We start from the raw sequence: 112584 nt of genomic DNA, 5'->3' as shown, positions 1-112584 counted from the left end.
CTGCAGTTTCCGGCCGCCCTTTTTATGACGCATGGTAACTTCCTTCGTTTGTCAGAGGGGCCGTGTGAGGTACCCCAAGCCAGGTCGATTGCGGGCCGACCCATTCCCGTTGTGACAGCGCCCCGGCGGACCGGGGCGCTTATCTCGATTAACCCAGCAGTTCCTGCTCGAGCTTCTTGGCCATCTCTTCGATGTTTTCCGGCGGCCAGCCGGGAATGTCCATGCCCAGGCGAAGACCCATCGACGACAGCACTTCCTTGATCTCGTTCAAGGATTTGCGGCCGAAGTTCGGGGTGCGCAGCATTTCGGCTTCGGTCTTTTGCACGAGATCACCGATGTAGATGATGTTGTCGTTCTTGAGACAGTTGGCCGAGCGGACCGACAGTTCGAGCTCGTCGACCTTCTTGAGCAGGAAGCGGTTGAGCTGGTTGACGTCCGACTCGTCGGCGGTGGTCGGCGATGCCGCCATGCCGATCATGCCGCTGTCGTTCATCGCTTCTTCGAAGTGGACGAAGACCTGGAGCTGGTCCTGGAGGATGCGCGCGGCGTAGGCCACGGCGTCTTCCGGGGTGATCGTGCCGTCGGTTTCGACGGTCAGGTTCAGCTTGTCATAGTCCAGTTCCTGACCGATGCGGGCATTGTCGACCTTGTAGGCGACCTGGCGCACCGGCGAGTAGAGCGAGTCGACCGGGATCAGGCCGATCGGCGCGTCGATCGGCCGGTTGGCGGTCGCGGGGACATAACCCTTGCCGGTGTCGGCAACGAGTTCCATGTTCAGTGTCGCGCCGTCGTCGAGGTGACAGATGACATGGTTCGGGTTCATCACCTTGATGTCGCCCGACACCATGATATCGCCAGCTTTGACGGTCGCGGGACCGGTCGCCGAAAGCTGGAGCCGCTTCGGGCCTTCGCCTTCCATCTTGAGAGCGATCTGCTTCACGTTCAGGACGATGTCGGTGACATCTTCGCGCACGCCGGTCAGGCTCGAGAATTCGTGGAGGACGTTCTCGATCTTGATCGACGTGATCGCCGCACCCTGGAGCGACGAGAGCAATACGCGGCGCAGCGCGTTGCCGAGCGTCAGGCCAAAGCCGCGCTCGAGCGGTTCGGCGACGAAAGTCGCCTTGCGCTTGCCGTCGCTGCCAGCCTTGATTTCCAGGTTGCTGGGCTTCTTCAATTCCTGCCAGTTCCGGATATTGACAGTCATGGTCTTCCCTTTGCTTTTGGCGGGACGAATTGGGGGTCGACCAATCTGTCCGGCGTTAGGAGTATAGCGGATGCAGCCCCGGAAATGGGGCGCATCCGAAGCAGGCGTCAGACGCGGCGGCGCTTGGCCGGGCGGACACCATTGTGCGGGATCGGGGTCACATCGCGGATCGAGGTGATGTGGAAACCAACCGCTTGCAGCGCGCGCAGCGCCGATTCACGGCCGGCGCCGGGGCCCTTCACTTCGACTTCCAGCGTGCGGACGCCATGTTCGGCGGCCTTCTTGCCGGCGTCTTCGGCGCAGACCTGCGCCGCATAGGGAGTCGACTTGCGGCTCCCCTTGAAACCCATCATTCCGGCGCTCGACCAGGCGATCGCGTTGCCCTGCGCGTCGGTGATGGTGATCATCGTATTGTTGAAGGTCGCGTTGACGTGCGCGACGCCCGACGAGATGTTTTTGCGTTCGCGCCGACGAAGGCGCTGCGGTTCACGAGCCATGATGTAATCCTAACCTAATCCTGAATGGCCGGTGGCGGGCGATGCGCCGCTGCCCCGGCAGGGGAAACAAGGAAGCGCGCCCGGACGGACGCGCTCAGACCTTATTTCTTCTTACCGGCGATCGCCTTGGCCTTGCCCTTGCGCGTGCGCGCATTGGTGTGCGTGCGCTGGCCGCGGACCGGCAGGCCCTTGCGATGACGCAGGCCGCGATAGCAGGCGAGATCCATCAGGCGCTTGATGTTCATCGCCGTGGTCCGGCGAAGATCACCTTCGACCGTCAGGTCGGCGTCAATCGTTTCACGGATCTGCAGCACTTCGGCGTCGGACAGGTCCTGGACGCGGCGCGACTGATCGATGCCCAGCTTGGTGGCGATGTCGACGGCGGTCTTGCGGCCGATACCATGGATGTAGGTGAGCGCGATGATCACGCGCTTGTTGGTGGGCAAGTTGACGCCCGCAATACGTGCCATAAGTTACTTTCTCCTGCTCCACAGGGCCGTAGGCAATCGGCCCCATCTCAAAGCGTCTGATTTCCAACGCAAAAAACGGACCACGAATGCACGCTATGCGCTTCGCCGTCCGGTCATGATGTCGGAATGGAGGCGCAACTAAGGTGAGTCGGGCCGATTGTCAAGCCGAGTGCGGTGGTTTGCACGGCGTTTCGACCGTTAGGATGCCGATCCTAGAATCACCGCGCGATCGCGCAAGCGGTCGACCACGGCTGTGTGGATTCCCGGTGCGCAAGTGATCACGCCAAAGGCCTGCGCGCGCGGTGTGTTAAACATCAGCGCATCGCCAAAAGCATCGGTGACGGTCGCCCCTGCCTCGGCCGCGATCAGCGCCGCGGCAGCGACATCCCATTCGAAGCCCCAGCGCAGCGTCGCGACCAGGTCGGCGCGGTCGTCAGCGACGAGCGCCATGCGCAGCGCGATGCTGTTCGGCTTGGTGACGATGACGAGGTCGCTGTCGACTTTCGGCAGCGCATCGGCGGGGACGCGCGACCCCGAAAATGTCGTGCGCTGGCTGGCGTATAATGTTTCGCCGTTGAGCTGGGCGCCTTGGCCCTTTTGCGCCACCCACAATTCGTCGAGCGCGGGGGCATAGAGGATGCCGAATTCGGGCGTGCCATCGATCACCAGCGCGACCGACACGCACCAGCCGGGACGGCCGCGGATGAAGTCGCGGGTGCCGTCGATCGGATCGACGCACCACAGCGCCCGGCACGACAAGCGGTCGGCGTTGTCGGCAGTTTCTTCGGAAAGCCACCCCGCCTCGGGCACCATCGCGCCGAGTACCGCCTTCAGCCGCGCATCGACCGCGAGGTCGACGTCGCTGACCGGATTGTCGTGCGACTTGTGCCAGACATCGACCGCCTTTCCTTCTCCGCGCCATCGCGCCATCGCCATGTCGCCGACTTCGCGCGTCGCGGCGATCGCGGCTTCGAGGTTGCGGCCGGGCATCCGCCGCCGTTCAGCTTGACGCGACGGTCATGCCGTCGATGCGCAGCGTCGGCGCGTTGATGCCATGGCGAAACTCCAGGTCGTTGGCGGGGACCAGCGCGGCGAACATGTCGATCAGATTGCCAGCAATGGTGAACTCGGCAATCGGCCCGGCAATCACGCCGTCCTTGATCCGGAAACCCGACGCGCCGCGACTGTAATCGCCGGTGACCGGGTTAACGCCGTGGCCGATCAGCTCGGTGACATAGACGCCGTCGGCGATGCCTTCCACCAGTGCCGCAGGCGTCACACGCCCGGCCGCCAGGTGCAGATTGCTCGCGCCGACCCCCGATGCGCCGCCGCCGCGGCTGGCATGACCGGTCGGGGTCAGGCCGAGCTGCTTCGCCGAAGCGGTGTCGAGCAGCCAGCCGGTGATCTTGCCGTCGGCAACCAGGTCGCGCGCGGCGGTCGGCAGGCCTTCGCCGTCGAAGGCCCGGCTGCGCAACCCGCGCGGCCGGTGCGGCTCATCACGAATGACGATGCTGCGATCGAACAATAGTTGGTCTTCCTTGCCGAGCAGAAAGCTGGTGCCGCGCGCGATCGCGGGTCCGGCGATCGCGCCGAGCAGGTGGCCGACGATGCCGCCGCCGACGCGCGGATCGAGGATGACGGGGACCTTGCCGTTCGGTGCCTTGCCGGGATTGAGCCGCGCGACGGCGCGGGTTCCGGCGCGGGTGCCGATCGCCTCGACGCTTTCGAGATCGCCCAGATGATGCGCGCTGTGCCAGCCATAGTCGCGCTGCATGCTCGCGCCTTCGCCCGCGATGACGCTCGCCGACAGGCTGTGGCCGCTCGACCCGTAACCCCCGGCAAAGCCGTGGCTGGTGGCGAGCGCAAAGCGGGTGCGGCTGTGGCTGGCGCTGCCGCCTTCGCTGTTGGTGACCCCGGCGACCGCGCGCGCCGCTTCCTCGACTGCCAGCGCGGCTTCGCGCAGCGCGGCCGGATCGGCTTCGCTGCCGTCATCGAGGTCGAGGTCGGGAACCTGGCCTTTGAACAGCAGCGCTTCGGGTGCCAGAGAGGCATAGGGATCTTCGGGGGCCTCGCGCGCCATCGCGACGCAGCGGGAGACCAGCTTCGTCAGCTCGCGCGCATCCATGTCGGCGGTTGACACGCTGGCGCTGCGCTGGCCGACGAAGACGCGCAGCGAAATATCCTGCCCCTCCGACCGCTCGACATCCTCGAGTGCGCCCAGCCGCATCGAGACCGACGTGGCGGCATTGCAATAATAGAGCGCGTCAGCGGCATCGGCGCCGGCCTTGGCGGCGGCGGCACACAGCAACTGCGCGCGATCGAGGGCTTCGGAAACGGTGAGCATTGCCGCGCCCTATACGGCGGGCAGCAGGGCGTCAAAATCAAAGTCTGCAATTTTCGTCGGCCCGGACCTGATCCGGGGTTCATGACTGCGCCGCTGGAATGGATCCCGGATCAGGTCCGGGAAGACGAGGAACGCAGAAAGATTAGTTGGCGATCGCCGCGATCGCGTCAGTCGCAGCCATTGCGCCGCTGACCCACAAAAAGGGCAGTGTTAGAGCAGCGACCCACAGGCGGCGGACGTCGCGGCGAAAGCGCGCGTGCAGACCCCAGCTGGCAAGCGCCTGACGGCTGAGGTGATACCAGCGGCGTTCGGTCGAACGCGCTACGGGGACGGCGAGGGCGAGAAGGACGATCAGTGCGACAAAAATCAGTGTGGATGATGCCCCTGCGGCGATCGCGCTCGATACCAGCCAGATTTGCAATATGGCGAAAGCAACCAGCGCAGTCGCGGCGTGCCAGGTCATGCGGCGGCCGAGACTCCGCGCTGCCGGCACACTATGTGTCGAGCGCCGCCATAGGCGCGGTCCGAATGCTGATGCCATTTTTCAGCCCCCTTAGGCTGGCGATTCCCAGAAACGCCACGATTTCAGCCCAATATTCCCAAGTCAAGACAGGTTGGCACCGATTCGTTAACAATTCCGCTCAATTCACCCCGGATTCGCAACCAAATCGCGCCAGATCACCAAAAATATTGCATGAAGGGCCGAATCGGCCGCAGTGAGGGCGCTGAACCGACCGGTAAATGCGGCTGACGGTGGTCGAAGCAGCGGCGCCGTTGGTCGAAGCTATGCATCCGCCTGCGACGTTGATGGCGTCTATTCGCAGTGGACTTGCTTGACTGCAACACGGGGAACATCACGATGCGCTATCTCGCCCTTCTCGCTGCCCTGACGCTCCCGCTCGCCGCGGCGGCGGCTGAAGGCGACAATCCTGCCGTCGAACCCAAACCCGCGGCGCTGATTGCCGACGGCGTTCCTGAGGTGACCGCCGAACTGTCGGCAGAGACGCGGCCTTATATGGAGAACCGCGGCGCCAGTTTTGTCGGCTGGAACCCGATCGACAAATCGATGCTGATTTCCACCCGCTTTGGCAACACGGCACAACTTCACCGAGTGGCGATGCCAATGGGCGCGCGCAAGCAGCTGACCTTTGAAGCCGAGCCGGTCGGGTCGGGCAGCTGGGCGCCCGGGAAGGCCGATGTGATGCTGGTGCAAAAGGACATTGGCGGCAGCGAATTCTATCAGATCTATGCGATGAAGAACGGGCGGCTCGATTTGCTGACCGACGGCAAGAGCCGCAATGGGCTCAACGCCTGGAGCCAGGACGGCCAGCTCGTCGCCTTCACCTCGACACTGCGTAACGGTCGCGACAGCGACATTTATGTGATGGACCCGCGCGATCCCCAGTCGCGGCGGATGGTGGCCGAGGTCCAGGGCGGCGGCTGGGGCCTGCTCGACTTCGCTGCGGACAAGAGCTGGGCGCTCATCGGCAAATATAGCTCGGTGCAGAAAGCCGACTTGTTCCGCCTCGATCTGGCGAACGGCGCGATGACGCCGATCGGCGACCACAGCAAGACCGTCGCGCTCGGCGGCGCGAGCTTTGCCCCCGACGGCACGATCTGGATGACCAGCGACGAGGGCAGCGATTTCCAGCGGCTCGGCACGCTCGATCCGGCGACGGGCAAATTTACGCCCCGGGGTCCGACCGAAAAATGGGACATCGACACCTTTGACATCGCTGAGGACGGCAGCTTCATCGCCTATGTCGTCAACGAGGCCGGGATGGCAAAACTGCGGCTGTTCGATCCAAATACCGGCGCGGTGCGGACGGTCGATAAACTCCCCGCAGGGATCATCGGCGGGCTGGAGATTGCGCCGTGGGGCGAGGTTGGCATCACCTTCACCTCGGCGCGAAGCGCTGCCGATGCATTCAGCGTCGATCCAAAAACGCTGGCCGTGACGCGCTGGACCGAAAGCGAAACCGGTGGGCTCGACGTGACGAAGAATGTCGAACCCGAACTGGTCAAGGTCAAAAGTTTTGACGGGCTTGAGGTGTCGGGCTTCCTCTATCGGCCCGACCCGGAAAAATTCCCCGGCAAGCGTCCGCTGATCATGAGCGTGCATGGCGGTCCCGAGGCACAGTCGCGCCCCGGCTTCATGGGGCGCAGCAATTATATGCTGAACGAAATGGGAATCGCGCTCTTCTATCCCAACGTCCGCGGTTCGACGGGCTATGGCAAGACCTTCGTCAGTCTCGACAACGGCCCGTTCAAGCGCGAGGATAGCGTCAAGGACATGGGCGCGTTTCTCAATGCGCTGGCCAAGGACAAGTCGCTTGACGCGGCGCGCTTCGGCCTGACCGGCGGCAGCTATGGTGGCTATATGTGCTACGCCGCCGCGACCCATTATGCCGACAAGTTGCGCGCGAACCTGTGCGTCGTGGCGATTTCCAACTTCGTTACCTTCCTGGAAAACACGCAGGATTATCGCCGGGACCTGCGCCGTGTCGAATATGGCGACGAACGCGATCCGGTGCAGCGCCAGAAACTGATGGAAATCTCGCCGCTGACCCGCGTTGCCGACATCAAAAAGCCGCTGTTCGTCGTCACCGGTGCCAACGATCCGCGCGTTCCCGCGTCAGAGGCCGATCAGATCGTTGCGGCGGTGCGCAAAAATGGCGGCACCGCATGGCACCTTGTCGGTACCAATGAAGGACATGGCTTCGCCAAGAAGGAAAATGCCGACTATAGTTTCTGGACGTCGCTGCTGTTCTGGAAGCAATATTTGCTGAACTGAGTGCACTGCCGAAGCCGAATCGGCGTTGCGAGGCGCCGCAGGCAACGCGGCAATCCACCGTCGGCATAAACCGCTCTGTATGGCTTCACTGCGCTCGCAATGACGATGTAAGGCGTCAGCGCCGCGGCGGGACGGGCAATGCTTCGGCGTCGGCTTCGTCCGGAGCGGTCGGCATCGGTGCCTGGCCGCTGGCCTGCCGTTCGAGTTCCTCAGCGGCTTTCTGACGTTCGGCAAGCGCGCGTTCCTCGGCCCGAACCGCGGCCTCGACTTCGTCCGATGCCGTATCAATACCGGCCAGGCGCTTGGCGCGTTCGTCGGCGATCATCGCTTGCCAGTCGGTTTTGTCCGCCGCCTGGCGTTCGGCCTTCGCACCCGCGACCAGCGCCTGCGTGCACCCGGTGAAACCACCGAGCCCGGTCGGCGAGCAGCTGTCGGTGCCGAAGCGGCCGATCCGCTCGACCGCGACGACCTTGTTTGCCCACGCCTCATTGCGCACGTCGAGCGGGTTGCCGCGCAGCATCTCGGGTACGCGATACCGCTCGCCTTCGGGGAGCTTGGCGCACACCAGGATTTCGTCGTCAGCACTCTTGGGACATTGATCGTCGCCATAGACAACGACCTGATTGACCTTTTCCCCGTCGACCGTCGCTTGCTGCGCCGCGGCAGGTACCGAGAGGGCGCTACCGGCGAGGATCAGCGCGAACAGGGGCAGGCGGGTCATCGGATATTCCTTTGTCTTGGTTGGTGCGACTTGGCACCGCAACCCTGCATCGGTCATGAACGAATGCGTGGGCCTGAACTCTATCAGATACGCTTCGACAGCGCGATAGCTGCACGGCAACCGGCGCGTATTGCGAGGCTTAACACCGGATAGCCCGGCGCGCTTTCGGCGCCCGCAGCGATCGCGGTGTCCTTATGCTGCAGTTCTTCGGCGCGGAAATCGGCGACCGCGGCGCTGAGTTCGGGGTCGCTGTCGCCGAGTTCATCGAGCTGGTCGCGATAATGGCGATCGATCTCGGTTTCGACCGCGGCGGTGCACGCCATCGCGGCGCGCGGCCCCATTGCGGCGGTCACCGCGCCCAGCGCAAAGCCCGCGACGTTCCAGAACGGCTGAAGCGCGGTCGGACGCACGCCGCGTTTGGCGATCATATCGTCAAAAAATTTGCGGTGCCGCTCTTCCTGCTCTGCCATATGCGCGATCTCGCGCGCCATCGGGTGACGATCGCCCATCACCGCAAGCTGGCCGGCATAGATGCGCGTCGCGCCATATTCGCCAGCCTGATCGACGCGGATCATCGACGCGTTTTTGTCGTCGCGGGCATTTTTTGGGCTCATGCCGCCGATGTGGGCCGACGGCGCAGCAAGGTCAAGACGAGCGCCGCCGCGCCGAGGGAAAAGATCGCGTTGAAGCCAGCGAGCGAAATTCCGAACAAGGTCCATTGCGCTGTGTCACAGCGGATCAGCGGGGCGTTCATGATCGCGTCGAGCGACACCGGCCCGCCGCCGCCGGTCGCGCAGGTGGTTAGACCTTCCCAAAAGCCATATTCGACCCCGGCATGGTAGATGCCGATTGCGCCCGAGACCGCGATAGCAATGGCCGCGAACAGCGTCAGCGCGCGCATCACCTTGTCGTTGCTGCGCAGCAACAGCGCGAGCAGCGCGAGCACGATCGCTGCCTGATGCGGCCAGCGCTGCCAGTAACACATCTCACATGGTGACAGGCCAAAGCCGTATTGCGACACCAGCGCCCCGCCATAAAGCAGCAGCGGCGCGGCGAGCGCGCCCACCGGCGCAGCAAAGCGCGATTTCAGCATGTCTGTGAACCCTTAGTTGCGCCGCGCGGGTTTGGCGCCGGGTTTCGTCGCCTGCGCTGCCATGCGCGGTGCCGTCGGGCTGATGCGCCCGATCGTCTGTAACGCATAGTGGAGCTGGAAATCCTCGATCCCCTTGGCCTTCAGGTCGGCGGCGCTCGCGGTGAAGCGCGGATCGGCCTTTTCGTCCTTTTCGAGCAATCCGTCGTCGACCTTTTTCTCGTTGATCAGGTGACGGCGCAGGTCGCTTTCGCGGAATTTCGGCCGCGATGCGTAATCGGGATCGGACAGCTGCGGCACCCGAATGTCGGGATCGATCCCGCCCTCCTGCACGCTGCGCCCCGACGGGGTGTAATAGCGCGCGGTGGTCAGGCGGAGCGCGGTGGTGTCGGATAGCGGCAGCACGGTCTGCACCGATCCCTTGCCGAAACTGCGTTCGCCCATGACGACCGCGCGATGCTGGTCCTGCAGGGCACCGGCAACGATTTCGGACGCCGACGCCGACCCCGAGTCGATCAGGACGACCACCGGAGCACCGCTCGCCAGGTCGCCGGGCTCGGCGAAAAAGCGTTCGATGTCGCCCTTGCGTCGGCCGCGCTGCGACACGATTTCGCCGCGATCGAGGAACAGGTCACTGATCCCGACCGCTTCGTCGAGCAGTCCGCCGGGGTTCGAGCGCAGGTCGAGAATCCAGCCGCGTGGTTTCTTGCCCAGCGATTTTTCGACCGCCATCATCGCCGCGCGCAAATCGGTGGTCGCATCGGCGGAGAAGCTGGTGACGGTCAGAACGCCGACATCGCCGCTGACTTCCCATTTGACGGGTTTCAGGTCGATGACTTCACGGGTCAGCGACATTTCGATCGGCTTGTCCTGACCTTCGCGAACGAGGGTGATGTCGATCTTGGTGCCCGGGCGCCCGCGCATCTGTTCGACCGCCTCGTCGAGCGTCAGGCCAAAGATCAGTTCCTTGTTGATATGGGTGATATAGTCGCCTGACTTGATTCCGGCCTTGTCGGCGGGGGTGTCGGCGGTCGGCGCGATGACTTTCACGACGCCGTCTTCCATCGTCACCGACAGACCGAGGCCACCATATTCGCCGTCGGTCTGGGTGCGCAGGTTTGAAAAGCCGCGCGCGTCAAGATAACCCGAATGCGGGTCGAGGCTGGCGAGCATCCCGTTGATCGCGCCCTCGATCAGCTTCGAATCGTCGACCGGTTCGACATAATTCGACTTCACTTCAAGATAGACATCCATGAAGCGCGAAATTTCTTCCTGCGTCTTGCTGTCGACCGTCGCCATCGCGCCGGTTGCGAGCGGGACGAGCGCCAGCGTCGAGAGCGCGGCGGCGCCCTGCCACAACGCAAAGCGGCGTTTTGAAGCCACGGGCAAATTGGTCGAGTCGGTCATGTGCGTCTTTCACTCAGGCAGGATTTCCCGCCTTATATACCGCGGCCCACCATCCTCCTACGCAATTGCGCAGGCGTCAAGCGGTGCATCCCGATAGGGGACGGCGCCCGAATGGGTGATTAACGCGCGCAATTACCCGATCATCGCGACAATATCGACCGGGCGGCCGCCGCGGCGCAGTTCGACGGTGATGCGGCTGTCGTCGGACCCGGCGCGGCCGATCGGCGCGCCGGCGTCGAGCGTGTCGCCGACCGCGACCGACAGACCGATCATGCCGGTCAGCAGCGACACCCAGCCGCCGCCATGGTCGATGATCACGATCTTGCCATAGCCGCGATAATCCTCGGCAAAGCTGACGCGGCCAGGGGCGGGGGCGACGACCTGGCCGCCCGGACGCGCCGCAATCGTAACACCGCGCGAGCGGACGCCGCTGTCGTTGACCTCTCCCAACCCGGCGACAATGCGCCCGACAACGGGCAGGCGATAGGCGCCTTGTGTGAGTTCTGCCTCCGCGGAGGCGGGCGGGGCGGCGTTGACGACGGTGCTGGAAGGATTGCGCGGGCGCGGCAGCGGGCCGGCGAGCTGCGCCAGTTCGCCGCGCACCATGCCATCGGTCTCGAGCGCGTCCATCAGTTCGACAATATCGCGGGCTTTCTCGCCCAGCCCCAGCGCGCGGTCGGCCTCCAGCTGCGCGCTGCTCATCAGTTCGCGCGAGCGCATTCGGCCTTCATTTTCCAGCCGCGTCAGCGCGTTGCGGCGCTCTGCGAGCTGTATCTTGCTCGCGGAAAGGGCCCGCAGCGCTACCGCCTGCTGCCGCTGGGTCGTTTGCAGTAACGTCAATTCCTCGCGCACCCCGGCGGTGCGGCGTTCGATCACGGGCATGGCGGCGTCGATCACCGCACGCGCGTGGACCATGTCGGTGAGCGATCCCGGCTGCGCGAGCACGCTGACCGGCGGCTGGCGACTGAGCTGCTGGAGCGAGGCGGCGAGTTCGAGCAGCGGCTGCTGCTGCTGCGCCAGCCGCGCGCGCTGGGCGGTGAGACGGCGGTTGACCAATGCAACGCGCGCTTCGCCAGCACTGATGTCGGCCTCGGCCGACTGGATGCGTGCAGCCAGCGCGGCGCTGCGTTTTTTGAGTCGGTCGGCTTCGCCGCTCGCCGCCGCCGCCTGTTTCTCGAGCAGGGCGCTGCGCGCCATCGCTGCCGCCGATTGCTGTTTGGCATCGACCAACTGCGTGCGCTCGCGCGCCGCGATCGCCTGCGGATCGAAGACGTCGCTCTGTGCCAACGCGAGGGCCGCACCGCCGAAAACCCATCGCGCGCGCCATCAGATGCGGCCAGGTCGCGCGGCCAAAGGCGATCACCTCGTCCGCACCTTCGCGTTCCTGCGCGGTGAAGCCATCGGCGGCGCCTAGGCAAAAGCGCGCCTCGCGCACCCCGCTGTCGCGCCAGTTTTCGAGCAATTTGGCAAATTCGAGCGACGACATCTGGTCGCCCCCCTCGTCCAGCAATATGGTGCGGCTATTGACGGCGGCGGCAGGCATACGGCCGCCCGTGTCCGGAAGCTCGGAAATCTTCTGCGCCCAGGTTACGCGCTTCATGTAGCGCTCGACCAGTTCGGCCTCGGGCCCGCGCCCGATGCGCCCGCGCGCGATGATGTGCAGCAACATGACGCTCCGCCTACCCTTGGCAGGGCAGGGACGTCAATTTGCCAGCGTGACCGGCGGCGCGTCGCCGAACGACCACATCCGCTCGAGGTTGTAGAAACTACGCACCTCGGGACGGAACAGATGGACGATGACATCGCCTGCATCGAGCAGAACCCAATCGGCATTGGGCAATCCTTCGACGCGAACGTGGCGGCCCGCTTCCTGCTTGATCCGCTGCGCCAGTTTTTCGGCGATCGCCGAGACGTGGCGCGTCGACCGGCCGCTTGCGATCACCATATGATCGGCGATGCTGCTTTTGCCGGCAAGCGGGATGGAAATGGTTTCCTGGGCCTGATCCTCATCCAGCTGGTGGAGGATCAATGCGTGGAGCGATTCCACGCTGTCATTTGCGGATGCGGCGCCTGCGGCGGCATCCTGGGTTGCGGAGATCAAATGCGTCCTTTCCTGTTCGTGTCCACAAGCCGCGAGCGCGTCAGCGGATCGCGCATTGCGCGACCTTCATAGCGTTCGAACCAGCGGGGGTTGGCCTGCCGTATCGCAGTTGCGGATCGCACATCGGGCGAAAAACGCAGGAACACGAGGGCGGGCGGTCTCCAGTCCGTCCAATGTAATTTATGGTCCGCGGGCCGGACGAAGCGCCGAAGCCAACCCATCGCACGTCTTGCGTGGGCGCGGTCATTATAGCCCGGACGCGCGATAACCGCAATCGGCATGAGTCGGGCGATCCCCCGCCAGTCGCGCCATTGGGGCAGTTGGGCCAGATTGTCGGCTCCCATGATCCAGATGAACTGCCGGTCGGGGTAGCGGCGGACGAGCTTTTTGAGCGTATCGATCGTGTAGCGCGTACCGAGTTCGGCCTCGATTCCCGTTGCGCGAATCGGGGAACGCCGCGCCGCGCGCTGCGCCGAAGCGAGCCGCGCGGGGAGCGAAGCCATGCCCGCCCTGGGCTTCAGCGGGTTGCCCGGCGACACCAGCCACCAAAGCTCATCGAGACCCAACGCATCGATTGCATTCAGGCTGATCGCGCGATGCCCGCCATGCGCGGGATTGAAGCTGCCGCCGAGGAGGCCGGTGGGGATCATTCGGGGAATGATTTCACCACTCTGATATGGCCGATGATCGCTTGGTTGAAGGCGGGCAATTCTTCCGCCGGAATCCAATATTCTTGATGTGCGCGTCCGCCCGCTTGCTCGACCTTATAGCCGGCGAGATAGTCGGTCGAGACGTCGAACTCGGTCACAAAGCCGGATCCCGACGCAGGGACGTTCCAGTCACGCGCGATCTTCACCGCATAATCGAACGTGGTGACCGGATAGAAGATCGGTTGGTCGGGCAGCCTTGGCGGGAATTCACGCATACCGCTAGCGGCGATCAGCGCGAGTTCCTTGGGGCCGACGGGACGCCACAGGCGTTTAGTTTCCGTCAAGGCCGGACCTGACCCGTGCCGCGCACAAGCCATTTATATGTCGTGAGCCCTTCGAGCGCGACCGGGCCGCGGGCGTGGAGGCGACCCGTGGCGATGCCGATTTCGGCGCCGAGGCCGAATTCGCCGCCGTCGGCGAACTGCGTCGAGGCATTGTGCATGACGATCGCGCTGTCGACTTCGGCGAGGAAGCGTTCGGCGGTCGCGGCATCCTCGGTAACGATCGCGTCGGTGTGGCGGCTCGAATGCGCGTCGATATGTGCGAGCGCGCCGTCGAGGCCATCGACCATGGCGATCGAGACGATCGCGTCGAGATATTCGCAGTCCCAGTCGGCGGTCGACGCGGTTTCGACATGCGGGCTCAATACCATGATGGCTTTGTCGCCGCGCACTTCGCAGCCCGCTGCGACCAGCGCATCGATGATCGCCAGCGGTGCGGGATAGGCGCGGTCGACCAGGATCGTCTCGGTCGCGCCGCAGACGCCGGTGCGGCGCATCTTGGCGTTCACGGCCAGGTCGATCGCCTTTGCCGGATCGGCCGCGCCGTCGATATAGAGGTGGTTGATCCCGTCGAGATGCGCGAGCACGGGCACGCGCGCCTCGTCCTGGACGCGCGCGACAAGGCCTTTGCCGCCGCGCGGGATGATGATGTCGATCAGCCCTTGCGCGCGCAGCATCGCACCGACCGCGGCGCGGTCCTGCATGGGTACGAGTTGCACCGCATCGGCGGGCAGGTCGGCATCGACCAGCCCCGCCGCGAATGCCGCGTGGATCGCACGGTTCGAATGGACCGCCTCGCTGCCGCCGCGCAGGATCACGGCGTTGCCCGACATCAGCCCGAGCGCCGCGGCGTCGGCGGTCACATTGGGGCGGCTTTCATAGATGATGCCGACGACGCCGAGCGGCACGCGCACGCGGCTGAGCACCAACCCGTTGGGCCGCGTCACGCGGTCGATTTCGGCGCCTGAAGGGTCGGGGAGCGCGGCAACCGCATCGATGGCATCGGCGATCCCGGCGAGGCGGCCCGCATCGAGCCGCAACCGGTCGAGCATCGCGCCCGACAGGCCGTTTGTCCTTCCTGCAGTCATATCCTCTGCATTGGCGGCCAGAATTACGGTCACCCGGGCGCGAATCTGTGCCGCCGCCGCAACCAGCCCGGCGGCCTTGTCCACCGTCGCCTTCAGCGCGAGCTGTTTCGCGGCGGCGCGCGCGCGCGCGCCCATGTCGGCGATCAGGGCGGGGGCGTCGCCGGGCATCGGCGGGGCGGTCAGGGCTTGGGCGTTCATGACGCTGCCACTATCACGTTTTGCGTGAGCCCCGAAAGTCCCGTTGCGCCCTTCCTCGCGCGCCTTTAGGCAGGGCGCCATGAGCGGGGATATCGAAGGCATCGGGGCGGCGGTCACCGCCGGTCTGGCGGGACATGCGGTCGAATCGCGCCATGGCGGCGCGAACCCCGGTCACGCGCCGCTGCGCTGCCTTAATTGCGGCACCAGTCTTGCCGGGTCGCATTGTCATTATTGCGGCCAGCGCGCCGACGTGCATCGCAGTTTTGGCGCGATCGGACACGATCTGGTTCACGCGATCTTTCATTTCGAAGGCAAGATCTGGAACACGCTGCCGCTGCTCGCGTGGCGGCCCGGTGATCTGACGCGCCGCTACATCCATGGCGAACGCGCGCGTTTCATCTCGCCGCTTGCGCTGTTCCTGTTCGCGGTTTTCCTCACCTATGCCGTGCTGGCCGTCGTCGGTAGTGGCGGCGGGGTCGGCGAGGGGATCGCCAAGGCGGCAGCCGAGCAGACGCGCTCGAACGCGCTCAAGGAAAGTTTCGAGGAAGAGGTCAAGCGCGTCGACGCGCGCCTCGCAGCAAAGGATCTGAAGCCAGCCGAGCGGATACTGCTCGTCGAGGAGCGCGCAACGCTTCTCAAAAGCGCTGACTATCTCGGTGTCGCGCGCAGCCTCAGCAAGGAGGAGCGCGACAAGGGGCCACCGGTGCTCGACGATCCCTCTGAGCAGATGATGACCGGCATCGAGTTTCTCTCGCGCACCAAGGTCAATACCGGCGTCCCCTTCATCGACCATGGGCTGGAGAAGGCGATCGCGAACCCGGCGCTCGTGCTCTACAAATTGCAGGCGAATGCCTATAAATTCGCATGGGCGCTGATCCCGTTGTCGCTGCCCTTCATGTGGCTGCTCTTTCCGTTCAGCCGCCGCTTTCACACGTACGACCATTTCGTCTTCGTCACTTATTCGATCAGCTTCATGCTGCTCTTGTTCGTCGCCGTGCGATTGTTCAACCTGACGATATTCGGCGATGTCGCGACGGCGTTCGCGATGCTTTATGTGCCTTTCCATATGTACCAGCAACTGCGCGGCGCCTATCGTTCGTCGCGGTTCGGCGCGCTTGCTCGCGCGACATTGCTGCTCTTTTTCAGCCTGTATGCGGTCATCATGTTCATGCTGCTGCTGCTCGCGCTGGGCGTGCTGGGATAGCCGCGCCGAATCGTAACAAAGGCAGACCAAAAAAACCGGGTTGGACGAGAGGGAGAGTTGCGATGCACCAGCTTTGGGGCGAATTGGACCGGCGCCTGCTGATCAAGCTCGGCACCGCGGGGCTCGCGGCCTTGTCGCTGCCCGGCGCGGCGCTTGCGAACATGGCACAGGGCTTCACCCATGGCGTCGCGAGCGGCGAGCCGGGGGCCAATTCGGTGCTGCTGTGGACACGCTACGCCGCGGCGAACGACAGCGCCTTGACCGTCGAACTGTCCGAAAGCGCCGATTTTGGACGCGTCGCTGGTGGCGGCAGCGTCATCGCCGAGGGCGAACGCGATCATTGCGCGAAAATCGTCGTCGACGGCCTTCAACCCGGCCGCTGGTATTTCTATCGCTTCATCGCCCCCGACGGCACCAGATCGGTGACCGGCCGGACGCGGACGTTGCCCACCGGCCCGACGAGCGCCTTCACCATCGCGCTCTTCTCCTGCTCGAACCTGCCGTTCGGCTGGTTCAATGCCTATGCCCATGCCGCCGCGCGGAACGATATCGACCTCGTCGCGCACGTCGGCGACTATCTCTATGAATATAAGGTCGGCGACTATCCCGCGCTGAAGGACGCCTTGCCTGGCCGCGATATCCAGCCGACGCAGGAGATTGTCGCGCTCGCGGACTATCGACTCCGCTACGCCGCCTATCGCAGCGATCCCGATTTGCAGCGGTTGCACCAGCTGTTCCCGGTGATCGCGCAATGGGACGACCATGAATTCGCGAACGACGTGTGGAAAGGCGGCGCCGAGAATCACAATGAAGGCGAGGGCGAATGGCGCGCGTGAAGCCGCCGCCGAGCGCGCGCATGGCGAATGGATGCCCGCCGCCGACGCGCGCTGGCGCCAGTATCAGGCGGGGGACCTGGCGACGATCTTCCTGCCCGAAACGCGGATCACCGCGCGCGACCGGCCGTTCGAGCTGGGCGAGATTCTGAAGGGCAAGCGCGACGTTGCCGCAACCCTGAAGCAATTCGCCGAGAGTGATTACCGCGATCCCGCGCGGCAGTTGATGGGCGCCGAACAGGAGAATTGGCTGTTCGACGGCCTGGACCGTTCGGTGAAAAGCGGAACGCGCTGGCAGGTCTGCGCGCAGCAGATCGTCATGGGCAGCCTGTTCACGCCATCCGAATCGCGCAATTGGTTCGGCGCCGACCAGCCCGACTATGTGAAGCGCCGCGTCGAGGTGTCGCAGCTGGCGGCAAAGGCGGGGCTGCCGCTCAACATGGACAGCTGGGACGGCTATCCGGCGGCGCGCTCGCGCCTGCTCGCGGCAGCGCAGAAAGCCGACGCCGATCTCGTCACGCTGTCGGGCGACAGCCATAACGCCTGGGCGTTCGACCTGTCGCACGACGGGCGCCCGGCGGGGATCGAGGTCGGCGGGCACAGCGTCACCTCGCCGGGGTATGAAGCCTATACGAAAGGCATTTCCGACGCGGCGCGTGTATCGGCGCTGCGTGCGTCCTCGCCCCAGCTTGCATGGGCCAACACGCAGAATCGGGGTTATGTCTCAGTGCAGCTAACGCGCGAGCGGGTCACCGCGAACTGGCACAATCTTGAAACGATCCGCAGCCATACGCCGGCGCTCAAGGAAACGCACAGCATGACGGCGGCGCGTGGGCGGCGGAGATATGACGCGGCTTAGCTGTACGGCGGCGCATCCTCGAATTCGGCGAACCAGGGATAGTCGTTCGCGACGCTGACGGTGAAGTTGGCGGGGCGCTTTTCGAGAAAGCTCGACACCCCCTCGGCGGCGTCGGCGCTGCGTCCGCGGGCGAAGATCGCGCGGCTGTCCCAGCGGTGCGCGCTCATGGGGTGCGGCGCACCGAGCATGCGCCACAGCATGTGGCGAGTGAGCGCGACCGATACCGGGGCGCTGTGATCGGTCAACTCGCGCGCCTTGGCGATCGCGGCGTCGACCAGCTCGCCCGGCTTGTGGACCGATTGGACGAGCCCCTTTTCATGTGCTTCGGCGGCGTCGATCAGGCGGCCCGAATAGCACCAGTCGACTGCGTTCTGGATGCCGACGAGGCGGGGCAGGAACCAGCTCGACGCCGCTTCGGGCACGATCCCGCGGCGCGCGAAGACGAAGCCGTAGCGCGCGGTCGCGCTGGCGAGGCGAGCGTCCATCGACAGCGTCATCGTCGCGCCGATACCCACCGCGGCGCCGTTGATCGCTCCCAATACCGGCTTTTTGCAGTCGAAGATCCGCATCGACACGCGCCCACCCGAATCGCGGATCAGCGGGTGCGACCAGTCGATCGTGCCGTCTTCGCTGACCGGGCTTGCCGACATGCCATCGGGCAGGATCGCCAGCTTGTCGGTGCGCTTGTCATAGTCGAAGGTGGCGGCGCCCTGACCCAGATCGGCGCCGGCGCAATAGGCGCGGTCGCCCGATCCGGTAAAGATCACCGCGCGGACGCCGTCGTCGGCGTCGCACTCGTCGAGCGCCGCGACGATTTCTAGCATCATTTCCGTCGTGAAGGCGTTCATCCGGTCGGGGCGGTGCAACGTCAGCAGCGCGATGCCCTCATGCTTGTCGAGGCGAATCTGGTCGAAGCTCATCTGTCTCTCCCTTGGCTTCGTTCATCGTTGCAAGCGACACGGGAGAGTGCAAGCTCTAGTTGACGTAAACGTAAGGAGGTGGCCGCGATGCCGGGGATGACGCGCCCGACCTTTGCCGCTATAGGCCCCCCATCGCCCCGGCGCCGCGCCTCCATCTGAGTCGCTTTGCCGGGGTCATTCATTTGGTTCCGACAGAAAGTTTGCACGCCATGTCCCGTCGCCGCCAGATCTACGAAGGCAAAGCGAAGATCCTGTACGAGGGCCCCGAACCGGGCACGCTGATCCAGTATTTCAAGGATGATGCGACCGCGTTCAACGCGCAGAAAAAGGGCACGATCAGCGGCAAGGGCGTGCTGAACAACCGGATTTCGGAGCATGTCTTCACGCTGCTCGGCAATATCGGCGTGCCGCATCACTTCATCCGCCGCCTGAACATGCGCGAACAGCTGATCCGCCAGGTCGAGATCGTGCCGATCGAAGTCATCGTGCGCAATGTCGCGGCAGGCACGCTGTCGAAGCGCCTCGGTATCGAGGAAGGCACCCAGCTTCCCCGCACGCTGATCGAATATTGCTACAAGGACGACGCGCTGGGCGATCCGCTCGTTGCCGAAGAGCATATCGCCTGTTTCAGCTGGTGCAGCCAGGACGAGCTTCACGACATTCAGGACATGGCGATCCGCATCAACGACTTCATGTCGGGCATGTTCGCTGCGGTCGGCATTCGTCTGGTCGATTTCAAGCTTGAATTTGGCCGCCTGTACGAAGGCGATTTCAGCCGCATCATCCTCGCCGACGAGATCAGCCCCGACGGGTGCCGCCTTTGGGACATGACGACAAACGAGAAGCTCGACAAGGATCGCTTCCGCCGCGACCTCGGCGGCGAAGTCGAAGCCTATCAGGAAGTCGCGCGCCGACTGGGCCTGCTGCCCGAGGGCGGCGATAATGCCGTGCTCGATCTCGAAAGCCATCGGAAGAAAAAGGGCAGCTGATCGGGCGGTGCCGGGCCGGGGCCGCTTGGCTTTAAGGGTTGATTTACCATGAGTTGTTAGGCCGTCGTCATGACGGGGGTCTTTAACAGGTTGATCATGCGGATTTTTCCGCCGGTGCCGGAGGAAATCCGGGACGATGTCGCGATACTGCGCGCCAATCGCATCGAGACGCTGACCCCGATGCTCTTCCTGATGCTCGCGGCGACGACCCCATCTGCGATTTATGCGGGGGTCGCGGCGGTTCATCCGGCGGTTCGCATCGGTTTTCCGGTGATCCTCGCCCTTGTTGGCATCCTCGGTTTCCTGTTCCTCATGCACAATCGCGGCCGCAAAATGAGCCCGCGCCGCGCGCGCCGCATGATCCGGGAGGCCAGCTGGCTGTCGGGCATCACGGGGCTGATGTGCAGCGTCTGGACGGTGACCAACTGGCTTGCTGCCCCTGCGGCGACGCACAGCTATTATGCGATGATCATGGCGATGGGGTCGCTCGCGACTGCCTATTGCCTGTCGTCGATCCGGTTTGCGACGTTCGTGAACCTTGGGGTCGGACTGGGTCCCGTTGCGCTGTTGATGCTGACGTCGGGGCGCTCGCCCGAAATTGCGGCTGGCACCAGTCTGGTCATCGCGACCCTGTTCCTGCTCCGTATGGTGATCCAGCAGCATGGCCAGGTGATCGACCTGCTCGAATTGCAGCGCCAGATGCGCGAGCTCGCGCACACCGACCCGCTCACTGGGCTGGCCAATCGGCGTGAATTCGACCTTTGTCTCGACCATGAAATCGCGGCCGCGGGCGCCGACAGCCATTTCGCCATCGCGTTGCTCGATCTCAATGGGTTCAAACCGGTCAATGATGCGCATGGGCATGCCGTCGGTGACCTGCTGCTGTGCGAAATTGCCGAGCGGCTGCGCGGGGCGTGCGGCCGGCATGCCGTCGTCGCGAGGCAGGGTGGCGACGAATTTGCAATCCTGGCGCCGGCCGGATCGCAGCTGCTCGAAACCTCTCTCGCCGACCACATTCTTTCAGCGCTCGCCGCGCCCTATCGCATCGACGGTCGTCTGATCCGCGTGGGCGCCAGCATCGGCACCGCGTCGTGGCCCGAGCATGGGCATATGGCACGCAATCTCTTCGAGGTCGCCGACGCAGCACTTTATGCCGCAAAGGCAGCCGATCGCCGCCAGACGTCGTCGGTCGAAAGCATCGGGTGGGTCGCATAACCAGCGCTTGACCGGCCGCGGGGGGGTAGCCACACCGTTGGGCATGACCAAATCCTTTGTCCGGCGTGTTTCGACCGCGCTGTCGCCCCTCGTCCTGCTGATCGCGACCGCCGCACCGGTCTTTGCCCGCGATACGGCGGCGCCCACCACCGCGACCACAGCCACCAATCCGCAAACCGAGGCCGGGAAAGCATGGAACTTCGCCGCCAGCGATGTGCCGGTCGATCCGAACATCGTCTTTGGCGTGCTGCCCAACGGGATGAAATATGCGCTGCTAGCGAACAGCACGCCCAAGGACAGCGTCGTCCTGCGGATGCGGTTCGACGTCGGCAGCTTTGCCGAGGCCGAGGACCAGCGTGGGCTGGCCCATTTCCTCGAACATATGGCGTTCAACGGATCGACCAACGTGCCCGAAGGCGAGATGATCAAGCTGCTCGAACGCAAAGGGCTGGCGTTCGGCGCCGATACCAATGCGTCGACAGGCTTTGACGAGACGATCTACCAGCTCGACCTGCCCAATGCTTCGGACGATCTGATCAACACCGGGCTGATGCTGATGCGCGAGACCGGTGGAGAGCTCGCGATCGATCCGACTGCGGTCGATCGCGAACGCGGCATCATCCTGTCCGAACGTCGCGCCCGCGACACCTATCAGCTGCGCAATCTGATCGACCAGCTCGATTTCCAGATGCAGGGGATGAAGGTTGCGAGCCGCCTGCCGGTGGGCACCGAAGAGGTGATAAAGACTGCGCCAGCGGCGCGGCTGCGCGACCTGTATGATCGCTACTACCGGCCGGAGCGGGCGACACTGGTGATGGTCGGCGATTTCGATCCTGCGGCGGTCGAGGCCAAGATCAAGGCGCGTTTCGGCGACTGGAAGGGGCGCGGTGCCGCCGGCGCCAATCCTGACATCGGCACGATCGATTATCATCGCGCCGCGGCGGCCGACGATTTCATCGATCCCGCGATCCAGGATTCGGTCACCCTCGCGGCCTTCAAACCGTGGGTCGACGAAGCCGATACCAAGGCGAAGCGCGCGCGCACGCTCGCCGAGGATGTCGGCGAAGCGATCGTCAACCGCCGTCTGGCGAAGCTTGCGCTCAACGAGGATTCGCCGATCTTGGGCGGTTATTTCAGTGAAGCGGCGGGCTGGAAGGTCTTCGATCAGGTCACCGTCGGAGCGGTCGCCAAGGAGGGCGCGTGGCAAGAAGCGCTGGCGCTGATCGAACAGGAGCAGCGCCGCGCTATCGAGCACGGCTTCACTCAAGCCGAAGTTGCCGAGCAACTGGCGACGCGGCGTACCGCGCTGCGCAATGCGGTTGCCGGGGTGACGACGCGGCGCAGCGATGCGCTCGCCGACACGCTGATTGCCGCGGCGAAGGGCGATTTCGTTTTTGCCCGCCCTGAAACGTCGCAGGCGTTGTTTGAGGCGACCGCACCATCGCTCAGCGCCGCGGCGGTTACCGCGGCGTTCCGCAAGCGAATGGAGGGCTTCAGTGCGCCGCTCGCGCGGGTTTCGGCGAAAAAGCCGATCGACGGCGGCACCGACGCGATCCTCGCCGCGTTGCGCAGCTCGGCCCAGGTTGCGGTAGCGGCGCCGACCGAAGCTGCCAATGCGGCCTTCGCCTATGACAATTTCGGCACCCCGGGACGAATCGTCAGCGACGATCGGATCGAGGATCTCGGTATCCGCCGGGTCCGCTTCGCAAACAATGTTATGCTCAACATCAAGAAAACTGATTTTCAGAAAGACCGCGTGATGCTGTCGCTGCGTGTCGATGGCGGCAATCTGCTCGCGACGCGCGACGATCCGACGAAGGTGTCGCTGGCGGGATCACTGATGCTGGGCGGGCTCGAGGCGCATAGCCTCGACGAACTGCGTTCGATCCTCGCGGGCAAGACGGTCAGCCCCAGTTTCGGCAATGCCACCGATGCGTTTGGCGGCAGCGCGTTGACCTCGCCCGAAGATTTTGGGCTACAGGCGAAGTTGATGGCGGCGTTTCTGACCCACCCCGGCTATCGCCCCGACGGGCTTGCGCTGATCCGCCGCGTGCTGCCGCAGCAATATGCCGCGAATGATGCGACCCCTGCGGCGGTGATCGGCCGCGACGCGGGGGGCATTCTGGCCAACGACGACCCGCGCTCGCAGACCCCGCCGCTCGCCAAGCTGATGACGCTCGACTGGGCGCAGCTGAAACCGGTCGTTGCCGACAGCTTTGCAAAGGGCGCGATCGAGATCGGCGTCGTCGGGGACATCGACGAGCAGGCGGCGATCGATGCGATCGCGGCGTCCTTTGGCGCATTGCCCGAACGCCGTGCCGCCTTTAATTTGCGCCGCGAGGCGCGGGTGCGTGAATTTGCGGCTGACCGCAGCGAGCGGACGCTGATCCACAAGGGGCCGGCCGAGCAGGCCGAGCTGCGCGTCTACTGGCCCGCGCGCGACGACAGCAACCTGAGCGAAGCGATGCGGCTCAACCTGCTTGCGCGCGTCATGCAATTGAAGCTGACCGAGGAATTGCGCGAGAAGCTCGGGGAAAGCTACAGTCCCGGCGCGGCCGCCAGCCTGTCGGACGAATTTCCAGGCTACGGCCATCTCTTCGCCGCAAGCAATGTCGATCACAAGGATCTGGCGACAACGCGCGCCGCTATCTTTGCGATCGCCAAGGAGCTGCGCGACGCCCCCGTCGATGCCGACCTGCTCGACCGCGCGCGCAAGCCACTGGTCGAAGCGATGACCAAATCGCGGCGTGAAAACGCCTATTGGTTGAACTATGTCGCCGAGGCGACGAGCCAGACCGATCGCCTAGACCGCAGCCGCAAGGGGATTGGCGAAGTCGAAGCCGCGACGCCGGCAGAGTTGCAGCTGCTAGCCAAGCGCTATTTGGTCGACGACAAGGCGCTCGTGATCAAGGCGGTGAGCGACAAGGCTGGCAAGTAGGGGGCGAGCCTCAGCTAACGACCGATGCTGCCGTTTATCATTCCCATCGCTGCGCGACAGGGAGGATATTCGCCTTATCGTCATCCCGGACTTGATCGGGGATCCATAGCTGCGCTGTCGCCGTGGATCCCGGATCAAGTCCGGGATGACGAAGCTGTAAGACGTCGGTTTCCTACTCATAACGGCAATGGGTAATCCCCCATTTTTGCTATGCTAGATCCGCTCCGGCTTTTGCGCACGGATGAAATTCTCCAGCGCGGCGAAGATCATCTCGCGCGCGTCGCCGCCCAGCATCTCGGCGGTCAGCAAGTCGAACTGTGGCCGGTCGCGCTGCGCCGCAGCGCTCACCATCGCGGCAAGCAGCGCCTCGTCGAAACTGATGCGCGGGCAGCAGGGCGGGGCGACGACAAAGGGGTCCGGCCAGACATGGCCGATCGCCTCGACCACGAGGCGATAGCGCCGCGCGGCCAGGATGTTGCCCCAGCGCCGTTCGAGTTCGGGGATCGGGTCGCGCTCGCTGCGGCGGCACAGGATGCAGTAACGGAGCGCGAGAACCGCCTGTGCGGCTTCGACCGAGAGATCGCGCACCCGGGGTTGCTCGCTCAACTGGCGGATCAGCGCGCTGCTTTGCATGATGGTGTCGTCCTCCCGGTCCAAGTGGTCCGCCTCTTCCGGTTCGAAAAGATGCCGGCCGCTTTAAAGCGCATCTTTAAGATGCAGCGGCCGGCAGGAGGGGACTGCCTCATCTTGCTATTGAGAAACAGTTGCAAATACAAGCAAAAAAGAGGCGCTCGGAAGCGCCCCTCAGATCCGTCGATGTTGCCCGATCCCGTCATCCCGGCGAAAGCCGGGATGACGGGATCCGATTAGTATTCGCCCGACGGCTTCGACTGCAGCTGAATATAATTCTCGATCCCCATCCGCTCGATCATCTCGAACTGCTTTTCCAGCTCGTCGACATGATGTTCTTCGCTGGCCAGGATCGACCCGAAGAGGTCGCGGCTGACATAATCGCGCACGCTTTCGCTGTGCGCCATCGCGTCCTTGAGCAGCGGGATCGCCTCTTCCTCGAGCGCGAGATCGGCCTTCAGGATTTCCTCGACGGTCTCGCCGACACGAAGCCGACCGAGCATCTGGAAATTGGGCAGGCCGCCGAGAAAGAGGATGCGATCAGCAAGCTGGTCGGCATGCTTCATCTCGTCGATCGACTCTTCGCGTTCGAACTTGGCGAGGCGCGCGACGCCCCAATTGTCGAGCATGCGATAGTGCAACCAATATTGGTTGATGGCGGTCAGCTCGTTCTTGAGCGCCTCGTTAAGAAAATCGATGACCTTTTCGTCGCCCTTCATGGTGTCGTTCCTGCCATTTTGTCTCGGGAATGGGATAGGCGCGTTATAAGCGCCCGGGCCCCATCAAGCAAAGGTCAAAATGGCAGAAAACCAAGAAAAATCAGGCGGTGGCGGCGACTTCGCTGATGATAATGCGAGCGAAAGGCAGGCACTGGCCGCACTTGGGTTTGCGGCCCAATTGTGCATAAGCTGCCTTGGCACAGCGCAACTGGCCATCGCGCGCGACATCGCGCAGCTGGCTTTCTCTTATTGCGTTGCAGACACAGACGACCATGTGCGAATCCTTCTCAACAACCATGATGTAGGGATAGTGCGAGGGATTCGCAACAGGAAAGATGCGACTGGTTCGCAATTCGAACAGTGACATTTTTAGGCGGCGCAACCCTTGCCCGGAAGTTGATTCGCGGGCATAGGCGCGCCCATCCTCCCGCACCCCGCTTACAAAGGTCGACGCCCATGAAAGTGAATGTCTATGTGACACTCAAGCCGGGAGTTCTGGACCCGCAGGGCAAGGCGATCCACCATGCCCTCGAAGGGCTGGGCTTCGGCGGCGTCGCCGACGTCCGCGCCGGACGTTTCATCGAACTCGACGTCGCCGACGGGACAAGCGATGCCGATCTCGATGCGATGTGCGCCAAGCTGCTCGCCAATATGGTGATCGAAAACTACCGCATCGAGCGCCCCTAAAAGGAGCCATAGCCATGAAGACCGCCGTTATCGTCTTTCCGGGCTCCAACTGCGACCGCGACATGGCCGTCGCGCTCGAACAGGTCACTGGTGGCGCGCCCGCGATGGTGTGGCACCGCGACACCGACCTGCCCGATGGCACCGAGTTCATCGCGCTGCCCGGCGGTTTTTCCTATGGCGACTATTTGCGTTCGGGCGCAATGGCGGCGCGCTCGCCGATCCTGCGCGCGGTCGCCGATGCCGCGGGCCGCGGCGTCCCGGTGCTCGGCGTGTGCAACGGTTTCCAGGTGCTGACCGAAGCGCAGTTGCTTCCCGGCGCGCTGATGCGCAACGCCGGGTTGAACTTTGTCTGCCGCACCGTGCCGCTGAGGGTCGAAAACAGCCAGTCGCTGTTCACCGCGAGCTATAACGCTGGTGAAGAAATCAACATTCCGGTCGCGCATCACGACGGCAATTATTTCGCCGACGCCGCAACGCTCGACCGCATCGAAGGCGACGGGCGCGTCGCCTTTCGCTACGCTGACAGCGTCAACGGCTCGGCGCGCGATATCGCAGGGGTACTGAACGACGCCGGCAATGTGCTGGGCATGATGCCGCACCCCGAGCGCGCGATCGACCGCGCGCATGGCGGCACCGACGGGCTACGCCTGTTCGAGGCGGCCCTCGGCGTCCTCGCCTGACAAATCGGTCGGCGCGTCGACCGCGGACTTCGCTTTCGGCTGAAGCCAGCGCCCGATGACAAGCAGCACTGTGGGCCAGAACATCGTATTCCAGATGTCGTGCCAATGCGCCGCATCGGGCTGGATCGTCGAGCGACTATGTTCGGCGGTCATGTCGAGCCATTCGCCACCGCAGGCCATCGCCAGCACCGCAAACCATGCGACAAGCCAACCGCCGCGCCACCGCCATGCGAGCCGGACGGCAAGAAACAGCGCTAGCCCGAAATAGATGTGCAACGCATCCTTGCCTAAGCCGCTCGCTTCGATGATCGAAAGTTTCCGTTCCTCGAACAGCGAGGCGATCTCAATCAATGTCATGGATCAAACCTTGGCAGCGAATGGCGTAAAGTCGGTGCCTTCGTCGAACACATCGACACCTTCGCGGCGTTTCAACGCGCCCACGACCAGATAAGTTGCGGGGGTTAACGCTGCTTCCCAAGCGACCTTCATCGCCCAGTTCGTCGCCATAACCAGCAGCACCTGCTCGGTTTCCCAGATACCGAGGAAGGCGATGGGGTAAAAGATCAGACTGTCGATCCCCTGGCCGACGATCGTTGATCCGATCGTGCGCATCCACAGGAAGCGCCCGCCCGTCGCGACCTTCATCCGCGCCAGGACGTAGCTGTTGACGAACTCACCGGCCCAGAACGCGACGATCGACGCGAGGACGATACGCCACGCGCTGCCGAATACGCTGTCATAGGTCGCCTGACACACCGCGCCGCTGCCACTGGCCTCGCCGGCTTTCAGCGTCAGCGCCTCGGTCCCGCTGCACCACCAGTCTGGCGCGGGGGGCATAGCGAGCACGACCCAACTCATGACCGCCATGAATATCAGCGCCCCGAAACCGGCCCAGATCACCCTGCGCGCCCGGGCATAGCCATAGACTTCGGTCAGCACGTCGCCGATGACATAGCTGATCGGGAAAAACAGGATGCCTGCGCCAAAGGTCATACCGCCAACCATCGACAGTTTCGACGCGCCGATGATATTGCTGAGCAGCAGCACCGCGACGAAAGCGGCCATCACGAGGTCGTAATAGCGAAAGTGCTTAATACTCGACGCGCTGACAAGCGCGGGCACGGAGGAAGGAGCGTCGGATTCGGACATCGGCACGCTGCTTAACCCGCTTTGCAGCCCGCGCAAACCACGCTATTCGCGCAGCCGGGCGCCCGTAGCTCAGCTGGATAGAGCACCCGCCTTCTAAGCGGGTGGTCGCAGGTTCGAATCCTGCCGGGCGCACCATTCCCGTTCGATGCAAGTTCACTCTAGGCCGAGCGATTCTCGATCGCGTTGCCCGGACAGAAAACCTCCTGCCATCAGGTGGAAGGCGTCGGCCGCCTTGGGCAGGACAGACTGCGGATCGTCGCTTGCCGCCACCCACAGCGCCGCATTCAAAGCAGCGCCGCAAAGAAGCCGGGCGGCCGCCTCGACATCGACCGGCTTCATTGCGCCGTCCGCGATCAATCTCGCGACCGTCTCCTTTGTTGCTTCGAGGCACGCGTTCTGGCTTGGCCAATGAGAGGGGTCGCCCAGAAAGGCGGGGCCATCGAGCAGAACGATCCGTCGTACCTCCGGATCCAGCGCCATCGCGATATAGGCTGCGCCTTCCGCCAGCAGCTGTTCCCAGGCACTGCCCGCGTTCGCGCTCGCCAGCCGGGCCCGGGACGCCATCTCGCCGTCGACCTCGGCCACAACCGCCGCGAGCAACCCCTTCTTATCGCCGAAATTATGGTATAGCGCGCCGCGCGTTAGTCCGACCGACGCGGTCAGCTCGTCCATCGACGACGCGGCGAAGCCATCGCATGCGAAGGCCCTTCGTCCCGCCGCAATCAGCTTGCCCCGGTTTTCCGCCATCGTATCCGCACGCCGCCGTCGCACCGCAATCCATCCTCTCTCAAATACGCCGCGTATGCCACTTGAATGCGCCACCAGCGATTTTATATACGTTGCGTATATGAGAATATGCAATCGGCATTCAACCCTCGGCGCCGCCTATCGGTGGCCGACAACAGGAGAGCTCCCGTGGCCAAGCGTGACGCCATTTTTCCCGCCGGTCGGCAAGATCTTTACGTTACCAATAGTTATTCCGCTGCGATCCGATCGGGTGACCTCCTCTTCGTGTCGGGACAGGTCGGCAGCCGCAGCGACGGCTCGCCCGAGCCCGACTTCGACGCACAGGTCCGCTTGGCGTTCGCCAACCTCGAGGCTACGCTGCAAGCGGGTGGATGTGGACTTGACGACATCGTCGATGTGACGACCTTTCATACCGACCCCGAAAATCAGTTCGCCACGGTGCTGACCGTCAAGGGCGAAGTCTTTCCCGAAGCCCCTTATCCAAACTGGACCGCGCTCGGCGTCAACTGGCTCGCGGGGTTCGACTTCGAAATTAAGGTCATCGCCCGCATTCCCGGCTGAATATCGTAGATTGGGGTTGTTGAAGGTGCGCGGCTTGGGATTCCCATCCAGGGAGCATCGTGGCGATTGCCTGCCTAAAGGTGAGAGACGCAGATGTATCAAATCTCGTTCCCGCGAGCGCGGGAGTGGCTTGGAAAAGGAGGGCGCGCCTTAGGCCGGTTGATCCACCGCGTCAGACCAGCGATGCAAACACGCCTAAGAACGCACGTTCTCCAAAAGTCCAGTTTCCGTATTTCGAAAGCGGCTCCGTTACGGATATCTGAGGGCGAAATCGAGCGCGGCGCGGACCGCTGTCACCTGTGCCAGGACGCATTCTTCCGGTGTGGTACGCGCGCTGTCGGGATAGACTTCGGTGGTCGTCGTGTACCGCGCGCCCGTAATCGTCGGGCACAGGGCGAGCGTCCGCAGCGGATATTCGATCACGCCATGTGCAATGACAGTCGAACCGATAATCTCGCCCTTTGCATCCGCAGGGGCAATATGGGTCACCTGTTCGACCGCGGCGATGATCGATTTCTGGAACTCGGGCTGCGAATTCTCGCAGTCGTCGACCAGATAGAAGCCATTGGGAATGACCTCGGTCTCATAGTCTTTGCCATCGCGCGCTGCTCGCGCGGGACCAAATTCATTCGCATCGCTGTCGGTTGTCTCATGGAGATCGACGTGAACAAGGAAAGGGGTTTGCACGGACCCGACGAGTTCGATCAGCGCAGTGGCTTCGCGCGCGGGTCCATCGATGCGAAAGTTCCGGTTCGGGTCGATGGCATCGTAGTTCCAGCGATTGATGCGCTCATACGCCCACGGGCTGACGCAAGGTGCAGTTAGCAAATTGAGCTTGCCGGCGTATTCTGTGGCGCATGTCTCCAGAAAGGAGAGGGCGCCGAGGACACCGCTGGTTTCATATCCATGCACGCCGCCGGTCACCAGCGCGGTCGGCAGCGCGGCATCGAAATCTCGATCGCGCAGCGCGAACAAGGTGTAGTGCTCCCCGGCATAGTCGAGCTCGCCATATGCGACCTTCTCAAAGCGATCGGCCAGCGCCTCGATGCGCGGCACGACATCGCGGTCGTATCGGCGCAAGCGCGATTGTCGGCTTCGCCATTGCTCGATCTCGGTTTCGCCCCAAGGTTCACCGGACGTGCCAACAGGATAGAAGTGGGGATGGTTCATCGCATTCTCGATCATGTCAGTTACGGGTGATGTTCGTGACCCGGCAGTGTGGTCGCAGGCACCTAGTCGCTCAAACTATCGGTCGGCCACAAATTTTTCGCTCGTGCATAGGCGAATCCGCTTTTCGATCATTCTAGGCGCTTGCACGAACTAACCTCAAGCTTCTGCACAATTTTTCTTCCGGCCAGATAGGTGGCCTCAGCCTCAGCCCCAGCAATTGTCGCGTTGCGTTCGATGTCCAACTGACCGAATTCGTCCCCGAAAACATGAATAAGGGGCGCATATGGACAATGCTGATACCGGCCGGATCGATCGCCGCGAAATGCTACGTGGGGCAGCCATGGCGGGGGCGGGTGTCGCCCTGGTGCAGCCTCTGCCCTTGCTGGCGAAGGCCGGAAGCCTCGGCGACATACGCAAGGCGGCGGAGGCTGGTAAGGACGCATCGATCAAGCGCCTGCGCGAATGGATCGCGCTGCCCTCGATCGCCGCGGAAAACCGCAACATGCCCGAGGGTGCCGCTTATTTTGCCGAGCTGGCCCGCGACGCGGGATTTGCCGACGCCGAGGTCGTGCCGACCGGCGGCCACCCTGGCGTGTTCGGGACGATCGACGTCGGGGCGCCGCGCACCTTCGGCCTCTATTTCATGTACGACGTCAAGCAATTCGACCCCGCCGAATGGTCGTCGCCTCCGCTCGAGGGCAGGTTGGTCGAGCGCAAGGAGCTCGGGACGACGATCGTCGGGCGCGGCGCTGGCAACCATAAGGGGCCCGAGGCGGCCTTCCTCGCCGCGCTCCACGCGATCCGCGCCGCGGGGCGCACGCTACCGGTTAATCTCGTCCTCGTCTGCGAGGGAGAAGAGGAGATCGGCTCGCCGCACTTCCGCGAACTGGTCACCAGCCCCAAAGTCCTCGCTGCGTTGAAGACGTGCGAAGGCGTTTTCATGCCGACGCCGATGCAGGGTCACGACGGCGCGGTGACGATTGAACTCGGCGCCAAGGGCATCGTCGAACTCGAACTGGTTGCAAGCGGCGAAAAATGGGGCCGCGGTCCCAAAAAGGACGTGCATTCTAGCCTGAAGGCCATGGTCGATTCGCCCGCCTGGCGACTCGTTCAGGCGCTCCAGACGCTGGTGACGCCTGATGGCAACACGCCCGCGATCGACGGCTGGTTCGAAAATGTGCGCAAGCTGACCGAGCGCGAGAAGGCCATGATCCGGAGCGCGATCACGCCCACGAGCGAAGCGGATATGAAGGACGCTTTCGGCGTCACGCATTGGATCGACGATCTCCGTTTCGACGACGCGGCCATACGCCTTGCGGAGCAGCCCACGATCAACATTGAGGGCCTCGTCGCGGGATATACCGGTCCCGGCGGCAAGACGGTCTTGCCGGGCCGGGCGGTTGCGAAGCTCGATCTTCGCCTCGTTCCAAACCAGACGCGCGCGGAGGCCGAGAAGAAGCTGCGCGCGCATCTCGACCGGCATGGCTTCGCCGATGTCGAGATGAATGTTTCGGGTGGCTATGATCCGACCGAGACCGCCGAGGACAGCCGCCTGGTCCGTGCCCAAATCGCAACTTACGCCAAATTGGGCGTGCGGGCCAACCTCAACGTCCGCCTTGCGGGTAGCTGGCCGGGGGGCGCCTTCACGCAGCCGCCGGTCTCTGTTCCCGTTAGTCGTTTTGGGCTCGGCACCGGTGCCAATGCGCATGCGCCCGACGAATATTATCTGATCGACTCGATCAAACCCAAGGTCGCTGGCCTGGTCGATGCGACGATGGGCTATGCGGAGTTTCTCTACACGCTCGCGGCGATCACATAGCGCGCATTGGCAAAACAACCGATCAACGGAGGGAATGATGTCCGAAGTTTCACGCCGGCAGCTGCTTGCCGCCACTTTGGCGACCGCAACGGCGGCGCCGTTCATCAGCCGTCCGGTGCGCGCGCAAAGTGCCGCCTATCCGCCGCGCACCTATCCCAAACGCGTCGTCGACCTGGTGAACGAGGCGCTGGTGATCGACATGCTTCATCCGCTCAAGACCGATATCGCGCCGGCGCCGATGACCGCCAAGCTGGCCGAGGAATATCGCACCAGCGGAGTCAGTGCGATCCTCCAGGGCGTCGGTATCAGGGATCCCGAAGCGCGCGACCAGGTGCTCTCCTTCTACGCACAATGGGGCCATTATGTGCAGGTCAACAGCCACGTCTTCACGGGTGTGGACAAGATGTCCGACATCCTCCGCGCCAAACGCGACGGTAAGGTCGCGGTCATCTGGGGGATGCAGAATTCGGACCATTTTCAAAAAGTCGAAGATGTCGAATTCTTCTTCAAGCTGGGGCAACGCGTATCGCAGCTGACCTATAATTGGCAGAGCCGCATCGGATCGGGCTCCACCGAGCGGGTCGATGGCGGCATCAGCGATTATGGCGCGTCGATCATCGAGGCGATGAACAAGGTCGGCATGCTGATCGACGTCTCGCATAGCGGGGACAAGACGACGCTGGATGCCATCGCGCTGTCGCCGAAACCGATCGCGATTACCCACAGCAACTGCCGCGCGCTCAATAACCACCCCCGTCTCAAGACCGACGAGGCGATCAAGGCGCTTGCGGCGAAGGGCGGGGTGATGGGCATCTCCGGGGTCCGCAATTTCGTGACCGCGGCCGAGCCGACCACGCTGGTTAACATCATCGACCATATCGACCATGTGGTGAAGCTGGTCGGGATCGAGCATGTCGGAATCGGCAGCGACCTCGACAACCATGGCTATGACGACATGCCGCCCGAGTTGATGAAGGGGATGAAGGGGATGTTGAGCGCTAGCTATGCTTGGCGCGATAAGCTCGACACTGACGGTTTTGACCACCCGCGCCGCATTTATGACCTCACCGAGGCTCTGCTGCGCCGCGGCTATTCGGCAGGCAATATCAAGGCGATCCTTGGCGGCAATTTCGAGCGATTGCTGACCGCGACATGGGGCGGCTGAAGCGGGCAGTCACGGCGTATGACTAACCGCCCGCCCGTTCGCCATTATTCGAGCAGATCGAGCGCGGCTCGGGCCATGGCCTACGCGCCACGCGTCACCGATGCTTCGGCATCAACGCGGAACAGCGGCGAATGAGGCGGCCGAACCGGCGCGCCGCCTTTTTTCGCGGCATCGAATTCGGCCTGCGGAATTCGGCTTCGACCGCCTGAGCGATATCCGGCTGCGCCGCGACCGGCGCGGCGATAAGGCAGGTGGCCAGCATGGTGATTGGGGTGCGTACGGGTCGATCTTTCCGTGCGCCATGCCGCGACGATATCGGCGACGAAGTAATTCTGATTGTGAGGGTCAGACATCCTACTGCCATTCTTCCTCTTGATCGGAATTTTCACGCTTTGACGGGCGTATCTCTCATGATTCGCATCCCGGGTCGGCGGTGAGTATTGGGACTTAAGCAGCGACATTGAGAAGAGGGAGAAACGCTAACGCTCTGACAGAAGATTATTGGTTTGCGAACAAAGGCCACTCCATCGAAATTGGATAGGAAGCACCGGCGCGGACTTGCAGCGCTGAGTGGACACGACATCGCAATATCGATTGGTGGAGTTGAACGAATGAAGCTGTCAGAGGAGCGTCTTGAGGAATTTCACGAAAACGGGTTCCTCGTCATCCCCGACCTATTTTCCGCAGAAGAAGTAGCGGAACTGCGGAGCGCGATGCAGCGAACGTTCGAACGGGACGATCCGGCGAACGTCCGCGAAAAGAAAAGCGGCTTGGTCCGCACCGCAATGGGGCTTCACCTGCGCGACGAGGTCTTCGCGCGGCTGATCCGCCATCCGCGCCTTGTCGAACCGGCGCAGCAGCTTCGCGGCGAAGCGCTTTACGCTCAGCAGGTGAAGATCAACGTCAAGGCCGCGTTCGAGGGCGAGCAATGGCAGTGGCACCAAGATTTCGCGACGCACCATCAGGATGACGGCGTGCCCGAACCGCTGGCCCTGAACCTCCACATCTTTCTCGACGATGTGACCGAGTTCAACGGCCCGCTGTATTTCTTCCGCGGGTCGCATAAATTCGGCAGCGTCGCGACATGGCACGATACGGTATCGACCAGCTTCGCGCTCTGGGTGGTCGAACAGGAAAAGGTCACGGAGATCGCTGAGGTCTGCCCGCTCGTCGCGGCGACCGGCCGCGCCGGGACCGCGCTGATTTTCGGCGACTGCCTCGTACATGGCTCGCCGCCGAACATGTCGCCCTGGAACCGCAGCATCTTCTCGCTGATCCTGAACCCGGTTGAAAACGCTTACACCAAGCTCGACCGAAAGGATCATTTTCATCACCGCGACCTGACGCCGGTTCAGCCGCTTGCCGACGATTGCCTTCTCCAGCCCGCGGGCTGAGCGGTCGCTGTCGATCCAAATTGATGTGAGTTGCCGAGTGCCGCGCGCCTTTGCGCGCGGCACAGGCTTATGGGGATATTCTATATGACGATGTTGGCGCGGCGATCATGGGTTGGCGACGAGAGCGAGGACCTGGTGCAGCGCATTGCCTCTGCGGTGGCAGCCAGCTCCACCGATGAAGTCGACCGACGGCTGTTCGAGTTGGTTGAGGAAAACCGGCAGATCCATGACGTCGGTGCAATCAATTTGAACCCCGCCACAAATGTCATGAACCCGCGCGCCGAGGCGCTGCTTTCGAGTGGTCTCGGCGGCCGGCCCTCGCTCGGCTATCCCGGCGCCAAATATGAAATGGGCCTCGAAGCGATCGAGCAGATCGAAACGCTCGCGGCTGAAGTCGCGGCCGAGGTCTTTGGCGCCCGCTTCGTCGAGTTCCGCTTGGCGTCGGGGGCGATGGCCAATCTTTACGCCTTCATGGCGACCTGCAAGCCTGGCGATGCCATTATAGCTCCGCCCGATACGATCGGCGGGCATGTCACGCATCATAGCGCGGGCGCGGCGGGCCTCTACGGGCTCGAAGTGCATAATGCGCCCGTCGATGCCGATAATTTCACGGTCGATGTCGCGGCGCTCGCGGAGCTTGCCCAGCGCGTGCGGCCTAAACTGATCACGATCGGCGGCAGTCTTAACCTGTGGCACCATCCGGTCCGCGAAATCCGAGCGATCGCCGATGACGTCGGCGCCTATGTTCTGTTCGACGCCGCGCATCTCTGCGGAATGATCGCGGGGAAAGCCTGGCAGCAGCCGCTGGAAGAAGGCGCCCATCTGATGGGCTGCAGCACCTACAAGAGCCTTGGCGGCCCGCCCTCGGGTCTGCTGATGACGAACGATGCGGAACTCGCAGAGCGGATTGACGCGATCGCCTACCCCGGCCTCACCGCGAACTTCGACGTCGCCAAGACCGCTTCGCTGGCGCTCGCGCTCCTCGACTGGAAAAAATATGGCGCCGACTATGCCGAGGAAATGGCCGCTACGGCATCGGCGCTGGCGCACCAGCTGGAGGATCGAGGCGTCCCCGTCTTCCGGACCGCGCGCGGAATTACCGGATCGCATCAGTTTGCGGTTCGCGCCGACACCTATGGCGGCGGGCAAAGTGCGGCGAAGCGCCTGCGGCGGGCGAACATCCTGACGTCCGGGATCGGATTGCCGATCGATCCGGTTCCCGGCGACTTCAACGGCCTGCGCATGGGAACACCCGAAATCGTTCGATGGGGAATGACGGTCGATGACATGCCCGACCTTGCAGAGCTTCTTGTCGATGCCCTGACGCTCGATGACGTGAGCGCCGTCGCTGGACGCGTTGCAGTGTTCCGGAAACGATTCCAGATGCTGCATTTCATACGCAATTAGCCGGTCGTCTCACCGCCAAGGGCCGCCCTCGCGTCCAGATTCTCCCCAAGGTGCGGGGGCGATTTCAGGCGGCGGGCGGCCTGGCCTGTTCCAGAAGCCATGCGACAAAGGTTTCTGCCGCGGTCGATAAAGGAATGGCCGACTTCGTGAGCAGATAGAATTGGTTCTTCGACGGCACCCGCCGGTCGGAAAGCGTTTGGAGCTCCCCGGTCCGCAGCAATTCGCCGATGAGCGCGGTGTGGCCGATCGTGAATCCCCGTCCTTGCAGCGTGGCATCGACCGTCATCGCATAGAGCGAGAAAGTCTGCGTTTTGAGCGCCCTGGGCGGCGTCAGACCCGTGCGGTCTAGCCAGTCGGCAAAATCATGTTCCCAATAGGGATCGAGCATCAGCGACGCGCCGATCAAGAGGCCCTGGTCGTCGCGTTCCAGCGTCTCGATTAACTTGGGGCTCGCGACGGGTACCAGCTCGTCGAAGAAAAGTTCGCGGTAGTCGCAACCGGGAAATGGGGGTTTGCCGTAGCGGATGGCGATGTCAAAGTTCGAGGTGCGCAGATCGATGATCGTTGGATCGGCCCAGATTTCGACGGTCGTATTGGTTTCGAGCGCGTGAAATTGCTCCATTCGCGGACCCAACCAGAGCTGGGCTAACGACGGGAGAATAGTGACGCGCACCGACTTGGCGCTGCCCGCCGACGTGATTTCGCGTGTTGCCGTAACCAGTTGATCGAGCGCGGGAGAGACGCGCTGGGCGTAGCGCTTTCCGGCTTCGGTCAATTTCACGCCCTGTGCATAACGCTGGAATAGATCAATCTGGAGGAAGGCTTCAAGCGCCTTGATGCGCTGGCTCACGGCGCCCGGCGTCACATTCAGACGCGTTGCCGCCAACGCGAAGCTTTCGGTCGCGGCTGTCTCGGCAAATACGCGAAGCCAGTCGAGGTTGGGCGTTTCGCGCAGCATCAATATGTCTGCCGCTTAGATGCAGAATTAGTCATTTGCGTGCCTTCCCCGATTGCCCACAAATTTGGGCATCCGATATTATTGTCTACAGGCGCAATGCGCGCTGTCGACATGGCCAATTCTGGGGGAAAGCCTTAGGTTTGTTAGCGTCCGCGCTCGTGGTGTAATTTCCGGTGTAGGCGATGGTGTATTCCGGGGTGGGGCTGCCCCCCCGGGCGTGGTGCCCGGTCTGTTATGGTGGGTGCACTAGTGAAACGACGGAGTGATAGGTGCAGGCAGGTTGACCTGGGCGAGTTGGCCTGGCGCGTCGCCACGAGCGGGCGGACCTGGCGCAAGGCTATCGCGACCGCGCTGGACCGGTGGCCGTGAACCTGAAAATCCCCAAGCTGCGTGCTGGGTCCTACTTTCCGGGCTTCCTGGCCCCGCAAGATGGTCGAGAAAGCGCTGGTGCGGTGATCCAGGAAGCGTGGATCGGCGGGTAGCCCGCGTATGAACTCGTCGCCTGGGCATGACCGGCATCTCAAGTCCACCGTCTCAAGCTTTGCAAGGACATTGACGAGCGCGTCGCCTTTGAACGCCCCTCACGGCGGCCTTTGGCTCCCCTATCTCGGTCGCAAGGCGGGCGGACTCAGCGTTGCCGCTGGCCTAACAAGGGCCGGCGCGGTCGGCCGCATATCGGCCCCTCGGACAGTCTTCTGGTCCGACTTCTGAGGACTGTTCGGCGTTACCGGGTAAGTGGTCATCTCCGATGCTCAGGGCCTAAGGGCGCGATCACCCCTCGGGCGCCCCTGGCGTGCGGGTGCCTTCGCGATGCCCTGTCCTATGTGCCCAGGCGAACACTGTCGTCGCCGCCGCGATCCGCCAGGTCTTCCTGCAGCCCGATCAGAAAAGCGCAACGCAGGTCTGGCGACAGGTCGCCGCAGTTGCGCCCCGTTCCCGCTCGGCGCCTGCGGCGAGCCAAACCCGTGCTCGCCTACACCGGCTTTCCCCAGCACCGCAGGTCACTAACCAATCCGCTCGAGGGCTCAACAAGAGGTCAAGCGCCGCGCCATGTGGAATTCCCGAACGAGAAGCATATCCGCCTGTCGGGGCTGTGCTGATGGAGCAGAAGAAGTGGCAGCTCCAGCCCGTACAGCAGATCAGGCTGGCCGAACTCAACCAACCCTAGGACAGCCCTACACATCCGCCAGCGCCGTGGCCGGCCGCAATACACCATGACGGACGCGACCTTAGGTTTTCTAGGCGTTCTCGTCGCGCCTGGCCGACAGCTTCCAATTTTTCAACTGAGAGCATCTGTTCGGTGGTTATGTTCTGAGTCATCGGCCAGCAGGAGCAGGGCTGACCCTGTGAGCCAGCATTACTGGTTTGCTCCGCGCGCCGGAAACCACCCTAAGTGGCGCTCCGATGGTGAACGGCGCCGGTATAAGGGAATGGATTGTGGATCGAAGGCAGCTTCTTTTTTCCGCTGCGGGAGCGGCCGCGACGCTTTCGACACCCGGGGCGGCGGCAGCCCGCACGATCGAAAAGGGTGCAGCGCGGCGGCTGCAGGATTCGACCTTGCTTGTAGACGGTCTGGATCCATCGGGGCTGACCGAAAAATATCTTGGCATGCTCGAAGCCGCCGGGGTCGACGTCTGGCATCAAAGCATGGGCGGGTTCGACAGCTTTGTGAAACTGCAGCACTTCTGCGACAAATATCCGGACCGGATTATCCAGGTCAAAAGCGTGCGCGAGATGCGGCAGGCGCACAAGGACGGGAAGATCGCGCATCTTTCCGGCTGGCAATCGGCAGAGACATTGATCCGGGACGCCGACCCAATCATGCCCGCGATCGGCAATTTGCGGGGATATAAGGAACTCGGACTTCGGATTGTCGGTCTCGTCTATAACGTTGCCGGCCCGTTCGGCGGCGGCGCGCTCGATCCTGGCGTTGGCCTGACGCGAGCGGGCAAGCGCCTGGTCGAGGAAATCCACAAGCAACGATTGGTGCTCGATGTTGGCGGACATACCGGCGAGCAGACATCGTTCGACGCGCTGGACATTTCACAAGGCGTGCCAGTGATCTGTTCGCACACAAATTTGCGCGCACTGGTTGACAACGAGCGCAACATGACGGACCGGCTGATTGAGAAGATCGCGACCACCGGCGGCGTCATCGGCCTGACGTCGGTCAACGATTTCCACGCGCGGACGCGCAAGGACACGCGCCCGGTAACGCCGCAAGTGGCTTTCGAGAAGCATCTCGATCAATATGACTATCTGAAGAAATTGGTCGGCGTGGATCATATCGGCCTCGGCCCCGACTTCATGTACGATAGGCCCGAACTGACGGCGATCGTCCCTGAACTGTGGCCGCCCGACGTCTACAGCAACAACCCGCCTTGGTTCATGGTGAAGGGCTATGAGACGATCAGCGATCTTCCCAATGTGACGCGGGGATTGATGCATCGCGGCTGGAGTGATGCCGAGATCCGCAAGGTGCTCGGCGAGAATTGGTTGCGCGTTTACGAAAAAATTTGGGGTGAGTGAGCGCGTAACGCGCTGTGGCTGGAGAATTTGTGTGACTGATATCAATCTGGAGCGTGCTGCGGGCTGCGCGATGTGTAGCGGGTTCGGCGTACCTCGGAAAAAGCTGCTCTATCTTGCCGCCGCGACCCTGCTCCTCGCAGGAGTCCAGGCCGTGCCCGCCAGGTCTGCGCCGGCGCAAATCGCTGTGGCCCCCGCCGCCGATACCGAAACCGCGCGCCTCAACAGCTGGTTCAATGCAAAATATGAGGAAGAACTAGCGTTTAGCCCGATCGCGCGCGGCTATCAGGGCGATAAGGCCGACTTCGACAAGATCGACGACTTCTCCGACGCGGCCGAAGACCGGAAGATCGAATGGCAGCGTCGGTCCGTCGAAGAAATGAAGGCGAAATTCGATCGCGCCAAGCTTCCCGAAGACGCACAGCTTTCTTACGACCTGTGGATCTATCGCTATGACGATGCGGCGGCCTGGGCAAAATTTCGGCGCAACAACTACTACTTCAATCAGATGTTCGGCCCGCACACGCGAATCCCGCAATTTCTGATGCAGGTTCACAAGGTCGACGACCCCGCGGACATGGATGCCTATATCACCCGGATCGGCGGCGTTGCCGTAGCCGAGCTGCAACAACTCGGTTCGGCAAAGACGAATGCCGAGGCGGGGTCGCGGGTGCCGCGGTTCGCTTATGAAGCGATGATCGGCCAGGCGCGCGCGCTGATCACCGGCGCACCCTTTGGCGGGGAGGGCGACAGCCCGGTGTGGATCGACGCGCAGGCGAAGATCGATGGACTGGTTAAGGCAGGCAAGATCGATCGGGCCAAGGCGGACGCGTATCGCGCGGCGGCGCGCGAGGCGTTGCTCGAAAAATGGCTTCCCGCCTATCAGGCGCTGATCGCTTGGTTCGAATCCGAAGTTCCGAAGTCCGATGCGGTGGCAACGGGCGTCGGCAAGAATCCAGGCGGCAAGGCCTATTACGACATGCTGCTCGTCAGCTCGACGACGACAAACCTGACCGCCGACCAGATCCACCAGATTGGCCTCGACGAGGTCGCGCGGATCAAGGGCGAGATGGAAGCGATCAAGGAAAAGGTCGGTTTCAAGGGATCGCTACCGGACTTTTTCAAATATGTGCGCGACGATGATCGCTTTTATTATCCGAACACCGACGCGGGCCGGCAGCAATATATCGACACCGCGACCGCTCATATCGCCTATATGAAGCAGCAACTGCCGAAATATTTCGGCATCCTGCCCAAAGCCGATGTCATCGTGAAACGCGTCGAATCCTATCGCGAGGTCGCGGGCGGCGCGCAGCATTACTATATGTCTACCCCCGACGGATCACGTCCGGGGGTGTTCTACGCGCATCTGCTCGACATGAAATCGATGCCGATCCCGCAGCTCGAGGTGATCGCTTATCATGAGGCTTTGCCCGGGCATCACATGAATTTCGCAATCGCGCAGGAATTGACTGACATCCCGAACTTCCGCAAGTTTCTGTACGTGAATGCGTATCAGGAGGGGTGGGGGCTCTATACAGAGAAGCTGGGCAAGGGAATGGGCGCCTATCGCGATCCCTATTCGGATTTTGGCCGGCTGACGACCGAGATATGGCGCGCGATCCGGCTGGTCGTCGACACCGGGCTTCATTCGAAGGGCTGGACCGAAGAACAGGCGGTCAAATATTTCACCGAGAATTCAGCCGCTGCCGAAGGGCAGATCCGTTCCGAAGTGCGGCGTTACATCGTCATGCCGGGACAGGCGACGGGCTACAAGATCGGCATGATCAAGATGCTCGAACTGCGCAAAAGGGCCGAAGACCAGCTCGGCAGCAAATTCGACATCAAGGGCTTTCACGACACGATTCTCGGGCGGGGGCAGATGCCGCTCGACCTGCTCGAGCGCCGCGTCGACCAGTGGATTGCGAAGCAAAAGGCGGCCTGATCCCGACTGGCCCCGGAATCCTTTGCCCGACCCGTCATCGCGGAATTCGCGGGGTGACGGGCCGGGTCGGGGCTCCTCGTCACCGGTTCGCTACCCGCGATTTACGCCCAGATATTCTGACCCTCGGACCCAGCTTTATTGCGTTGCCTCCAGCTTTGTCGGTCACCCATTAGGGATACATCAGCCCACAATAATTCGGGCAGGAGAACAGAAGTTCGCGGCGCGGGATTAGAGTCCGGAAGGACGGCGGGTCGTTCGAGCCATAAAGGGGACAACATGAAAATCGCTACACTGGTTTCGGGGCTGCTGATTGCAGCCGCCTTCGCATCGCCCGCTGCTGCGGCTCAAGATGGCGGCCCGGAAGCACGCCCGATCTACAACCGCGACCAGTGGTTGCCGCCATCGGTTCCGACCTCAGACGACGTTCTGCGTATTCCCGTGCCGGCGGATTTCAACGCCCCCAAGGGATCTTTCGTGCTGGTCGGCGGCCGTCTGTTCGATGGCACCGGCAAGCCCGCGCGTCCCGCGACGATCGTAGTCGAGGGCAAGTCGATCACCGCGGTGCTGGGGCCGGACGACAAGAATTGGCCCGCGGACGCGGTCGTCTATGATGTCGCCGGCAAAACCGTGATGCCGGGCCTGATCGATCTTCACACTCACCTGACCTTTCTCGACCCCGCCGAATCGCACCTCTATTCGACCGCGCACCTCAGCGGAGCGGAATCGGCAATGCGCGGCGTCAGGCGCATGGGAATCCATCTCCAGTCCGGCGTCACCAGCGTGCGCGACCTCGCCTCGCATGGCGACGCACCCTTCGTTCTCAAGCGGGCGCAGGCCGTCGGTCAGATCCCGGGGCCGCGTATCTTCACGGCGGGCCAGCTTATCACGCAGACCGGCGGCCATGCTGCGCTCCATGCGATGGTTCCCGGCTATCCCGAAAAGCCCAACGACAATCCCAATTCGATGGTCCGTGTCGCCTCGGGACCCGACGAGTGGCGCGAGGCGGTGCGCATCCAGTTCGCCAAGGGTGCCGATCTGATCAAGCTTGCCAGCGAATATTCGCAGGAAGAAATCACCGCGGCGGTCGATGAGGCGCATTCGCTCGGCTTGCCGGTAACGGTCGACAGCGAAACGCAATATATCGACATGGCGATCAAAGCCGGCGTCGACTCGATCGAGCATCCGCTGCCGCGCAGCGATGCCGCTGTCGCCTTGATGGCGAAACGCGGTATCGCGTCGATCCCGACCTTGGTGCCCTATCGCATCGTCAGCCGGTCGTCGGGCGGTTATTTCGGATCGACCTCGCGCCGCTTCGAGCTCAATGAGCGCACGATCCTGGAGATGGGCAAGAAGCTGCGCCGCGCCGGCGTGAAAATGGGAATTGGCCTCGACCTCGTTATCAACTGGCCCGAATATATGCCAGGCGCCTATATCAACGAACTCGAGAGCTTCACCCAGATCGGCTACACCAAGAGCGAGGCGCTGGTCGCGGCGACGAAGACAAGTGCCGAGATCCTGCGCATGGGCGACCGGCTCGGCACGATCGAGCCGGGCAAGCTCGCCGACATCATCGTCGTCGATGGCAATCCCGACGAGGATTTTGGCGCGCTGCGCAAGGTGAAGACCGCCTTCGTTAATGGCCGGCTGATGTTGCAGGACGGACGCCTGTACGAACCCGCGCACATAGAAGTTCCGATGCCGCAGGCGAAATAAGGCGCCATCGCGTTCCGCATATTCGACCGTTCGTGGAGAGGGCAAGCTAATGCATATGATGCAAAATCCGGCCTTTTTTTCCGCTGTCGCCGCCCTGTCGCTGGCGGCGTGTGGCAACGGGTCGAATACCGACAGGCATTCGGAACCAACGCGCCAGACGGCTTATTCTCAATCGGCGTTGGACGCGGGGGACGCCAGCGTCGCTCGTTTAAGCGCGACGTGGTTCGACGGCTTCGTCGTGCGCGGGCGCTCCGACCCAAGGGTCAAGGCGACGCCCGAGGAGGTTGACGCCTATCTATCCGGTCGGGGCCGAGGAGCGTCCTCCATGGCCGTGTCGCATATAACTATTACAGCAGCCGGTCGTTGAAGCTGGACAAGGGCAGCCTCACCCATCAATTCCCGCTCGCGGCGATGCTTCGGCCCCCACAGTCCTGCTTATGGCTGCCGAACTTTAAGGCCGGTCACTTGCGGTTCGCGAACCGGTCTGTCGCCTCGATAAGTTCGTGCAGAATTTCAGGCTCGTTGAAGGCGTGGCCGGCCTCCGTGATGATATGGGGTCCGAACCGCGTGGACGGACGCCCACCTCCGCCGCGCTGAGCATTTGATTGATACATTCCTATATCTCTTGCTGACCCAGGGAGCGGTTTGCCGCCGCGTGCATGGCGCTATGTTTCTTTCCGGTTCCCGGCCATAAAGGGCGCTGGCGGCAAAATGTGCAGTGAAAAATCCTGCCGCTGAGGATCATGGTTTCTAATGCCAAGGGAATTACCCAATCTCGATTGGCTTCGCGTTTTCGCCGCAACAGCCGCCACCGAAAGTTTTGCCCTTGCTGCAGGCGAACTCAACGTAACCCCAGGCGCAGTCAGCCAGCGCATCAAGGCGCTCGAGGCCTATCTCGGTGTCGAGCTTTTCCAGAGATATCCTCAAGGGGTCCGCCTCACCGATGTAGGGCGACGCTACGCCCAGCGCGTCCTTCCCCCACTCGAACAACTCACGCTGGCGACGCGTGAGATTTTGTCGCCTAAAAGCGCAAAATCGATACGCCTGACGGCTTTGCCCGCCCTCGCGCAGCTTTGGCTAGGTCACAGAATAGAGGAATTTCACAAGGCGCATGCCAATACGACGATTGAAATCTGGGCCGATCCCGCGATCGTCGATTTGCGGACCTCCAACTTCGATATGGCCATTCGTTATGGCCGGCCGCCATTCCCCGGTTGCGACCATCGCGAATTGTTGTTCGACGAACTGGTGCCCATTGCGGCGCCGTCTCTCCTCCGGTCATCGCCTTTGGATGAGCAGGGATTGCCCGTTGGCATGCCGCTTTTTCTCGACACCTACTGGGCGAATGATTTCGACGACTGGCTCCGGCACACTGGCCATATCCGTCCGGCTAACCTCGTCACGCATACTTTTTCTCTCTATTCGATGGTTATCGAGGCGACATTGAACGGGCGCGGGTTCATGGTTGGTCACACGTCGGTGGTTTCAGACCTCATCGCCGAGGGGCGGCTGCAACCGCTTTCCGAACGGCGCGTAACCGCGGGCAACCAATTCTATCTGCTCACTAAGGCTGGGTCGCCGCTGTCCGATATCGCTGCGGCTTTCATTGACTGGATCTTGGATCAGGCGAAGCCGACCCCACCAGCCGGATAAATTTCAGGCGCAGTAATTCTACCGCCGAGGCGCAGGAATATTGGCATTGCGTCATTCTGACGTCTCGCCCACCCTTGGGCCACTCGAAAACCTATATCGAAACGAAATATCAAGAAGTGATACTCGATCGACGCCAAATGTCTGGGCGTCGTGCTCAGTATTTATGTGACGTCCAAAATTAAGTCCAAAGTCATATTTATTTCGGGACGTACAAGCTAGCGTGAATATCAAGATATAACAATATACTGACATTGGTTGGTGTATATGAATAGCATATCTGTGTAATTTATATTTTTCAATTATGAAAAGATCTATTGTTAGACAAAACCAATAATATTTATCCCAATGATTAGAATAAATAACAATAGAAATTTCCGTATCGCGTCAGCATTATGAAGGGGGATTAAATGTCTTTGCACAAGTATCTTTCGTTGAGCGTATCCGCATTGGCGCTTTCTGTCCCGGTAGCGGCGATGGCGCAGAATTCGGAGGAGGAGGCCTCGAGCCAGCAGGCTTCGCAGTCACGTGCTTCGACTGATCCCAACGATATCGTCGTGACCGCAACACGGCGCGACTCGTCGATCCTTCAGGCGCCGCTCAGCATCAGCGCCTATTCGCAGGAGAGCCTGGACATCAAAGGCGTGCGCAACATCGAAGATCTTGCCCGCATGACGCCGGGGGTGTCGCTCAACCAGGGAACGTTCGGCATCAAATATCTCGTGATCCGTGGCCTCACCTCGTCGATCGGCGCCACCATGAACGGCGTTTATGTCGATGACACGCCAGTTCAGGTCCGCTCGGTCAGCACGACGGGCAACTTCTATCCGGCGATGTTCGATCTCGAGCGCGTCGAGGTGCTGCGCGGGCCGCAGGGCACGCTGTTTGGTGCCGGCGCAATGGGCGGCGCGATCCGCTTCATCTCCGCAAAGCCCAGCGTGACCGACTATTCTGGCTATGCACGCGCCGAGCTGGGGTTCACCGAAGGCGGGGCGCCGAGCTATGAAGGCGGGGCGGCCTTCGGCGGTCCGATCGTCGAGGACAAGATCGGATTCCGCGCGAGCGCCTATTACCGCCGTGACGGCGGATATATCGACCGTGTTCCCTATGTCGCAAGCCGCGGCACGGCCCGGAAAAACCACAACGAGCGCGATACCTACGTCGGGCAGTTCGCGTTAATGTTTCAGCCGGCCGACGGCATGACGATCACCCCGTCGATCTTTCACCAGCAGGGCAATCGCGACAATAGCGACCAGTTCTGGGAATGGCGGCCCGGTGTAAACCTGCCGGCCTTGCCCGAATTCTATAGCGGCGAAGGCATCGACTCCTACGGCCGCGACCGCGCCACCATCTATTCGGTCAAGGGTGAGTTCGATCTCGGCCCCGCAACGATGATCAGCAACACCGCCTATCTCGACCGCAGAGTGGTCAACAAGGACGATGCCACCGCCTATTATCTCGACATATTCGGTCTCCCGGCCGGTCTGGACCTTCCGGGCATCCTCGATCCGCGCATCGTCATCAATCTGGAAATGAAACAGCGTGCCTTCACCCAGGAGCTGCGTATCCAGTCGAACCCCGGTTCGGGACCGATCAGCTATGTCGCGGGCGTCTTTTTTCAGAACTCGCGCCAGAGTGCCGAGGAATTCGACGTCGCGCCAAATCCCGACCTGTTTCTTGCGCCTTCGACGAATGGGAATATCGGCTATCTTCTCGACAACGCGCGCGACCAGCAGTTCGCCGTGTTCGGCCAGGTCGATTACAAGCTGGCCGACAAGCTGACGGTCAGCGCAGGCCTTCGCTATTCATATGTGACGTTCGACTTCAAGCAAACCAGCGGAAACAATCTGCCGACGGACACCGTCGTAACCGGCAGCACCGACGAGAGCCCGATCACGCCCAAGTTCAACATCGAATATAATCCCACCGACAATCTGATGTTCTATGCCAGCGCGGGCAAAGGTTTTCGTCCCGGCGGCTCCAATGCCGTTCTGGCGTCGCAGATCGACAATGCGTGTCTGGTTCAATTGCAGAATCTTGGATATTCTAAGGTCCCGTCGCAATATCGCTCCGACAGTACGTGGAGCTACGAAGTGGGCGCCAAGGGACGCGTTGGCAGCTGGCTGACGTTTGCCGGTGACGTGTTCCAGATCGACTGGACCGATGTTCAGCGTTCCCGCTCGGTGCTCAACTGCGGCGTCCCCTTTATCGATAATCTGGGTAAGTCGCGTGCGCGCGGCGTCGAGGCGAAGATCACACTCACGCCGGTCACTGGCCTGACGCTCGACGCCAATTTCAGTTACACCGATGCGAAAGTCAATCAGACGCTCATCCGCCCCGCGTTTACCAACAACAACGGGTCGGTCATTCCGGCGGGCAACATCGTCACCAAGGGCGACAGGTTCGCGCCGCCATGGATCGTGTCGCTGTCCGCGGACTATGAGACCGAGCTGGGCCTGGGCGATGTGATCGGCTTTGGCCGCGTCCAATGGGATCACCGCAGCGGGCAGACAACGCCGTCGGGCAATCTCGGTTACAATCCATTGTATGCCCGGGTCCCGGCCCGTGAATTCGTCGCTGCACGGCTGGGCGCTCGCACCGGCCAGACGGACATCTCGCTGTTCGTCAACAATTTACTCAACTCGCGCGACGAACTCGGAAAGCTCGTGATCGGCCCGGGACAGCGCCAGCTTCGGCAGACGTATCGGCCGAGAACCTGGGGCGTCACCGTCAGCCAGCGTTTCTGACGGCGCTCGCCGGGGGCAGCCCGGACGACGAAGCATGACGAGTGCCTGATCCGCTCACCTGGAGCGGATCAGGCCGATATTTGAAGGGATGGAAGGCATATGAAAGCCTCGTGGGTATATCGTCTGTTGCTCGTCACGGCGCTGATCGCCGTGCCGACGCTCGCGCAGGCGAAGGACAAGGACAAGGGCCCCGAGGCGCGCCCGATCTACAACCGCGACCAGTGGTTGCCGCCATCGGTCCCGACATCGGACGACGTTCTGCGTATTCCCGTTCCGGCAGATTTCAACGCCCCCAAGGGATCGTTCGTGCTGGTCGGCGGCCGGCTGTTCGATGGCACCGGCAAGCCCGCGCGCCCCGCGACGATCGTCGTCGAGGGCAAGTCGATCACCGCGGTGCTGGGACCGGACGACAAGAATTGGCCCCCGGACGCGGTCGTCTATGACGTCGCCGGCAAAACCGTGATGCCGGGCCTGATCGACCTTCACACCCATCTGACCTTTCTGGAAGGGGCGGCCGATGCGAGCATTTATTCGTCCGCGAATACCAGCGGCGCCGAATCGGTCATGCGCGGCGTCAAGCGCTTGGGGGTTTATCTGGAATCGGGCGTCACCACCGTGCGCGATGTCGCATCGCACGGCGACACACCGTTTGTGCTCAAGCGGCTACAGGCAACGGGCGAACTTCCCGGGCCTCGCATCTTCGCCGCCGGTCAGCTGATCACACAGACCGGGGGGCACGCGGCGCTGCACGCCTTCCAGCCCGGCTATCCCGAGATCGCCGACAAAAACCCCAACTCGATGGTCCGGATTGCGTCGGGTCCCGACGAATGGCGCGAGGCGGTTCGCCTCCAGTTCGCCAAGGGTGCCGACCTGATCAAGCTTGCCAGCGAATATTCACAAGAAGAAATCACCGCCGCAGTCGACGAGGCGCACTCACTCGGTCTTCCGGTAACGGTCGACAGCGAAACGCAATATATCGACATGGCGATCAAGGCCGGCGTCGACTCGATCGAACATCCGCTGCCGCGTAGCGACGCCGCAATCGCCTTGATGGCGAAGCGCGGCATCGCTTCGGTGCCGACGCTCGTCGCCTATCGTATCATCATGCGTGGCAGCGGCGGCTATTTCGGGTCGACCTCGCGCCGCTTCGAGCTCAACGAAACCGTCAACGAGAATATGGTCGCAAAGATGCGCCGCGCCGGCGTGAAGATGGGTATCGGCCTCGACGTGGTCGCGCTCGCGGGGACGGGCTTCCTGCCCGGATCCTATATCGACGAGCTGGAATCCTTCCACCGCATCGGCTTTACCAAGGTCGAGGCGCTGGTCGCGGCGACGAAGACGGGTGCCGAGATCCTGCGCATGGGGGACCGGCTCGGCACGATCGAGCCGGGCAAACTTGCCGACATCATCGTCGTCGATGGCAATCCCGACGAGGATTTCGGCGCGCTGCGCAAGGTGAAGACCGCCTTCGTCAATGGCCGGCTGATGTTGCAGGACGGACGCATCTACAAAGCGGCGCACGAAGAAGTGCCGATGCCGACGGCGAAATGAAGGAAGCCCGTGAAGCTGCGCCAGCCCGGAACCGATCGGGATGCTAATGGCCGAGCGCAGCCATCGCGGCCTTGACGATCGGTTCACGCCACTCGCGTTCGACGTGCATGGTGACGGCGATCCGCGCCGAGAAAGTGGCCCCCGACAGGGCCGTGAACGTGCGCGCCATCCGTTGCCTGTCGGGCGCCGCCAGGTCGATCCCCAGCGCGCCGATGATGTCGAATCCCAGCTGGGCGAAGCGCGGATCGCCCGTGCCCCCGGCTTGTGCCAATCGCTCGCCATCGCGCGCCAATTGCTGGGCGAAGTCCGACATGCCAGGCCAGGTGAAGGCGAAGTCGATAACGCCCTCGACGAGTTTTCGATCGCGCTCGATCCCGGGGGCAAAGCCGTCGAGCCTACCGATCCGTTCGCGCGTCTGGGTTTCGTAACGGTCGAGGACCGCATCATGGAGCGCCTTCTTGCTCGGATAGTGGTGGAGCAGCCCGGCCTTGGAATAGCCGAGCGCGTCGGCGATCTGCTGGATCGACGTGCGCGAAAACCCGTGGCGCGCGAATATCCCCGCAGCACAGTCGAGAATTTCGGCGTCGATCTCGGCTTTCGTCTGTCTCGGCATGGTCGCCCTCTATCATCGCCTCGGTCGAACCGGTCAATCTTGAAGCGATTGCTCCGAGGTCCCGAGCCAAAAGTTTCTTGCAGCCGATCATTATGGTAGGTAACCGACTAATATGGTCGGTTACTCGATAAACTCAGCCGGGCGGGCGCGTCAACCCGCCTCAACGCATTTCAGGAGAGAGTCATTGCTGCAATTGGATGGTGTCGAGCATGTGTATCCGAACGGCACGCGCGCGCTCGACGGAGTGACGATTTCGATCGGCAAAGGGATGTTCGGATTGCTTGGGCCCAACGGCGCTGGAAAATCCTCGCTGATGCGCACGATCGCGACGCTGCAGACGCCGACCGCCGGCGAGATACGTTTCGGCGATATCGATGTGCTGCGCGAGCCCACGCGGCTGCGCGCGACGCTGGGATATCTCCCGCAGGATTTCGGCGTTTATCCGCGCGTATCGGCGTACGACCTGCTCGATCATATGGCGTCGCTGAAGGGCGTCATCTCCTCGGCAGATCGCAAAAACACTGTCGAAACTTTGCTCAATCAGACCAATTTATGGAATGTGCGCAGCAAAGCGGTCGCGGGCTTTTCGGGCGGCATGCGCCAGCGCTTTGGCATCGCGCAAGCGCTGATCGGCAACCCCGAGCTGATCATCGTCGACGAGCCGACCGCCGGCCTTGATCCCGAGGAACGCAATCGTTTTTATAACCTGCTCGTCGAGATCGGCGAGAATGTCGTCGTGATCCTGTCGACGCATATCGTCGATGACGTCGCCGACCTGTGCCCGCGCATGGCGGTGCTGGCGGCGGGTCGCATCCAGGTCGAAGGCGCGCCGCTCGACCTGATCGAGCGGAGCCGCGGCACGGTCTGGGCCAAGACCATCGAGCGTGAGCGGCTGGCTGAGGTTCAGGCGTCGCATGAGGTGATCTCGACGCGCCTGCTGTCGGGCAGCACCATCGTCCATGTCCTGTCGGACAAGGACCCGGGAGGCGGCTTCGCGCTGGTCGAAGGCGGGCTCGAGGATGTTTACCTTTCCACCCTGGTGCGCTCGCGCCGGGCCGCTGCCGCTCGGCAAGCTGCATAAGGGATCCGCAGATGTTCGCAACGATTGCGCGCTTCGAGCTGCGCTACCAGTTTCGCAACCCGGTTTTCTGGGCCGCCGCTATCATGTTCTTCCTGCTGACCTTTGCAGGAACGACCGTGGAATCGATCCGCCTGGGCAGCGGTGGCAGCATCCATACCAATGCACCGACCGCGGTTGCGCAGGTGCAGCTGATGATGTCGCTGTTCTTCATGTTCGTGACGACGGCGTTTGTCGGCAATGTGGTGGTACGCGATGACGAGACCGGGTTCGGCAGCATCATCCGATCGACCAAGGTCGGCAAGATACCCTATATGTGTGGCCGATTCAGCGGCGCGTTCCTCGGTGCCGCGATCGCGTTTCTGGCCGTCCCGTTGGCACTCTGGGTCGGCACCTTCATGCCGTGGGTCAGCGCTGAGCATCTCGGGCCGAACCGGCTGCAAGACTATGCCTTCGGCTATTTCGTTATCGCGCTGCCCAACATCCTCATGACGTCGGCGATCTTCTTCGCGGTGGCGAGTTGGACGCGGTCGGTCACCTACAGCTATCTGGCGGTGATCGTGTTCATGTTCGCCTATTTCACGCTTACTGCAATGCTGCGCAAATTGCCCGACCTGACGCTCGCCGCCTATTTTGAGCCTTTCGGATCGGTCGCCTATGGCTTGAGCGTACGGTATCTGACCCCGATCCAGGCCAACACGCAATCGCTGGAGCTCACCGGACTGCTCGCCGGCCACCGTCTTTTGTGGTTGGCGATCTCCGTTGCGATCGTCGCATTCGCGGTGTGGCGTTTCCGTTTCGCAGATCGCGGTTCGTCGAAAGGAAGCGCAAAACGCGATGCTGCGCGTCAGCAGAAGCTTGCTGCCGTCAAGCCCGCCCTAGTTGATCGCTTGCCTGCCGGCACCCCGGAACGAGGGGCCGGGCATCAGCTTGCCACGCGCACGCTGCTTGAGATGAAGCTGGTATTCAAAAGCCCTGCCTTTTGGGTGCTGGCGGTTGTCGGGTCGATCAATCTGTACCTGACGCTCAATCTCGCCGGCCTCTACTACGGCGTCCCCATCTGGCCCCGAACCTTTGCGATCGCCGATACTGTGAGCGCGGCATCGACGCTGATCACGCTGTTGATGGCAATTTATTTTTCGGGCGAAGTAGTTTGGCGCGAACGCGAACGTCGCTTCAACGAAATCATCGATGCGACGCCGCTCCCCAACTGGATATTCCTCGTCTCCAAGCTCGCGGGCGTTGCGGGTGTGCTGCTCGTGCTCAGCGTGGCAGTGGTGCTATTCGAATCGATCCTGTACCAGTTGATGGGCGGCGTTACCGATATCGAATTTGGCCATTGGCTGGCGTGGTTCGCCGCACCCACCGCATTCTACGTCATTCAGATCGCCGCGCTTTCGATCGTTGTCCAGGCGGTCAGCCCGAACAAGTTCGTCGGCTGGGGCATCATGCTGATCTATCTCGTGTCGACGATCGTCTTTGCCGGGTTGGGTTGGGAGCACCCGCTACTGAACTATGCGGCCGTGGCGCAGCCGCTCTCCGACATGAACGGTTCGAACTATGGTGAGACGGTCGCGTGGTGGCTGCGCTTCTTCTGGTTGGCTGTTGCCGTGGTTCTGGTCGTGGTTGGCCATCTGATGTGGCGGCGGGGCACCGCGGTCACGCTGAAAGGTCAATGGCGGACGCTGCCGTCGCGGCTCAGGGGCGCGCCCCTGGCGTTCCTCTCGATCGCCCTGGCGGTTGCGATCGGCATGGGCGGTTTCCTGTTCTACAACATGAATATACTCAACGAATATCCCGATAGCGAGACGTTCGAACGCCGCCTGGCCCAGTATGAACGCGACTATTCGCGCTACGTAGACCTGCCGCAGCCAACTTTGACCGACATCAAGCTCAAGGTCGATCTGCACCCGTCAGAAGGTGCCATATATGTCAACGGCACCTATCGTTTCGTCAATGAAACCGCGGTGCCGATCGAGACCCTCCACCTTCGTACGACGCCCGGCCTGAACCTGCCATTCCGCGTTCTTTCGCTGCCGGGGGCGACGTTGGTGCGTGACGACAAGGTCAACCACCACCGTATATACCGGTTCGAACAGCCGTTGCAGCCGGGCGCAAGTCGGACGATGTCGTTTCTGACCGCGGTCGAAAAGCGCGGCTTGGCAGCGTTGCCCAATTCCCAGAATTACGAGATCGACGCGCAGCCGGTGAAGAACGGAACCTATGTCATCAACCACCAGATCTTGCCCCTAGTGGGCATGACGCGGATGGGCTTCCTCGAGGACAAGACCACGCGTGTCAAATACGGACTCTCTCCCGCGCCGGTGACGCCGAAGCTGGAAGACCGGTCGGCTCAGGCGCGAAATTATTCGGGACTGGATCGGGTCAACACCGACATCACCGTGACAACCGATGCGGACCAGACACTGGTCGCTACCGGCGCGCGCGTCTCCGATCGCGTGGCCCAAGGGCGCCGAACCGCGCGCTTCGTGTCACCGATCCCGTCGATCAATTTCGTCATGATCCAGTCGGCGCGCTATGCGGTCAAGACGGCCGATTCCGACGGCGTCAAGCTGGAGGTCTATTATGACCCCCAGCACCCGAAGAACATCGACCGGATGCTCCGTGCGATGGACGACTCGCTCGATTACTTCCGCAAGAATTTCGGGCCCTATCAATATCCCTATGCGCGGATCATCGAACGACCAAGCTATGGCGGCGGCGCGAACTCGGCGGCGGGCACCATCGGCTTTTCGGAAAAGATCGGCTTCAATATGGATCTCAGCGATCCAAAGCGGCTTGATTTCCTGTCCTATGTCGCTTCGCACGAGCTGGCGCACCAATATTGGTTCCATCAGCTGATGCCGGCCGACATGCAGGGAGCCGAGGTGCTCACCGAAGGGCTGGCACAATATTCGGCGCTGATGGTGATGAAACATCGCTACGGGCCTGATCATCTCCGGCAATTCCTGAAATATGAGGTCGATCAGTATCTGCAAGGCCGCCGGATGGAGAAGGGTGAGGAGAACCCGCTCTTCCGAACGCGCAAACAGGGCTATATCCATTACAACAAAGCCTCGATCGTCATGTTCCTGATCCAGGAGCGCTTGGGAGAGGAGCGGGTGAACGCCGTGCTACGCGGTCTGCTCGCGCAATATCGCTTCAAGGGCGCCCCTTACGCGCGGTCGAGCGATCTGGTCGATGGCTTGTTGGCGACGGCCCGCACCCCGCAGGAGCGCGAACTGATCCGCGATCAGTTCGAGCGGATCACCCTCTACGACTTGCGCGCGAAACAGGCGACGGTCAGACGCCTGCCGGGCGGACAATATGAAACGACGATTACTGTCCATGCTGGCCAGGCCTATGCCGACGGTCAGGGCAACGAGCGCAAGGCGGCGTTCGACCAGCAAGTCGATATCGGCGTCTTCACCGCAAACCCGGCCGACCTTGGTTTTGGCCGCGCAAACATCCTGTCGATACGGCGCCTGCCGATCCGATCGGGCGAGCAACAGGTCCGCATCGTGACGAAGGGAAAGCCGATCTATGCGGGCGTCGATCCGTGGCTGACCTTCATCGATCGCAACGCGAACGATAACATCATCGCGGTGTCTTCCCTGGGCCGGTGAATGGGAAGCAGCTGTCCGGAAACGGCATCCGGGACTTGCTTGGAAAATTTAGAGGATGGGAACCGTTGATGATCAGGGCAATAAGGGCGATGTTTTTAACCGGGGTCATGCTGGCGCCTGGTGTCAGCGCATGGTCGCACGAAGCAGAGCCAAGCCGCGCCGTGTCGACCCGAGCCGTCGTCCAGGCGGCCGAAAACGAGACCGCGCGGTTCAATGCGTGGCTTGACGCCAAATATGAGGAACAGCTCGACTTCAGTCCTATGTCGCGCGGCTATGCGGGCCAGAAGAAGGACTCTGACAAAATAGACGACATGTCCGACGCGGCCGCCGACAGGGCGCTCGAGTGGCAGCGCAAATCGGTCGAGGACCTAAAGGAGAATTTCGATCGCGCGGCACTGCCGTCGGACGCGCAGCTGTCCTATGATCTGTGGGTCTATCAATATGAGGACGCGGCTGCGCTCGCCAAGTTTCGCCGAAATACCTATAGCTTCAACCAGATGGCCGGGCCGCATACGGGTTTTCCGCAGTTCCTGATGCAAATCCACAGTGTCGATGCGCCGGCGGATATGGATGCCTATATCGCGCGCATCGGCGGCATCGCGCGCGCGGAGCTCCAGCTGCTGGAGATCGCCAGGCGGAACGCGGCGGCGGGATCGCGCGTGCCGCGCTTCGCCTACGAACTGATGATCCCGCAGGCGCGCGCGCTGATAGCCGGCGCGCCCTTTGGGGGCGAGGGCGACAGCGCCGTGTGGGCCGACGTCAACACCAAGGTTGACGGGCTGGTCAAGGCTGGGAAGATCGATACCGCCCATGCCGATTCATACAGGGGAGCGGCGCGCAAAGCACTGCTCGACCAATGGAAGCCCGCTTATGACGAGCTGATTGCGTGGTTCGAGGCCGAATTGCCCAAGGCGGATGCGATCACGCCGGGGGTCGGCAAGCAACCGAACGGCAAGCCCTATTATGATGCGCTGCTGCGCAGCGCGACGACGACCGACCTGTCTGCAGATCAGATCCATCAAATCGGACTCGACGAGGTGGCGCGGATCAAGGTCGAAATGGAAGCGATCAAGGCGAAGGTCGGCTTCAAGGGTACGCTTGGCGACTTTTTCAAATTTGTTCGCGACGATGACCAGTTCTATGACGCCAACACCGACGAGGGGCGTCAGTCGCATATCGACGCCGCGACCGCTTATGTCGCGCAGATGAAACTGCAGCTGCCCCGGTATTTCGGCATCCTTCCCAAGGCCGATGTCGTCGTCAGACGCGTCGAGGCCTATCGCGAAATCCCGGGGGGGGCAGCGCATTATTTTCTCTCGTCGCCGGACGGCTCGCGGCCAGGCATATTCTATCTGCATCTCTCCGACATGCGGGCGAAACCGAAGCCGCAGCTTGAAAATACGGTCTATCACGAAGCACTGCCCGGCCATCATCTGAACTTCGCAATTGCGCGCGAACTGACCAATTATCCCGAATTCAGAAAGAACGCTTCTTTCAACGCCTATCAGGAAGGTTGGGGCCTCTATGCCGAGAAGCTCGCCAAGGAGATGGGAGCATATAAGGATCCCTATTCCGATTTCGGCCGCCTCACCGGAGAGATTTGGCGGGCGATCCGCCTGGTTGTCGATACCGGCCTGCACTCGAAAGGCTGGACCGAAGGTCAGGCCGTCAAATATTTCACCGAGAATTCAGCGGCGCCCGAGGCGCAGATCCGCGCCGAGGTGCAACGCTATATCGTGATGCCTGGGCAGGCCACCGGCTATAAGATCGGCATGATCAAGATGGAGGAACTGCGGAGGAAGGCCGAAAAACAGCTCGGCCCGAAATTCGACATCCGCGGCTTCCATGATGCGATCCTCGGCCATGGGCAGTTGCCGTTCGCCCTACTCGAAAGGCAGGTCGATCGATGGATCGCGGGACAAATGTCAGGTGCTCGTTAAGCGGTCGACCCACGAAGGCGCCAAGCCGCACCCCGCGCAATTGCAACAGACGGCACGCGATGATTCAAAAGTGCGATCATGTAGGCTGCCAGCGTCCGGATTTCATTATCGTCCATTCCGGCCTTTGCCGGCTGCGACAGGTTCCAATGGCACGAAACAATCCTGATCGACTGGCTATCATGGCCTGACAATATTCATACTATTCCTTGAAATCACGCCGTTTATTCCGCGTTCTGGGGTTTACGGACCGGCGTTTCGACCGGGGGCAGGGCTTGGCTAGGCGCGGCGGCTAATTCCGCCCACATTCCCGCCGGTCCGGATTGCGGACGCAGCGTTCCTTGCGAGCTCGCGCGGCCATGATCTGGCCGTCCTTGGCGAGTTGGAAGTGTATTTCGGTCTCCTCGAGCTTCCGGAGTTTCTTGGTATCGCGCCGCTGCTGCTGATCGAGCATGCAGGCGGTGTAATCACGGGTACCGTATCTCGCACCAAAGTTTTCGCAGGTATATCTGTCCTCACGAAGCTTCGACTGCTGGCTTTTGGCGATCGCTTCGCTTTGTGCGAAGCCCAACGTCATAACGACGAAGCCAGTAGCGACCAAGGCGAGGCGATTGCAGATGAATTTATATCGAATCATATTTGTGGCTCTTTTCCAAAATATCGCTGGTCCGTCCGCAACGCGCGTCGCGTTCTCATGGCTCAGGCGAGCGCGCCCCCGTCGGCGGTGAGGATGGCGCCCGTAATCACGCTCGCAGCGGGGCTGGCGAGAAATACCACGGCGTTGGCGATTTCGCGCGGCTCGGCGTAGCGCCCCAGCGACGTCAGGCTTCGCTGGAAATCCGCAGCCGCGCCGTCGGCGGGGTTTGCTTCGGTATCGACCGACCCGGGCTGTACAAGGTTCACAGTGATGCCATGCGGGCCGAGTTCGCGCGACAGGCCACGGGTGAACGAAGTCAGCGCCGCCTTGGACATCGCATAAGCCGTTACGCCCGGGAACGGTACCCGCTCCCCGAGCCCCGAACCAATCGAGATGATGCGGCCTCCAGCGGTCAGGTGCGGAATCGCTGCCTTTGCGAACAGCACCGGTGCGCGCACGTTGACGTCCATCATGGATTGATAGTCGTTCACGGCGATGTCGGCGATAGCCCCGTAGAGGCCGATAGCTGCGCTGTTGACGAGTATGTCGAGTTCGCCGAGCGACGAGACGGCTTCGCTCACGGAGCGCGTGATAGCCTCCGGGTCGGCGCTGTCGGCTTGAATAGCGAAGGCGCGGTGCCCTGTACTCTCGATGGACTTGGCCATCGTTTCAGCTTTTTCGACCGAGTGCTGGTACGTAAATGCGACGTCAGCGCCGTTCTCCGCCAGCGCCAAAGCGATCGCAGCGCCGATGCCCCGGGATCCTCCTGTTACGAGTGCGCGCTTTCCGGTCAGGTCAATCATTTCATATTCTCCTTAGGGCTATAAAATAGGTTGGCACGAGGCCTGCACCACCGCAGATCATACCTAAGTCTTGCCTGATCCTGCCAAGCCCCTATCTACAGGCTATGTTGGTTTCCGAGAGCCGGACCTGTCGCCTGTTGGAAGGCGTTGCCCCCTTCATCGCTGCCCGTGGGGAGTCGGCGGGCCTTTCGACGCCGATTCCGCGCTTGACAGTCTGGACAAGCTCAAATGCCACGCTGCCGACGACCGCGGTGTTCGAGCCCATGTTTTACGCGGTTGTGCAGGGAACCAAGGTCTTGATCATGGGGGCCAATCGCTTTGAACTGGCGGCGGGTACGTGCGCGGCATCGTCTTACGGTCTGCCCTACTCATACCAATTTTCCGATGCGACGCCCGACCGCCCTTACGTCGGTATCAGCCTCCATCTCGATACCGCCCTGCTGACGGACGTCATGCTCGATATGACCAAACAGGATGATCGCTGGGCTTGCACGGTAGCAGCGGGTGATCTGAACGGTTCGGTCGGCGAGGCGTTCGGTCGTCTCGTCGGACTCCTGAACACCCCCGACGATATCGGCATGCTCGCGACGCTCTACGAGACGGAGCTGTACTTTCGTCTTCTGCAGAGCACGATGGGAGACACGCTTCGTCAGATTGGTCAGCGAAGCGACCGGCTACGGGAGATCAAGGCGGCAGCTGACTGGCTTGGCGCCAATCACAGCAAATCAGTTATCATCCCTGATCTGGCGACTTCCGCGGGCATGAGCGTCACCTCGTTCCACCGGCACTTCAAGGCTTTTACGGGATACAGCCCGCTCGCCTTTCAACGCCATATGCGCCTTCTGGAAGCCCGCAAGCTGCTCGCCGCCGGTGCTGTCAGTGTATCTCGCATCGCCCATGAGGTAGGGTACCTCAGCTCTTCTCAGTTCAGCCGCGAGTACAAGAGCCTGTTCGGCATCTCGCCCGTTACCGATTTATCGCGTTAATACGTCGCGTACCCGTCAATCCGGACCTTGATACAACGCACGTCAGCCGAGCCGGTCGATCGTCTGCCCAAGTTCAACGGGTGCCAGTATCAAAACGGACCGATCGTAGCATCGTTGATGGCGCGCCCGCGTTATCGTCTCCGTAAGACCGGTAAAATGACCTCGCCACTGCCGTTATATTCCATACGGTTCTCGCCCAAGATCGCTGAACCAGGCTTTTCGGCATAGTCGCATGATGATGCCACAACTGACGGAGACAGAACAATGCGTTGGGAATATTTGGTAATCGAGAATATGATGGATTCTGACGAACTTGGAAAGTTGGGTGCAGATGGCTGGGAGCTCGTCGCAGTCGTGTCTCCCGGACATTTCGTGCTGCACTATTTCTTCAAGCGGGCACTGTGAATTTGAAGCACCGCGTTCATCAGTAAGCGTTCAGATCCTGCATGCGCTGCTTCAGCTTCTCCTTGGCGAGGGTCCACACCCGAAGTCGTTATGCCGCCTTGTCGATCGACAACTTGCGGGCGAGAAATTCCCGTATGCGGGCCGCGATCTCGCTATGATGGGTCTCCAGCGCGAAATGGCCGGCATCGAGTAGATGTATCTCCGCATCCGGAATGTCCCGTCGATAGGCATTGGCGCCGGCGGGTATGAATGCGGGATCATGCTGGCCCCAGACCGCGAGAAGCGGCGGGCGATGTTTGCGGAAATATGCCTGGAAGGCCGGATACAGGGCCACGTTGGTTTGGTAGTCGCGGATCAAATCGAGCTGGATATCCTCCGCTCCCGGCCGGCTCATGTAGGCGATGTCGAGTTCATAGCCATCCGGCGGCAACAGGCTCAGATCGGATCCTATACCGTACTGCCAACCGCGGATCGTGTCCGGGGCGAGCGAGGGCCGGCACGCCTCGCGATTGGCGTCGCTCGGGTCGCGCCAATATGCTTGCCAATCCCCCCATTGATCGCTGAACCCTTCGACATAAGCGTTGCCGTTCTGTGAGATGATCGCGGTGACGCGTTCGGGATGCGCCATGGCGAGCCTCAGCCCGGTCGGCGCGCCGTAGTCGAAGATGTAGAGCGCATAGCGGCTGAGCCCTAGCGCGCCGACGAACCCGCCAATGACCTCGGCCAGGGCGTCGAAGGTATAGGCGAAAGCGCCACGCGGGGGCGCCTTTGTCTGGCCGAACCCGGGCAGGTCGGGAGCGATCACGCGGAAGCGATCGGCAAGCTGCGGGATCAAGTTGCGGAACATATGGCTGGCTGAGGGGAAGCCGTGGAGCAGCAGGATCACAGGCGCATCGGCCGGGCCTGCCTCACGGTAAAACACATCGACGTCGCCGACGCTCTGCGTGCGGTAGTGAACAATGGTCATCTCATTCTCTTTCGGTTTGGCGGGCGCGGATGCTGGTGCAGCAATATATGGCTGCGGTGGCCGAGCTCGACATTGACCGGCGAGAACCAGGACATGTGGTTGTAGAGGAGAATGATGCTAATGGCGAATTCGGGGGCTGCGAGGCATGCCGTGAAATCGCGGTTGCGCGGCCGATTGCATGGCGGATCCCTGTCCGCGCCGGCCGCCACCCGCCTGATGTAGAGCGTTATCACACCGATCGGTTAGAAGGGGCCGGGAAGCGTTCGCGGCAGGCTTCCAGTCCGATGCGCGCCAGCTATCGCAATAATACCGCTGGTTCCGCAGCATGGCCGACGGCCTGATCAATCGCCGACATAGACGGTTTTCATCTGCGTATAGAAGTCGACCGCGGCATAACCCTGCTCGCGCGGGCCGTAACTCGACCCGCGCGTGCCGCCGAACGGCACATGATAGTCGACCCCTGCAGTCGGCAGGTTGACCATGACCATGCCGGCGCGAACGTTGCGGCGGAAGTGCCGCACGCGCGCGAGATTCGAGGTGACGATACCGGCCGACAGCCCGAATTCGCCGTCGTTGGCGACGGCGAGCGCCTCGTCATAATCCTTCACCCTGATCGTCGAGACGAGCGGGCCGAACACTTCTTCGCTGTTGATCCGCATCCCAGGCGCGGTGTCGGCGATAAGAGTGGGCCGCATGAAATAACCCGGCGTATCCAGGGTCAGCCGCTCGCCACCGGTCAGCAATCGCCCGCCCTCGGCGGCGGCGATGCCGACATAGCCCAGATTCCGTTCAAGCTGGCTCTCGCTTGAAACCGGCCCGACCTCGGTCGCCGGATCGAGCGCGGGGCCGACTTTGAGCGCCGCCGCGCGCTCGGCGAGCGCCGCGACGAAGCGGTCGTGGACCGCATCCTCGACGATCACCCGGCTCGACGCGGTACAGCGCTGGCCGGTCTGAAAAAATCCCCCATCGAGTGCAATTCCCACCGCGCGATCGAGGTCGGCATCGGCGAGCACCACCAGCGGGTTCTTGCCCCCCATTTCGAGCTGCACGCGCGCGCCGCGCGCGACCGCCGCCTGCCCGACCTTGGCGCCGACTGCCTGCGAGCCAGTGAAGGAGATCGCATCGATCCCCTGATGCGCCGCGATCGCCGCGCCGACCTCACCAGGCCCGAGCACGAGATTGAATATGCCGGCCGGGGCGCCGCACTCCTGAATGATGGCGGCGAGCGCATGGGCCACTGCCGGCGTAAGATGGGCCGGTTTCAGCACCACTGTGTTGCCGAAGGCGAGCGCCGGCGCAGCCTTCCACGCGGGGATCGCGATCGGGAAGTTCCACGGCGTGATCAGCCCGACGACGCCGACCGCCTCGCGCCAGATTTCGACCTCGAGTCCCGGGCGGGTCGATTCCAGCGTGCGGCCGTGGCGGCGTAGCGCCTCGCCCGCGAAATATTTGAAGATGCGCGCGGCGCGCATGACCTCGCCGACCGCCTCGGCGCGCGTCTTGCCTTCCTCGCGCGCGAGCAATTCTCCAAGCTCGGCGGCGCGCACCATCAGCGCTGCGCCGACCCGATCGAGAAGATCGGCTCGCACCTCGGGGGAAGCCGACGACCAGCCACCGAAAGCGCGCCGGGCGGCCGCCACCGCCGCATCCACTTCCGCCGCACCGCCCGACGGATAATGCGCCACAACCTCTTCGGTGTTCGACGGGTTGACGCTGGCTGAGGGTGTCTCTGCCGTGATCCATTCTCCGTCGATCAGATGCGATAGTTTCATGATGCAGGCCCTTGGCAAAGTTAAAAATATATCGTATACGATCATCATATGACAGGAGGTAGAGTGACAAAGCAAGACCATTTGTGGCGCGGCGTATATCCGGCCGCGACGACGCAATTTTCCGCCGACGGATCGGTCGACCTCGATGCGACGCAGCGCGTGCTGACCGCGCTCGTCGACGACGGTGTGAACGGCCTCATCCTGCTCGGAACGTGCGGCGAGAATAATTCGCTCGACCCCGACGAGAAGCTTGCGGTGCTGCGTGCCGGCGTCGAGGCGGTGGGCGGGCGCGTACCGCTCGTCACCGGGGTTTCCGAACTCACAACGCACCGCGCCGTTGCCTATGCGAAGGATGCCGAGACGATCGGCCTTGACGCCTTGATGCTGCTTCCGGCGATGGTTTACGTACCAACGAGCCATGAACTCGCGACCCATTTTCGCACGGTGGCCGAGGTGACCGGGCTGCCGATCATGCTCTACAACAACCCCCCCGCCTATCGGGTCAGCGTCGACTTTGCGACGCTCGATGCCCTGCAGTCGCTCCCGAATATCGTGGCGATCAAGGAAAGCGCGCCCGACCCGAGGCGCTTTACCGATGTCATCAATCGCTATGGCGATCGCTATACGGTGATGGCCGGCCTCGACGACATCGCGCTCGAAGGGCTGATGCTCGGCGCTTCGGGATGGGTGTCGGGGCTGACCAGCGCTTTCCCACAGGAATCGGTGGCGCTGATCGCCGCGGTCGATCGCGGCGACTGGGACGAGGCGCGGCGCATCTATCGCTGGTTCATGCCGCTCCTCCACCTCGATGCCGAGCACGACCTCGTCCAGTCGATCAAACTGGCCGAAGACATCATGGGGCGCGGCTCCGAGCGCGTGCGCCTGCCGCGCTTGCCGCTCGCCGGTGAGCGGCGCGCCGAAGTGATCGCAATGGTCGAGGAGGCCGCGCGCACGCGCCCTGTCGCCAAGTCGCCTGTCGCGGCCTAGCCTCCGGCACCGATGCGGCATAGTTTCTTCTGTATCGACGGCCACACTGCCGGCAACCCGGTTCGACTGGTTGCCGGCGGCGCGCCCCCGCTGCGCGGCGCGTCGATGGCCGAACGCCGGCTCGACTTCCTCGCTCGGTACGACTGGATCCGTACCGGGCTGTGCTTCGAGCCGCGCGGGCACGACATGATGTCGGGCGGCTTCCTTTGTCCGCCGTGCGGCGACGCCGACGCTGCCATCCTGTTCATCGAAACGAGCGGCTGCCTGCCGATGTGCGGGCATGGCACGATCGGCATGATCACCTTTGGCCTCGAACATGGCCTGATCCAGCCGCGCGAGCCGGGACGGCTGGTGGTCGAAGTGCCCGCCGGGACAATTGACATTGTCTATCAGGCCGAGGGCGACCGGGTGCGGTCGGTGCGCATCCGCAACGTGCCTGCCTATGTTGCGGCGCGGGGCATAGAGATCGACGTGCCGGATTTCGGACCACTCACGATCGACGTCGCCTATGGCGGCAATTATTATGCGATCATCGAGCCGCAGGGCCCCTACATCGGTCTCGATGACCTAGGCGCCGCGCGCATTATTGAACTCAGCCGAACGATCCGCGCGATGATCCGCGACATCTACGAACCCGTCCATCCGCTCGAGCCGAGCATCCGCGGGGTCACCCATATCCTCTGGGCCGATATACCCAAGGGCAAGGGCGCCGACGGACGCAACGCGGTCTTTTATGGCGAGCGCGCAATCGACCGCAGCCCATGCGGTACCGGCACGTCGGCGCGGCTCGCGCATCTCGTCGCGACCGGCCGCTTGAAGGTCGGCGACCGCTTTGTCCACGAAAGCTATATCGGCAGCCGCTTCGTCGGCCGTGTCGAGGCCGCGGCGAAGGTCGGCGAGATCGACGGCATCATCCCCTCGATTGAAGGCTCAGCGATCGTGACCGGGCTCAATACGATCTGGATCGATCGGGAGGACCCGTTCTGGGCCGGTTTCACTGTCGTTTGAGCGCAAGATGACGCAGGCGCCATCCAGCGCGATCGTGATCGGCAATGGCGTCGTCGGTCTCGCTTGCGCGATCGCGCTCCAGCGGCGCGGCATCGCGACGACGCTTGTTGCGCCCGACCAGCCGTGGCGCGGGGCGTCGTGGGGAAATGCCGGGCATATCGCGATCGAACAGGTCGAACCGTTCGCTTCCCCCACACTGTTGCTCAGTCTCCCGCGCCGGCTGTTTTGGCGCGGCGGGCCGGTGGGTTTGCCGCCGCGCGCGATAGCCGCCTGGTTGCCGTTCGCGTTGAAGCTCGTCCGAGCGAGCACGCCGGCGCGCTTTTCGCGCGGCAAGGCGGCGCTCGGCGCGATCCTGGCCGAAGCCATGCCGGCGTGGCGGCGCCTGCTGACCGACGCGGGCGCAACCGCCCTGCTCCGCGAGGCCGGGCATGTCGTGGTGTGGGAAAGCGTCGCCACCGCCGCTGCCGGGCTTGCCCGATGGCGCGCGGCGGATACGGGCTCCGCGCGGTTCGACATGGTGTCGCCCGACGGCCTCGCCGAACTGCAGCGCCTCACGCGCGCTCCGCTTGCCGGCGCGATCCGCTTCCGGGGCAGCGGACAGATCACCGATCCGGCTGCATTGGGCGAAGCCCTCTACGCGCGGTTCCGCGCTCTCGGCGGATGCGAACGCCATGCCCGCGCCACCGGCGTTACCGGAACGATCGGCGCGAAAGTGACGCTCGACCAAGGTATCGCGCTCACCGCCGACCTCGCGCTGATCGCGGCGGGCGCGGCCTCGGCGCCCCTGCTCGCGCCATTGGGGCTCAAGGTGCCGCTGGTCGCCGAGCGCGGCTATCATATCGAAGGCGCCGCGACCGACTGGCCGGTCGATGCCCCGCCCATGGTGTTCGAAGATCGCTCGATGATCGTCACGCGCTTCACCCACCGATTGCGCGCCGCAAGCTTCGTCGAATTCGCACGCGCCGGCGACCCGCCCGACCCGCGCAAATGGGACCGCCTGCACGCGCACGTCCGCGCGCTCGGGCTGAGCCTTGGCGAGCCGGCGAACGAATGGATCGGCGCACGACCCACGCTGCCTGACTATCTTCCAGCGATCGGGCTCCTCGCGGATGCGCCCGCGATCGCCTACGCCTTCGGTCACCAGCATCTCGGGCTCACGCTCGCCGCGGTCACCGGCGAGGCCATCGCGGCGCTGGCGCATCGCGAAGCCGCGAGCATCGACCTTTCCCCCTTCGATCTCGCGCGCTTTACATGAGTTGCGCTCGCGCCCCGCGTACGGCAGAGACGAAGGTCATCGCATGATGCGGGCCTTTGAAGCGAAACCCATGACAAAACTGATCGTCCGTAACCTCGCCGAACAGCTCGTCGACCTCGTTCGCGATCGCATCCTCAACGGAACCATCTCCGCCGATCAGCCGATCAGGCAGGACACGCTCGCTGCCGAACTCGGTATCAGCAAGATTCCGCTCCGCGAGGCGCTCACCCGGCTGGAGCAGGAAGGGCTGGTACGCAGCCAGGTCAACCGCGGCTATTTCGTCCGCTCGCTCAGCGCCGCGGAGGCGGAGGAAGTCTATGCGCTTCGCCTGAAGCTGGAGCCGGAACTGGTGGCGCTGGCCGCCGAACGCGCCACCGAGGACGAACGGCAGTATGCAATCCGCGTCCTTGACGAACTCGACAAGGCGACCGATGCGCATGGCGACGGTGTCGGCCGCTTCAACCGCGCTTTCCACCTCGCGCTGATCCAGCCTTCGGGCCAGTCGATCACCACGCATTTGCTCGAACGGCTGCATGTGCTGGGCGAGCGTTATGTTCGCAAACATCTCGAACCGCTCGGCCGCGATCAGCGTGCCAACGACGAACACAGCACGATCCTGCGCCTGTGGCTCAATCGCGATGGCAACGCCGCCGCGAGCGTCATCGAATCGCATATCGAAAAAACGATCGTCGATCTGCGGCGCCAGCTCACAGCGGTGCAGGACTAAGCGCAGGAGGCGTTAAGTCCTGCTGGTCGTCTTTTTATCGTCAATCGCGCGAGGGTATGGAATCCCGCTCATCTCTTTCTTTGGGCCGTCTGCGCGAGACGCGAATTTGGCCGCCTCGACGCCGCTGCAATCGGGTCCGGACCCCTGAAGCGAGCATCCCTATGATCCTCGCTGTGGCAAAGCGCCGAGGAGATCCAGATTTCGCCGCGTCAGCATGTCCCGGCAATATTTAACGCTTGCCGCATTTCGTATACTGTTTACAATATTGCCGAGCGAACGGCGGTGATCGTCGGCGCTCAAGGAGAGACGATATGGCAGGGGGATGGCTGGGTCCGCTAAAACCAATGGCGGCCGCGCACGACGACGCGCACGGATTGCGAAAGACGCTGAGCTGGCCGCATCTGGTCGCCCTCGGCGTCGGCGCGATCGTCGGTACTGGCATCTACACGCTGACTGGCGTCGGCGCCGACCGCGCCGGCCCGGCGGTGATCCTCGCCTTCGCGATCGCCGGTGCCGTGTGCGCCTGTGCCGCGCTCGCTTATGCCGAGATGGCGACACTGATCCCGACGGCGGGCGGCGCCTATGCCTATACCTATTCCGTGCTGGGCGAGACGCTGGCGTGGATAGTGGGGTGGAGCCTGATCCTCGAATATTCGCTCGCCTGCTCGACCGTGGCGGTCGGCTGGTCGGCCTACCTTGTCGGCTGGATCCAGTCGCTCGGCGTCGATCTGCCCGCGCAATTGCTGGCAGGGCCGCACGGCGGCGGCATTGTCAACCTGCCGGCGGTGCTGGTCGCGCTGGCGATCGCAGGAATGCTGTCTGCGGGCACGCGCGAAAGCGCTACCTTCAACATCATCCTTGTCGCGATCAAGCTGACCGCGCTCACTGCCTTCGTCGTGCTGGTCATGCCGTCCTTCGACGCCGACAAATTTACGCCGTTCATGCCCTATGGTTTCGGCAGCCATGTCGAGGGCGGCACGACGCGCGGGGTGATGGCGGCCGCCGCAATCGTGTTCTTCGCCTTTTACGGCTTCGATGCCGTCGCCACCTCGGCCGAGGAGGCCAAGAATCCGGGACGCGACCTGACCATCGGTATCCTCGGGTCGATGGCGGTTTGCACGCTCATCTACATGCTGGTCGCGATCGCTGCGATCGGTTCGGTCTCCTATCTCGACATCGGCCGCTCGGGCGAGCCGCTGGCCTTCGTGCTGCGCGCGCTCGGCCATCCGGTCGCCGCCTGGGCAATCGGCCTCGCGGCGCTGATCGCGCTGCCATCGGTGATTCTGGTGATGATGTACGGCCAGAGCCGGATTTTCTTCGTGATGGCGCGCGACGGGTTACTGCCGCGATTCCTCAGCAGGGTTTCGCCGCGGACCGGCGCGCCGACGACGATCACCCTCGTTACCGGGGTGTTCGTCGCGCTGGTTGCCGGTTTCTTCCGTCTCGACGAGATCGCCGAACTGGCCAATGCGGGCACGCTGATCGCGTTCATCGCGGTCGCAGTGTGCATGATGGTGTTGCGCCGCCGCCAGCCAGACCTGCCGCGCGTGTTCCGCTGTCCGGCGCCGTTCGTCGTCGGGACGCTGGCGGTGCTCGGCTGCCTCTACCTCCTCGCCAGCCTGCCCACCCATACCTTGACCCGGTTCGCGCTTTGGAACGTGGTCGGCGTGCTCTTCTATCTCGCCTATGGGCGCGCCCGCAGCGTCGCCGCGCGCGCTAGGTCCGCTGCCGGATAATTGCGTTTTTGCCTGCACCGCCGAAGCAGGCAGCCAAAATTGTGATGAAGGAGTCCTCCAGCGGGTCGCTCGCGGGTCATAACGTCGTCTAAGCTGGTCGCCACAAAATGGACGTCCTGTTGGTCGAATAGACTGCAAGTGATGCTGCAGTGCAACGCGGTGTATCTACTGCAGTCATCGGTCGCATTGTCGGAGACATCGGCGGCACAGGACATTCTACAACTTTAACGATCCTAGGCGCCCCGTGCGTCCGAATAGGGTGCAAAGCCCCATTCATGGGCTTAGCTGGACCAAGATTTTCCAATGTTTTGAGTGCTCACCATATTCATGTCGGGCGCACCGCCCACATCCAAGATATGTTGGGACAACTTTACCCTGCCTTTCGGACAACCTTATTCTGCCTCAATGAGGGTTTTATGCCGGCTCTTTAGAAAACGGCCGTTCCGCATTGCGCCTGATTTCGGCCAATAGAACAAACAATCGCGCTACCTTAATGCGGACGCAAGGCCGCCCGCAGTGCTGAGCCAACCGCGCGCGCTTAAAAGTCAGCCATGAACAAGCGATGATTAGCCTGGCACGCAGTCTGCTTGAGCGCCGCATCACTGCGGGCGATTTTGATTGCTATCAATGTACTCGACGACGAAACCCGCCATGCCTTGTGGTATTGATGGTATCGTCAGGAGTCGGGTGATGAACCGCAGACACCTATTATTCGGAGCAACGGCTACCGCCGCGGCGGGCACCGGTCTGTATCTGGCAGGCCGTGGACCATCTTATCCGCAAGCAGTGGCACCGCTCCGAACGGAGCTGGCGGCACACAGCGACACCGACATGGCCTATCTGGTGCATCACGCGGTGCTCGCGGCGAATAGCCACAATACCCAACCCTGGTTGTTCAGGACGGGCCAGCGGCATATCGAAATCGCGCCTGACCGGCGGCGCCAGACACCGGTGGTAGATCCCGACAATCACCATCTTTTTGCGAGCCTTGGCTGCGCGGCGGAAAATTTGTCACTGGCGGCTTTGGCGGCGGGCGCAAATGCCAATATCGCCTTTGTCAGCAACACCGCTGGTCTTCGCGTCGATCTGGAACGTACCAATCCAGCGCGAGACCCGCTGTTCGCGGCGATCCGGAATCGCCAATGCACCAGAGCCGATTATGATGGCCGTGACGTGGACACCGCCAATCTCACCATGCTCGAACAAGCAGCAGCCGTGCCGGGCTGCCGCGTCAGCCTATTGACCGAAAAGCCGGTGGTGGAGAAGGTTCTGGACCTGATCGTGGCCGCCAACAGCGCGCAGATTGAAGACCCCGCTTTCATGCGCGAACTCAAATCGTGGATCCGTTTTAACGCGGCAAGCGCGGTGGCAACTGGCGACGGGCTTTATGCAGCGTGCTCGGGCAATCCGACTCTCCCGACCTGGCTTGGAACCAGGCTGTTTGACCGGGTGGTAACGGCGGAGGGTGAGAATGCGAAGTGCATCAGCCAGATCCGTTCGGCCGCCGGCATTGCGATTTTCGTTTCCGACGCCAACGACCCCGCGCACTGGGTACAAGCTGGGCGGAGCTATCAGCGCTTTGCCCTGCAGGCGACGTTGCTGGGCATCAAACATGCTTTCCTGAATCAGCCAGTCGAGGTCGCAGCGTTCCGCCCACAGCTTGCTAGCCTGCTCGGCATCGGCGCCAAAAGGCCTGATCTTGTTGTTCGCTTCGGTTATGGTCCCGACATGCCCATGTCGATGCGGCGTCCGCTGGCCGATGTCATGACCGCGCTGTGAATTTCCCATTCTCTGGCTGATCCAGCTGCTGTTCCCGCTGGCGCTGTTGCTGTGGATGGCATTTCTGCCTGCGCGGCACATGCCGACGAGAATTTTCCAAAGTCTCGGAACAGCTGCGATCCTGCTGGCGCTGCATCTGGCGGGATTGTGGATCACGCCGTCCTGGTGGACGCCGTGGATTTATTGGGGGCTGTTCGCGATCGCCGTGTGGCGCGGGTGGTGCATGCAGACCCGGCCAGACTTCGCTGCGGTTGATTACGCCCTGATCCTCTTTTGGGCGGGGCTGTCCGGTTTTGGCGGATGGGTTTCGATGCAAGCGCTTGACGCCAGGACGCCGCCGCCCGGCGAAATCGCCGATCTCGCCGCGCCGCTTGCTGCTGGCCGCTATTATGTCGCCAATGGTGGCTCGCGAGAAATCGTCAGTTCGCATTTGCGGACACTTCCAAGAGCCACGATAGGCCAGCGCAATTATTGGGGGCAAAGCTACGGCGTCGATATCACGGCAATGAACCGCTGGGGTCTGATGGCCAGCGAACCAACCATGGTGCTTGCCCCGTGCGCAGGGCGGGTGGTTCGCGCGCATAGCGGAGCAGCCGACGGCGGCCCGGTCGATCGGACCAGCGCGACGGCCAAGGCGGGCAATTACGCACTCATTCGTTGCGGGCATTTCGATATTTTGCTCGCGCATCTTCGCAAGGGCAGCTTGCGGATTGCGCTCGGTGACCTTGTCCACCAAGGACAGCCTATTGGCGCACTTGGCAATTCCGGCGCTTCCGACATGCCCCACCTGCACATCCATGCCCAGCGTCCCGGGACCGCGGCTGCGCCATTTTCGGGCAAGCCGTCGCCGATGCGGATCGACGGGCGTTATCTGGTGCGTGGCGACAGGCCATGAAACGCCTTCTGAGCGCTGCCACCGTCTATTTCCTGATGCTGTTCGCGCTGGGCTTTGTCCTTGGCACTGTTCGGGTGCTGTTCGTCGCGCCACGGATAGGAGCGCTGGGCGCAACGCTAGCGGAGGTGCCGCTGATGCTGATTGCGGCATTTTTTACGTGCCGCTGGGCAATTTGCCGCTGGCAGGTGCCGCCCACCCTTTCGGCGCGCGGTACGATGGCACTGTTGTTTCTGGTGCTGCTGGCACTGTTCGAGACGCTGGTCGGCGTTGCTTTGTTCGGACGGACGTTGACCGGAACATGGTCGGGGCTGGCCACCCCTGCCGGGCTGATCGGCTTGATTGCACAGGCCATCGCCGCGTTGCTGCCGATCTTCGTCGGCCGGACCCGGCGGCAATGACGAGTCCGACCCGCCGGCAGTAGATGCTCGGAGCGGGCGCGGGCAGTCGGGCGCACCAATTTCCACTTGGCGCTAGAACGCGATTTCCGCGCGCATCGTGATTTTTCCCGCCGCGTTACGCGACGATAGCCGGGCGCCACCCGCACGTTTCGTCAGGCAGAGATCAAAGGGCGCGCCGTCGATCATCGGTGCCTCGGCGCGGAAGCTGAACTGCCGCGGTGTCAGGCCAGGCAATTCGCGTTGGGCATGATCGACGAGCAGGGTGGCAATCAGCGGGCCGTGCACGACCAGCCCGGGATAGCCCTCGACATCGCGGGCATAGTCGCGGTCGTAATGGATGCGGTGGGCGTTGAAAGTCAGCGCCGAAAAGCGGAACAGCAGGACGGGATCGGCAGTGACGCGCCGGATCGCTTCGGCGGGTTCGGGCGCGGGCGCTGGTGCGGATTCGGCAGGGGGCGTCGATCCGGTCACTGCCGCGCGATAGACCAGATCCTGTTCTTCGCGAATCGTCGCAATGCCATCCGCGGTAATGTCGTGCTGTAATGTCACGAACAATAGATCGCCGCTGGCGCCGCGCTTGGCGCGAATCGCCGCGATCGTCGTGACGCGAGTGAGCGCCGCGCCGACCGCGATCGGAGCGAGGAACTCGACGCGACCGCCCGCCCACATCCGGCGGGGGAGAGGGACGGGGGAGCAATCCGTTGGCTTCTCGGCGCGGGTGGCCGTCCTCGCCGATCGCCGATTGGCGCGCGTCGGGCAGAAAATAGAGCCAATGGCCGAGCGGCGCGACGGTCGCGGGCGCGGCGGCATCATGATCGAGTAAAGCGGCGAGGCCAACGAGCGGCGCTGCCGTCGCGATATCGTACCGCGTTTCGCTGCGCCCGACCCAGGCCGAATAATCGTCCATTTGCGATCCCTCAAAAACTCTTTGGCAGGCCAAGCGCGTGAGTCGCGACATGGCTCAGGATCAAATTCGTGCTGATCGGAGCGACCTGATACAGCCGCGTCTCGCGGAATTTGCGTTCAATGTCATATTCCTCGGCAAAGCCAAAGCCGCCATGTGTCTGGACACACATGTCGGCGGCGTACCAGCTAGCTTCGGACGCCAGCATCTTGGCCATATTCGCCTCGGTCCCGGCGTCCTGCCCGGCGTCGAACAGCCGCGCCGCCTTGTCGACCATCTCGGCGGCGGCGGCGAGCTGGACATAGGCGCGCGCGATCGGGAACTGGACGCCTTGGTTTTCGCCGATCGCCCGCCCGAACACCTCGCGTTCTTTGGCGTAGGCCGAAGCGCGGTCGATGAAGAAGCGCCCGTCGCCGATACATTCGGACGCGATCAGGATACGCTCGGCGTTCATGCCCGACAGGATATAGCGGAAACCCTTGCCTTCCTCGCCGATCAGATTGGCGGCGGGGACTTTGAGGTCGTCGAAGAACAGCTCGGTGGTCGCATGGTTGAGCATGGTGCGAACAGGGCGGATGGTCAGCCCGTTGCCCACCGCCTCGCGTATGTCGACCAGCAGCACGCTCATCCCGTCGGATGATTTGGCGCAGTCCTCGCGCGGGGTGGTGCGGCACAGCAGGATCATCAGGTCCGAATGTTCGGCGCGGCTGATCCAGATTTTCTGGCCGTTGACGACATAGTCATTGCCGACCCGCTTGGCAAAGGTGCGGATGCGGGTGGTGTCGGTGCCCGCGGTCGGCTCGGTCACCCCGAACGCCTGCAACCGCAGGTCGCCGCGCGCAATCGCGGGCAGATAGGCCGCCTTCTGCGCCTCCGACCCATGTTTGAGCAGCGTCCCCATCGTGTACATCTGCGCGTGACAGGCGCCGCCATTGCAGCCCGAGCGGTGGATTTCCTCGAGCACCGCGGTCGCCGCACCTAAGCCCAGCCCTGACCCGCCAAATTCCTCGGGGATCAGCACCGACAGAAACCCGGCGTCGGTCAGGGTGCGGACAAATTCGGTCGGATAGATGCGGTCGCGGTCCAGTTTTTGCCAATATTCGCCCGGAAATGCTGCGCACAAGCGGCGCACCGCGTCGCGGATTTCGGGATAGCTTTGCGGCTGGGCATCAGACATCGGCACTCGCTTTCCCGGATCGTCCGCTGACCTTAGAACGACCGCACGCGGCACGCCAAGATGAATCGGTCGTGTGTCGCGACTTCCAACCAGGCGGCCAATCGGGTTATGGCACAACCGCTGGTCCACGAGGCCAGACAAAGGTGATAAGTTTCCATGACGCTTGATGCCGCGACGATAGAGATTCCAGAAAATCCCGGCCGCGCCTGGTGCGAGGCAATGGACCGCGCCGATGTGCTCGCGCCGATGCGCGACCAGTTCGTTCTGCCGGGCGGGATGATCTACCTTGACGGCAATTCGCTGGGCGCGATGCCCAAGGCGGCGAGCGCGCGGGCGCAGGGGGTCGTGAGCCAAGAATGGGGCACTGACCTGATCACAAGCTGGAACAGCGCCGGCTGGTTCGAGCTGCCGGTGCGGCTGGGCGACAAGCTGGCGCCGCTGATCGGCGCCGCGGCGGGCGAGGTGATCGTCTGCGATTCGACCAGCCAGAATCTGTTCAAAATCTTGTCGGCGGCGACCGCGATGCGGCCCGATCGCAGCGTGCTGATCCTCGAGGGCAGCAATTTTCCGACCAACAATTATATCGCCGAAGGCGTCGCCGCTGCGACCGGCGGGCGCGTGACGGTGCGATTGTGCGAGAAGGACGAAATAGCGGGCGCGATCGACGAAAACACCGTCGCGGTCGCGATCACGCATGTCCACTACAAGAGCGGGCATGTCCACGACATGGCGTCGATCACCGCGCGCGCCCACGCCGCGGGAGCGCTCGCGATCTGGGATCTGTGCCATAGCGCCGGGGCGATGCCGGTCGATCTCAATGGCTGCAATGCTGACTTCGCGGTCGGCTGCACCTATAAATATCTGAACGGTGGCCCCGGCTCGCCCGCGTACCTTTTCGCGGCCAAGCGGCATCAGGGACAGGCGTTGCAGCCCGTCACCGGGTGGTGGGGCCATGCCGCGCCCTTCGCCTTTGAACCGGGCTATCGGCCGCAGCCGGGGCTGCGCCAGTTTCTGATCGGCACCCAGCCAATCCTGTCGATGGCGCTCGTCGAAACCGGGCTCGATATCCATTTGCAGGCCGACTTGGGCGCGATCCGCACCAAGTCGATGGCGCTGACCGACCTGTTCATCCGGCTGGTCGAACAAAGGTGCGCCGGACACGGCTTTGCGCTGGCGTCGCCGCGCAAGGCGGCCGAGCGCGGCAGCCAGGTGTCGTTTGCGCATGCCGACGGATATCCGATCATGCGTGCGCTGATCGCCGCCGGGGTGATCGGCGACTTCCGCGCTCCCGACACGGTGCGCTTCGGCTTTACACCGCTCTACGTCGGCTATGCCGATGTCTGGGATGCCGTCGACCGGCTGGTGTCGATCATGGATGAGGGCGTCTGGAAACGCCCCGAACATCAGGCACGCGACGCCGTCACATGACCGACGGGCAGGGGAGAATGGATTGGGCGTGTGCTGTCAGCGGCGCCGCGACGACCAAGGGTCAAGTGCGCCTCGGGCCGGTTCGTTCATGACAGGTGGGCAAGCCTGTTCCCCATTTCCACCGAACCGGTAGAGGCTGACAAGATTTAACGAGAGAAGCGAAAATATCGCCCGAATTCCGCGCGGAGCGGTGCTCGCGGGCACCGCGAGTACGGCAATCGCGCGGCACGGGTTTGCCGAGCCGGTGGCGATTGCCGGTACGACGCGCGTAAAACCCGAGGATTAGGGAGTGGAGAAGGGCGATGTCTATTTGATGGTTCGTCGCCTCGGCAGCCTGTCTAGGCGTTCGCTGCGCGGATCACGTCGGCGCGCGCGGCGAGCGCGGCTGCTTCCCCTTCGAGGCCGTAGAAAGCGAACGGGTTGAGGAACTGGCGGCCCCAGAACAGCTTGGTGTCGATCTCGCCCAGCCCAGACTCGTCGACAAGCGGCTTCCAGTTCGTCCCGATCGTCTCGAGCTGCGCGGTCGCCAGCGCGAGTGCGCGGGCGCGATCGAGGTGGAAGTGCCCGGCGGCGTCGAGGCAAGCGGCGATCTGGCTCGCGCGGACCTGGCCGTGGATCAGCATCGCCTGGCTCGCTTCGCCGCCAGCGCGCGCCTGCGGGCAGATATCATAGGCCGGGGTGAGACGAAGCGATGTCCCGTCCCAGAAGGCGGCGTGGTTGCGCGCATGGTCGTCGACATTGCCGACAAGGATGTTGAACATGAGGCGCGCAAACAGTTCGTGAAGCGTCGCGTTCGGCGCTGCGAAGCGGAGCCGGACCTGTTCGGCGAGATCCTGGTAGCTCGCATAGCGCGCCTGCATCTCGTCGAGTTCGAGGATCGTCAGCGCCGACACCATCGCGCGGCGCTCCCAGCCGGCCCGTCCATGCGTCCGGTCGAAGCGTTCGACGAGCAGCACATCCTTGCCCGACGCATGCGTGAGCCGCACGGGCGCGACGTCGATCCCGGCGTGTGCGGCGAGCCGCATCGCGATATATTCGCCTTTGACGACGCTATAGGTGTCGCTCGTGCTCGAGAATTTGGCGACATATTTGCGGTCGCCGTCGGTAATGAGCGCCTTGGGCCGCGCACCGCCGATCGAGCTGCCATGATGCAGCGCCTGGTCGAGCTCGGGCGAGAGCGGCAGATTATTCTCGACCCGCTCGGCCGAAGCGATGAGCGCGTCGAGGCTTGCGCCGTCGCCCCCGCGCGGAGTGTAGGCGCGCGCTGAGGCCTGGAAGTCGAGCGCGCCGATGCGGTCCGAGCCCGATTGCAGGAGAAAGACAAACTCGTCGAGCTCGAGCGCATCGAGTTCGGCACCGCGTGCGCCGAACAGCCGGTTGAGAATGACCCGGCGGCCCCAGGCGTCGGGCGCCGCGTCGCGCAGTGAACTCGCCATATAATGCCCCGCAGGTGGGCGCAGTGTCTCGCCGCCGAGCGGCAGCTCGGGCAGATAGAGCGGGACCGCATCGGCGCGTTCGCGGTACGAGCGGCCGTAGACGAAATGCGCTTCGTCGCCGATGCGAACGAGCCGCCCGGCGACGACGGGTTCGCTCGTCCCGGGCAGCCAGGTCCAGACGAACGCGTCGCGGGGAAGTGCGGAATCAGAAGTCATCGGCGAGCTCTATCGTGCGCGGGCGCGCATAACGTGGAAGGAGGGACAGTCGCCGGCGCCCTTCTTCGACTCGCAATGTCATGCTGCCCACATCGTCCTCGCCGAGCAGCGGGATGCCAAGGATCGTGCACGCCTCGAAAGCCACGCCGATATCGACTTTCGGATTGCCGGCTTCGAGCCGCTGGATCATCGCGCGCGACACGCCGACCCGCTCGGCAAGGTCCTGCGCGGTCACCCGCTGTTCCTTGCGCGCGACCGCAACCAACTGGCCAAGGCGCTCAAGCGCCGCCAATGTGTAACGGGCATAAGTATTTTTCTTCGAAGCGGGCATTTGTATCACTCATGGAGCATATTACTGCGATATGCTTTATCGGTATACCATATGGAGGCAAGCATAGGCTATGTCAAGCCGTTGTTCCTTAAGTAGTGCATATCCATGCAATATGCGTCACCTGTAGATCATCTGTTGATGATCTTCCATCAGGGAAGTGATTGCCGCGCCCGGGCGACCTGCCGATCGTCCGTCCTGGTCGCGATTGTCCATTGAGCCGGCGGCGCGCGAGCGCGAATGAGACGCCATGGCGGATATCAGCTCAATTCTGTCAACAACCGTCGGTTAGATGCTACTGACAAACGCGGCGGCCGATGCGAAACTGCTTCTGCTATCAGGCTGCCACAATCTTGGCACCAAGAGCCAGATCCCTCTCGCCAACAAGCGCGATTAGCTTGCCATGGAGGCGGGTCAGGAGCGGGGAGCAGGGGTTTTCGCCCGCATGGCGAACGCCGACACCCTCCGCGGCGAACCGAACCCGTGCAAGTGTCATATCGTCGCCCCGCTCGGAATGGGCAATGAGCTGGCGCGTCAGCCACAGCTGCCAGCGATGCCGAATGCCTCGGTGGGTGTCGACGACGCCGCGGATGCATCAGTGGCTAGGCAAGGTCCGCCAGGAAAACAGCGATCTCATCGAAATCGAGCACGCGCGCGTGCTCGATCGCCTCCGCCGCCACCAGGACGATATTCACGAGCGGATGGTGCTATCGTCAATCCCGGCAAGCGAGTGCGTGTCTCGGCGCGACAGCGCTAACGCGTGCGGTTCAGTCAGCGCATTCTCGATCGACCGATTTGGCGACCAATCAACCAGCCTACGATCAGCCCCGCCGACATGATTAGGTAGCGCACGATCGTCCCCGCTTCTGAAGCAACGGCAATCGCAATAACGCCAGCGACAAACATGCCGACGAATATGCCGATCATGCTGCCAATATCTTCCGGTGTCCGTTTTGAAGCCACAGCAAGACCCTCCCCGGTTGTTACGGAATGCAACGTGACACGATTATTGGAGCAAGTCGAATCGAGCAATCGGAGGAAACGAAAACATTATTTTCGACCGCGATGAGTGGCAGGCATTGGCTCGGCCAGAAGCGGTCAATTACTCGGCTGGTGTGGGAAAGGGTGTGGGAGATCTGAGCGGGGCAGGGCAGAACGCCCCGCAATTTCAAATCTCTAAACGAAAGAAATGGCTCCCCGGGTAGGATTCGAACCTACGACCGATCGATTAACAGTCGATTGCTCTACCGCTGAGCTACCGAGGAACATCCCGCCGATGCGGGCAAGGCGGCCCCTTTGCCGCGAGCCGTCAACTTTATCAAGAGGGTTTTGGCGGGATAGGCTCTGCTCAGACGATAAATTGTTCCATCGCGATGCGTTCGTCGAGCCCTTGATCAGGATCGAACAGCAAAGTCAGCGGCCGACTGCGGTCGGTGGTGACCAGAACGGTCTTCACATCGCGGATCTCGCGCTGGTCGGCAACGGCGCTGACCGGGCGCTTCGCTGCCTCGCGGACGTTGAAGCGGATGCTCGTCGATTCGGGGACGAGCGCACCGCGCCAGCGGCGCGGCCGGAACGGGCTGATCGGGGTCAGCGCCAGCATTTCGGATTCTGAGCGGCAAGATCGGTCCGTTGGCGCTGAGGTTATAGGCGGTCGATCCCGCGGGGTCGACACCAGCACCCCGTCGCACGCCAGTTCCTCGAGCATCGTCTTTTCGTTGATCAGCACTTCGAGCTTCGCCGCCTGGCGCGTTTCGCGGAGCAGTGAAATCGTTGATTGCGGGCAGGATATGGCGCTCGCCGCTGATCGTCGTGATGTCGCCGCTCAAGGGATGGATCAAAAAGGGACGCGCCGCCGCGAGCCGGTCGACCAGGCCTTCGACGCGAAACTCGTTCATCAAAAAGCCGATGGTGCCGCGGTTCATCCCGAACACCGGCATGCTGCGCCGCTGGTCGAGCAGTTGGTGCAGCATGTGGAGCAGGAAACCGTCGCCGCCGAGCGCGATCAGCAAATCGGCCTCGTTCAGGTCGACGAAGTCATAGAGTGGGCGCAGCTCGGCCTCGGCTTCCATGGCGGCGGGCGCGTTCGATGCGACAAGCGCGATCTTGCGATGCATATTGGTCCGGTTCCCCTAGCGGACAGGCTTTCAGCCGCCCGTTGCACTCATATGACGCGCGACCGCCGGTGTGGACTTTCGTTCGATGTGAAAGTCATGCGCGCGGGGTTTGCCAGCCAATGCCAGATCAATCAACCCATCGACGTCGCCAGCTTCACGCAGCGCCGCGCGCAGATCGACATGGTCGTCCTGCCCCAGGCACATATAGACGCGCCCCTCGACGGTCAGGCGGATGCGATTGCAAGTCGCGCAGAAATTGTCCGACAAAGGCGTGATCAGGCCCAGCGTGACCGGGCTGCCTCGACCGAGAAATAGCGCGCCGGACCGCCGGTGCGCTGGTCGACAGGTACAGCGCGTGCGTTTCGCGCAGTGGAGCGATGAAGTGGTGGAGCGGAATATAATGATCACTCCGGTCGTCTTCGACCTCGCCGAGCGGCATTGTTTCGATGAGCGTGAGATCGCAGCCGGTCGCGGCGCAATAATCGAACATCGGCAGGAGCTGATCGTCATTGAGCCCCGCGAGCGCGACCATGTTGATCTTGACCGCCAGCCCTGCGGCGCGCGCCGCGGCGATGCCGCGCAACGCGACATCGACGTCGCCGACGCGCGTGATGTGCCGGAAAGCGGCGGGGTCGAGGGTGTCGAGACTGACGTTGATGCGTCGAACGCCAGCCGCCGCCAGCATCGGGGCATGTTCGGCCAGCCGCATGCCGTTGGTGGTCAGCGTCAGCTCATCGAGGCCGCGACCGACCATCGCCCCAATCGCATCGCCAGCGTATCGATGCCGCGCCGCACCAGGGGCTCGCCGCCGGTCAGGCGGATGCGGCGAATCCCCCGCGCGACGAATCGCTCGGCCAGTTCGCCCATTTCTTCGATGCTGAGCACCGCCGATTTGGGCAGAAAAATCATATCCTCTGCCATGCAATAGCGACAGCGCAGATCGCAGCGGTCGGTGACCGACAAGCGCAGGGCACTGATTCGACGACCATGACCGTCGATCAATGGCGCCGTCGATGCGGCAGGTTGGGAAAATGTGGCAGCCACGCTGCTCTTGTGATGCAAAAGGCAGGAACTTGGCAAGCAAAGCCTGCTAGGGGGACGCAATGAATCGCTTATCCGAAACCCTGTCTGCGTGTGTCCGAAAACTTGAAGCCCTGCACCTGCGTCACGACGCCGACGCCGGCGTCATCCTGGTGCAGATCGACTGGATGGCGCGGATCAATAGTAGTGCCGGGACCGCGACGGGCGACGCGGTGCTTGACGAGATCGGGCGGCGGCTGGAAAATTTCGCCAGCGACGAATTCGGGCAGGGGTCGTGCGTCGACCGGCTCGACGGGCCGCGGTTCCTGATCGTGCCGTCGAGCCCGATGTCGCTGGGGGCATTACGCGCGCAGGAGCGCGCGTTGCACGTAGCGCTGGCCGAACCGATCGTCGGTGATCCGAATGGGCGGCTGTCGATCCGCATCGCCGCGGCGCTGATTGTCCGCGACGAGTCGGTGGCCGAGCAACTGCGCACCGCGGGTGACCAGCTCGCGCGCCCCGCATCGGCGCGCGATGGCGTGATGGTGCATGCCGCGCTGTCGGGCAATGAGGTGCTGATCCATTATCAGCCGCAATATGACGTCGGTACCGGCGAAATGATCGGGGTCGAGGCGCTGCTGCGCTGGCAGCATCCCGAATTAGGCCTGCTTGGCGCCGGGCCGCTGGTGACGGCGGCGCGCGCGGCGCGGCCTCGAGTGCGAGCTGACTGAACATGCGCACCGCGTCGCGCTGGCCGAAATGGCGCAATGGCCCAAAGCGCTGGCCAAGCTGCGCGTGTCGCTCAACATCACCGCAGCCGATCTGGGCGACCGAATTTGTGGGACGGTTCGCCGCGATGGCGAAAGCGGCGAAGATCGATCCCGACCGGCTGACCCTCGAACTTACCGAACAGGCGATGCTGAGTGATCCGGCGAGCGCGGCGGAGCAGTTGGCACAGATCCGCGCGCTCGGCTGCGCGATCGCGATCGACGATTTCGGGACCGGCTATTCCAGCCTGTCGCTGCTTGCGCGGCTGCCAATCGATTATCTCAAGATCGACAGCGGTTTTACCCGCACCATCGATGGCAGCGACCGCGACCGCATCGTGGTTCGCGCGATCGCCGATCTGGCGCGCGCGCTGGGATTGCTGGTGGTGGCCGAGGGGATCGAGAATGAGCGCCAGTTGGCGCGATTGTCCGAGCTCGGCGTCGCGTCGTGGCAGGGGTTTTTGAAGTCGGGACCAGTGCCGGGCGATCAGTTGCTGGGGTTGATGGCGTAAAACCCTCCTTCAGGCGCGGGATTGGTCAGGCCACCTGCCGCGCCAGCTTGCCCAATCCCTTCGATAACTGCAGCGCGCCGTTCAGACGGGCGCCCGTACTCACCTAATCGCCGCTCACCGACAGCTTGTTGTCGGGCGCAGCCGCGGCGCCTTTCAACCGTTTCGACATAGGCGATCAGCCCGGGAACGTTTGCGAACTGGTCGCTGTGGAACGATACCAGCGCGCCTTGGTGCCGACATCGAGCTTGGCAATCCCGGCGATCCGGGCGTTTGCCTTGATCTCGATCAGGAGGACGAGGTTTGCTGTTTCGGGCGGGAGTGGACCGAAGCGGTCGATCATCTCGGCCGCGAAAGCGATCGATCGCCGCGCGATCCTCGGCGTCGTTGAGGCGGCGATAGAGCGCCATGCGCACTGCCAGGTCGGGCACGTAGTCTTCCGGGATCATGATCGGCGCATCGACGGTGATCTGCGGGTAGTGCCTCGCGCGGCGGCAGGGTGCCGGCGCCCTCGGCCTTGGCGGCCAGGATCGCGTCCTCCAGCATCGACTGGTAGAGCTCGAAGCCGACCTCTCCGATGTGACCCGACTGCTCTTCGCCCCGCAGGTTGCCCGCGCCGCGAATGTCGAGATCGTGGCTGGCGAGCTGGAAGCCCGGCGCCCAGGGTGTCGAGATCGCCCAGCACTTTGAGGCGCTTTTCCGCGGTGTCGGTGATCGCGCCGTGTTCGGGCGTGGTGAGGTAGGCATAGGCGCGCAGCTTGGACCGACCGACCCGCCCGCGCAGCTGGTACAGTTGGGCCAGCCCGAAACGGTCGGCGCGGTGGATGATGATGGTGTTGGCGCTCGGGATGTCGAGCCCGCTTTCGACGATCGTGGTCGACAGCAGCACCTCGTACTTGCGGTCGTAGAACGCGCTCATCCGCTCTTCGACCTCGGTCGGGGTCATCTGGCCATGGGCGACATAGTTGATTTCGGGCACGCGGTCGGCGCAGGAATTCCTCGATGTTCCGGGCATGTCGGCGATGCGCGGCACGACGAAGAAGCTCTGCCCGCCGCGATGATGCTCGCGCAGCAGGGCCTCGCGGATCACCACTGCGTCCCATGGCATCACATAGGTGCGCACCGCCAGGCGGTCGACCGGCGGGGTCTGGATCATGGAGAGTTCGCGCAGGCCCGACATCGCCATTTGCAGCGTCCGCGGGATCGGCGTGGCGGTGAGGGTCAGCACATCGACGTTGGTGCGCAGCTTCTTCATCGCCTCCTTGTGGTTGACGCCGAAGCGCTGCTCCTCGTCGACGATGACCAGGCCGAGCTGTTTGAAGCTCGACCGATTTGGCCATCAGCGCATGGGTGCCGATGACGATGTCGATGGTGCCACTCGGCCAGCCCGGCGCGGGTCTTGCGCTTCGCCGGCGGACGAGGCGCGACAGGCGGCCGATGTTCAGCGGGAAGCCCGCTGAAGCGCTTGACGAAATGGCTGAAGTGCTGGCGGGCGAGGAGCGTGGTCGGACAGACGAGCGCGACCTGTGTCCCCGCCATTGCCGCGACGAAGGCGGCGCGAATGGCGACCTCGGTCTTGCCGAAGCCGACATCGCCGCAGACCAGCCGGTCCATCGGCTTGCCCGCGGCCAGATCGCCCAGCACATCATCGATTGCGGCTTCCTGATCCTCGGTTTCCTGCCAAGGGAAGCGTTCGGCGAACTGGTGTAGGCGGCGTCCTGGCAGCAGCACTGCGCCCGAGCGCAGCGCGCGCTGCGCCGCGGTCGCCAGCAGTTCGTCGGCGATCTCGCGGATGCGCTCCTTCAGCCGCGCCTTGCGCCGCTGCCACGCTTCGCCCCCGAGCCGGTCGAGCGCGACGCCGTCGCTTTCGCCGCCGTAGCGCGACAGGACGTCGAGGTTCTCGACCGGGATGTAAAGCTTGTCGCCGCCCGCGTAGGTCAGCATCACGCAGTCGTGCGGGCTGTTGCCGACCGGGATCGATTTCAGCCTCGTAGCGGCCGATGCCGTGGTCCAGGTGGACGACGAGGTCGCCGGGCGTCAGCGCCGAGAGTTCGGCGAGGAAAGCGTCGGCGCTCTTGCGGCGCTTCTGGCGGCGGACGAGGCGGTCGCCGAGGATGTCCTGTTCGGTGAGGAGGGCTGATCGCGTCGGAGGCAAAGCCGTGGTCGAGCGGCAGGACCAGCGCGGTCGGGCCGCCGCTTTCGGCCGAGGCAGTCCCGAGCGCTTCCTGCCAGCCGTCGGCGCGGCGGGCGACGTGGCGCCATGCTCGGCAGTAACCCGACAGGCGATCGCGTGCGCCGCCGGAATAGGCGGCGATGATCGTGCGGCGTCCCTTGGCGACGCGCGTTCATCGGCGCAGGTGCTTGGCGGCCTTGTCGTAAATATTGAGGTCGGCGCGCGTTCGGGGGCGAAATCGCGCGCTGGCGAACGTCCGAAATCGATGACCTTGCGGCGCGGTGCGGCGTCGAACGGGTGATGATGTGGATCGGGCGGCGCTGGCCGCGCCCGCCCATTCGGTCGCGGTGCAGATAGAGCGTGGTCGGGGCCAGCGGGCGGTAGCTGCCGGTCGACTCGCCCAGCGGCGCGACGCGGTTCGCGGTGATAATCGGCGATCGCGGCAAAGCGCGTCTCGGCGGTCGCCCGCCGCTGCGGTGGCCGCGCAGCACCGGGGTCGCCGGTCGATGTGGTCGAACAGCGTGACCAGCCGGCCTCGAACAGCGGCAGCCAGTGGTCCATGCCGGCCAGTCGCCGCCCGTCGCTGACCGCCTGATACAGCGGATCGCCGGTGGCCTGGGCGCCGAACATTTCGCGGTAGCGGGACCGGAAGCGCTTGATCGCTGTCCTGATCGAGCAGGGCTTCGGTGGCGGGGAGAGGCAGCGCCTGCAGGGGCGGCTGCGCTGATCGGCGGGTTGAAGCGGCGGAGGCTTTCAGCTCGTCGCCGAAGAAATCGATGCGCAGGCCGTTCCCTTCACCGGCGGGAAACAGGTCGACGATGCCGCCGCGCACCGCAAACTCGCCTGGGTCAGCGACGGTGTCGACGCGGCTGAAACCGTTCGCGACGAGCAGTTCCGCAAGCGGATCGCGGTCGATCCTTTGCCCGGCGGCGAGCGTCGTCGCGAGCTGACGGATGCGGAACGGGGTCAGCGCGCGCTGGGGATCGCGGCAACGGTGGTGAGGATCAGCTCGCCGCGCGGCCGGGGCTTGCAGCGCCGACAAAGTCGCCAGCCGGTCGGCGCTGACACGCATCGACGGCCCGGCGCGGTCGTAGGGCAGGCAATCCCCACGCGGGAAAGCGGTGGACGGTGAGATCGGGCGCAAAGAAGGGTGCGGCGTCGGCAATTGCCTGCATCGCGGTGTCGTCGGTCGCGATATAAGCGAGGCGCTTGTCGCTGGCGCGCGCCAGATCGGCGAGGAGCAGCGGCAGGAACCCGTCAGCCGCGCGCGCCAGTGTCAGCGGGGTCGTTGCCGACCCAATCGCGGCGAAAATGTCGGCGGCAGGGATCGTCATGGCAGCGGGATATAGTCCAGGCGGCGCATCGCGGCGATCATCTCGGGCCGGTTCAGATGCGCGGGCGGCTCACCGGTGCCGAGCGCCCACGCCATGATATCGACGTCGTCTTCCTCGACGACGATTTCGTACCAGGCGATCTCGTCCTCGCCCCACGTCGTGGCATAGCGGCTCGAAAAAAGCCGCCGATCATATAGTCAGCCTCGCGCGTGCCGCGATGCCAGGCCCGGAATTTCAGGCGTTTGAGGCGGTCGGTCATCTGTTTCTTTTCCCTTCTCGCTCGACGGGAGAAGGATAGGAGCCTTGCCGCTTTGCGGCCAGGCGAAGTTGGATGAGGGTGCGCGCGCACGGCGAGCGCGCGCTTGCTTTGCAAGCGCATACCCTCACCCGCTGCGACTAACGAGCAAGCTGGTAGTCCCCGCCCTCTCGCGCAAGGGGAGAGGGGTGTAACTTTGCGCGGTCAGCGTTAGACACGATGAACCATGCGACCCGAAATCCTCAATCCGCTCTTTGCCGCACTCACCGACCTCAAAGGTGTCGGGCCGCAGCTTCTGGCCGCTGGCGCGGGCTCGGGCTGGAGCGCGTCGTCGATGTGCTGTTCCACCTGCCGACCGGGCTCGTCCAGCGCCATCCGGTCGATCGCCTCGACGATGCGCAGCCGGGGCAGCAGATCATCATCACGCTCACCGCGCAGGACTACCCGCTCGGGCCGCAGCCCGCGCGCGCCGTTCGGGGTCGATGCGTTCGATGGCGCGGGCGATCATGTCCGGCTCGTCTGTTTCGGGCGAACGTCGGGGCTGGCGAAAAGCTGTTCCCGCTCGGCGAAGCGCGGCAGGTGTCGGGCCGCCCTGACAGCTATGGCGAGATGCGGTAGATCGTCCATCCCGACCATGTCAGCGAACCGGGAGCGCCGAGGCGATTGCGACGAGCGAGGCGGTCTATCCCTGACCGAAGGGCTGACCAATGCGCGGCTGTCACAGCTGGTCGAGATCGCGCTCGAACGGCGGCCCGAACTCGCCGAATGGATCGACGGGCCGCTGCTCACCAGCCGCGGCTGGCCCGCAGGGCGCGAGGCGTTGGCGCGCGCGCATGCCAGCCCGCATGACATCGCCGCGCACGACCGGCTCGCCTAGGACGAGATTTTCGCCAGCCAGGTCGCGTTGATGCTGATCCGTGAGGGACTGCGCAAGCGCAAGGGGCGCGGTCGTCGGCGACGGGCGGCTGATCGGCGCGCTGCAGCTGCCGTTCGGGCTCACGGGCGCGCAGGAGCGGTGGGCGACGAAATTGCTGCCGACATGGGCCGTGAAACCCCAATGCCGCGGATGCTGCAGGGCGATGTCGGCTCGGGCAAGATACTGTTGCGCTGCGCGCGATGCTGGCGGCGGTCGAGGCGGGAACGCGAGCGGGGCTGCTCGCGCCGACCGAGATTTTGGCGCGCCAGCATTTCGCGACCTTGCAGGCGATGCTCGCGGGGCTGCCGGTCAACATCGCGATTCTGACCGGACGCGACAAGGGCCGGGTGCGCGAATCGACGCTGATGGGGCTGGCCGACGGCAGCATCGACATTCTCGTCGGCACCCATGCGATTTTTCAGGATGCGGTGGCATATCGCGATCTGGCGCTGGTGGTCGTCGACGAGCAGCATCGGTTCGGCGTCGCGCAGCGGCTGATGCTCACTCAGAAAGCTGCACGCCCGCCGCATTTGCTGGTGATGACCGCGACCCCGATCCCGCGCACGCTGCAACTCGCCAATCATGGCGAGATGGATGTGTCGCGGATCGACGAAATGCCGCCGGGCGCACTCCGGTCGACACCCGCGTCGTCTCGGTCGACCGGCTCGACGAAGTGGTCGGCGGATTGAGCGTCACTTGGCCACCGGGGCGCAGGCGTACCTGGGTCTGCCCTTTGGTCGCCGAGAGCGAGATGAGCGAGCCTCGCCGCCGCCGAGGAGCGCGCGTGCTGCGCGAGCGGTTGGGCGCCGACCGCGCCGGGCTGGTTCATGGCCGGATGAAGGGGCCGGACAAGGATGACGTCATGGCGCGGTTTCGGGCCGGGAAATCGGGGCGCTGGTCGCGACAACGGTGATCGAGGTCGGGGTCGATGTCCCCGCCGCCAGCCTGATGATCGTCGAACATGCCGATCGCTTCGGTCTGGCGCAGCTGCACCAGCTGCGCGGCGCGTCGGCGCGGCGCGGCGAAATCGGTGCTTGCTCGCTGCGCTCGCAAAACCTGTCCGAAACCGCGCGCGATCGATTGGCGCTGATGCGCGAGACGAACGACGGGTTCGTGATCGCCGAAAAGGATCTGGAGCTGCGCGGAGGTGGCGAACTGCTCGGGCTCCGCAGTCGGGCGACGCCGATTATGGGCTGGCGAGTGCCGAACAGCCGTGCGATTAGTTACCGGTCGCGCACGACGATGCGCGGCTGTTTGTCGAACGCGACGGGGGCATGGACGGCGCTCGCGGCGAGGCGGTGCGGCACCGCCTGTATCCGTTCGAACGCGATGCGGCGGTGCCGCTGCTCAGAAGTGGTTAGCTGACGTCCGCCCGCGCGCCCATGGCGCGGATCATCGGTAGATAATCTTCGACCGCGATCGACCGGTCGAACTGCACGCCGGTCTTGCCGCCCAGCGACCACACGACCTTGGCCGCGGTGCGACCGATGATCGGCATGCGGAACACGACGAGGTCACCGATCTCAAGCCCGCGCTCGAAGCGCATTAGCATACCGTCGGCGCTGATGTTGACGCAGGTGCACATTTCCGCCGTCCGTCGGGCATGACGAAGGGCAAGCGAACATAGACGCGCGCTAGCGGAGCAATTCGCTGGTCGAGCCCGACATAATGGGCCTTGCTGATGTCGATCTTGCGCATTTTTGTGGACCTTTGTTGGTTTGGGCATAAGATCCGCTCGATTGCTGAAGATTGCAAACGCGTTTCTGCGCCTTACCGCGTCACAAGGCCATGTTTTTCGCGCCCAGGCTCAATGGCACCGGATCGGCATCCGGCTGAATCCGATGATGCGGGTCGCGAATGACGACGCCGTTCACCTTGACTGCGCCCTCGTCGAGCTTGCGTCGCGCCTCCTTGTTCGACGCGGCAAAGCCCAGTTCACGCAGCGCGTCGACGACGCTGATCCCTTCCGGGGCGCGGCGGCCTGCGGCAGATCGCCACCAATCTGTCCCTTTTCAAAGGTTTGCGGCGGCGGCCGACGGCGCGGCGTCCTCGCCGCGGCACATTGCGGTGTTCGTTCGCCAGCATCTTCTTTGCCTCGTTGATCTCGGCGCCATCGAGTTTCTCGAGCCGCGCGATCTCATCGAGCGGCAGATCGGTGAATAACTTCAAAAAGCGGCCGACGTCGCGGTCGTCGCAATTGCGCCAGAACTGCCAGTACTCAAAATGGGACAGTTGATCTTGATTAAGCCACACCGCGCCAGCGGCGGTTTTGCCCATCTTGGCGCCCGCCGCGGTGGTCAGCAGCGGGGTGGTCAGGCCATAGAGGTCGGCGCCGTCCATGCGGCGGCCCAGTTCCATGCCGTTGACGATATTGCCCCACTGGTCCGACCCGCCCATCTGGAGCCGCACCCCCATGTCTTTCGACAGATGGCGGAAATCATAGCCCTGCAGGATCATGTAGTTGAATTCGAGGAAGGTCATCGGCTGTTCGCGTTCGAGCCGCAGCTTCACCGAATCAAAGGTCATCATGCGGTTGATCGTGAAATGGGTGCCGACTTCCTGCAGCAATTCGATGTAACCAAGCTGCCCCAGCCAATCCTGATTATTGACCATCACCGCGTCGGTCGGCCCGTCGCCAAAGGTCAGGAATTGCTCAAAGATGCTGAAAATCGACGCTATGTTCGCGGCGATCGTCTCGTCGGACAGCATCTTGCGGCTTTCGTCGCGCCCGGTCGGGTCGCCGATCCGCGTCGTCCCGCCGCCCATCAGCACGATCGGCTTGTGCCCCGTCTGTTGCAGGCGCCGCAGCATCATGATCTGGACCAGGCTGCCAACGTGCAGGCTGGGCGCGGTTGCGTCGAAACCGATATATCCGGGGACGACCTGTTTGGCGGCAAGTGCATCGAGCCCTTCCGCGTCAGTCATCTGGTGGATATAGCCCCGTTGATCGAGGACGCGCAGCAGGTCGGATTGATGGTTCGTCATAGCGGGCGGGCGCTTAGCATGGGGTTGGAGTTTTGGATAGCATTCGCAAAGCGCTGGTCTGCCACCCCGACACCCCGGCCCGAACCGTCCGGTCGGTCGCGGTTGAGGTCACGCTGTCGTTCGATGACGGCTTTGCGCTGCGCTATTTCGTCGAGGGCCCGGTGGGCGATATCGCTGGCTGCCCCCGGCGACGGCCAGCTCGTCATCGCCGACAGCGCGACCGACGGATTGTGGCAAGGCACCTGTTTCGAGGCGTTCCTGACCGAAGAGGGGCAGCCCGACTATACCGAATTCAACTATGCCCCCGACGGCCGCTGGGCCTGTTATCAGTTCGACGATTACCGCTCGCTGCTGCGCCCCGACGAGCTCGCGCCGTGGGAGATGGTCGCCGAGCGCAGCGATGCGCAATATGCGCTGCGCGTCGAGCCGGGAATATTTCCCGACACCGGGTCGAAGCTTTCGCGCCTGCGCGGTCATTGAAGAACTCGATGGCACCAAAAGCTATTGGGCGCTCGCGCATCCGCCCGGCAAACCCGATTTCCATCATCCCGATTGCTTTGCGCTCACGCTTGCGGCACCGGGCGCGGCATGACGATGACATTCGGAATCGATCGCCTGCTCGCCGATCCCGCGCTGCGCGCGCCGCTGGCGGGCCAGCGCGTCGCGCTGCTCGCGCATCCCGCCTCGGTCGCCGCCGACCTGACCCACAGCCTCGACGCGCTCGTCGTGGCAGGGGTAAATGTCACCGCGGTGTTCGGACCGCAGCATGGGGTACGCGGCGACCTGCACGACAACATGATGGAGTCGCCCGACTTCACCGACCCCGTGCATGGCGTTCCGTGTTTCAGCCTCTATGGCGAAGTGCGCCGCCCGACCGGCCAGTCGATGCACACCTTTGACGTCGTGCTGATCGACCTCCAGGATCTCGGTTGCCGCATCTACACTTATGTCACAACCCTGCTTTACATGCTTGAAGCCGCGGCGAAACACGGCAAGGCGGTGTGGGTGCTCGACCGCCCAAACCCTGCAGGGCGACCCGTCGAAGGGACGCTGCTCCGTCCCGGCTGGGAGAGTTTTGTCGGTGCGGCGCCGATGGTGATGCGCCACGGGCTGACGATGGGCGAAATGGGGAGCTGGTTCATTCGCCACTTCGATCTCGACGTCGATTACCGCGTGATCGAAATGGAAGGGTGGCGCCCCGCCGTCGGCCCAGATCATGGCTGGCCCAGCGATCGCGTGTGGATCAACCCCAGCCCCAATGCCGCGAACGTCAACATGGCGCGCGCCTATGCCGGCACCGTGATGGTCGAGGGCGCCACGCTCAGCGAAGGCCGCGGCACGACCCGCCCGCTCGAAATTTTCGGCGCCCCCGACATCGACGCCAAGGCGGTGATCGCCGAGATGCACCGCCTTGCGCCGCATTGGCTGGCAGGGTGCAAGCTGCGCGATATCTGGTTCCAGCCGACCTTTCACAAACACGCCGGCCAACTCAACAGCGGCGTCCATATCCATGCCGAGGGGCCGTGGTATGACGATGCGTCGTTCCAGCCGTGGCGGGTGCAGGCACTGGGGTTCAAGGCGATCCGGTCACTCTATCCGGCTTACCCGATCTGGCGCGGTAAGGACTTCAAATATGAATACACCGACGATGTGCTGGCGATAGACGTAATCAACGGCGGTCCGGGCCTGCGCGAGTGGGTGGATGATGCAGCCGCGGCGGCGGGTGATCTCGATGCAATGGCGAGGCCCGATGAGGCAGCATGGCGCGATGAAATTGCGGACGTCCTGATTTACTGAACGTGGAAGGCGGAAGACGATGCAGCGCAGGCAATTTCTTGGCACCGCGGCCCTCGGCGGGCTGGGTGCAACGCTGCCTTTGTCGGCATGGGCCGCCGACACCAGCGGACTTCCCAATCTGGCGGCCAACGCGGTTCCGATTGGCGCTGCCGAGCGCTTGGCGCGGATCGCCAGGGCGGCTCAATTGCTGCGCGCCGAGGGCATGGACGCCCTGCTGATCGAGCCTGGTTCGAGCCTGGTCTATTTTACAGGTGTCCAGTGGTGGCGCAGTGAGCGACTGACCGCAGCGGTGCTGACCCGCGAAGGCGAGATTGCGGTGGTGACGCCATTTTTCGAGGCACCGTCGGTGCGCGAAAGCCTGGGCGTCGAGGCCGAGGTGCTGACGTGGAACGAGGATGACAATCCGCTCGCCGCCGTCGCGACATGGCTCGGCAAACGCGGGCTGACCAAGGGCAAGATCGGCGTCGAGGAAACGGTGCGCTATTTCGCGGTCGACGGGCTTGAAAAGGCGATGGCGGGCGCGACCGTCGTCAACGGCGCGCCGGTGGTGCGCGGGTGCCGGATGCACAAATCGCCTGCGGAAATCGCGCTGATGCAGGTCGCGAACGATGTCACCATCGCCGCCTATCGCCATACCGCGCCGCGGATCGAGGCGGGGATGACTCCCGCGCAGATCGGCGCGATCATGGCCGCCGCAACGCGTGCGCTCGGCGGCAAGAGCGAATTCGAGCTGATCCTGCTCGGCGAAGCGAGTGCCTATCCGCACGGCAGCGGCAAGCCGCAGGCAGTCAAGAGCGGCGAGGTCGTGCTGATGGACTGCGGCGCCACCATTCACGGTTATCAGTCCGACATCTCGCGCAGCTTCGTATATGGCAAAGCCAGCCCGCGCCAGCGGCAGGTGTGGGACCAGATGCGCAAGGGACAGGATGTCGCCTTTGCCGCGGCTAAGCTCGGCACCCCCGCGGGCAAGATCGATGACGCGGTGCGTGCTTATTACGAAGGCCTGGGCTGGGGTCCGGGCTACAAACTCCCCGGCACCTCGCACCGCACCGGCCACGGCATCGGCCTTGATGGGCACGAGCCCGTCAATCTGGTGCGCGGCGAAACGACGAGACTGGCGCCGGGCATGTGCTTTTCGAACGAGCCCGGCATCTATATTCCGGGCGAGTTCGGGATCCGGCTGGAGGATTGTTTCCATATGACCGACAGCGGCCCGAAATGGTTCAGCGATCCGCCGCCGTCGATCGACCAGCCGTTTGCCTAAGTTTCCCCTCCGTTGCTGGGAGGGGAGAGTGAGGCGGCCGCGCTACGGATGATCCGGCGCTTGCGGCCGCTGCACCAAACTCACCAGCACGAACGAGATGATCATCAGCAGATACCAGCTGCCGAGCTTCTCGACCCCCACCATGTGCCAGCTGGCATCCTGACTCGGATAGGTCCACGCGCGCGCAAACGTCCCGATATTCTCGGCGAACCAGATGAACAGCGCGACCAGTCCCCAGCCGACGAGCAACGGCATCGGGCGATGGACATGGAGCGGGCGGAACCACACCTGACAGCGCCAGAACAGCAGCGTGGTCACCGCAAACAGCAACCAGCGGATGTCGTACAGCCAATGATGCGCGAAGAAATTGACATAGATCGCGGCGGCGAGCGCGTAGCTGGCCCATACCGGCGGGTAACCCGTGTAGCGGAAATCGAAGATCCGCCAGACGCGCGCGATATAGCTGCCAACCGCGGCATACATGAAGCCCGAGAATAGCGGCACCGCGCCAATGTGGAGCAGGCTCGCCTCTGGATATTGCCACGATCCCGCGGCGGTCTTGAACAATTCCATCACCGTGCCGACGATGTGAAAGATCAGGATGACGAGCGCTTCCTTCGGCGTTTCAAGCCGGAAGGCGAGCATGCCGAGCTGGATCAGCACCGCGCCGATCGTGATCGCGTCATAGCGATGGAGCGGGGCATCCGCGGGCCAGAACAGGTGCGTGCCGAGCAGCAGCGTGAGCATCAGGCCGCCGAACAGGCACGCCCAACCTTGTTTGAACCCGAAGACGAGAAATTCGAGGAACCAGCCGCGCGGTCCAGGCTCGACGGCCATTGCCTCGAGCCGCATTCGGACGGCGTGGAAGCGCGACTGGCCGCGCGGCGCGTCAGACATAGACGGCGACCCAGGCGATTAGCAGCGCTGCGGGCAGCAGCAGCGCTTGCGCCAGGATCGTGCCGGCGAGGCGGCTCAGCGAGATGAAGGTGATCGCGCGGCGGAACTCCGCCTCATCGACCTTTCCCTCGACCGCGTCGTCAGTCATCACCGACAGTTGCGGGTCTATAAAGGCGAAGAGCAGGATCGTCGCAAAGCCGTTGATCAGCGCCGACAGCTGCGACGCGGTGACGCGGAATTCAGGCGCCAGATAACCCGCGTAGAGCGAGGCGACGACGCCCACGGCGAGCAGCGACTGTGCGAGACAGTTGGCGATCAGTACACCCCAGCTGATCCCCTTTGGCATCTTCCAGCCCTTGAGGTGCGCGAGGCTGGGGACAGTCAGCGATCGGCGCAGCGTGCGCAGTCCGCTCGGGCTTATCGCCTTTGCCACCAGTTTGGCGGTCGAACGATTGGCCTGATACCAGCCGATTGCGGCGGCAAACATGCGCTGTCCGGTGGGGACGAGGAGGATACCGATCAGCGTTGCGACGCTTGCCGCAGCGAGCACCAGCTGCATGTCGATGAACAGCGAGGCGCCGTTGCCGTCATGCAATCGCGTTTCGATCCGTTTGGCGAGGAAGGGGCCAAGAAAGCTGTTCGAGGTGCGCGAAAAGAGCACGAGGATGTTGAACAGCGCAAACGACATCGCAATCCGCCGTGTCCGAACGCCTGCGATCCGTGCGGCGTAAGCGAGCGCGCCGATGAGGTTGATGAAGCCGGTGAGCAGCAGGATGGTGACGAGCGGGAGGTCGATCATGAGGCGTCTCTAGCGGATGGCGGCTCGTATAGGAATCGTCATCCCGGCCAAAGCCGGGATCTCGTCGGTGCGTTCATTCGACAGGGTGAGATCCGGCCTTCGCCGCGATGACCCATGGGGCTCAATGCTTGCGCGTCAACTCGCGCATCGCGTCGTCGAGGCCCGACAGGCTCAGTGGATACATGCGGTCGTTCATCAGCTGTTTGATCAGTTTCACCGACTGGGTGTAGCCCCAATGCGCCTCGGGCACGGGATTGAGCCACACCGCGGCGGGATAGACTTTTGTGATCCGCTGGAGCCAGACCGCGCCGGATTCCTCATTGAAATGCTCGACGCTGCCGCCGGGATGGGTGATTTCATAAGCGCTCATCGACGCGTCGCCGACAAAGATCACTTTATAGTCATGGCCATATTTGTGAAGGATGTCCCACATCTGGTGGCGTTCGGACCAGCGGCGCTTGTTGTCCTTCCACACGCCTTCATAGGGGCAGTTGTGGAAATAGAAGAATTCGAGATTCTTGAATTCGGTCGTCGCGGCGCTGAACAATTCTTCGCACAGCTTGATGAACGGGTCCATCGAGCCACCGACGTCGAGAAACAGTAACAGCTTAACCGCATTGCGCCGTTCGGGGCGCATCTTGATATCGAGCCAGCCCTGCCGCGCGGTGCCGTCGATCGTGCCCGGAATGTCGAGCTCGTCGGCGGCGCCCTCGCGCGCAAATTTGCGCAGGCGGCGCAGCGCGATCTTGATGTTGCGGGTGCCGAGTTCCTTGGTGTTGTCGAGATTGGCGAACTCGCGCTTTTCCCAGACTTTCAGCGCGCGTTTGTGCTTGCTCTCGCCGCCGATCCGCACGCCTTCGGGGTTGTAGCCCGAATTGCCGAAGGGTGAGGTGCCGCCGGTACCGATCCACTTGCTGCCGCCCTCGTGGCGTTTCTGCTGTTCCTCGAGCCGCTCTTTCAGCGTCTCCATGATCTTGTCCCAGTCGCCGAGCGCTTCGATCGCCGCCATTTCCTCGGGCGTGAGGAATTTCTCGGCTACTGCCTTCAGCCAGTCGGCTGGGACGTCGACCGGGTTCTGGCCATAATCGGAAATGATGCCCTTGAAGACCCTGTTAAACACCTGGTCGAAGCGGTCGAGCAGGCCTTCGTCTTTCACGTAGATCGCGCGCGACAGATAGTAGAATTGCTCGGGACTGCGGTCGATCACCTCGCGGTCGAGCGCCTCCAGCAGCATCAGATGCTCTTTCAGGCTGGCGGGAATGCCCGCGGCGCGAAGCTCGTCGAGAAAGCCGAAAAACATGGGGGAGGCGTATCGCGTCGCGGCGTGCGGTGCAATCACTTTACGTAAACGGAAGGTGCGGAACCGCTAACACCAGTCGCGGACCTACACTGTCGTCGTCGCGGACTGGAACCGGGATCCATCCGATCTCAAAGCGTCAGGCTGCGCAAGGGGTCAGGACCCGCGATCAAGTCCGCGGTGACGAAGCTATTGAGACCGCTTCTCACCCTAAAGCCGCATTCCGCGCGCGGGGTCAGCAGCGCCCATTGACCCCCCGTTAACCATTATCGGTCATCACTCACGCATGATTCCAAATGTGGGTGCGCGCATGAAATATGATCCGATCAATCCGGCAGGACCGGTGCTCGACCAGTCGGTCGCCGGCGACTGCGGCGAACTCGCCGTGGGGTGCAGCGAGGCGGCGGGGCGCATCAAGCGGTCGACCGACCAGATGGACCGCCAAATCGACGAGCTTGGCCGGCTTGAGGACTTTGTCGTGAGCCTCGAGGCCGACCAGCGCCAGATCGCCGATTCGACCGACGAAGCGAAATTGCTCTCGGCGCGCGCTTGCGAACAGCTTGATACCGGTGCCGAGCGCGTCAACGCCGCAGTCACCGAATTTCGTTCGGTCATCGATCTGGTCGCGCGGCTGGGTACGCATGTCACCAACTTCGCCGCGGTGATGGAGCAGGTGCAGCAGGTTAGCCAGTCGATCGAACAGATCGCCAAGACCACCAACATGCTCGCATTGAATGCCGCGATCGAAGCCGAACGCGCTGGCGATGCCGGTCGCACCTTTGCCGTCGTCGCCGCCGAGGTGAAAAAGCTTGCGCAGAACACGCGCGGCGCGACCGACGAAATCCGCCGCAGCATCGGCAGCCTCGCCGCCGAAGCCGGCGGGCTGGTCACCGAAATCCAAGCCGGGGTTGAGCAATCGAGCCGTGCCGAGGTGCAGTTTGAAACGATCACCGATGCGCTGCACGACGCGACGCACCTCGTCGCGCTGCTCGACGACCAGAGCGACCGGATCGCACAGTCGAGTGCGATGGTGCACGCCAATGGCGCGAAAGTCCGCGAGGCGGTTGACCGGGTGGTCGGATCGGTGCGCGACAATCGCACCACGCTGGAAGGTACCCGCACCTCGATCCTGTCGATGGAGCACGTGTCGAACCGCATGTTCAACGCGGTCATCTCGGCGGGGGTCAGCCCGCAGGATTCGGCGGTCGTCGAGCTGGCGGCCAAGGTGCGCGACAAATTCGTCGCGCTAGCCGAGCGTGCAATCGCCAACGGCGATCTGACGATGGAGCAATTGTTCGACACCAATTATGTCCGCGTTCCGGGGTCGAACCCCGAACGCTTCCGCACGACCTTGTGCGATTGGGCCGACGCCAACTGGCGGCCGCTGTTCGACGATGTCGTCGCGAACCATCCCGAAGTGAAGATGTCATCGGCGGGCGACATGAACGGCTTCCTGCCGACGCATATCACCGCATGTTCGCGCGCTCCAACCGGCGACGTCGCGCACGATACCGCCTATTGCCGCAACGGCCGCATCCTGTTCGACGATACCGACAAGGCGGCCAAGCGCAGCAGCGCCTCCTTCTTCATGGCGGTCTATCGCCAGGAGGGCGACGGCACCAACTATGTCACCGTGCGCAACGTCTATACCCCGGTCGTCATCAACGGCCGGCGCTGGGGCGATGTCGAGGTGGCGTACCAGCTTTAGAGTTTTTCCAGCCCGATACGAACGAATGCAGACGTAGCGGCGGTCCTCAGCTCCCCTGACGCCGTGCCATGAATGCCAGCTTTTCGAACAGCATCACATCCTGCTCATTCTTGAGCAGCGCGCCGTGGAGCGGCGGGATCGCCTTGCCGACGTCGCGGTTCTGGAGGACTTCGAGCGGCATATCCTCGTTGAGCAACAGCTTCAGCCAGTCGATCAGTTCGCTGGTCGAGGGCTTTTTCTTGAGGCCCGGCACGTCACGGACTTCGTAGAAAATGTCCATCGCGCGGCTGACGAGCGTCTTCTGGATCCCCGGAAAATGGACGTCGACGATCGCGGCCATCGTGTCACGGTCGGGGAATTTGATATAGTGGAAGAAACAGCGACGCAGAAAGGCGTCGGGCAGTTCCTTTTCATTGTTCGAGGTGATGACGACGATCGGGCGTTCCTTCGCGGTCACCGTCTCGTCGGTTTCATAGACATGGAAGGCCATGCGATCGAGTTCCTGGAGCAGATCGTTCGGGAATTCGATGTCGGCTTTGTCGATCTCGTCGATCAGCAGCACGGGCAATTTGGGGCTGGTGAACGCCTCCCACAATTTGCCCTTGCGGATGTAATTGCGGATGTCGTGGACGCGCTCTTCACCCAGCTGGCCGTCGCGCAGCCGCGCCACCGCGTCATATTCGTACAGCCCCTGCTGGGCCTTGGTCGTCGACTTGATGTTCCAGGTGATCAGCGGCGCGTCGAACGCTTTGGCGATTTCTTCGGCCAGCACGGTCTTTCCGGTGCCGGGCTCACCCTTCACCAGCAGCGGACGGCGCAGCAGCGTCGCGGCGTTGACCGCGACCTTCAGATCGTCGGTGGCGATATAGGCGCTGGTTCCATCGAAACGCATGGGCTCGTCTTTCCCTTAACGTGAACGTCAATCAAGGGCGGGCATAGCGAGGCGAGGGGGAGGGTGCAAGCTTGTCTCCCCTCCCGCAAGCGGGAGGGCAATTTAGGAAGTCGCCCGGCTCGCCGCGCGCGCTGCCATCAGATCCCACAGCCCGCTATGCTGGGTGATCAGCTGCTGGGCGCCGAACAGCATCGCGCGTTCGACTGCAGGGCTGGCCGCCACCGTTCCGGCCAGTCGCGCCGTGTCGCGCAGGTCGGGCAGGGTGCAGGTCGGCGGCGTCATGTCGAGCCGCTGGGCGCTGATGTCGAGCAGGACGCGGATCGTCCGCCAGTCGAGCGTCAGCGCGATCGCGGCGCCGACGGCGCAGCCGTGGCGATCCGATTCGGCGAGCATGTCGATCGCCTTGCGCTGCGCGGCGACCGCGGCCTCGCATTGCGCCTGGCCCTGGGTGCTGGGCACCGGGCCGACCGCCGAAGCGATTTTCGACAGAAAGGCACGTTCCTGGACAAAGGCATCGGCGGCTTCGTCCATCCATTGGCGCGACGCCGGGTCGACCGCCTTGCGCGCGGCATTGTCGATGACACCTGGGTGGCGGCCGTGAAGGAGGCAGAGGAAATGGACGGCATCGGCCAGATTGCGCATTGCTTGCGCGCCGCTCGACAGCGCGCCGGCGCGGACGTGCGGATGCGCGCCGGTGCCGTCGCTGGCGACCAGCGAATCGAGCATTTCGGCGACGCCGCGCGGCTGTAGCAGGGGCTGGGTCGATTGGCTCAACGCGTTTTCCTCGCCTGTGGCGCGGGCCGCAAAGGCCAGGCCGGGGAATATCAACGGTCAGTCATAGGGCAACGTCGTAAACGTCACGTTTATACGCGAGCCTCGATTTGTACCGGCGCTGTTTCAGTCAGGGACAGACGCAAAGGGACCGGAAAGCCCCGGGGGAAGCTTGCCGGTCCATGCGATCGCGTCCGTTGGACGCCATCTGCGCGGGTAGGCCGGACGCGGGGAGAGGGATTGTCCGGCCGGTTCCGCTCAAGCTGCGAGCGCGAACTCCTCAGCCGGCTCGCTGGGCTGCGCATTATCTTCGACCGTGGTCAATGCCGGGGCTGCGGTTGCAGCGGTTTTTGCCGGGAAGAGCAGGCGCGAGGCGAGCACTGCGCCGCCAAGTGCGAAATAGCCTATGAAGGTCTGGACCGGGAAGAAGAAGATTGGCGCGACGAAGGCGAGGCGCAGCCACAGCGGGTTGAAGCCAAAGTCCTGGCCAACGGCCTCGCAGATACCGAAAAAGGTGTCGCGGCGGTTGAAAAGGTTGGTGGTTTCGTTTTCCATCTTCTTGTCTTTCTCTTGGGCGGCGAGCACTGCCTCGCGCCGATGCCGGATGCATCGCAAAGGCCGTGCCAATTTGAGCAATCCCCCAAATATCCGAGCTTTTTGGGGTCGGTCGCGCTGAACCGCCCACTCTGGATCATGAAATCATTCCCATCGATTGGGAATGATTGCCATCTGATAGGCAGCGCCTGAACCGCTGATGAAGCGCGCCGCATCTGGTGACGACAGCTACCTGGCGTTCAAATATGAAGATTTAAAGAGGATCGGCGCAAAAAATTGTGCGGCGCAGCAGAAGAAAAAGGCGGCCCGTTGCCGGACCGCCTATACCATATGAGCGGAAGCAAAAGCTTATTGGTCGAGGAATGACCGCATCTTGCGGCTACGGCTCGGGTGCTTCAGCTTGCGCAGCGCCTTCGCCTCGATCTGGCGGATGCGTTCGCGGGTCACGCTGAACTGCTGGCCGACTTCCTCGAGGGTATGGTCGGTGTTCATCCCGATGCCGAAGCGCATGCGCAGCACACGCTCTTCGCGCGGGGTGAGTGACGCCAGGACGCGGGTTACCGTCTCTTTCAGGTTCGACTGCACCGCGGCGTCGACGGGGATGACCGCGTTCTTGTCCTCGATGAAATCGCCGAGGTGGCTGTCTTCCTCGTCGCCGATCGGCGTTTCGAGGGAAATCGGCTCCTTGGCGATCTTCATCACCTTGCGGACCTTTTCGAGCGGCATCGACAGGCGCTCGGCCATTTCTTCAGGCGTCGGCTCGCGGCCACTTTCGTGGAGGAACTGACGGCTGCACCGCACCAGCTTGTTGATCGTCTCGATCATATGGACCGGGATGCGGATCGTGCGCGCCTGGTCGGCGATCGAGCGCGTGATCGCCTGACGGATCCACCAGGTCGCATAGGTGCTGAACTTGTAGCCGCGGCGATACTCGAACTTGTCGACCGCCTTCATCAGGCCGATGTTGCCTTCCTGGATCAGGTCAAGGAACTGCAGGCCGCGGTTGGTGTATTTCTTGGCGATCGAGATCACGAGGCGCAGGTTCGCCTCGACCATTTCCTTCTTGGCGATGCGCGCCTCGCGCTCGCCCTTCTGGACCATGTTGACGATGCGGCGGAATTCGGTCAGGCTCATGCCCGCCGCCTGTGCAATTTCCGAGATTTCGATGCGGATGCGGTCGACCGCGCCGGCTTCATTTTCGGCGAAGGCGGCCCATTTTTTGTCGATCTTGCCGACACCGTCGATCCAGTTCTCTTCCAGCTCTCGCCCGACATAATTGTCGAGGAACGCCTTGCGCGGCACCTTGTGACGCTCGGCGAGGCGCAGCATCTGGCCGCCGAGCGCGGTCAGGCGGCGGTTGTAGCTGTAGAGCTGATCAACCAGATATTCGATCTTGGTGTTGTGGAACTGCACGCTCTCGACCTGCGCGGTGAGCTCCTCGCGCAGCTTGTGATATTTCTTTTCCGACGCCGAAGGAAATTCGCCGGCGGTCGACAGCGCGTCGAGCCGCGTTTCCTGCAGCTTTGAAAACGCCTTGAAGCTCTTGGTGATGTTCGCGAATTTCTCGAGCGCGTCGGGCTTGAGCAATTCTTCCATCGCCGCGAGGCTCAGCGTGTTGTCTTCCTCATCCTCTTCGAAGGTTTCGCGCTTGCCCGACGAACTTTCGCCGTCCTCGTCATCCGACTCAGCGGCGGGTTCTTCTTCAACCTCGTCCTAGTCCTTGAACGACACGCCGGCGGTCTTTTCGCTGATTTCGCCGTCGTCTTCGGCGCCTTCTTCATCGAGATTTTCGGGCGCCGGATCTTTCGACAGCATCGCTTCGAGGTCGACGATTTCGCGCAGCTGCATGTCGCCGTTGTTCAGTGCGGTCGACCAGTCGATGATCGCGTTAAAGGTCAGCGGGCTTTCGCACAGCCCCAGGATCATCGTGTCGCGGCCCGCCTCGATGCGCTTGGCAATCGCGATTTCGCCTTCGCGCGACAGCAATTCGACCGCGCCCATTTCGCGCAGGTACATGCGCACGGGATCGTCGGTGCGATCGACCGTTTCCTTCTTCTTTTCGATCGCCGGGTTGGACACCGAACCGGTGCCGGCGCTGACATCGACTTCGTCGTCGGGTTCGGCGTCGGCCTCTTCCTGCACATCCTCGTCGCTTTCGACGATGTTGATGCCCATGTCGGAAATCGCCGACATGATGTCCTCGATCTGCTCGGACGACATTTCGTCCTGCGGCAGCGCCGCGTTCAGCTCGTCATAGGTCAGGTACCCGCGCTTCTTGCCGCGCGCGATCAGCTTTTTGACGTCGGCCTCGTTGAGGTCGATCAGCGGGCCGTCGGTATCGGTTTCGGTTTCGGCTGCGGTGTTCTTGGTGGCCATATTTGTTCCTGCCAAAGGGGCAATCAGTGGGTCAGCCTTGGCTGCTGTCGGACAGCGCGGCCAGGCGGCGGGTCAATTCCTCATCCATCGCGCGCAGTTTTTGCTGCCGCGCATGGCCTTCGTCGTCCATCGTGCGCATGTAATCCGCGGTGGCTTCGGCAAGCCGGGTGCGAATTTCAGGCTGGGTCACCAGCACGCCGATATATTCATCCAGGTCGCGAAGCGCCGTTTCCCGCGCTGCATCAACCTCTTCGCCGTCAAGCCTGCGATTGAACGAGAAGTGCATTCCGTCGGCTCTGAGCAATGTCGTCGCCCTATTATACACTTTCATTGGCTCCAATATGGCAAGCAAGCCCTCGCAATCAAGCCCTTCTTGGCTTCCGGCGCTGTCAAGCATAACCCGGAGCAGTTCGGCATCGCTGGAATCGGCGACCGCGAGCCGCGTCAGCGCCTCTTCGTGGCGCCGGATCGCGGCGGGATAGCGCAGCAATCCGGCGATCAGCGCCGCGGCATAATGGCCGCCAATGCCGATCTTGCCGATCGATCTGGCTTCGTCGACAGGAGGTTGGAGGCGCGGGTCAGGGCCAAAGCGGCGATTGCCGCCGCGCTGGGGCTGCGGCACCCATGGAACGCGCGCGGTCCGCTCGGGCTGCCTGCGCGCGAACAGCGTGTCGATCCGTTCGCGGAACGCCTCACGATAATGGTGGCGGACATCGGCGTCCTCGATCGCGTCGGCGTGCGCGAGCAGCCGGGTCTTGAGCGCGGCGCGCTCCTCGGGCGTCGCGAGCGGTCCGGCGGCGACCTCATGCGCCCAGAGGCGTTCGACGAGCGGCTGGGCTTCATCGAGCAGCGCGGTAAAGCCCTCGGCGCCGCGGGCGCGAACAATGTCGTCGGGATCCTGCCCGGGCGGAAGGATCGCGAATGCGAGGCTGAAACCCGGACGCAGCAATGGCAGCGCGCGCATCGCGGCGCGCATCGCCGCCTTTTGCCCTGCCGCATCGCCGTCGAAGCACAGCACCGGCACGGGCACCATCCGCCAGATCAGCCCGAGCTGCGCCTCGGTCAGCGCGGTGCCGAGCGGCGCGAGCGCATCGGCAATCCCCGCCTCGGCGAGCGCGATGACGTCCATATAGCCTTCGACGACGATGATCCGGTTCGTCTGCCGCGACGCGGGCGACGCCTTGTCGATGTTGTAAAGGACGCGCCCCTTGTCGAAGAGCGGCGTGTCGGGCGAGTTCAGATATTTGGGCTCGCCATCGCCCATTATGCGCCCGCCGAACGCGATAACCCGCCCGCGCGCGTCGCGGATCGGGATCATCAACCGGCCGCGAAACCGGTCATAGGGCTCCTTGTCGTCGACCGCGATCAGCATGCCAGACTCCACCAGCATCGCGGTCGGGAATTTCTTGAGCGCCTCTTTCGATGCGCTGCGGCTGTCGGGCGCGAGCCCGAAACCGAACGCCCGACGCGTCGGGTCTGAAATGCCGCGCTTGGCGAGGTAATCGCGCGCCGGCGCGCCGTTGCTGCTGTCGAGCTGCTGCGTGAACCAGTCGGCGGCGCCCTGCACAACATCGCGCAGGCTGGCCGCCTCCTCAGCTTTTTTCGCGGCGCGCGGGTCGGCGGCGGGGACCTCCATCCCGGCCTCGGCGGCGAGCTCCTTGACCGCGTCCATGAACGACAGCCCGCGCTGGTCGGTCATCCAGCGGATCGCATCGCCATGCGCGCTGCAACCGAAGCAGTGGTAAAAGCCCTTTTCGTCGTTGATCGTGAAGCTGGGGGTCTTTTCGCTATGGAAGGGGCAGCAGGCTTTGTATTCACGCCCGGCGCGGGTGACCTTCACGGTGCGGCCGATGAGCGTCGACAGCGTGATCCGCGATCGCAATTCGTCCAGCCATTGCGGGGTGAGGGTCATGCCTTCGATATGCCTCTGCCGGCACCCGCCCGCAAGCAGGGGGGATAGGCGAGGGTCAGCTCAAAGCCGCCTTCACCCACCCGCTCGCCTTGCTCATGTCCAGTTCGGACCCATGCCGTTCCTTCACCGCCGCCATCACGCGCCCCATGTCCTTCAGGCTCTCGGCGCCCAGTTCCGCCGCGATCGCCTTGATCGCCGCCTGCGCGTCGTCGTCGGAGAGCTGCGCGGGCAGGAAATCCTCGATCACGACGACCTCGGCCGCTTCGATATCGGCCAGCTCCTGGCGGTTGCCCTGTTCATACATCGCGATCGATTCGCGGCGCTGCTTGACCATTTTCTGCAGCACATCGGTGACCAGCACATCATCGTCGGCAGGCGCGGTGCCTGTGCGCAGTTCGATGTCCTTGTCCTTGATCTTGGCCAGCATCAGCCGGATGGTGCCGAGCCGCGCCTTGTCGCCGGCTTTCATCGCGGCGACCTGCGCAGCCTTGATCTCATCACGAATCATACGTGTCCCCATGCGCTGCAAATTTCGGAAAGGCCCTCTCTAGCGCCAAGATTCCAAATTCGATAGCTTGTGAATCAATTTTTTGCTGCCTACTTGATCGGCCGTTTAGCCCCCTGTCCGGAGCATGTTGAATGGCACTTGCCAACCCCACAGTCGCGCCCAAAAACGCGTCCGCGAGCCAGCCCGATAGCGCGACTGGCGTTCTCGTTCTTGCCGACGGCACCGTCCTGTGGGGCGTCGGTTATGGCGCGAGCGGTGCAGGCGTGGGCGAGATTTGTTTCAACACCGCGATGACCGGCTATCAGGAAATCCTGACCGACCCCAGCTATGCGGGCCAAATCATCACCTTCACCTTTCCGCACATCGGCAATGTCGGCGCAAACCCCGAGGATATGGAGCGCGACAAGCGCGCCGCGATCGGGTGCGTCACGCGCGAGCTGCCGACCGCGCCCAGCAACTTCCGCAGCGTCCAGACATTGCCCGAATGGATGGCGGCGCAGGGGCTGATCGGGCTGGCCGGGATCGATACCCGCGCGCTGACCCGCCGCATCCGCGACGGCGGCGCGCCGACCGGGGTGGTCGCGCATAGCCCCGAGGGCAAGTTCGACCTCGATAAGTTGTTGATGCTGGCGCAGGGCTGGCCGGGGCTGGAGGGTATGGACCTCGCAAAGACCGTCACGCGCGAACGCCAAAGCGCGTGGGATGCGGGGATTTGGCATCTGGGTTCGGGCTATGACGTGTCGGAGCACAAGCGCGCAGCCGACGCCGCGCCCCACGTCGTCGCGGTCGATTATGGTGCGAAGGACAATATCTTCCGCAACTTGGTAAAGGCTGGCGCGCGCGTCACCGTGGTGCCCGCGAAAACCAGTCTCGAAGAGATCGTCGCGCTGCGCCCCGCGGGGGTGTTCCTGTCGAACGGCCCCGGCGATCCGGCGGCGACGGGCGAGTATGCGGTGCCGGTGATCAAGGGTCTGCTCGAGCGCAACGTCCCGATCTTTGGCATCTGCCTCGGCCACCAGCTGCTCGCGCTCGCCGCGGGCGCGAAGACCGTCAAGATGCATCAGGGCCACCGCGGCGCGAACCACCCCGTGCAGCGCGTCGGCGGCGATTTCGCCGACGGCATCGTCGAGATTACCAGCATGAATCACGGCTTCGCGGTCGATGCATCGACCCTGCCGGGCGGCGTGGTCGAGACGCACAAGAGCCTGTTCGACGGATCGAACTGCGGCATTGCGATCACGGGGAAAAATGCGTTCAGCGTGCAATATCACCCCGAGGCGAGCCCGGGGCCGCAGGACAGTTTCTATCTGTTCGAGAAGTTTGTGGGTGGGTTGCGGTGAGAGCCGTTTGGACGCTTTTGTTGGCGGTCCTCTGTGGTTGTACGCAGCCATCTAAGAATAGCCCGTTGGCAAATTTGCAGCCAACGCCAGCTGAACTGCTGGCCGTGGAAAAGGAGTGCGGCCTGCGGTCGCCGATGTTCCAATATACGGCATCTGGTAGCGTGCTGGTGATGCCTGACCCCAACGAGAAATACGAAGCCGTCGATTGCTCGCTTGCGGCGCTGAGGCGGCCCGAATTGTCCAAATATGCCACGAAACTCGGCTTTGTCGGTAACGAAGCATACGCCAGAGAAGAACAAAAATAATGCCCAAACGCACCGATATAAAATCCATCCTCGTCATCGGCGCCGGCCCGATCGTTATCGGTCAGGCGTGCGAATTTGATTATTCGGGGACGCAGGCAATCAAGGCGTTGAAGGAGGAGGGTTATCGCATCGTCCTCGTCAACTCCAACCCGGCGACGATCATGACCGATCCCGAACTCGCCGACGCGACCTATGTCGAACCGATCACGCCCGAGATCGTCGCGAAGATCATCGCGAAGGAAACCGCGCTGCATCCGGGTGGCTGGGCCGTGCTGCCGACGATGGGCGGGCAGACCGCGCTCAACACCGCGCTCGCTTTGTTCAACGACGGCACGCTGACCAAATATGGCGTTGAGATGATCGGCGCCGATGCCGAGGCGATCGACAAGGCCGAGGACCGCATCAAGTTCCGCGATGCGATGACCAAGATTGGCCTCGAAAGTGCGCGTTCGGGCATTGCGCACACGCTCGACGAGGCGCTGACCGTGCTCGAACGCACCGGCCTGCCGTCGATCATCCGCCCGTCGTTCACCCTCGGCGGCACCGGCGGCGGCATCGCATATAACCGCGAGGAATTCGAACATATCGTCCGCGGCGGCCTGACCGCCTCGCCGACCACCGAAGTCCTGATCGAGGAATCGCTCCTCGGCTGGAAAGAATATGAGATGGAGGTGGTGCGCGACCGCAAGGACAATTGCATCATCATCTGTTCGATCGAAAATGTCGATCCGATGGGCGTCCACACCGGCGACAGCATCACCGTCGCCCCCGCGCTGACGCTGACCGACAAGGAATATCAGATCATGCGCAACGCGAGCATCGCTTGCTTGCGTGAGATCGGGGTCGAGACCGGCGGGTCGAACGTCCAGTTCGCAGTGAACCCGAAGGACGGCCGCCTGATAGTCATCGAGATGAACCCGCGCGTGTCGCGCTCGTCGGCGCTCGCATCGAAGGCGACGGGTTTTCCGATCGCCAAGGTCGCGGCGAAGCTGGCGGTCGGCTACACGCTCGACGAGATCATGAACGACATCACCGGGGTCACCCCGGCGTCGTTCGAGCCGACGATTGATTATGTGGTGACCAAGATCCCGCGCTTCGCCTTCGAGAAATTCAAGGGCGCCGAGGCGGTGCTGTCGACCGCGATGAAATCGGTCGGCGAAGTGATGGCAATCGGCCGCACGATTCACGAGAGTTTGCAAAAGGCGCTGCGCGGGCTGGAGACGGGGCTCTCCGGCTTCAATTTCGTCGACCGGCTCAAGGGCGCGACCCATGATCAGCTGCGCAGCGAACTCGCCAAGGCGACCCCCGACCGGCTGCTCAACGCTGCGCAGGCGATCCGCGAAGGGCTGCCCTTGTCGGAAATCAACCGCATCGCTGGTTACGACATGTGGTTCCTCGAACGCATCGAAGAAATCGTTGAAGCCGAGAAAGAGGTTTGCCGCAACGGCCTGCCGCGCGATGCCGAGGGGCTGCGCAAGCTCAAAGCTATGGGCTTTTCGGACAAGCGGCTCGCTTATCTCGCGCTCCAGTCGGCGAACCTGCAACCCGGCACCCGCCGCGCGACGGCAAGCGGCCGCGGGCTGATCCATGAAGCGGTGAAGGCGATGACCGGCGGCGTGACCGAAGCCGAAGTGCGCGCGCTGCGTCACAAACTCGGCGTCCGCCCGGTGTTCAAGACGATCGACACCTGCGCCGCCGAATTCGCGGCGCAAACCCCCTATCTCTATTCGACCTACGAAGCCCCGACCTTTGGCGAGCCCGAGTGCGAGGCGAACCCGTCGGACCGCAAAAAGATCGTCATCCTCGGCGGCGGCCCGAACCGGATTGGGCAGGGGATCGAGTTCGATTATTGCTGTTGCCACGCCTGCTTCGCGCTCGAAGAGGCAGGCTATGAGACGATCATGATCAACTGCAACCCGGAAACGGTGAGCACCGACTATGACACCTCCGACCGCCTCTATTTCGAGCCTCTGACCGCTGAAGATGTGCTCGAAATCCTCCATGTCGAGCAGCAGAACGGCACGCTCGTCGGCGTGATCGTCCAGTTCGGCGGCCAGACCCCGCTCAAGCTCGCGCAGGCGCTCTCGGACGCGGGCATTCCGATTCTCGGCACCTCGCCCGACGCGATCGACCTCGCCGAAGACCGCGAGCGCTTTGCCGCGCTGATCAACAAGCTCGGCCTCAAACAACCCGAGAACGGCATCGCGCGCAGCCGTGAGGAAGCGATCGCGGTCGCGACGCGCATCGGGTACCCGGTGCTGACGCGCCCCTCCTATGTGCTCGGCGGCCGCGCGATGGAAATCGTCGACGATCAGGCGCAGCTTGAAAATTATATCGAAACCGCGGTGCAGGTGTCGGGCGATTCGCCGGTGCTGATCGATCGCTATCTGCGCGACGCGATCGAGGTCGATGTCGATGCCTTGTGCGACGGCACCGATGTGGTCGTCGCGGGGGTGCTTCAGCATATCGAGGAAGCCGGGGTCCATTCGGGCGACAGCGCCTGCTCGATCCCGCCGTACAGCCTGTCACCCGCGATCATCGCCGAGATCGAGCGCCAGACCGATTTGCTCGCGCGCGCGCTCGAAGTCCGCGGCCTCATGAACATCCAGTTCGCGGTCAAGGGTGACGACGTCTATCTGATCGAGGTCAATCCGCGCGCCAGCCGCACCGTACCCTTCGTCGCCAAGGCCGTCGGGTCTCCAATCGCCAAGATCGCGGCGCGCGTGATGGCGGGTGAGAAGCTCGCCGATCTGCCGAAGATCAATCGCGACATCAAGCATGTTGCGGTGAAGGAGGCGGTGTTCCCCTTCGCGCGCTTCCCTGGTACCGATCCGGTGCTGTCGCCCGAGATGAAATCCACCGGCGAAGTCATGGGAATCGATCGCAATTTCAACCTCGCTTTTGCCAAGGCGCAGCTTGGCGCAGGTGACCGCCTGCCGACCGATGGCCGCGTCTTCGTGTCGGTCAAGGACAGCGACAAGCCGCGCATCATCGGCGCGGTAAAGCAGCTCGCGGCGTGGGGCTGGAAGGTGATCGCGACCGGCGGCACCGCCGACTATCTGGCCGGCGAGGGGGTCAATGTCGAACGCGTCAACAAGGTCGCCGAAGGACGCCCGCACATCGTCGACCGGATCAAGGACGGCGATGTGCAGCTGATCTTCAACACCACCGAGGGGTGGCAGAGCCTGCAGGATTCGCAGTCGATTCGCGCCTCGGCGCTCGGCGGCGACGTCGCTTACTACACCACGGCGGCGGGCAGTGATGCCGCAACCCACGCAATCGGAGCGCTGCGCTCGCACTCTCTTGAAGTAAAGCCGCTTCAAGACTATTATTGAAGGACCGCTCCACCCCCCGACATTGACGGACAAGCGGCGCAGCCGCCCGGCGAAGTTTCGCTGGCGGCGGGTTATTGACGAAGGACAACAGGATAATGGCAAGCGTTGAAAAGGTGCCGATGCTGGCAGAAGGCTATGAGAAGCTGAGCACGCAGCTCACCGCGCTCAAAGCTGAGCGACCGCTGATCGTCGATGCGATCGAGGAAGCGCGCGCGCATGGTGACCTTTCGGAAAATGCCGAATATCACGCCGCGAAAGAGCGCCAAGGGCAGGTCGAAGCGACGATTGGCGACCTCGAGGACAAGCTGTCGCGCGCACAGGTGATCGATCCGACCATGCTGTCGGGCGACCGCATCGTGTTCGGTGCGACCGTGACGCTGGCTGATGAAGACGACAAACCGGTGACATACCAGATTGTCGGCCAGGCCGAAGCCGACGCCAAGGACGGCAAGATCAGTTACAACTCGCCGCTCGGCCGCGCGCTGATCGGCCGACGCGTCGATGACGAGATCGAAGTCACCGTGCCCGCGGGCGACAAATATTATCTGGTGAAGAAAATCGAATTCATCTGATGGGCCGATGACGATGAAGTCGCAGGACGCGCCGCTGGTCACGGGCTATGCGCTGGCGTGCGTCATCGTCTTTGTCCTGTTGTGGATTACCGGGTTCCAGGTCGACGCGATCATCCGCGCCGGGTTTGTTCCGGCACGCTTCGGGTCTGAACTGATCGTACCGCCGGGGACGATGGTGCCGTTCTTCCTCACCCCGCTGACGTCGGCATTCCTGCACGGTGGGGTGCTGCACATCGTCTTCAACATCGTCGTGCTGCTGTTTATCGGGCGCCAGCTGGAGGCGCCGCTCGGCGCGAAGGCGATGGCGGTACTGTTGCTCGCCGGCGCCTATGCGGGCGCTTTCGCGCAGTTTCTCGCCGATCCGCAGTCGGCGGTGCCGATGATCGGCGCCAGCGGCGCCATCTCTGCCGTGATCGCGGTCTTCGCGCTGATCTTCAGCCGCACAAAGGCGCCTTCGATCGGTCCGATCCCCAGCCATTGGGTGCGCGCCCTATGGCTCGCCGCGGCGTGGATCGGCGTACAGCTGCTCATCGGTTTCGCGGGCGGCGGCGGCTTCGGCGCGATTGCGATCTGGGCGCATGTTGGCGGGTTTCTGGCGGGATTGCTGCTGGCGCGGCCGTTGCTGCGCTGGCGGTTCGGAGCGCGCTAGACCGCCGCGAGCAATCCACCCGCCAGTAACATCGCCACCCGCACATCGATCCCGCACCCCTCGGCGCGTTTCGCCGCGACGAAATTGGCAACCTCTGCCAGCGGCACGCGGTGGACGATGATATCCTCGCTATCGACCCCGCCGCCGTCGCCGACCTTGGTCAGGCCCGTCGCTACCAGCAGGGTAAAGCTTTCGCTGACCATTCCCGGCGAGCTGTAGAACTCGCCGACCGTTTGCCAACGGGTAGCCTGATACCCGGTCTCTTCCTCCAGCTCACGCTGCGCGGCACTTTCGTAATCTTCCGCGCTTCCGTCGTCGCCGACCAGCCCCGCGGGGAGTTCGAGGCACTGGACCTTCAGCGGCACCCGATATTGTTCGACCAGGATGATATGGCGCCCATCGGGAGCATCGTCGATCGCGAGGATCACCGCGGCATGAATGCCGCGCGAGCGCGAGACATATTCCCACGTCCCCTGCTGCTTGACCGTGATGAAACGGCCCTCCCATCGGGTTTCGACAAGGGTGTCGGAGGCAGGGCGGGGCATGGGATGCGGTCCTAAATCTCGATCAGTCGGTCGGGCAATTCGTTCGGATTCTCGCTGCCGCGCGGGAAATGCTGCGCCAGAACGACGCCCATCTGGGTCACCGCCGCCGCCATGCCCGCGCCCGGCTGGCCCGCGCGGACGCGTTCGATCAACGCATCCATCGCATCACCCCACACTTCGGGGGCGACTTTTGCCGCAATCGCCTCGTCGGCGACGATATCGGCGCGATGTTCCTTAAGGCTGAGGTACAGCAGCACCCCGGTGCGCCCCAATGTCTTCGCCTCGGTCCCGACCTTGAACAGGTCGATTGCGCGGGCGCGGACGCGCTGTGCCCTGATCGTGCGCGGGGTCAGCGCCATTCGCAGCGGCTTCCACAGCAGGATCAGCCAGATGCCGATCCATTTGAGGACGCCAAAGGCGATCACGATCCCGAGCCACTGATTTGCGGTCAGTTCATGCCCCCAGCCGCCGGTCAGCCAGTCGTATTTGGCGCGGTAAAAATCAGGAAAGAGCGCAACCGCCGACATGGCAACAAAGGCCCCGACGCTCGCCCAGACAAGCGCGACATCGTCGTAATCGTTCGACTTTGCTGCGACGACGGTGACGATTTCTCCGCTCGTATGCGCCTCGGCCGCGGCGACCGCGACGGTGACGATGTCATGGTCGGCTTCGCTGATGTGATTGACTTTTTTCGGCATGGTTCGTTCCCCTTACCAGCCGCCGGAGGCGCCGCCGCCCCCAAAGGAGCCGCCGCCACCCGAAAAGCCCCCGAAGCCGCCGCCGCCGCCGCCGCCCCAGCTACCGCCGCCCCACGACGATCCGCCGCTGCCGCCGCCCCAGTCGTCGCCACCCCAGATGATGATCGGCGCATCCCAAGGCCGGCCCTTGCGCCGCTTTTTTCCGCGCCGTCCAATGCGTGACAGCATCGGCAGGACGAAGAAAATGAAGATGATGAAGCCGACGAAGAAGAGCCCGCCGAAATTGCCTTCATCAGCGCGGTTGCGTTCGTTCGCGGCGGCGGCCGCAGCGCGCGCCTGCGCTTCCTCGGGCGGCAACTCGATCTGCTCGGCGATTGCATTGACGCCGGCCTGGATGCCGCCGGGATAGTCGTTCGCCTTGAATCGCGGCGTGACGGTATCGCGAATGATCCGCCCCGACATTGCATCGGTCAGCACCGGTTCGAGCCCCAGCCCGACCGCGATATGCATCCGTCGCTCGTTCGGCGCGATCAGAAAGACAACGCCGTCATCCTTCGCGGCATCGCCGATCTGCCACTCGCGACCGAGCCGATAGCCATAATCCGCAACGTCGCGACCTTCGAGATCGCTGACCGTGGCGACCACCAGCTGGTGCCCCGTCTTTTTTTCCAGTTCGAGCAGCTGAGTATTGAGCGCCGCTTCTTTCGCCGCGGGGATGATGTCGGCCTGATCGACGACCGGGTTTCCCGCGAGCTTGGGAAAGGTCTGCGCTGTTGCGGGTGCAGAGAGTAAAAAGAGGCCTATCGCCCAGCCGAACATGATCGACTTCATTTAACTTCTCCGGTCTCGGCAGCGATGAGTTCGATGCCGTGAGACAGACCCGCGGCATAATCGAGGCTCTTGAAGTAGGGCATCATTTGCTGGACGACGCCCAAAGCCTTGTCGTCGGTCAGCACTTTTTCCATCCCAAGGCCGGTTGCGATGCGCATCTGCCGTTCGTTCGGGGCGATGAGAATAAGAATGCCGTCGTCCTTGTCCTCGCTACCGACGCGCCAGCGATTGCCCAGGCAAGTTCCAAAATTGCCCACGCGCGCGCCATGGAGGCTTGGCGTGGTAGCGATCACCATCTGATGGGTCGTTCGCTGTTCATATTCGGCAAGGAGATTGGACAAGCGTCCTTCTTCGGTTCCGGACAAAATATTTGCGGCGTCAGTAACGCGGCCCTGCATTGCTATCTGCGGGATGCCGTCGCAGGCCGCCGATTCCGGCAGAGGCGTAGCCGCCTTGCAGCCGCTCGCGATCAACAAAATCGCGAGCGGCGCAGCAATGACGGCGCGTTGCATCTTAAGTCCCGAAATCGACCTTTGGTGCCTGATTGGCGTTCGGCGTCACCGCGCGATACGGGGTCATCGGCTTGGCACCATGGACGATCTTGGCGCCGATGATGTCGGGGAAAGTGCGGATTGTGGTGTTATAATCCTGCACCGCGCCATTATAATCCTGCACCGACACGTTGATCCGGTTTTCGGTGCCTTCGAGCTGGGTCATCAGGTCCGCAAAGCGCGCCTGGCTCTTGAGGTCGGGATAGGCTTCGACGGTGACGAGCAGACGACCGAGCGCGCTCGACACATTGCCCTGCGCCTGCTGGAATGCCTGCACCTTGGCCGGATCCTCCAGATCGTCGGTGCTCAGTTTCACCTGCGTTGCCGACGCGCGCGCCTGAATCACGCCCTGGAGCGTCGATTGTTCGATCTGCGAGGCGCCCTTGGCGGTTTCGACGAGGTTGGGGATCAGGTCGGCTCGGCGTTGGTACGCGGCCTCGACGTTCGCCCATTTGGCCTTGGCGGCTTCTTCCTTGGTGGGAACGCTGTTGATACCGCAGGCGGACAAGCTCATCGCGGCGACGGGCAGGATCAACCAGCGGGCGGTACGATAGGTCATGGTCAGAAACTCCCTCCGGCGGCGTTTTGCCGCAACAACACAGTACATAGGATGTTGCTTGCCTTTGTGCAATTGGCGCGGCACCGTTGGCGCAGGGGATTAACCACCCGGGGAGCAGAAAAATGTTGGGAGAGTTCAGGGAATTTATCGCCCGCGGCAATGTC

General features: G+C 63.1%; 105 protein-coding genes, 2 tRNA genes and 9 pseudogenes (2 of these 116 running past the window's edge). 55 read left to right on the top strand and 61 right to left on the bottom strand.

Annotated features, from left to right (window positions below):
* The 7 genes from rplQ to IPF76_RS10905 all read right to left on the bottom strand — a co-directional run.
* A protein-coding gene (gene rplQ, locus IPF76_RS10935; RefSeq protein WP_293843415.1) for a 50S ribosomal protein L17 crosses the window boundary here: on the bottom strand, positions 1–33 show its 5' end (the start). Its footprint begins 390 nt before the window's first position; the window shows 33 of its 423 coding nt (coding positions 1–33); it begins with the start codon at positions 31–33; its stop codon lies beyond the left edge, outside the window.
* A gap of 115 nt (positions 34–148) precedes the next feature.
* Positions 149–1207: a DNA-directed RNA polymerase subunit alpha gene (locus IPF76_RS10930; protein ID WP_293697749.1), complete on the bottom strand. Its 1059-nt coding sequence runs from the start codon at positions 1205–1207 to the stop codon at positions 149–151.
* Positions 1208–1314: 107 nt separating this feature from the next.
* Positions 1315–1704, bottom strand: coding sequence for a 30S ribosomal protein S11 (rpsK, locus tag IPF76_RS10925; RefSeq protein WP_003040416.1), 390 nt, complete (start codon positions 1702–1704; stop codon positions 1315–1317).
* Between the two features lie 101 nt (positions 1705–1805).
* Positions 1806–2174, bottom strand: a complete 369-nt coding sequence (gene rpsM / locus IPF76_RS10920; RefSeq protein ID WP_088442503.1) for a 30S ribosomal protein S13 — start codon at positions 2172–2174, stop codon at positions 1806–1808.
* A 198-nt stretch (positions 2175–2372) separates the two neighbouring features.
* Positions 2373–3164: an inositol monophosphatase family protein gene (locus tag IPF76_RS10915; protein ID WP_293843412.1), complete on the bottom strand. Its 792-nt coding sequence runs from the start codon at positions 3162–3164 to the stop codon at positions 2373–2375.
* 10 nt (positions 3165–3174) lie between these two features.
* Positions 3175–4518, bottom strand: a complete 1344-nt coding sequence (locus IPF76_RS10910; RefSeq protein WP_293843409.1) for a metallopeptidase TldD-related protein — start codon at positions 4516–4518, stop codon at positions 3175–3177.
* Between the two features lie 142 nt (positions 4519–4660).
* Positions 4661–5059: a hypothetical protein gene (locus IPF76_RS10905; RefSeq protein WP_293843406.1), complete on the bottom strand. Its 399-nt coding sequence runs from the start codon at positions 5057–5059 to the stop codon at positions 4661–4663.
* Positions 5060–5377: 318 nt separating this feature from the next.
* Here IPF76_RS10905 and IPF76_RS10900 point away from each other — a divergent pair, with 318 nt between their 5' ends.
* Positions 5378–7312 carry a prolyl oligopeptidase family serine peptidase gene (locus tag IPF76_RS10900; protein ID WP_293843403.1) on the top strand — a complete coding sequence of 645 codons (1935 nt, stop codon included), beginning with the start codon at positions 5378–5380 and terminating at the stop codon, positions 7310–7312.
* A gap of 115 nt (positions 7313–7427) precedes the next feature.
* Here the strand turns inward: IPF76_RS10900 and IPF76_RS10895 are convergent, their stop codons facing one another.
* The 10 genes and pseudogenes from IPF76_RS10895 to IPF76_RS10850 form a co-directional block, all read right to left on the bottom strand.
* Complete coding sequence (locus IPF76_RS10895; RefSeq protein ID WP_293843400.1) at positions 7428–8033, bottom strand: hypothetical protein; 606 nt, start codon at positions 8031–8033, stop codon at positions 7428–7430.
* Between the two features lie 83 nt (positions 8034–8116).
* On the bottom strand, positions 8117–8647 hold the full coding sequence (locus tag IPF76_RS10890) for a demethoxyubiquinone hydroxylase family protein (RefSeq protein WP_293843397.1): 531 nt from the start codon (positions 8645–8647) through the stop codon (positions 8117–8119).
* The gene (locus IPF76_RS10885) at positions 8644–9126 is read right to left on the bottom strand and encodes a disulfide bond formation protein B (RefSeq protein ID WP_293843394.1); all 483 of its coding nucleotides are present in this window, start codon (positions 9124–9126) and stop codon (positions 8644–8646) included. Before IPF76_RS10885 ends, IPF76_RS10890 begins: the two co-directional genes overlap by 4 nt.
* Positions 9127–9138: 12 nt before the next feature.
* Positions 9139–10530: a S41 family peptidase gene (locus IPF76_RS10880; RefSeq protein ID WP_293843391.1), complete on the bottom strand. Its 1392-nt coding sequence runs from the start codon at positions 10528–10530 to the stop codon at positions 9139–9141.
* A gap of 132 nt (positions 10531–10662) precedes the next feature.
* Entirely contained in the window at positions 10663–11817 is a 1155-nt protein-coding gene (locus IPF76_RS10875; protein WP_293843388.1) for a peptidoglycan DD-metalloendopeptidase family protein, read from the bottom strand.
* A 25-nt stretch (positions 11818–11842) separates the two neighbouring features.
* Positions 11843–12199, bottom strand: a pseudogene (locus IPF76_RS10870) (23S rRNA (pseudouridine(1915)-N(3))-methyltransferase RlmH); the annotation flags it as partial.
* A gap of 33 nt (positions 12200–12232) precedes the next feature.
* Entirely contained in the window at positions 12233–12631 is a 399-nt protein-coding gene (gene rsfS, locus IPF76_RS10865; protein WP_293843385.1) for a ribosome silencing factor, read from the bottom strand.
* On the bottom strand, positions 12628–13281 hold the full coding sequence (locus IPF76_RS10860; RefSeq protein ID WP_293843382.1) for a nicotinate-nucleotide adenylyltransferase: 654 nt from the start codon (positions 13279–13281) through the stop codon (positions 12628–12630). The genes rsfS and IPF76_RS10860 overlap by 4 nt, the downstream gene beginning before the upstream one ends.
* Positions 13278–13625: a hypothetical protein gene (locus IPF76_RS10855; protein WP_293843379.1), complete on the bottom strand. Its 348-nt coding sequence runs from the start codon at positions 13623–13625 to the stop codon at positions 13278–13280. The genes IPF76_RS10860 and IPF76_RS10855 overlap by 4 nt, the downstream gene beginning before the upstream one ends.
* On the bottom strand, positions 13622–14908 hold the full coding sequence (locus IPF76_RS10850) for a glutamate-5-semialdehyde dehydrogenase (RefSeq protein WP_293843376.1): 1287 nt from the start codon (positions 14906–14908) through the stop codon (positions 13622–13624). Before IPF76_RS10850 ends, IPF76_RS10855 begins: the two co-directional genes overlap by 4 nt.
* Before the next feature lie 79 nt (positions 14909–14987).
* Here IPF76_RS10850 and IPF76_RS10845 point away from each other — a divergent pair, with 79 nt between their 5' ends.
* Both IPF76_RS10845 and IPF76_RS20830 read left to right on the top strand, forming a co-directional pair.
* Positions 14988–16112, top strand: coding sequence for a DUF3667 domain-containing protein (locus tag IPF76_RS10845; protein WP_293843373.1), 1125 nt, complete (start codon positions 14988–14990; stop codon positions 16110–16112).
* Positions 16113–16174: 62 nt separating this feature from the next.
* Positions 16175–17804, top strand: a pseudogene (locus tag IPF76_RS20830) (alkaline phosphatase D family protein).
* Here the strand turns inward: IPF76_RS20830 and IPF76_RS10830 are convergent.
* Complete coding sequence (locus IPF76_RS10830) at positions 17801–18724, bottom strand: crotonase/enoyl-CoA hydratase family protein (RefSeq protein ID WP_293843364.1); 924 nt, start codon at positions 18722–18724, stop codon at positions 17801–17803. The pseudogene IPF76_RS20830 and the gene IPF76_RS10830 sit on opposite strands and share 4 nt — an antisense overlap.
* 209 nt (positions 18725–18933) lie before the next feature.
* Here IPF76_RS10830 and purC point away from each other — a divergent pair, with 209 nt between their 5' ends.
* From purC to IPF76_RS10815, 3 genes are all read left to right on the top strand, one after another.
* Positions 18934–19713: a phosphoribosylaminoimidazolesuccinocarboxamide synthase gene (purC, locus tag IPF76_RS10825; protein ID WP_293843361.1), complete on the top strand. Its 780-nt coding sequence runs from the start codon at positions 18934–18936 to the stop codon at positions 19711–19713.
* A 69-nt stretch (positions 19714–19782) separates the two neighbouring features.
* Positions 19783–20928: a diguanylate cyclase gene (locus tag IPF76_RS10820; protein WP_293843357.1), complete on the top strand. Its 1146-nt coding sequence runs from the start codon at positions 19783–19785 to the stop codon at positions 20926–20928.
* 43 nt (positions 20929–20971) lie between these two features.
* The gene (locus tag IPF76_RS10815; RefSeq protein WP_293843355.1) at positions 20972–23866 is read left to right on the top strand and encodes a M16 family metallopeptidase; all 2895 of its coding nucleotides are present in this window, start codon (positions 20972–20974) and stop codon (positions 23864–23866) included.
* Between the two features lie 213 nt (positions 23867–24079).
* Here IPF76_RS10815 and IPF76_RS10810 read toward each other — a convergent pair whose 3' ends face one another.
* From IPF76_RS10810 to IPF76_RS10800, 3 genes are all read right to left on the bottom strand, one after another.
* A complete protein-coding gene (locus IPF76_RS10810) occupies positions 24080–24499 on the bottom strand; it encodes an addiction module antidote protein (RefSeq protein ID WP_293843353.1) in 420 nt (139 codons plus the stop codon).
* A 233-nt stretch (positions 24500–24732) separates the two neighbouring features.
* Entirely contained in the window at positions 24733–25215 is a 483-nt protein-coding gene (gene bfr, locus IPF76_RS10805; RefSeq protein ID WP_293843351.1) for a bacterioferritin, read from the bottom strand.
* 100 nt (positions 25216–25315) lie between these two features.
* The gene (locus tag IPF76_RS10800; RefSeq protein ID WP_293843838.1) at positions 25316–25489 is read right to left on the bottom strand and encodes a (2Fe-2S)-binding protein; all 174 of its coding nucleotides are present in this window, start codon (positions 25487–25489) and stop codon (positions 25316–25318) included.
* Between the two features lie 182 nt (positions 25490–25671).
* Between IPF76_RS10800 and purS the strand changes: the two genes are divergently transcribed.
* Both purS and purQ read left to right on the top strand, forming a co-directional pair.
* The gene (gene purS / locus IPF76_RS10795) at positions 25672–25902 is read left to right on the top strand and encodes a phosphoribosylformylglycinamidine synthase subunit PurS (protein WP_293843349.1); all 231 of its coding nucleotides are present in this window, start codon (positions 25672–25674) and stop codon (positions 25900–25902) included.
* Positions 25903–25916: 14 nt separating this feature from the next.
* Positions 25917–26582: a phosphoribosylformylglycinamidine synthase subunit PurQ gene (purQ, locus tag IPF76_RS10790; protein ID WP_293843347.1), complete on the top strand. Its 666-nt coding sequence runs from the start codon at positions 25917–25919 to the stop codon at positions 26580–26582.
* Here the strand turns inward: purQ and IPF76_RS10785 are convergent.
* Both IPF76_RS10785 and IPF76_RS10780 read right to left on the bottom strand, forming a co-directional pair.
* Positions 26544–26939, bottom strand: a complete 396-nt coding sequence (locus IPF76_RS10785) for a hypothetical protein (protein ID WP_293843345.1) — start codon at positions 26937–26939, stop codon at positions 26544–26546. The two genes, purQ and IPF76_RS10785, sit on opposite strands and share 39 nt — an antisense overlap.
* A 3-nt stretch (positions 26940–26942) precedes the next feature.
* On the bottom strand, positions 26943–27731 hold the full coding sequence (locus tag IPF76_RS10780; protein ID WP_293843343.1) for a queuosine precursor transporter: 789 nt from the start codon (positions 27729–27731) through the stop codon (positions 26943–26945).
* Between the two features lie 58 nt (positions 27732–27789).
* Here IPF76_RS10780 and IPF76_RS10775 point away from each other — a divergent pair.
* Positions 27790–27866, top strand: a tRNA-Arg gene (locus tag IPF76_RS10775).
* Positions 27867–27884: 18 nt separating this feature from the next.
* On the opposite strand, the gene IPF76_RS10770 is transcribed toward IPF76_RS10775, so the two are convergent.
* The gene (locus IPF76_RS10770) at positions 27885–28478 is read right to left on the bottom strand and encodes a TetR/AcrR family transcriptional regulator (RefSeq protein WP_293843341.1); all 594 of its coding nucleotides are present in this window, start codon (positions 28476–28478) and stop codon (positions 27885–27887) included.
* Between the two features lie 168 nt (positions 28479–28646).
* Here IPF76_RS10770 and IPF76_RS10765 point away from each other — a divergent pair, with 168 nt between their 5' ends.
* A complete protein-coding gene (locus IPF76_RS10765) occupies positions 28647–29039 on the top strand; it encodes a RidA family protein (RefSeq protein ID WP_293843340.1) in 393 nt (130 codons plus the stop codon).
* A 249-nt stretch (positions 29040–29288) separates the two neighbouring features.
* On the opposite strand, the gene IPF76_RS10760 is transcribed toward IPF76_RS10765, so the two are convergent.
* A complete protein-coding gene (locus tag IPF76_RS10760; protein WP_293843338.1) occupies positions 29289–30209 on the bottom strand; it encodes a M14 family metallocarboxypeptidase in 921 nt (306 codons plus the stop codon).
* A 283-nt stretch (positions 30210–30492) separates the two neighbouring features.
* On the opposite strand from IPF76_RS10760, the gene IPF76_RS10755 reads away from it, so the two are divergent.
* From IPF76_RS10755 to IPF76_RS10740, 4 genes are all read left to right on the top strand, one after another.
* The gene (locus IPF76_RS10755; protein WP_293843336.1) at positions 30493–32028 is read left to right on the top strand and encodes a M20/M25/M40 family metallo-hydrolase; all 1536 of its coding nucleotides are present in this window, start codon (positions 30493–30495) and stop codon (positions 32026–32028) included.
* Positions 32029–32065: 37 nt separating this feature from the next.
* Positions 32066–33193: a membrane dipeptidase gene (locus IPF76_RS10750; protein WP_293843334.1), complete on the top strand. Its 1128-nt coding sequence runs from the start codon at positions 32066–32068 to the stop codon at positions 33191–33193.
* A gap of 611 nt (positions 33194–33804) precedes the next feature.
* Positions 33805–34587: a phytanoyl-CoA dioxygenase family protein gene (locus IPF76_RS10745; RefSeq protein ID WP_293843332.1), complete on the top strand. Its 783-nt coding sequence runs from the start codon at positions 33805–33807 to the stop codon at positions 34585–34587.
* A gap of 84 nt (positions 34588–34671) precedes the next feature.
* The gene (locus tag IPF76_RS10740) at positions 34672–35994 is read left to right on the top strand and encodes an aminotransferase class I/II-fold pyridoxal phosphate-dependent enzyme (protein ID WP_293843330.1); all 1323 of its coding nucleotides are present in this window, start codon (positions 34672–34674) and stop codon (positions 35992–35994) included.
* Positions 35995–36058: 64 nt separating this feature from the next.
* Here IPF76_RS10740 and IPF76_RS10735 read toward each other — a convergent pair whose 3' ends face one another.
* Positions 36059–36952, bottom strand: a complete 894-nt coding sequence (locus IPF76_RS10735; protein ID WP_293843835.1) for a LysR substrate-binding domain-containing protein — start codon at positions 36950–36952, stop codon at positions 36059–36061.
* 335 nt (positions 36953–37287) lie between these two features.
* Here IPF76_RS10735 and IPF76_RS10730 point away from each other — a divergent pair.
* From IPF76_RS10730 to IPF76_RS10700, 7 genes and pseudogenes are all read left to right on the top strand, one after another.
* Positions 37288–37431: pseudogene (locus tag IPF76_RS10730) on the top strand (IS256 family transposase); the annotation flags it as partial.
* Positions 37432–38389: 958 nt separating this feature from the next.
* Positions 38390–39481, top strand: coding sequence for a membrane dipeptidase (locus IPF76_RS10725; RefSeq protein ID WP_293843328.1), 1092 nt, complete (start codon positions 38390–38392; stop codon positions 39479–39481).
* A gap of 31 nt (positions 39482–39512) precedes the next feature.
* Complete coding sequence (locus IPF76_RS10720) at positions 39513–41423, top strand: DUF885 family protein (RefSeq protein WP_293843326.1); 1911 nt, start codon at positions 39513–39515, stop codon at positions 41421–41423.
* A 276-nt stretch (positions 41424–41699) separates the two neighbouring features.
* Positions 41700–43136 (top strand): amidohydrolase family protein, encoded by a 1437-nt coding sequence (locus IPF76_RS10715; protein WP_293843324.1) that lies wholly within the window; start codon positions 41700–41702, stop codon positions 43134–43136.
* A 753-nt stretch (positions 43137–43889) separates the two neighbouring features.
* Positions 43890–44789, top strand: coding sequence for a LysR substrate-binding domain-containing protein (locus tag IPF76_RS10710; RefSeq protein WP_293843322.1), 900 nt, complete (start codon positions 43890–43892; stop codon positions 44787–44789).
* A gap of 407 nt (positions 44790–45196) precedes the next feature.
* Positions 45197–47533 carry a TonB-dependent receptor gene (locus IPF76_RS10705; RefSeq protein ID WP_293843320.1) on the top strand — a complete coding sequence of 779 codons (2337 nt, stop codon included), beginning with the start codon at positions 45197–45199 and terminating at the stop codon, positions 47531–47533.
* Positions 47534–47632: 99 nt separating this feature from the next.
* Positions 47633–49084, top strand: coding sequence for an amidohydrolase family protein (locus IPF76_RS10700; RefSeq protein WP_293843318.1), 1452 nt, complete (start codon positions 47633–47635; stop codon positions 49082–49084).
* Between the two features lie 43 nt (positions 49085–49127).
* Here the strand turns inward: IPF76_RS10700 and IPF76_RS10695 are convergent, their stop codons facing one another.
* On the bottom strand, positions 49128–49697 hold the full coding sequence (locus IPF76_RS10695; RefSeq protein ID WP_293843316.1) for a TetR/AcrR family transcriptional regulator: 570 nt from the start codon (positions 49695–49697) through the stop codon (positions 49128–49130).
* Between the two features lie 184 nt (positions 49698–49881).
* Here IPF76_RS10695 and IPF76_RS10690 point away from each other — a divergent pair, with 184 nt between their 5' ends.
* The 3 genes from IPF76_RS10690 (at position 49882) to IPF76_RS10680 (ending at position 56341) form a co-directional block, all read left to right on the top strand.
* On the top strand, positions 49882–50778 hold the full coding sequence (locus tag IPF76_RS10690) for an ABC transporter ATP-binding protein (RefSeq protein ID WP_293843314.1): 897 nt from the start codon (positions 49882–49884) through the stop codon (positions 50776–50778).
* Between the two features lie 11 nt (positions 50779–50789).
* Positions 50790–54401, top strand: coding sequence for a M1 family aminopeptidase (locus IPF76_RS10685; RefSeq protein WP_293843312.1), 3612 nt, complete (start codon positions 50790–50792; stop codon positions 54399–54401).
* A gap of 161 nt (positions 54402–54562) precedes the next feature.
* Positions 54563–56341: a DUF885 family protein gene (locus IPF76_RS10680; RefSeq protein ID WP_293843310.1), complete on the top strand. Its 1779-nt coding sequence runs from the start codon at positions 54563–54565 to the stop codon at positions 56339–56341.
* 289 nt (positions 56342–56630) lie between these two features.
* Here IPF76_RS10680 and IPF76_RS10675 read toward each other — a convergent pair whose 3' ends face one another.
* On the bottom strand, positions 56631–56975 hold the full coding sequence (locus IPF76_RS10675; RefSeq protein ID WP_293843308.1) for a hypothetical protein: 345 nt from the start codon (positions 56973–56975) through the stop codon (positions 56631–56633).
* A 62-nt stretch (positions 56976–57037) separates the two neighbouring features.
* Complete coding sequence (locus tag IPF76_RS10670; protein WP_293843306.1) at positions 57038–57778, bottom strand: SDR family oxidoreductase; 741 nt, start codon at positions 57776–57778, stop codon at positions 57038–57040.
* A 137-nt stretch (positions 57779–57915) separates the two neighbouring features.
* On the opposite strand from IPF76_RS10670, the gene IPF76_RS10665 reads away from it, so the two are divergent.
* Together IPF76_RS10665 and IPF76_RS10660 are read left to right on the top strand one after the other, a co-directional pair.
* On the top strand, positions 57916–58764 hold the full coding sequence (locus IPF76_RS10665; protein WP_293843304.1) for an AraC family transcriptional regulator: 849 nt from the start codon (positions 57916–57918) through the stop codon (positions 58762–58764).
* A gap of 264 nt (positions 58765–59028) precedes the next feature.
* Positions 59029–59169, top strand: coding sequence for a hypothetical protein (locus IPF76_RS10660; protein ID WP_293843302.1), 141 nt, complete (start codon positions 59029–59031; stop codon positions 59167–59169).
* Between the two features lie 88 nt (positions 59170–59257).
* On the opposite strand, the gene IPF76_RS10655 is transcribed toward IPF76_RS10660, so the two are convergent.
* Positions 59258–60136, bottom strand: a complete 879-nt coding sequence (locus IPF76_RS10655) for an alpha/beta hydrolase (protein ID WP_293843300.1) — start codon at positions 60134–60136, stop codon at positions 59258–59260.
* A gap of 341 nt (positions 60137–60477) precedes the next feature.
* On the bottom strand, positions 60478–61908 hold the full coding sequence (locus tag IPF76_RS10650; RefSeq protein ID WP_293843298.1) for an aldehyde dehydrogenase family protein: 1431 nt from the start codon (positions 61906–61908) through the stop codon (positions 60478–60480).
* 63 nt (positions 61909–61971) lie between these two features.
* On the opposite strand from IPF76_RS10650, the gene IPF76_RS10645 reads away from it, so the two are divergent.
* The 8 genes from IPF76_RS10645 to IPF76_RS10610 all read left to right on the top strand — a co-directional run bounded on the left by IPF76_RS10645 (position 61972) and on the right by IPF76_RS10610 (position 70693).
* A complete protein-coding gene (locus IPF76_RS10645; protein WP_293843296.1) occupies positions 61972–62895 on the top strand; it encodes a dihydrodipicolinate synthase family protein in 924 nt (307 codons plus the stop codon).
* A gap of 12 nt (positions 62896–62907) precedes the next feature.
* Positions 62908–63903, top strand: coding sequence for a 4-hydroxyproline epimerase (locus IPF76_RS10640; protein WP_293843294.1), 996 nt, complete (start codon positions 62908–62910; stop codon positions 63901–63903).
* 7 nt (positions 63904–63910) lie between these two features.
* On the top strand, positions 63911–65158 hold the full coding sequence (locus IPF76_RS10635) for an FAD-dependent oxidoreductase (RefSeq protein ID WP_293843292.1): 1248 nt from the start codon (positions 63911–63913) through the stop codon (positions 65156–65158).
* Positions 65159–65228: 70 nt separating this feature from the next.
* The gene (locus IPF76_RS10630) at positions 65229–65885 is read left to right on the top strand and encodes a GntR family transcriptional regulator (protein ID WP_293843290.1); all 657 of its coding nucleotides are present in this window, start codon (positions 65229–65231) and stop codon (positions 65883–65885) included.
* A gap of 311 nt (positions 65886–66196) precedes the next feature.
* Positions 66197–67621 (top strand): amino acid permease, encoded by a 1425-nt coding sequence (locus IPF76_RS10625; protein ID WP_293843288.1) that lies wholly within the window; start codon positions 66197–66199, stop codon positions 67619–67621.
* Positions 67622–68248: 627 nt separating this feature from the next.
* Positions 68249–69400 carry a Tat pathway signal protein gene (locus IPF76_RS10620; protein ID WP_293843286.1) on the top strand — a complete coding sequence of 384 codons (1152 nt, stop codon included), beginning with the start codon at positions 68249–68251 and terminating at the stop codon, positions 69398–69400.
* A gap of 55 nt (positions 69401–69455) precedes the next feature.
* Positions 69456–70295, top strand: coding sequence for a M23 family metallopeptidase (locus IPF76_RS10615; RefSeq protein WP_293843284.1), 840 nt, complete (start codon positions 69456–69458; stop codon positions 70293–70295).
* The gene (locus tag IPF76_RS10610) at positions 70292–70693 is read left to right on the top strand and encodes a hypothetical protein (RefSeq protein ID WP_293843282.1); all 402 of its coding nucleotides are present in this window, start codon (positions 70292–70294) and stop codon (positions 70691–70693) included. Before IPF76_RS10615 ends, IPF76_RS10610 begins: the two co-directional genes overlap by 4 nt.
* Before the next feature lie 72 nt (positions 70694–70765).
* On the opposite strand, the gene IPF76_RS10605 is transcribed toward IPF76_RS10610, so the two are convergent.
* Both IPF76_RS10605 and IPF76_RS10600 read right to left on the bottom strand, forming a co-directional pair.
* Positions 70766–71362: a hypothetical protein gene (locus IPF76_RS10605; RefSeq protein ID WP_293843280.1), complete on the bottom strand. Its 597-nt coding sequence runs from the start codon at positions 71360–71362 to the stop codon at positions 70766–70768.
* Positions 71363–71610: 248 nt separating this feature from the next.
* Positions 71611–72774 (bottom strand): acyl-CoA dehydrogenase family protein, encoded by a 1164-nt coding sequence (locus IPF76_RS10600; RefSeq protein WP_293843278.1) that lies wholly within the window; start codon positions 72772–72774, stop codon positions 71611–71613.
* 156 nt (positions 72775–72930) lie between these two features.
* On the opposite strand from IPF76_RS10600, the gene kynU reads away from it, so the two are divergent.
* Positions 72931–74202 carry a kynureninase gene (gene kynU / locus IPF76_RS10595; RefSeq protein ID WP_293843276.1) on the top strand — a complete coding sequence of 424 codons (1272 nt, stop codon included), beginning with the start codon at positions 72931–72933 and terminating at the stop codon, positions 74200–74202.
* Between the two features lie 338 nt (positions 74203–74540).
* Here kynU and IPF76_RS10590 read toward each other — a convergent pair whose 3' ends face one another.
* The 6 genes and pseudogenes from IPF76_RS10590 to moaA all read right to left on the bottom strand — a co-directional run bounded on the left by IPF76_RS10590 (position 74541) and on the right by moaA (position 79301).
* Positions 74541–75854: a type II toxin-antitoxin system HipA family toxin gene (locus IPF76_RS10590; RefSeq protein WP_293843274.1), complete on the bottom strand. Its 1314-nt coding sequence runs from the start codon at positions 75852–75854 to the stop codon at positions 74541–74543.
* The gene (locus tag IPF76_RS10585) at positions 75844–76185 is read right to left on the bottom strand and encodes a helix-turn-helix transcriptional regulator (protein ID WP_293843272.1); all 342 of its coding nucleotides are present in this window, start codon (positions 76183–76185) and stop codon (positions 75844–75846) included. Before IPF76_RS10585 ends, IPF76_RS10590 begins: the two co-directional genes overlap by 11 nt.
* Before the next feature lie 768 nt (positions 76186–76953).
* On the bottom strand, positions 76954–77109 hold the full coding sequence (locus IPF76_RS10580; protein ID WP_293843270.1) for a hypothetical protein: 156 nt from the start codon (positions 77107–77109) through the stop codon (positions 76954–76956).
* Positions 77110–77372: 263 nt separating this feature from the next.
* Positions 77373–77447: transfer RNA gene (locus IPF76_RS10575), tRNA-Asn, on the bottom strand.
* 83 nt (positions 77448–77530) lie between these two features.
* Positions 77531–78299 (bottom strand): annotated as a pseudogene (locus IPF76_RS10570) (NAD kinase).
* Between the two features lie 30 nt (positions 78300–78329).
* A pseudogene (gene moaA / locus IPF76_RS10565) lies at positions 78330–79301 on the bottom strand (GTP 3',8-cyclase MoaA).
* A gap of 101 nt (positions 79302–79402) precedes the next feature.
* Between moaA and IPF76_RS10560 the strand changes: the two are divergent.
* The gene (locus IPF76_RS10560; RefSeq protein WP_293843268.1) at positions 79403–80050 is read left to right on the top strand and encodes an EAL domain-containing protein; all 648 of its coding nucleotides are present in this window, start codon (positions 79403–79405) and stop codon (positions 80048–80050) included.
* 107 nt (positions 80051–80157) lie between these two features.
* On the top strand, positions 80158–80598 hold the full coding sequence (locus IPF76_RS10555; protein ID WP_293843266.1) for an EAL domain-containing protein: 441 nt from the start codon (positions 80158–80160) through the stop codon (positions 80596–80598).
* A gap of 175 nt (positions 80599–80773) precedes the next feature.
* Here IPF76_RS10555 and IPF76_RS10550 read toward each other — a convergent pair whose 3' ends face one another.
* The 3 genes from IPF76_RS10550 to IPF76_RS10540 all read right to left on the bottom strand — a co-directional run bounded on the left by IPF76_RS10550 (position 80774) and on the right by IPF76_RS10540 (position 82581).
* Positions 80774–80938, bottom strand: coding sequence for a TRCF domain-containing protein (locus IPF76_RS10550; RefSeq protein WP_293843832.1), 165 nt, complete (start codon positions 80936–80938; stop codon positions 80774–80776).
* Positions 80939–81040: 102 nt separating this feature from the next.
* On the bottom strand, positions 81041–81850 hold the full coding sequence (locus IPF76_RS10545) for a helicase-related protein (RefSeq protein WP_293843264.1): 810 nt from the start codon (positions 81848–81850) through the stop codon (positions 81041–81043).
* Positions 81847–82581, bottom strand: coding sequence for a DEAD/DEAH box helicase (locus IPF76_RS10540; protein ID WP_366499557.1), 735 nt, complete (start codon positions 82579–82581; stop codon positions 81847–81849). Before IPF76_RS10540 ends, IPF76_RS10545 begins: the two co-directional genes overlap by 4 nt.
* Between IPF76_RS10540 and IPF76_RS10535 the strand changes: the two genes are divergently transcribed.
* Positions 82559–82735, top strand: a complete 177-nt coding sequence (locus IPF76_RS10535; RefSeq protein WP_293843259.1) for a hypothetical protein — start codon at positions 82559–82561, stop codon at positions 82733–82735. The genes IPF76_RS10540 and IPF76_RS10535 overlap by 23 nt on opposite strands.
* Positions 82736–82754: 19 nt before the next feature.
* On the top strand, positions 82755–83069 hold the full coding sequence (locus IPF76_RS10530; protein WP_293843852.1) for a hypothetical protein: 315 nt from the start codon (positions 82755–82757) through the stop codon (positions 83067–83069).
* Between the two features lie 510 nt (positions 83070–83579).
* On the opposite strand, the pseudogene IPF76_RS10525 reads toward IPF76_RS10530, so the two are convergent.
* The 3 genes and pseudogenes from IPF76_RS10525 to IPF76_RS10515 all read right to left on the bottom strand — a co-directional run.
* Positions 83580–83840 (bottom strand): annotated as a pseudogene (locus IPF76_RS10525) (hypothetical protein); the annotation flags it as partial.
* Entirely contained in the window at positions 83773–84102 is a 330-nt protein-coding gene (locus IPF76_RS10520) for a hypothetical protein (protein WP_293843257.1), read from the bottom strand. The gene IPF76_RS10520 and the pseudogene IPF76_RS10525, both read right to left, overlap by 68 nt.
* A pseudogene (locus IPF76_RS10515) lies at positions 84099–84361 on the bottom strand (succinate dehydrogenase assembly factor 2). Before IPF76_RS10515 ends, IPF76_RS10520 begins: the two are co-directional and overlap by 4 nt.
* A 333-nt stretch (positions 84362–84694) precedes the next feature.
* Between IPF76_RS10515 and IPF76_RS20825 the strand changes: the two are divergent.
* The 5 genes from IPF76_RS20825 to IPF76_RS20805 all read left to right on the top strand — a co-directional run bounded on the left by IPF76_RS20825 (position 84695) and on the right by IPF76_RS20805 (position 86639).
* Positions 84695–84976 (top strand): hypothetical protein, encoded by a 282-nt coding sequence (locus IPF76_RS20825; RefSeq protein WP_366499506.1) that lies wholly within the window; start codon positions 84695–84697, stop codon positions 84974–84976.
* Between the two features lie 16 nt (positions 84977–84992).
* Positions 84993–85235 carry a hypothetical protein gene (locus IPF76_RS20820; RefSeq protein WP_366499504.1) on the top strand — a complete coding sequence of 81 codons (243 nt, stop codon included), beginning with the start codon at positions 84993–84995 and terminating at the stop codon, positions 85233–85235.
* 239 nt (positions 85236–85474) lie between these two features.
* Positions 85475–85963 carry a DEAD/DEAH box helicase gene (locus tag IPF76_RS20815; RefSeq protein ID WP_366499502.1) on the top strand — a complete coding sequence of 163 codons (489 nt, stop codon included), beginning with the start codon at positions 85475–85477 and terminating at the stop codon, positions 85961–85963.
* A 62-nt stretch (positions 85964–86025) separates the two neighbouring features.
* Positions 86026–86187 carry a hypothetical protein gene (locus IPF76_RS20810; protein ID WP_366499500.1) on the top strand — a complete coding sequence of 54 codons (162 nt, stop codon included), beginning with the start codon at positions 86026–86028 and terminating at the stop codon, positions 86185–86187.
* Complete coding sequence (locus IPF76_RS20805) at positions 86184–86639, top strand: hypothetical protein (RefSeq protein ID WP_366499498.1); 456 nt, start codon at positions 86184–86186, stop codon at positions 86637–86639. The genes IPF76_RS20810 and IPF76_RS20805 overlap by 4 nt, the downstream gene beginning before the upstream one ends.
* Here IPF76_RS20805 and IPF76_RS10505 read toward each other — a convergent pair.
* Both IPF76_RS10505 and tyrS read right to left on the bottom strand, forming a co-directional pair.
* The gene (locus IPF76_RS10505; RefSeq protein ID WP_293843255.1) at positions 86632–86859 is read right to left on the bottom strand and encodes a PilZ domain-containing protein; all 228 of its coding nucleotides are present in this window, start codon (positions 86857–86859) and stop codon (positions 86632–86634) included. The two genes, IPF76_RS20805 and IPF76_RS10505, sit on opposite strands and share 8 nt — an antisense overlap.
* Positions 86860–87052: 193 nt before the next feature.
* Positions 87053–88259, bottom strand: a pseudogene (gene tyrS, locus IPF76_RS10500) (tyrosine--tRNA ligase).
* 123 nt (positions 88260–88382) lie between these two features.
* On the opposite strand from tyrS, the gene IPF76_RS20800 reads away from it, so the two are divergent.
* The 3 genes from IPF76_RS20800 to IPF76_RS10485 all read left to right on the top strand — a co-directional run bounded on the left by IPF76_RS20800 (position 88383) and on the right by IPF76_RS10485 (position 91320).
* Positions 88383–88739: a hypothetical protein gene (locus tag IPF76_RS20800; protein ID WP_366499495.1), complete on the top strand. Its 357-nt coding sequence runs from the start codon at positions 88383–88385 to the stop codon at positions 88737–88739.
* A gap of 114 nt (positions 88740–88853) precedes the next feature.
* Positions 88854–90056 (top strand): DUF1343 domain-containing protein, encoded by a 1203-nt coding sequence (locus tag IPF76_RS10490; RefSeq protein WP_293843253.1) that lies wholly within the window; start codon positions 88854–88856, stop codon positions 90054–90056.
* Between the two features lie 19 nt (positions 90057–90075).
* A complete protein-coding gene (locus IPF76_RS10485) occupies positions 90076–91320 on the top strand; it encodes a Xaa-Pro peptidase family protein (RefSeq protein ID WP_293843251.1) in 1245 nt (414 codons plus the stop codon).
* A gap of 42 nt (positions 91321–91362) precedes the next feature.
* Here IPF76_RS10485 and IPF76_RS10480 read toward each other — a convergent pair whose 3' ends face one another.
* The 3 genes from IPF76_RS10480 to IPF76_RS10470 form a co-directional block, all read right to left on the bottom strand.
* Positions 91363–92217, bottom strand: coding sequence for a DUF817 domain-containing protein (locus IPF76_RS10480; protein ID WP_293843249.1), 855 nt, complete (start codon positions 92215–92217; stop codon positions 91363–91365).
* Entirely contained in the window at positions 92210–93016 is an 807-nt protein-coding gene (locus tag IPF76_RS10475) for a lipid II flippase Amj family protein (protein ID WP_293843247.1), read from the bottom strand. Before IPF76_RS10475 ends, IPF76_RS10480 begins: the two co-directional genes overlap by 8 nt.
* Before the next feature lie 121 nt (positions 93017–93137).
* Positions 93138–94316: a VWA domain-containing protein gene (locus IPF76_RS10470; protein WP_293843245.1), complete on the bottom strand. Its 1179-nt coding sequence runs from the start codon at positions 94314–94316 to the stop codon at positions 93138–93140.
* 307 nt (positions 94317–94623) lie between these two features.
* Here IPF76_RS10470 and IPF76_RS10465 point away from each other — a divergent pair, with 307 nt between their 5' ends.
* Positions 94624–96021: a methyl-accepting chemotaxis protein gene (locus tag IPF76_RS10465; RefSeq protein WP_293843243.1), complete on the top strand. Its 1398-nt coding sequence runs from the start codon at positions 94624–94626 to the stop codon at positions 96019–96021.
* Positions 96022–96067: 46 nt separating this feature from the next.
* On the opposite strand, the gene IPF76_RS10460 is transcribed toward IPF76_RS10465, so the two are convergent.
* The 3 genes from IPF76_RS10460 to IPF76_RS10450 form a co-directional block, all read right to left on the bottom strand.
* Positions 96068–96913, bottom strand: coding sequence for a MoxR family ATPase (locus tag IPF76_RS10460; RefSeq protein WP_293843241.1), 846 nt, complete (start codon positions 96911–96913; stop codon positions 96068–96070).
* A gap of 102 nt (positions 96914–97015) precedes the next feature.
* Complete coding sequence (locus tag IPF76_RS10455; protein ID WP_293843829.1) at positions 97016–97639, bottom strand: hypothetical protein; 624 nt, start codon at positions 97637–97639, stop codon at positions 97016–97018.
* A 303-nt stretch (positions 97640–97942) separates the two neighbouring features.
* The gene (locus tag IPF76_RS10450) at positions 97943–98239 is read right to left on the bottom strand and encodes a PspC domain-containing protein (protein WP_293843239.1); all 297 of its coding nucleotides are present in this window, start codon (positions 98237–98239) and stop codon (positions 97943–97945) included.
* Between the two features lie 199 nt (positions 98240–98438).
* Between IPF76_RS10450 and IPF76_RS10445 the strand changes: the two genes are divergently transcribed.
* A complete protein-coding gene (locus IPF76_RS10445; RefSeq protein WP_293843237.1) occupies positions 98439–98573 on the top strand; it encodes a hypothetical protein in 135 nt (44 codons plus the stop codon).
* Positions 98574–98587: 14 nt separating this feature from the next.
* On the opposite strand, the pseudogene rpoD reads toward IPF76_RS10445, so the two are convergent.
* The 3 genes and pseudogenes from rpoD to IPF76_RS10430 all read right to left on the bottom strand — a co-directional run bounded on the left by rpoD (position 98588) and on the right by IPF76_RS10430 (position 103035).
* Positions 98588–100615: pseudogene (gene rpoD / locus IPF76_RS10440) on the bottom strand (RNA polymerase sigma factor RpoD).
* A gap of 31 nt (positions 100616–100646) precedes the next feature.
* The gene (gene dnaG / locus IPF76_RS10435; RefSeq protein WP_293843234.1) at positions 100647–102527 is read right to left on the bottom strand and encodes a DNA primase; all 1881 of its coding nucleotides are present in this window, start codon (positions 102525–102527) and stop codon (positions 100647–100649) included.
* 55 nt (positions 102528–102582) lie between these two features.
* A complete protein-coding gene (locus IPF76_RS10430; RefSeq protein ID WP_293843232.1) occupies positions 102583–103035 on the bottom strand; it encodes a GatB/YqeY domain-containing protein in 453 nt (150 codons plus the stop codon).
* A gap of 131 nt (positions 103036–103166) precedes the next feature.
* Between IPF76_RS10430 and carA the strand changes: the two genes are divergently transcribed.
* The 5 genes from carA (at position 103167) to IPF76_RS10405 (ending at position 109236) form a co-directional block, all read left to right on the top strand.
* Complete coding sequence (gene carA, locus IPF76_RS10425) at positions 103167–104375, top strand: glutamine-hydrolyzing carbamoyl-phosphate synthase small subunit (protein WP_293843230.1); 1209 nt, start codon at positions 103167–103169, stop codon at positions 104373–104375.
* Between the two features lie 65 nt (positions 104376–104440).
* Positions 104441–104680 (top strand): hypothetical protein, encoded by a 240-nt coding sequence (locus IPF76_RS10420; protein WP_293843228.1) that lies wholly within the window; start codon positions 104441–104443, stop codon positions 104678–104680.
* Entirely contained in the window at positions 104680–108015 is a 3336-nt protein-coding gene (gene carB, locus IPF76_RS10415; protein ID WP_293843226.1) for a carbamoyl-phosphate synthase large subunit, read from the top strand. The genes IPF76_RS10420 and carB overlap by 1 nt, the downstream gene beginning before the upstream one ends.
* Before the next feature lie 95 nt (positions 108016–108110).
* Positions 108111–108587: a transcription elongation factor GreA gene (greA, locus tag IPF76_RS10410; protein WP_293843224.1), complete on the top strand. Its 477-nt coding sequence runs from the start codon at positions 108111–108113 to the stop codon at positions 108585–108587.
* A gap of 13 nt (positions 108588–108600) precedes the next feature.
* On the top strand, positions 108601–109236 hold the full coding sequence (locus IPF76_RS10405; protein WP_293843826.1) for a rhomboid family intramembrane serine protease: 636 nt from the start codon (positions 108601–108603) through the stop codon (positions 109234–109236).
* Here the strand turns inward: IPF76_RS10405 and IPF76_RS10400 are convergent.
* From IPF76_RS10400 to IPF76_RS10380, 5 genes are read right to left on the bottom strand one after another with little or no spacing between them, the layout of a single operon-like run.
* Entirely contained in the window at positions 109233–109781 is a 549-nt protein-coding gene (locus IPF76_RS10400) for an NUDIX hydrolase (protein ID WP_293843222.1), read from the bottom strand. The two genes, IPF76_RS10405 and IPF76_RS10400, sit on opposite strands and share 4 nt — an antisense overlap.
* Before the next feature lie 11 nt (positions 109782–109792).
* Positions 109793–110479, bottom strand: a complete 687-nt coding sequence (locus IPF76_RS10395; protein WP_293843220.1) for a hypothetical protein — start codon at positions 110477–110479, stop codon at positions 109793–109795.
* Positions 110480–110491: 12 nt separating this feature from the next.
* The gene (locus IPF76_RS10390) at positions 110492–111310 is read right to left on the bottom strand and encodes a YgcG family protein (RefSeq protein ID WP_293843218.1); all 819 of its coding nucleotides are present in this window, start codon (positions 111308–111310) and stop codon (positions 110492–110494) included.
* Positions 111307–111822: a TPM domain-containing protein gene (locus IPF76_RS10385; RefSeq protein WP_293843216.1), complete on the bottom strand. Its 516-nt coding sequence runs from the start codon at positions 111820–111822 to the stop codon at positions 111307–111309. Before IPF76_RS10385 ends, IPF76_RS10390 begins: the two co-directional genes overlap by 4 nt.
* A 1-nt stretch (position 111823) precedes the next feature.
* Positions 111824–112420, bottom strand: coding sequence for a LemA family protein (locus IPF76_RS10380; RefSeq protein ID WP_293843214.1), 597 nt, complete (start codon positions 112418–112420; stop codon positions 111824–111826).
* A 122-nt stretch (positions 112421–112542) separates the two neighbouring features.
* Between IPF76_RS10380 and mscL the strand changes: the two genes are divergently transcribed.
* Positions 112543–112584, top strand: partial view of a large conductance mechanosensitive channel protein MscL gene (mscL, locus tag IPF76_RS10375; protein ID WP_293843212.1) — the 5' end (the start) only. The gene runs 375 nt beyond the window's last position; the window shows 42 of its 417 coding nt (coding positions 1–42); the start codon lies at positions 112543–112545; its stop codon lies beyond the right edge, outside the window.

Origin of the sequence: Sphingopyxis sp. (genome assembly GCF_016704835.1) — a bacterium.
Taxonomy (GTDB): domain Bacteria; phylum Pseudomonadota; class Alphaproteobacteria; order Sphingomonadales; family Sphingomonadaceae; genus Sphingopyxis.
This window is presented reverse-complemented; position numbering and strand designations above follow the sequence as displayed.

Excerpts from the sequence above, each read along its gene's own strand:
- IPF76_RS10560 (WP_293843268.1), top strand. The coding sequence starts at position 79,403 with ATGAATCGCTTATCCGAAACCCTGTCTGCGTGTGTCCGAAAACTTGAA.
- rpsM (WP_088442503.1), bottom strand. The coding sequence starts at position 2,174 with ATGGCACGTATTGCGGGCGTCAACTTGCCCACCAACAAGCGCGTGATC.
- carB (WP_293843226.1), top strand. The coding sequence starts at position 104,680 with ATGCCCAAACGCACCGATATAAAATCCATCCTCGTCATCGGCGCCGGC.
- IPF76_RS10735 (WP_293843835.1), bottom strand. The coding sequence starts at position 36,952 with ATGCTGCGCGAAACGCCCAACCTCGACTGGCTTCGCGTATTTGCCGAG.
- dnaG (WP_293843234.1), bottom strand. The coding sequence starts at position 102,527 with ATGACCCTCACCCCGCAATGGCTGGACGAATTGCGATCGCGGATCACG.
- purC (WP_293843361.1), top strand. The coding sequence starts at position 18,934 with ATGTCCCGTCGCCGCCAGATCTACGAAGGCAAAGCGAAGATCCTGTAC.
- IPF76_RS10905 (WP_293843406.1), bottom strand. The coding sequence starts at position 5,059 with ATGGCATCAGCATTCGGACCGCGCCTATGGCGGCGCTCGACACATAGT.
- IPF76_RS10750 (WP_293843334.1), top strand. The coding sequence starts at position 32,066 with ATGTCCGAAGTTTCACGCCGGCAGCTGCTTGCCGCCACTTTGGCGACC.
- IPF76_RS10670 (WP_293843306.1), bottom strand. The coding sequence starts at position 57,778 with ATGATTGACCTGACCGGAAAGCGCGCACTCGTAACAGGAGGATCCCGG.
- IPF76_RS10600 (WP_293843278.1), bottom strand. The coding sequence starts at position 72,774 with ATGTCTGATGCCCAGCCGCAAAGCTATCCCGAAATCCGCGACGCGGTG.
- kynU (WP_293843276.1), top strand. The coding sequence starts at position 72,931 with ATGACGCTTGATGCCGCGACGATAGAGATTCCAGAAAATCCCGGCCGC.
- IPF76_RS10895 (WP_293843400.1), bottom strand. The coding sequence starts at position 8,033 with ATGACCCGCCTGCCCCTGTTCGCGCTGATCCTCGCCGGTAGCGCCCTC.
- IPF76_RS10915 (WP_293843412.1), bottom strand. The coding sequence starts at position 3,164 with ATGCCCGGCCGCAACCTCGAAGCCGCGATCGCCGCGACGCGCGAAGTC.
- IPF76_RS10520 (WP_293843257.1), bottom strand. The coding sequence starts at position 84,102 with ATGACGATCCCTGCCGCCGACATTTTCGCCGCGATTGGGTCGGCAACG.
- carA (WP_293843230.1), top strand. The coding sequence starts at position 103,167 with ATGGCACTTGCCAACCCCACAGTCGCGCCCAAAAACGCGTCCGCGAGC.
- IPF76_RS10760 (WP_293843338.1), bottom strand. The coding sequence starts at position 30,209 with ATGAACCATCCCCACTTCTATCCTGTTGGCACGTCCGGTGAACCTTGG.
- IPF76_RS10430 (WP_293843232.1), bottom strand. The coding sequence starts at position 103,035 with ATGATTCGTGATGAGATCAAGGCTGCGCAGGTCGCCGCGATGAAAGCC.
- IPF76_RS10610 (WP_293843282.1), top strand. The coding sequence starts at position 70,292 with ATGAAACGCCTTCTGAGCGCTGCCACCGTCTATTTCCTGATGCTGTTC.
- IPF76_RS10885 (WP_293843394.1), bottom strand. The coding sequence starts at position 9,126 with ATGCTGAAATCGCGCTTTGCTGCGCCGGTGGGCGCGCTCGCCGCGCCG.
- IPF76_RS10620 (WP_293843286.1), top strand. The coding sequence starts at position 68,249 with ATGTACTCGACGACGAAACCCGCCATGCCTTGTGGTATTGATGGTATC.
- IPF76_RS10755 (WP_293843336.1), top strand. The coding sequence starts at position 30,493 with ATGGACAATGCTGATACCGGCCGGATCGATCGCCGCGAAATGCTACGT.
- IPF76_RS10615 (WP_293843284.1), top strand. The coding sequence starts at position 69,456 with ATGGCATTTCTGCCTGCGCGGCACATGCCGACGAGAATTTTCCAAAGT.
- IPF76_RS10860 (WP_293843382.1), bottom strand. The coding sequence starts at position 13,281 with ATGATCCCCACCGGCCTCCTCGGCGGCAGCTTCAATCCCGCGCATGGC.
- IPF76_RS10550 (WP_293843832.1), bottom strand. The coding sequence starts at position 80,938 with ATGATCGACCGCTTCGGTCCACTCCCGCCCGAAACAGCAAACCTCGTC.
- IPF76_RS10785 (WP_293843345.1), bottom strand. The coding sequence starts at position 26,939 with ATGACATTGATTGAGATCGCCTCGCTGTTCGAGGAACGGAAACTTTCG.
- IPF76_RS10715 (WP_293843324.1), top strand. The coding sequence starts at position 41,700 with ATGAAAATCGCTACACTGGTTTCGGGGCTGCTGATTGCAGCCGCCTTC.
- IPF76_RS10910 (WP_293843409.1), bottom strand. The coding sequence starts at position 4,518 with ATGCTCACCGTTTCCGAAGCCCTCGATCGCGCGCAGTTGCTGTGTGCC.
- IPF76_RS10815 (WP_293843355.1), top strand. The coding sequence starts at position 20,972 with ATGACCAAATCCTTTGTCCGGCGTGTTTCGACCGCGCTGTCGCCCCTC.
- IPF76_RS10650 (WP_293843298.1), bottom strand. The coding sequence starts at position 61,908 with ATGAAACTATCGCATCTGATCGACGGAGAATGGATCACGGCAGAGACA.
- rpsK (WP_003040416.1), bottom strand. The coding sequence starts at position 1,704 with ATGGCTCGTGAACCGCAGCGCCTTCGTCGGCGCGAACGCAAAAACATC.
- IPF76_RS10585 (WP_293843272.1), bottom strand. The coding sequence starts at position 76,185 with ATGCCCGCTTCGAAGAAAAATACTTATGCCCGTTACACATTGGCGGCG.
- IPF76_RS10590 (WP_293843274.1), bottom strand. The coding sequence starts at position 75,854 with ATGACTTCTGATTCCGCACTTCCCCGCGACGCGTTCGTCTGGACCTGG.
- IPF76_RS10400 (WP_293843222.1), bottom strand. The coding sequence starts at position 109,781 with ATGCCCCGCCCTGCCTCCGACACCCTTGTCGAAACCCGATGGGAGGGC.
- IPF76_RS10395 (WP_293843220.1), bottom strand. The coding sequence starts at position 110,479 with ATGCCGAAAAAAGTCAATCACATCAGCGAAGCCGACCATGACATCGTC.
- IPF76_RS10505 (WP_293843255.1), bottom strand. The coding sequence starts at position 86,859 with ATGTGCACCTGCGTCAACATCAGCGCCGACGGTATGCTAATGCGCTTC.
- IPF76_RS10445 (WP_293843237.1), top strand. The coding sequence starts at position 98,439 with ATGAAGCGCGCCGCATCTGGTGACGACAGCTACCTGGCGTTCAAATAT.
- IPF76_RS10820 (WP_293843357.1), top strand. The coding sequence starts at position 19,783 with ATGACGGGGGTCTTTAACAGGTTGATCATGCGGATTTTTCCGCCGGTG.
- IPF76_RS10545 (WP_293843264.1), bottom strand. The coding sequence starts at position 81,850 with ATGAAGAAGCTGCGCACCAACGTCGATGTGCTGACCCTCACCGCCACG.
- IPF76_RS10710 (WP_293843322.1), top strand. The coding sequence starts at position 43,890 with ATGCCAAGGGAATTACCCAATCTCGATTGGCTTCGCGTTTTCGCCGCA.
- IPF76_RS10695 (WP_293843316.1), bottom strand. The coding sequence starts at position 49,697 with ATGCCGAGACAGACGAAAGCCGAGATCGACGCCGAAATTCTCGACTGT.
- IPF76_RS10830 (WP_293843364.1), bottom strand. The coding sequence starts at position 18,724 with ATGAGCTTCGACCAGATTCGCCTCGACAAGCATGAGGGCATCGCGCTG.
- IPF76_RS10625 (WP_293843288.1), top strand. The coding sequence starts at position 66,197 with ATGGCAGGGGGATGGCTGGGTCCGCTAAAACCAATGGCGGCCGCGCAC.
- IPF76_RS10635 (WP_293843292.1), top strand. The coding sequence starts at position 63,911 with ATGACGCAGGCGCCATCCAGCGCGATCGTGATCGGCAATGGCGTCGTC.
- IPF76_RS10770 (WP_293843341.1), bottom strand. The coding sequence starts at position 28,478 with ATGGCGGAAAACCGGGGCAAGCTGATTGCGGCGGGACGAAGGGCCTTC.
- IPF76_RS10630 (WP_293843290.1), top strand. The coding sequence starts at position 65,229 with ATGACAAAACTGATCGTCCGTAACCTCGCCGAACAGCTCGTCGACCTC.
- IPF76_RS10450 (WP_293843239.1), bottom strand. The coding sequence starts at position 98,239 with ATGGAAAACGAAACCACCAACCTTTTCAACCGCCGCGACACCTTTTTC.
- IPF76_RS10845 (WP_293843373.1), top strand. The coding sequence starts at position 14,988 with ATGAGCGGGGATATCGAAGGCATCGGGGCGGCGGTCACCGCCGGTCTG.
- IPF76_RS10685 (WP_293843312.1), top strand. The coding sequence starts at position 50,790 with ATGTTCGCAACGATTGCGCGCTTCGAGCTGCGCTACCAGTTTCGCAAC.
- greA (WP_293843224.1), top strand. The coding sequence starts at position 108,111 with ATGGCAAGCGTTGAAAAGGTGCCGATGCTGGCAGAAGGCTATGAGAAG.
- IPF76_RS10890 (WP_293843397.1), bottom strand. The coding sequence starts at position 8,647 with ATGAGCCCAAAAAATGCCCGCGACGACAAAAACGCGTCGATGATCCGC.
- purS (WP_293843349.1), top strand. The coding sequence starts at position 25,672 with ATGAAAGTGAATGTCTATGTGACACTCAAGCCGGGAGTTCTGGACCCG.
- IPF76_RS10380 (WP_293843214.1), bottom strand. The coding sequence starts at position 112,420 with ATGACCTATCGTACCGCCCGCTGGTTGATCCTGCCCGTCGCCGCGATG.
- IPF76_RS10675 (WP_293843308.1), bottom strand. The coding sequence starts at position 56,975 with ATGATTCGATATAAATTCATCTGCAATCGCCTCGCCTTGGTCGCTACT.
- IPF76_RS10880 (WP_293843391.1), bottom strand. The coding sequence starts at position 10,530 with ATGACCGACTCGACCAATTTGCCCGTGGCTTCAAAACGCCGCTTTGCG.
- IPF76_RS10655 (WP_293843300.1), bottom strand. The coding sequence starts at position 60,136 with ATGACCATTGTTCACTACCGCACGCAGAGCGTCGGCGACGTCGATGTG.
- IPF76_RS10470 (WP_293843245.1), bottom strand. The coding sequence starts at position 94,316 with ATGTTTTTCGGCTTTCTCGACGAGCTTCGCGCCGCGGGCATTCCCGCC.
- IPF76_RS10485 (WP_293843251.1), top strand. The coding sequence starts at position 90,076 with ATGCAGCGCAGGCAATTTCTTGGCACCGCGGCCCTCGGCGGGCTGGGT.
- IPF76_RS10475 (WP_293843247.1), bottom strand. The coding sequence starts at position 93,016 with ATGATCGACCTCCCGCTCGTCACCATCCTGCTGCTCACCGGCTTCATC.
- IPF76_RS20800 (WP_366499495.1), top strand. The coding sequence starts at position 88,383 with ATGACGGCTTTGCGCTGCGCTATTTCGTCGAGGGCCCGGTGGGCGATA.
- IPF76_RS10640 (WP_293843294.1), top strand. The coding sequence starts at position 62,908 with ATGCGGCATAGTTTCTTCTGTATCGACGGCCACACTGCCGGCAACCCG.
- IPF76_RS10390 (WP_293843218.1), bottom strand. The coding sequence starts at position 111,310 with ATGAAGTCGATCATGTTCGGCTGGGCGATAGGCCTCTTTTTACTCTCT.
- purQ (WP_293843347.1), top strand. The coding sequence starts at position 25,917 with ATGAAGACCGCCGTTATCGTCTTTCCGGGCTCCAACTGCGACCGCGAC.
- IPF76_RS10480 (WP_293843249.1), bottom strand. The coding sequence starts at position 92,217 with ATGTCTGACGCGCCGCGCGGCCAGTCGCGCTTCCACGCCGTCCGAATG.
- IPF76_RS10490 (WP_293843253.1), top strand. The coding sequence starts at position 88,854 with ATGACATTCGGAATCGATCGCCTGCTCGCCGATCCCGCGCTGCGCGCG.
- IPF76_RS10405 (WP_293843826.1), top strand. The coding sequence starts at position 108,601 with ATGAAGTCGCAGGACGCGCCGCTGGTCACGGGCTATGCGCTGGCGTGC.
- IPF76_RS20820 (WP_366499504.1), top strand. The coding sequence starts at position 84,993 with ATGTCAGCGAACCGGGAGCGCCGAGGCGATTGCGACGAGCGAGGCGGT.
- IPF76_RS20810 (WP_366499500.1), top strand. The coding sequence starts at position 86,026 with ATGAGCGAGCCTCGCCGCCGCCGAGGAGCGCGCGTGCTGCGCGAGCGG.
- bfr (WP_293843351.1), bottom strand. The coding sequence starts at position 25,215 with ATGAAGGGCGACGAAAAGGTCATCGATTTTCTTAACGAGGCGCTCAAG.
- IPF76_RS10385 (WP_293843216.1), bottom strand. The coding sequence starts at position 111,822 with ATGCAACGCGCCGTCATTGCTGCGCCGCTCGCGATTTTGTTGATCGCG.
- IPF76_RS20815 (WP_366499502.1), top strand. The coding sequence starts at position 85,475 with ATGCTGGCGGCGGTCGAGGCGGGAACGCGAGCGGGGCTGCTCGCGCCG.
- IPF76_RS10605 (WP_293843280.1), bottom strand. The coding sequence starts at position 71,362 with ATGTGGGCGGGCGGTCGCGTCGAGTTCCTCGCTCCGATCGCGGTCGGC.
- IPF76_RS10900 (WP_293843403.1), top strand. The coding sequence starts at position 5,378 with ATGCGCTATCTCGCCCTTCTCGCTGCCCTGACGCTCCCGCTCGCCGCG.
- IPF76_RS10660 (WP_293843302.1), top strand. The coding sequence starts at position 59,029 with ATGCGTTGGGAATATTTGGTAATCGAGAATATGATGGATTCTGACGAA.
- IPF76_RS10580 (WP_293843270.1), bottom strand. The coding sequence starts at position 77,109 with ATGATCGGCATATTCGTCGGCATGTTTGTCGCTGGCGTTATTGCGATT.
- IPF76_RS10465 (WP_293843243.1), top strand. The coding sequence starts at position 94,624 with ATGAAATATGATCCGATCAATCCGGCAGGACCGGTGCTCGACCAGTCG.
- IPF76_RS10930 (WP_293697749.1), bottom strand. The coding sequence starts at position 1,207 with ATGACTGTCAATATCCGGAACTGGCAGGAATTGAAGAAGCCCAGCAAC.
- IPF76_RS10850 (WP_293843376.1), bottom strand. The coding sequence starts at position 14,908 with ATGAACGCCCAAGCCCTGACCGCCCCGCCGATGCCCGGCGACGCCCCC.
- IPF76_RS10740 (WP_293843330.1), top strand. The coding sequence starts at position 34,672 with ATGACGATGTTGGCGCGGCGATCATGGGTTGGCGACGAGAGCGAGGAC.
- IPF76_RS10700 (WP_293843318.1), top strand. The coding sequence starts at position 47,633 with ATGAAAGCCTCGTGGGTATATCGTCTGTTGCTCGTCACGGCGCTGATC.
- IPF76_RS10800 (WP_293843838.1), bottom strand. The coding sequence starts at position 25,489 with ATGGTCGTCTGTGTCTGCAACGCAATAAGAGAAAGCCAGCTGCGCGAT.
- IPF76_RS10455 (WP_293843829.1), bottom strand. The coding sequence starts at position 97,639 with ATGCTCGATTCGCTGGTCGCCAGCGACGGCACCGGCGCGCATCCGCAC.
- IPF76_RS10460 (WP_293843241.1), bottom strand. The coding sequence starts at position 96,913 with ATGCGTTTCGATGGAACCAGCGCCTATATCGCCACCGACGATCTGAAG.
- IPF76_RS10745 (WP_293843332.1), top strand. The coding sequence starts at position 33,805 with ATGAAGCTGTCAGAGGAGCGTCTTGAGGAATTTCACGAAAACGGGTTC.
- IPF76_RS10780 (WP_293843343.1), bottom strand. The coding sequence starts at position 27,731 with ATGTCCGAATCCGACGCTCCTTCCTCCGTGCCCGCGCTTGTCAGCGCG.
- IPF76_RS10810 (WP_293843353.1), bottom strand. The coding sequence starts at position 24,499 with ATGCAAAGCAGCGCGCTGATCCGCCAGTTGAGCGAGCAACCCCGGGTG.
- IPF76_RS10705 (WP_293843320.1), top strand. The coding sequence starts at position 45,197 with ATGTCTTTGCACAAGTATCTTTCGTTGAGCGTATCCGCATTGGCGCTT.